Source organism: Stenotrophomonas sp. VV52 (assembly GCF_002893095.1).
Taxonomy (GTDB): domain Bacteria; phylum Pseudomonadota; class Gammaproteobacteria; order Xanthomonadales; family Xanthomonadaceae; genus Stenotrophomonas; species Stenotrophomonas aracearum.
The window spans coordinates 1-114,605 of sequence record NZ_PKQQ01000006.1 but is presented as its reverse complement, the minus strand read 5'-3'; the positions used below and the strand labels follow the sequence as shown (position 1 = coordinate 114,605).

98 protein-coding genes, 1 tRNA gene and 2 pseudogenes (1 of these 101 running past the window's edge) are annotated in these 114,605 nt (G+C 65.9%); 61 read left to right on the top strand and 40 right to left on the bottom strand.

Translation table 11 applies throughout. The features are described from left to right. Positions 1-1,161, top strand: the 3' portion of a protein-coding gene (locus C2U58_RS11605; RefSeq protein WP_102945997.1) for an MATE family efflux transporter. It extends 201 nt beyond the left edge of the window; the window shows 1,161 of its 1,362 coding nt (coding positions 202-1,362); its start codon lies beyond the left edge, outside the window; its stop codon occupies positions 1,159-1,161. An 85-nt stretch (positions 1,162-1,246) separates the two neighbouring features. Further along, the gene (gene sppA / locus C2U58_RS11600) at positions 1,247-3,151 is read left to right on the top strand and encodes a signal peptide peptidase SppA (protein ID WP_102945996.1); all 1,905 of its coding nucleotides are present in this window, start codon (positions 1,247-1,249) and stop codon (positions 3,149-3,151) included. A 39-nt stretch (positions 3,152-3,190) separates the two neighbouring features. Here the strand turns inward: sppA and C2U58_RS11595 are convergent, their stop codons facing one another. Beyond that, positions 3,191-3,406, bottom strand: a complete 216-nt coding sequence (locus C2U58_RS11595) for a hypothetical protein (RefSeq protein ID WP_102945995.1) — start codon at positions 3,404-3,406, stop codon at positions 3,191-3,193. A gap of 140 nt (positions 3,407-3,546) precedes the next feature. On the opposite strand from C2U58_RS11595, the gene C2U58_RS11590 reads away from it, so the two are divergent. Continuing rightward, complete coding sequence (locus C2U58_RS11590; protein ID WP_070207606.1) at positions 3,547-4,323, top strand: SDR family oxidoreductase; 777 nt, start codon at positions 3,547-3,549, stop codon at positions 4,321-4,323. A 2-nt stretch (positions 4,324-4,325) separates the two neighbouring features. Here the strand turns inward: C2U58_RS11590 and C2U58_RS11585 are convergent, their stop codons facing one another. The 9 genes from C2U58_RS11585 to C2U58_RS11545 form a co-directional block, all read right to left on the bottom strand. Next, entirely contained in the window at positions 4,326-5,069 is a 744-nt protein-coding gene (locus tag C2U58_RS11585; protein ID WP_102945994.1) for a DUF4124 domain-containing protein, read from the bottom strand. Positions 5,070-5,102: 33 nt separating this feature from the next. Then, positions 5,103-5,918 carry a hypothetical protein gene (locus C2U58_RS11580; protein WP_102945993.1) on the bottom strand — a complete coding sequence of 272 codons (816 nt, stop codon included), beginning with the start codon at positions 5,916-5,918 and terminating at the stop codon, positions 5,103-5,105. Between the two features lie 48 nt (positions 5,919-5,966). Next, complete coding sequence (locus C2U58_RS11575) at positions 5,967-6,527, bottom strand: Sua5/YciO/YrdC/YwlC family protein (protein ID WP_102945992.1); 561 nt, start codon at positions 6,525-6,527, stop codon at positions 5,967-5,969. A gap of 12 nt (positions 6,528-6,539) precedes the next feature. Next, positions 6,540-9,038, bottom strand: a complete 2,499-nt coding sequence (locus C2U58_RS11570) for a DNA topoisomerase I (RefSeq protein ID WP_102945991.1) — start codon at positions 9,036-9,038, stop codon at positions 6,540-6,542. Between the two features lie 188 nt (positions 9,039-9,226). Next, positions 9,227-10,135, bottom strand: a complete 909-nt coding sequence (locus tag C2U58_RS11565; RefSeq protein WP_102945990.1) for an RDD family protein — start codon at positions 10,133-10,135, stop codon at positions 9,227-9,229. A 46-nt stretch (positions 10,136-10,181) separates the two neighbouring features. Further along, on the bottom strand, positions 10,182-10,964 hold the full coding sequence (locus C2U58_RS11560; RefSeq protein WP_102945989.1) for a pilin: 783 nt from the start codon (positions 10,962-10,964) through the stop codon (positions 10,182-10,184). 39 nt (positions 10,965-11,003) lie between these two features. Next, positions 11,004-11,477: a DUF494 family protein gene (locus tag C2U58_RS11555; protein WP_070207599.1), complete on the bottom strand. Its 474-nt coding sequence runs from the start codon at positions 11,475-11,477 to the stop codon at positions 11,004-11,006. A 42-nt stretch (positions 11,478-11,519) separates the two neighbouring features. Next, positions 11,520-12,659, bottom strand: a complete 1,140-nt coding sequence (gene dprA, locus C2U58_RS11550) for a DNA-processing protein DprA (RefSeq protein ID WP_102945988.1) — start codon at positions 12,657-12,659, stop codon at positions 11,520-11,522. An 88-nt stretch (positions 12,660-12,747) separates the two neighbouring features. Next, a complete protein-coding gene (locus C2U58_RS11545) occupies positions 12,748-13,881 on the bottom strand; it encodes a LysM peptidoglycan-binding domain-containing protein (protein ID WP_102945987.1) in 1,134 nt (377 codons plus the stop codon). Between the two features lie 125 nt (positions 13,882-14,006). Here C2U58_RS11545 and def point away from each other — a divergent pair, with 125 nt between their 5' ends. The 5 genes from def (at position 14,007) to C2U58_RS11520 (ending at position 19,993) form a co-directional block, all read left to right on the top strand. Beyond that, entirely contained in the window at positions 14,007-14,519 is a 513-nt protein-coding gene (gene def / locus C2U58_RS11540) for a peptide deformylase (RefSeq protein ID WP_070207596.1), read from the top strand. A gap of 99 nt (positions 14,520-14,618) precedes the next feature. Next, positions 14,619-15,542 (top strand): methionyl-tRNA formyltransferase, encoded by a 924-nt coding sequence (gene fmt, locus C2U58_RS11535; protein WP_102945986.1) that lies wholly within the window; start codon positions 14,619-14,621, stop codon positions 15,540-15,542. A gap of 1 nt (position 15,543) precedes the next feature. Next, positions 15,544-16,884 carry a 16S rRNA (cytosine(967)-C(5))-methyltransferase RsmB gene (rsmB, locus tag C2U58_RS11530; RefSeq protein WP_102946137.1) on the top strand — a complete coding sequence of 447 codons (1,341 nt, stop codon included), beginning with the start codon at positions 15,544-15,546 and terminating at the stop codon, positions 16,882-16,884. A 24-nt stretch (positions 16,885-16,908) separates the two neighbouring features. Then, complete coding sequence (locus tag C2U58_RS11525; protein WP_102945985.1) at positions 16,909-18,633, top strand: glycosyltransferase family 39 protein; 1,725 nt, start codon at positions 16,909-16,911, stop codon at positions 18,631-18,633. 70 nt (positions 18,634-18,703) lie between these two features. Further along, positions 18,704-19,993, top strand: a complete 1,290-nt coding sequence (locus C2U58_RS11520) for an O-antigen ligase family protein (RefSeq protein WP_253256721.1) — start codon at positions 18,704-18,706, stop codon at positions 19,991-19,993. Here C2U58_RS11520 and C2U58_RS11515 read toward each other — a convergent pair. Both C2U58_RS11515 and C2U58_RS11510 read right to left on the bottom strand, forming a co-directional pair. Beyond that, positions 19,979-21,115, bottom strand: coding sequence for a glycosyltransferase (locus tag C2U58_RS11515; RefSeq protein ID WP_102945983.1), 1,137 nt, complete (start codon positions 21,113-21,115; stop codon positions 19,979-19,981). The genes C2U58_RS11520 and C2U58_RS11515 overlap by 15 nt on opposite strands. A 13-nt stretch (positions 21,116-21,128) precedes the next feature. Beyond that, on the bottom strand, positions 21,129-21,947 hold the full coding sequence (locus C2U58_RS11510; protein WP_102945982.1) for a glycosyltransferase family 2 protein: 819 nt from the start codon (positions 21,945-21,947) through the stop codon (positions 21,129-21,131). On the opposite strand from C2U58_RS11510, the gene C2U58_RS11505 reads away from it, so the two are divergent. Next, on the top strand, positions 21,946-23,004 hold the full coding sequence (locus C2U58_RS11505) for a CDP-glycerol glycerophosphotransferase family protein (RefSeq protein WP_102945981.1): 1,059 nt from the start codon (positions 21,946-21,948) through the stop codon (positions 23,002-23,004). The two genes, C2U58_RS11510 and C2U58_RS11505, sit on opposite strands and share 2 nt — an antisense overlap. Positions 23,005-23,161: 157 nt before the next feature. Here C2U58_RS11505 and C2U58_RS11500 read toward each other — a convergent pair whose 3' ends face one another. From C2U58_RS11500 to C2U58_RS11485, 4 genes are all read right to left on the bottom strand, one after another. Next, positions 23,162-24,685 (bottom strand): PH domain-containing protein, encoded by a 1,524-nt coding sequence (locus C2U58_RS11500; protein ID WP_253256720.1) that lies wholly within the window; start codon positions 24,683-24,685, stop codon positions 23,162-23,164. Then, the gene (locus C2U58_RS11495; RefSeq protein WP_253256719.1) at positions 24,682-25,203 is read right to left on the bottom strand and encodes a PH domain-containing protein; all 522 of its coding nucleotides are present in this window, start codon (positions 25,201-25,203) and stop codon (positions 24,682-24,684) included. The genes C2U58_RS11500 and C2U58_RS11495 overlap by 4 nt, the downstream gene beginning before the upstream one ends. A gap of 87 nt (positions 25,204-25,290) precedes the next feature. After that, the gene (ribA, locus tag C2U58_RS11490) at positions 25,291-26,427 is read right to left on the bottom strand and encodes a GTP cyclohydrolase II RibA (protein ID WP_102945979.1); all 1,137 of its coding nucleotides are present in this window, start codon (positions 26,425-26,427) and stop codon (positions 25,291-25,293) included. Between the two features lie 77 nt (positions 26,428-26,504). Continuing rightward, a complete protein-coding gene (locus C2U58_RS11485) occupies positions 26,505-27,422 on the bottom strand; it encodes a lauroyl acyltransferase (RefSeq protein WP_102945978.1) in 918 nt (305 codons plus the stop codon). Positions 27,423-27,495: 73 nt separating this feature from the next. Between C2U58_RS11485 and dtd the strand changes: the two genes are divergently transcribed. From dtd to C2U58_RS11450, 8 genes are all read left to right on the top strand, one after another. Continuing rightward, the gene (gene dtd / locus C2U58_RS11480) at positions 27,496-27,936 is read left to right on the top strand and encodes a D-aminoacyl-tRNA deacylase (RefSeq protein WP_102945977.1); all 441 of its coding nucleotides are present in this window, start codon (positions 27,496-27,498) and stop codon (positions 27,934-27,936) included. A 90-nt stretch (positions 27,937-28,026) separates the two neighbouring features. After that, positions 28,027-29,877, top strand: coding sequence for an RNA polymerase sigma factor RpoD (rpoD, locus tag C2U58_RS11475; RefSeq protein WP_102945976.1), 1,851 nt, complete (start codon positions 28,027-28,029; stop codon positions 29,875-29,877). Positions 29,878-30,117: 240 nt separating this feature from the next. Beyond that, complete coding sequence (locus C2U58_RS11470) at positions 30,118-31,341, top strand: HipA domain-containing protein (protein ID WP_172448130.1); 1,224 nt, start codon at positions 30,118-30,120, stop codon at positions 31,339-31,341. Positions 31,342-31,411: 70 nt separating this feature from the next. Further along, a tRNA-Ile gene (locus C2U58_RS11465) sits at positions 31,412-31,487 on the top strand. Between the two features lie 177 nt (positions 31,488-31,664). Beyond that, positions 31,665-32,069 (top strand): Arm DNA-binding domain-containing protein, encoded by a 405-nt coding sequence (locus tag C2U58_RS20425; RefSeq protein ID WP_343125474.1) that lies wholly within the window; start codon positions 31,665-31,667, stop codon positions 32,067-32,069. Between the two features lie 37 nt (positions 32,070-32,106). Continuing rightward, complete coding sequence (locus tag C2U58_RS20420) at positions 32,107-32,610, top strand: site-specific integrase (RefSeq protein WP_343125473.1); 504 nt, start codon at positions 32,107-32,109, stop codon at positions 32,608-32,610. Positions 32,611-32,653: 43 nt separating this feature from the next. Continuing rightward, positions 32,654-33,256, top strand: coding sequence for a DUF429 domain-containing protein (locus C2U58_RS11455; RefSeq protein WP_102945974.1), 603 nt, complete (start codon positions 32,654-32,656; stop codon positions 33,254-33,256). Positions 33,257-33,471: 215 nt separating this feature from the next. Beyond that, positions 33,472-34,038: a hypothetical protein gene (locus C2U58_RS11450; RefSeq protein WP_102945973.1), complete on the top strand. Its 567-nt coding sequence runs from the start codon at positions 33,472-33,474 to the stop codon at positions 34,036-34,038. Between the two features lie 203 nt (positions 34,039-34,241). On the opposite strand, the pseudogene C2U58_RS11445 reads toward C2U58_RS11450, so the two are convergent. From C2U58_RS11445 to C2U58_RS11435, 3 genes and pseudogenes are all read right to left on the bottom strand, one after another. Further along, a pseudogene (locus C2U58_RS11445) lies at positions 34,242-35,084 on the bottom strand (IS3 family transposase); the annotation flags it as partial. Between the two features lie 1,053 nt (positions 35,085-36,137). Then, positions 36,138-38,654 (bottom strand): hypothetical protein, encoded by a 2,517-nt coding sequence (locus C2U58_RS11440; RefSeq protein ID WP_102945972.1) that lies wholly within the window; start codon positions 38,652-38,654, stop codon positions 36,138-36,140. Then, entirely contained in the window at positions 38,644-40,299 is a 1,656-nt protein-coding gene (locus C2U58_RS11435; protein ID WP_102945971.1) for a hypothetical protein, read from the bottom strand. The genes C2U58_RS11440 and C2U58_RS11435 overlap by 11 nt, the downstream gene beginning before the upstream one ends. A 97-nt stretch (positions 40,300-40,396) precedes the next feature. Here C2U58_RS11435 and C2U58_RS11430 point away from each other — a divergent pair, with 97 nt between their 5' ends. From C2U58_RS11430 to C2U58_RS11415, 4 genes are all read left to right on the top strand, one after another. Further along, positions 40,397-40,960: a hypothetical protein gene (locus C2U58_RS11430; RefSeq protein WP_146033451.1), complete on the top strand. Its 564-nt coding sequence runs from the start codon at positions 40,397-40,399 to the stop codon at positions 40,958-40,960. Between the two features lie 152 nt (positions 40,961-41,112). Continuing rightward, complete coding sequence (locus C2U58_RS11425) at positions 41,113-46,041, top strand: AAA domain-containing protein (protein ID WP_102945969.1); 4,929 nt, start codon at positions 41,113-41,115, stop codon at positions 46,039-46,041. Further along, positions 46,038-47,561, top strand: a complete 1,524-nt coding sequence (locus C2U58_RS19845; protein ID WP_146033450.1) for a hypothetical protein — start codon at positions 46,038-46,040, stop codon at positions 47,559-47,561. Before C2U58_RS11425 ends, C2U58_RS19845 begins: the two co-directional genes overlap by 4 nt. 517 nt (positions 47,562-48,078) lie before the next feature. After that, positions 48,079-48,678 carry a DUF932 domain-containing protein gene (locus C2U58_RS11415; protein ID WP_253256718.1) on the top strand — a complete coding sequence of 200 codons (600 nt, stop codon included), beginning with the start codon at positions 48,079-48,081 and terminating at the stop codon, positions 48,676-48,678. Positions 48,679-48,726: 48 nt separating this feature from the next. Here C2U58_RS11415 and C2U58_RS11410 read toward each other — a convergent pair whose 3' ends face one another. Continuing rightward, complete coding sequence (locus C2U58_RS11410; RefSeq protein WP_102945967.1) at positions 48,727-50,058, bottom strand: Fic family protein; 1,332 nt, start codon at positions 50,056-50,058, stop codon at positions 48,727-48,729. A gap of 589 nt (positions 50,059-50,647) precedes the next feature. Between C2U58_RS11410 and C2U58_RS11405 the strand changes: the two genes are divergently transcribed. Together C2U58_RS11405 and C2U58_RS11400 are read left to right on the top strand one after the other, a co-directional pair. Then, complete coding sequence (locus C2U58_RS11405) at positions 50,648-51,130, top strand: hypothetical protein (RefSeq protein WP_102945966.1); 483 nt, start codon at positions 50,648-50,650, stop codon at positions 51,128-51,130. Positions 51,131-51,365: 235 nt separating this feature from the next. Beyond that, complete coding sequence (locus C2U58_RS11400; protein WP_216362396.1) at positions 51,366-51,776, top strand: lysozyme inhibitor LprI family protein; 411 nt, start codon at positions 51,366-51,368, stop codon at positions 51,774-51,776. 66 nt (positions 51,777-51,842) lie between these two features. On the opposite strand, the gene C2U58_RS11395 is transcribed toward C2U58_RS11400, so the two are convergent. Both C2U58_RS11395 and C2U58_RS11390 read right to left on the bottom strand, forming a co-directional pair. Continuing rightward, positions 51,843-52,793, bottom strand: coding sequence for an alpha/beta hydrolase (locus C2U58_RS11395; protein ID WP_102945965.1), 951 nt, complete (start codon positions 52,791-52,793; stop codon positions 51,843-51,845). A gap of 45 nt (positions 52,794-52,838) precedes the next feature. After that, positions 52,839-53,759 (bottom strand): MBL fold metallo-hydrolase, encoded by a 921-nt coding sequence (locus tag C2U58_RS11390; RefSeq protein ID WP_102945964.1) that lies wholly within the window; start codon positions 53,757-53,759, stop codon positions 52,839-52,841. 323 nt (positions 53,760-54,082) lie between these two features. Here C2U58_RS11390 and C2U58_RS11385 point away from each other — a divergent pair, with 323 nt between their 5' ends. Further along, complete coding sequence (locus C2U58_RS11385; RefSeq protein ID WP_102945963.1) at positions 54,083-55,210, top strand: FUSC family protein; 1,128 nt, start codon at positions 54,083-54,085, stop codon at positions 55,208-55,210. Positions 55,211-55,600: 390 nt separating this feature from the next. On the opposite strand, the gene C2U58_RS11380 is transcribed toward C2U58_RS11385, so the two are convergent. Further along, the gene (locus C2U58_RS11380) at positions 55,601-58,156 is read right to left on the bottom strand and encodes a TonB-dependent receptor (protein ID WP_253256717.1); all 2,556 of its coding nucleotides are present in this window, start codon (positions 58,154-58,156) and stop codon (positions 55,601-55,603) included. Positions 58,157-58,463: 307 nt separating this feature from the next. On the opposite strand from C2U58_RS11380, the gene C2U58_RS11375 reads away from it, so the two are divergent. Then, positions 58,464-59,612, top strand: coding sequence for a Fic family protein (locus C2U58_RS11375; RefSeq protein WP_102945961.1), 1,149 nt, complete (start codon positions 58,464-58,466; stop codon positions 59,610-59,612). Positions 59,613-59,616: 4 nt separating this feature from the next. Here C2U58_RS11375 and C2U58_RS11370 read toward each other — a convergent pair whose 3' ends face one another. Genes C2U58_RS11370 through C2U58_RS11355 form a run of 4 tightly spaced genes read right to left on the bottom strand, consistent with a single transcriptional unit; the run spans position 59,617 to position 64,635 of the window. Beyond that, positions 59,617-59,811, bottom strand: a complete 195-nt coding sequence (locus C2U58_RS11370; RefSeq protein ID WP_102945960.1) for a hypothetical protein — start codon at positions 59,809-59,811, stop codon at positions 59,617-59,619. Positions 59,812-59,829: 18 nt separating this feature from the next. Beyond that, positions 59,830-61,935, bottom strand: coding sequence for a response regulator (locus tag C2U58_RS11365; RefSeq protein ID WP_102945959.1), 2,106 nt, complete (start codon positions 61,933-61,935; stop codon positions 59,830-59,832). Then, positions 61,928-62,401 carry a response regulator gene (locus tag C2U58_RS11360; protein ID WP_102945958.1) on the bottom strand — a complete coding sequence of 158 codons (474 nt, stop codon included), beginning with the start codon at positions 62,399-62,401 and terminating at the stop codon, positions 61,928-61,930. The genes C2U58_RS11365 and C2U58_RS11360 overlap by 8 nt, the downstream gene beginning before the upstream one ends. Continuing rightward, positions 62,398-64,635 (bottom strand): ATP-binding protein, encoded by a 2,238-nt coding sequence (locus C2U58_RS11355; protein ID WP_102945957.1) that lies wholly within the window; start codon positions 64,633-64,635, stop codon positions 62,398-62,400. Before C2U58_RS11355 ends, C2U58_RS11360 begins: the two co-directional genes overlap by 4 nt. 172 nt (positions 64,636-64,807) lie before the next feature. Between C2U58_RS11355 and C2U58_RS11350 the strand changes: the two genes are divergently transcribed. The 19 genes from C2U58_RS11350 (at position 64,808) to hemC (ending at position 83,766) form a co-directional block, all read left to right on the top strand. Then, on the top strand, positions 64,808-65,770 hold the full coding sequence (locus C2U58_RS11350; RefSeq protein ID WP_102945956.1) for an acyl-CoA dehydrogenase family protein: 963 nt from the start codon (positions 64,808-64,810) through the stop codon (positions 65,768-65,770). Beyond that, positions 65,758-66,516, top strand: coding sequence for a PIG-L family deacetylase (locus C2U58_RS11345; protein ID WP_102945955.1), 759 nt, complete (start codon positions 65,758-65,760; stop codon positions 66,514-66,516). Before C2U58_RS11350 ends, C2U58_RS11345 begins: the two co-directional genes overlap by 13 nt. Beyond that, positions 66,513-67,100, top strand: coding sequence for a class I SAM-dependent methyltransferase (locus C2U58_RS11340; RefSeq protein ID WP_102945954.1), 588 nt, complete (start codon positions 66,513-66,515; stop codon positions 67,098-67,100). Before C2U58_RS11345 ends, C2U58_RS11340 begins: the two co-directional genes overlap by 4 nt. Beyond that, positions 67,097-67,798 (top strand): glycosyltransferase family 2 protein, encoded by a 702-nt coding sequence (locus C2U58_RS11335; protein ID WP_102945953.1) that lies wholly within the window; start codon positions 67,097-67,099, stop codon positions 67,796-67,798. The genes C2U58_RS11340 and C2U58_RS11335 overlap by 4 nt, the downstream gene beginning before the upstream one ends. Then, complete coding sequence (locus tag C2U58_RS11330; RefSeq protein WP_102945952.1) at positions 67,798-68,085, top strand: PQ-loop repeat-containing protein; 288 nt, start codon at positions 67,798-67,800, stop codon at positions 68,083-68,085. The genes C2U58_RS11335 and C2U58_RS11330 overlap by 1 nt, the downstream gene beginning before the upstream one ends. Positions 68,086-68,240: 155 nt before the next feature. Beyond that, positions 68,241-69,095 carry an STAS domain-containing protein gene (locus tag C2U58_RS11325; RefSeq protein WP_102945951.1) on the top strand — a complete coding sequence of 285 codons (855 nt, stop codon included), beginning with the start codon at positions 68,241-68,243 and terminating at the stop codon, positions 69,093-69,095. Position 69,096: 1 nt separating this feature from the next. Beyond that, positions 69,097-69,462 (top strand): STAS domain-containing protein, encoded by a 366-nt coding sequence (locus tag C2U58_RS11320; RefSeq protein ID WP_102945950.1) that lies wholly within the window; start codon positions 69,097-69,099, stop codon positions 69,460-69,462. Further along, complete coding sequence (locus tag C2U58_RS11315; protein ID WP_102945949.1) at positions 69,459-69,860, top strand: anti-sigma regulatory factor; 402 nt, start codon at positions 69,459-69,461, stop codon at positions 69,858-69,860. Before C2U58_RS11320 ends, C2U58_RS11315 begins: the two co-directional genes overlap by 4 nt. Next, positions 69,851-70,867 carry an ATP-binding protein gene (locus C2U58_RS11310; protein WP_102945948.1) on the top strand — a complete coding sequence of 339 codons (1,017 nt, stop codon included), beginning with the start codon at positions 69,851-69,853 and terminating at the stop codon, positions 70,865-70,867. Before C2U58_RS11315 ends, C2U58_RS11310 begins: the two co-directional genes overlap by 10 nt. Further along, positions 70,864-71,727 (top strand): HAMP domain-containing sensor histidine kinase, encoded by an 864-nt coding sequence (locus tag C2U58_RS11305; RefSeq protein ID WP_102945947.1) that lies wholly within the window; start codon positions 70,864-70,866, stop codon positions 71,725-71,727. Before C2U58_RS11310 ends, C2U58_RS11305 begins: the two co-directional genes overlap by 4 nt. Beyond that, positions 71,714-73,645 (top strand): response regulator, encoded by a 1,932-nt coding sequence (locus tag C2U58_RS11300; RefSeq protein ID WP_102945946.1) that lies wholly within the window; start codon positions 71,714-71,716, stop codon positions 73,643-73,645. The genes C2U58_RS11305 and C2U58_RS11300 overlap by 14 nt, the downstream gene beginning before the upstream one ends. A gap of 39 nt (positions 73,646-73,684) precedes the next feature. Beyond that, positions 73,685-75,160: a SulP family inorganic anion transporter gene (locus C2U58_RS11295; RefSeq protein WP_102945945.1), complete on the top strand. Its 1,476-nt coding sequence runs from the start codon at positions 73,685-73,687 to the stop codon at positions 75,158-75,160. 77 nt (positions 75,161-75,237) lie between these two features. Further along, complete coding sequence (locus C2U58_RS20385) at positions 75,238-77,766, top strand: methyl-accepting chemotaxis protein (RefSeq protein WP_102945944.1); 2,529 nt, start codon at positions 75,238-75,240, stop codon at positions 77,764-77,766. A 118-nt stretch (positions 77,767-77,884) separates the two neighbouring features. After that, positions 77,885-78,064 (top strand): hypothetical protein, encoded by a 180-nt coding sequence (locus tag C2U58_RS11285; protein WP_146033449.1) that lies wholly within the window; start codon positions 77,885-77,887, stop codon positions 78,062-78,064. Positions 78,065-78,419: 355 nt separating this feature from the next. After that, positions 78,420-80,324 (top strand): glucans biosynthesis glucosyltransferase MdoH, encoded by a 1,905-nt coding sequence (mdoH, locus tag C2U58_RS11280; protein ID WP_070207473.1) that lies wholly within the window; start codon positions 78,420-78,422, stop codon positions 80,322-80,324. Between the two features lie 52 nt (positions 80,325-80,376). Then, on the top strand, positions 80,377-81,051 hold the full coding sequence (locus C2U58_RS11275) for a carboxylesterase (RefSeq protein ID WP_102945942.1): 675 nt from the start codon (positions 80,377-80,379) through the stop codon (positions 81,049-81,051). Between the two features lie 3 nt (positions 81,052-81,054). Next, on the top strand, positions 81,055-82,101 hold the full coding sequence (locus C2U58_RS11270) for a sensor histidine kinase (protein WP_102945941.1): 1,047 nt from the start codon (positions 81,055-81,057) through the stop codon (positions 82,099-82,101). A 10-nt stretch (positions 82,102-82,111) separates the two neighbouring features. Next, complete coding sequence (locus tag C2U58_RS11265) at positions 82,112-82,840, top strand: LytTR family DNA-binding domain-containing protein (RefSeq protein ID WP_102945940.1); 729 nt, start codon at positions 82,112-82,114, stop codon at positions 82,838-82,840. A 14-nt stretch (positions 82,841-82,854) separates the two neighbouring features. Then, on the top strand, positions 82,855-83,766 hold the full coding sequence (hemC, locus tag C2U58_RS11260) for a hydroxymethylbilane synthase (protein ID WP_102945939.1): 912 nt from the start codon (positions 82,855-82,857) through the stop codon (positions 83,764-83,766). A gap of 4 nt (positions 83,767-83,770) precedes the next feature. On the opposite strand, the gene C2U58_RS11255 is transcribed toward hemC, so the two are convergent. Continuing rightward, positions 83,771-84,550, bottom strand: coding sequence for a DUF481 domain-containing protein (locus C2U58_RS11255; protein WP_102945938.1), 780 nt, complete (start codon positions 84,548-84,550; stop codon positions 83,771-83,773). 115 nt (positions 84,551-84,665) lie between these two features. Beyond that, positions 84,666-85,280: a hypothetical protein gene (locus C2U58_RS11250; RefSeq protein WP_102946134.1), complete on the bottom strand. Its 615-nt coding sequence runs from the start codon at positions 85,278-85,280 to the stop codon at positions 84,666-84,668. Positions 85,281-85,374: 94 nt separating this feature from the next. On the opposite strand from C2U58_RS11250, the gene C2U58_RS11245 reads away from it, so the two are divergent. Continuing rightward, positions 85,375-86,340, top strand: coding sequence for a YafY family protein (locus C2U58_RS11245; RefSeq protein WP_070208709.1), 966 nt, complete (start codon positions 85,375-85,377; stop codon positions 86,338-86,340). An 85-nt stretch (positions 86,341-86,425) separates the two neighbouring features. Next, complete coding sequence (locus C2U58_RS11240; protein ID WP_102945937.1) at positions 86,426-87,220, top strand: MetQ/NlpA family ABC transporter substrate-binding protein; 795 nt, start codon at positions 86,426-86,428, stop codon at positions 87,218-87,220. Position 87,221: 1 nt separating this feature from the next. On the opposite strand, the gene glpK is transcribed toward C2U58_RS11240, so the two are convergent. The 3 genes from glpK to C2U58_RS11225 all read right to left on the bottom strand — a co-directional run bounded on the left by glpK (position 87,222) and on the right by C2U58_RS11225 (position 91,057). Beyond that, on the bottom strand, positions 87,222-88,721 hold the full coding sequence (gene glpK, locus C2U58_RS11235) for a glycerol kinase GlpK (protein ID WP_102945936.1): 1,500 nt from the start codon (positions 88,719-88,721) through the stop codon (positions 87,222-87,224). 50 nt (positions 88,722-88,771) lie between these two features. Next, positions 88,772-90,301, bottom strand: a complete 1,530-nt coding sequence (gene glpD, locus C2U58_RS11230; RefSeq protein WP_102945935.1) for a glycerol-3-phosphate dehydrogenase — start codon at positions 90,299-90,301, stop codon at positions 88,772-88,774. A gap of 123 nt (positions 90,302-90,424) precedes the next feature. After that, positions 90,425-91,057 (bottom strand): OmpW family outer membrane protein, encoded by a 633-nt coding sequence (locus C2U58_RS11225; RefSeq protein ID WP_102945934.1) that lies wholly within the window; start codon positions 91,055-91,057, stop codon positions 90,425-90,427. A gap of 191 nt (positions 91,058-91,248) precedes the next feature. Between C2U58_RS11225 and C2U58_RS11220 the strand changes: the two genes are divergently transcribed. The 4 genes from C2U58_RS11220 to lpdA all read left to right on the top strand — a co-directional run bounded on the left by C2U58_RS11220 (position 91,249) and on the right by lpdA (position 96,136). After that, a complete protein-coding gene (locus tag C2U58_RS11220; protein WP_102946133.1) occupies positions 91,249-91,773 on the top strand; it encodes a DNA-deoxyinosine glycosylase in 525 nt (174 codons plus the stop codon). A gap of 156 nt (positions 91,774-91,929) precedes the next feature. Beyond that, complete coding sequence (gene aceF, locus C2U58_RS11215; RefSeq protein WP_102945933.1) at positions 91,930-93,645, top strand: dihydrolipoyllysine-residue acetyltransferase; 1,716 nt, start codon at positions 91,930-91,932, stop codon at positions 93,643-93,645. A gap of 56 nt (positions 93,646-93,701) precedes the next feature. Next, positions 93,702-94,316: a hypothetical protein gene (locus C2U58_RS11210; protein ID WP_102945932.1), complete on the top strand. Its 615-nt coding sequence runs from the start codon at positions 93,702-93,704 to the stop codon at positions 94,314-94,316. A gap of 17 nt (positions 94,317-94,333) precedes the next feature. Continuing rightward, the gene (gene lpdA, locus C2U58_RS11205; RefSeq protein ID WP_102945931.1) at positions 94,334-96,136 is read left to right on the top strand and encodes a dihydrolipoyl dehydrogenase; all 1,803 of its coding nucleotides are present in this window, start codon (positions 94,334-94,336) and stop codon (positions 96,134-96,136) included. 87 nt (positions 96,137-96,223) lie between these two features. Here lpdA and C2U58_RS11200 read toward each other — a convergent pair whose 3' ends face one another. Further along, complete coding sequence (locus C2U58_RS11200; RefSeq protein WP_102945930.1) at positions 96,224-97,039, bottom strand: hypothetical protein; 816 nt, start codon at positions 97,037-97,039, stop codon at positions 96,224-96,226. 446 nt (positions 97,040-97,485) lie between these two features. Between C2U58_RS11200 and C2U58_RS11195 the strand changes: the two genes are divergently transcribed. The 10 genes from C2U58_RS11195 (at position 97,486) to glmU (ending at position 106,024) form a co-directional block, all read left to right on the top strand. Further along, the gene (locus C2U58_RS11195) at positions 97,486-97,854 is read left to right on the top strand and encodes a hypothetical protein (RefSeq protein ID WP_171966783.1); all 369 of its coding nucleotides are present in this window, start codon (positions 97,486-97,488) and stop codon (positions 97,852-97,854) included. A gap of 31 nt (positions 97,855-97,885) precedes the next feature. After that, on the top strand, positions 97,886-98,680 hold the full coding sequence (gene atpB, locus C2U58_RS11190) for a F0F1 ATP synthase subunit A (protein ID WP_102945928.1): 795 nt from the start codon (positions 97,886-97,888) through the stop codon (positions 98,678-98,680). Between the two features lie 63 nt (positions 98,681-98,743). After that, positions 98,744-99,046, top strand: coding sequence for a F0F1 ATP synthase subunit C (gene atpE / locus C2U58_RS11185; protein ID WP_070208721.1), 303 nt, complete (start codon positions 98,744-98,746; stop codon positions 99,044-99,046). Between the two features lie 108 nt (positions 99,047-99,154). Then, a complete protein-coding gene (locus C2U58_RS11180) occupies positions 99,155-99,625 on the top strand; it encodes a F0F1 ATP synthase subunit B (protein ID WP_070208722.1) in 471 nt (156 codons plus the stop codon). A gap of 3 nt (positions 99,626-99,628) precedes the next feature. Next, a complete protein-coding gene (locus C2U58_RS11175) occupies positions 99,629-100,156 on the top strand; it encodes a F0F1 ATP synthase subunit delta (protein WP_070208723.1) in 528 nt (175 codons plus the stop codon). A 44-nt stretch (positions 100,157-100,200) separates the two neighbouring features. Then, complete coding sequence (atpA, locus tag C2U58_RS11170) at positions 100,201-101,748, top strand: F0F1 ATP synthase subunit alpha (RefSeq protein ID WP_102945927.1); 1,548 nt, start codon at positions 100,201-100,203, stop codon at positions 101,746-101,748. A 79-nt stretch (positions 101,749-101,827) separates the two neighbouring features. Next, the gene (gene atpG / locus C2U58_RS11165; RefSeq protein ID WP_102945926.1) at positions 101,828-102,691 is read left to right on the top strand and encodes a F0F1 ATP synthase subunit gamma; all 864 of its coding nucleotides are present in this window, start codon (positions 101,828-101,830) and stop codon (positions 102,689-102,691) included. A 38-nt stretch (positions 102,692-102,729) separates the two neighbouring features. Continuing rightward, positions 102,730-104,136: a F0F1 ATP synthase subunit beta gene (gene atpD, locus C2U58_RS11160; RefSeq protein ID WP_102945925.1), complete on the top strand. Its 1,407-nt coding sequence runs from the start codon at positions 102,730-102,732 to the stop codon at positions 104,134-104,136. 2 nt (positions 104,137-104,138) lie between these two features. Further along, the gene (locus C2U58_RS11155) at positions 104,139-104,561 is read left to right on the top strand and encodes a F0F1 ATP synthase subunit epsilon (protein ID WP_070208725.1); all 423 of its coding nucleotides are present in this window, start codon (positions 104,139-104,141) and stop codon (positions 104,559-104,561) included. A gap of 98 nt (positions 104,562-104,659) precedes the next feature. Next, positions 104,660-106,024: a bifunctional UDP-N-acetylglucosamine diphosphorylase/glucosamine-1-phosphate N-acetyltransferase GlmU gene (glmU, locus tag C2U58_RS11150; protein WP_102945924.1), complete on the top strand. Its 1,365-nt coding sequence runs from the start codon at positions 104,660-104,662 to the stop codon at positions 106,022-106,024. Between the two features lie 4 nt (positions 106,025-106,028). Here glmU and C2U58_RS11145 read toward each other — a convergent pair whose 3' ends face one another. The 7 genes from C2U58_RS11145 to C2U58_RS11115 all read right to left on the bottom strand — a co-directional run bounded on the left by C2U58_RS11145 (position 106,029) and on the right by C2U58_RS11115 (position 113,781). Then, positions 106,029-107,384 carry an ATP-binding protein gene (locus C2U58_RS11145; RefSeq protein WP_102945923.1) on the bottom strand — a complete coding sequence of 452 codons (1,356 nt, stop codon included), beginning with the start codon at positions 107,382-107,384 and terminating at the stop codon, positions 106,029-106,031. Then, a complete protein-coding gene (locus C2U58_RS11140; RefSeq protein ID WP_102945922.1) occupies positions 107,381-108,724 on the bottom strand; it encodes a sigma-54 dependent transcriptional regulator in 1,344 nt (447 codons plus the stop codon). The genes C2U58_RS11145 and C2U58_RS11140 overlap by 4 nt, the downstream gene beginning before the upstream one ends. Before the next feature lie 78 nt (positions 108,725-108,802). Beyond that, complete coding sequence (locus tag C2U58_RS11135) at positions 108,803-109,213, bottom strand: PDZ domain-containing protein (protein ID WP_102945921.1); 411 nt, start codon at positions 109,211-109,213, stop codon at positions 108,803-108,805. 1 nt (position 109,214) lies between these two features. Next, the gene (locus C2U58_RS11130; RefSeq protein WP_102945920.1) at positions 109,215-110,435 is read right to left on the bottom strand and encodes an FtsX-like permease family protein; all 1,221 of its coding nucleotides are present in this window, start codon (positions 110,433-110,435) and stop codon (positions 109,215-109,217) included. A gap of 16 nt (positions 110,436-110,451) precedes the next feature. Further along, the gene (locus C2U58_RS11125; RefSeq protein ID WP_102945919.1) at positions 110,452-111,753 is read right to left on the bottom strand and encodes an ABC transporter permease; all 1,302 of its coding nucleotides are present in this window, start codon (positions 111,751-111,753) and stop codon (positions 110,452-110,454) included. 10 nt (positions 111,754-111,763) lie between these two features. Continuing rightward, positions 111,764-112,483, bottom strand: a complete 720-nt coding sequence (locus C2U58_RS11120) for an ABC transporter ATP-binding protein (protein ID WP_102945918.1) — start codon at positions 112,481-112,483, stop codon at positions 111,764-111,766. Between the two features lie 29 nt (positions 112,484-112,512). Then, the gene (locus C2U58_RS11115) at positions 112,513-113,781 is read right to left on the bottom strand and encodes an efflux RND transporter periplasmic adaptor subunit (RefSeq protein WP_102946132.1); all 1,269 of its coding nucleotides are present in this window, start codon (positions 113,779-113,781) and stop codon (positions 112,513-112,515) included. A gap of 211 nt (positions 113,782-113,992) precedes the next feature. On the opposite strand from C2U58_RS11115, the pseudogene C2U58_RS11110 reads away from it, so the two are divergent. Beyond that, a pseudogene (locus C2U58_RS11110) lies at positions 113,993-114,605 on the top strand (glutamine--fructose-6-phosphate aminotransferase); the annotation flags it as partial.

Genomic DNA, 114,605 nt, shown 5'->3' with positions numbered 1-114,605 from the left:
ATCGGCACCCTGATCTCGCTGACCGCCTCGGTTTCGCAGCTGCACGGCGCCGGCCGCGAGCGCGAGATCGGCCCGCTGTTCCGCCAGGCGCTATGGCTGGCGCTGGGCCTGGGCCTGATCATGTTCACCTTCCTCACGGTGGTGCCGCCGCTGCTGCCGGCGTTCGGCATCGCGCCGGACATCGTGCCCGGCGCAACCGCCTTCCTGCATGCGGTGCGCTGGGGCGGCCCGGCGCTCACCCTGTACTTCTGCATGCGCTACCTCAGCGAAGGCATGCACTGGACGCTGCCCACCATGCTGCTCGGCTTCGGCGGCCTGCTGGTGCTGGCGCCGCTGGGCTACGTGCTGTGCTACGGCAAGCTGGGCTTCCCGGAAATGGGCGCTGAAGGCCTGGGCATCGCCTCGGCCACCATGATGTGGATCCAGGCGCTGTGCTTTGCCGGTTACCTGTGGAAGACCCGCCGCTTCGCCCACCTGGAATTGTTCTCGCACCTGGAGCTGCCGCGTTGGGCGGCGATCTGGGACCTGCTGAGGACCGGCCTGCCGATCGGCATCACGGTGCTGATGGAAGGCGGGTTGTTCATCGTCACCGCGCTGCTGATCGGCCGCCTGGGCGCAACCGAGGCTGCCTCGCACCAGATCGCGATCAACGTGGCGCAGCTGTGCTTCATGATTCCGATGGGCGTGGCCGAAGCCACCACCGTGCGGGTCGGCCATGCGGTGGGCAGCGGCAACGGGCTGGGCGTGCGTCGGGCCTCGATTGCCGGGCTGCTGATCATCCTGGGAACGCAGACGCTTTCGGCGTTGGTGCTGCTGTTCGGGCACGACGCCATCGTCGGCGTGTACACCGCCGACCTGGGCGTGGCCGCGCTCGCCTCGACCCTGCTGCTGTATGCGGCGGCCTTCCAGTTCCCCGACGGCATCCAGGTACTGTCGGCCGGCGCGCTGCGCGGCCTGAAGGACACCCGCGTGCCGATGTTCATCGCCATGTTCTCGTACTGGGGGCTGGGCATGCCGCTCGGCGCCGGGCTCGGCCTGGGCCTGGGCATGGGACCGCAGGGCATGTGGCTGGGCCTGATCCTGGGCCTTACCGCCGCCGCGATCCTGATGGGCTGGCGCCTGCGGGTCAGCAGCCGTCGCGTCGGGACCACCCTGGCCTGACGGCCCCCTTACTTGTGTCCGATGCCGGCCTGTCCGGCAGCGGCTATGCTGGTACCACGGCAAGAAGCCAACTGGAGTTTCCCCCATGAACCAACCCGTGCGTCGCAATCCTGTCGCCAGCTTCTTCATCGGGCTGTGGGATGTGATGAACTTTACCCGCAGGCTGATCCTCAACCTGCTGTTCTTCGGCCTGCTGCTGCTGATCCTCGTCCTGTTCGTGGTGGCGATGGGCAAGGGCGCCAGCAGCAACCGTGCCCTGCAGGACCGCACCTCGCTGGTGATCGCGCCGGAAGGCCGCCTGGTCGAGCAGTTCAGTGCAGACCCGGTCAGCCGTGCGCTCGCCAAGGCCATTGGCGACAACAGCGCCGAGGAAGTGCAGCTGCGCGACCTGATCCGCGCGCTGGATGCGGCACGGGACGACAAGAAGATCGAGCGGGTGGTGCTGCAGCTGGACAAGCTGCAGCCGAGCGGCTTCGCTTCAATGCGTGAAGTGGCGGCGTCGCTGCAGGCCGTGCGCGCGTCGGGCAAGCAGGTGGTGGCCTATGCCGACAACCTGAGCCAGTGGCAGTACCTGCTGGCCGCGCAGGCCGACGAGATCTACCTCGACCCGATGGGCGGGGTGGTGCTGGAAGGCCTTGGCCGTTACCGCCAGTACTTCCGCACCGGGTTGCAGGACAAGCTGGGCGTGGACGTGCACCTGTTCAAGGTGGGCGAGTACAAGTCCGCGGCCGAACCGTACGTGCTGGACGCCGCCTCGCCGCAGGCCAAGGAAGCCGACCTGTTCTGGATGAACGACGTGTGGCAGCGCTACCTGGCCGACATTGCCAAGGCGCGCAAGCTGGACGCCGCGCAGCTGGCGGCCGGCATCGACACGATGCCTGAGGGCATCGCCGCCGCCGGTGGCGACCTGGCCAAGTTCGCCCTGCAGCAGAAGCTGGTGGACGGTCTGAAGACCCGTGAGGAAGTCGAAGACCTGCTGGCCGACCGTGGCGTCGCCGACGAAGACGCCGACGGCGGCTTCCGCAGCGTCAACCTGGACGGCTACCTGGCCCAGCTCGACATGCGCGGTTCACCGGTGGATTCGCGTCCGCAGGTGGCGGTGGTGGTGGCCTCGGGCGAAATCGCCGGCGGCGACCTGCCGGCCGGCCGCGTGGGTGGTGAGTCGACCTCGGCGCTGCTGCGCGAAGCGCGCGACGACGACAACGTCAAGGCGGTGGTGCTGCGCGTGGATTCGCCGGGTGGCGAAGTGTTCGCCTCCGAGCAGATCCGTCGCGAAGTGGTGGCGCTGAAGGCCGCCGGCAAGCCGGTGGTGGTGTCGATGGGCGACCTGGCTGCTTCGGGCGGTTACTGGATCAGCATGAATGCCGACCGCATCTATGCCGACCCGTCGACCATCACCGGTTCGATCGGCATCTTCGGCATGATCCCGAACCTGTCGCGCTCGCTGGACAAGATCGGCGTGCATACCGACGGCGTGGGCACCACCCGCTTCGCCGGTGCCTTCGACATCACCCGTCCGATGGATCCGGCCGTGGGCCAGGTGATCCAGTCGGTGATCAACAAGGGCTACGCCGACTTCACCGGCAAGGTGGCCGATGCGCGCAACAAGCCGGTGGAAGCGGTGGACGAAGTGGCGCGTGGCCGCGTGTGGAGCGGTGCGCAGGCCAAGGAGCGCGGCCTGGTCGACGCCTTCGGTGGCCTGAAGGACGCCATTGCCGATGCCGCCAATCGCGCCAAGCTGGGCGGTCCCGACAAAGTGCGGGTGCGCTACATCGAAAAGGCGGCCACCCCGTTTGCACAGTTCCTGAGCGGCTTTGCCGGCAGCCACGCCGGTGCCTGGATGCTGGGTGAAACCGGCATGGCGCGGATCATGCTGGCCCGCTCGATGCCGGAAGTGGATACGCAGCTGCGCTTCGTTGAAGATGCCGCCCGCGACCCGCGCGGCAGTGCCCCGGTGAAAGCCCTGGCATACTGTTTCTGCGGCTTCTGATACATCGAAAAAACCCGGCGAAAGCCGGGTTTTTTTTATTTAGGGTTCGATGGCGGAGTCATCCGCGGCGCGTGTATCCGGCGCCTTTTCCAGCGTTTCGCGGGCCGCCTTGGCCTTTTCCAGCGGTGCCTGCACGGCGTCGCGCAGGGCGGTGGCCTGCGGTTCGGGGCGCTTGTCGGGATCCGGCGGCACCGGACGGTTGCAGCCGCTCACTACCAGCAGGCCGAGCAGCGGCAGGGCGATACGGATCAACATGGCAACCTCGCGGGCGAGCCCAGGAAATCGTAGTGTCGCACCGCTTTGCCAGCCCGTGTGTGACGGGATGCGCTGCACCCGCATGCGGGCTATCCTGCCCGCACGACTTACGGGGCAGGCCCCCAACGCAGGAGAAGCAGGTGAGCGCGCATCGTTGGCGACTGGATGGACAGACCGCATTGATCACCGGTGCCAGTGCCGGCATCGGCCTGGCGATCGCACACGAACTGCTGGGATTCGGTGCCGACCTGCTGATCGTCGGGCGCGACGCCGATGCGCTGGAAATGGCCCGCGACGAGCTGGCCGACGCGTACCCGGACCGTGAGATCCACGGGCTTGCCGCCGATGTCTCCGACGACGAGGACCGCCGCGAGATCCTCGACTGGGTGGAAGACCACAGCGACGGCCTGCACCTGCTGATCAACAATGCCGGCGGCAACGTCACCAAGGCGGCCACCGAATACACCGAAGACGAATGGCGCGGCATCTTCGAAACCAACCTGTTCTCGGCCTTCGAGCTGTCGCGCTATGCGCACCCGTTGCTGGCGCGCCATGCCGCCTCGGCGATCGTCAACGTGGGCAGCGTGTCGGGCCTCACCCACGTGCGCAGCGGCGCGGTGTATGGCATGACCAAGGCCGCCATGCACCAGATGACGCGCAACCTGGCGGTGGAGTGGGCTGAAGACGGCATCCGGGTCAATGCGGTGGCGCCCTGGTACATCCGCACCCGCCGCACCTCCGGGCCGCTGTCGGACCCGGACTATTACGAGCAGGTCATCGACCGTACCCCGATGCGCCGCATCGGCGAGCCGGAAGAAGTTGCGGCTGCGGTGGGCTTCCTGTGCCTGCCTGCGGCCAGCTATGTCACCGGCGAATGCATCGCGGTGGACGGTGGGTTCCTGCGCTACGGGTTTTAACGTCAACCGGGGACCGCGCAGCTCGACTCGGCCAGCACTGCCTGGAGGCGGGCGCGCTCTGCCGCAGCGGCGGCCGCATTGTCCGGCGAAGCGAACCGCTCGCGCCCGCGTGCATCGCGGAAGCGCTGCTGCCACGCGTTGCAGCGCTGGTCTTCGGGTATCGGCTCGCACGCGTCGCGGATCACCTCGCAGCTGGCGGCATTGACCGGCGTCGCCCCGCCCAGGGCGGTGACCGACAGCAGCTGGCAGTGGGGCGGCGCGGGCTCGCGCTCATGCAGGTAGCGGCCGCCGTCCTGTGCCTGGCACTGGTAGATCTCCGGCAGCGGCGGCTTGTCGGTGTCCGCTGCGGTTGCATCGTCTCCGGGCTTGGGCAGGTTGGCCGTGTCGAGAATCGCGGTCCCGGTGGGCACTTCGTAGGCCTCTGAAATGATGCGCTCGACCGGCCGGGCCTTGCCGGGCACAAAGGCGGGCACCGCAGCGGGCGCGTCGCCCGCCGCCGCTGGCGCGCTGGCCGCGGGTGCCACCGGTGGTGGCGCCGCTGCGGGCGGCGTAATGCTGCTGGACACCGACACCTCGGCGCGCGACGGCGCCGCGTTCATGCGCTGGATGACCTGGTGGCTGCCGGCCGGGCACGGCGTGCCCTGCACGGTGCTGTTGCCATCGGCGTCGGTACAGCGGAACACGATCGCGTCGTCGGCCATTGCCGACGAGGCCACGCACAGCAACAGGAGCCACCAGGGTTTCATCCGCGCAGGATACAACGCACCTGGCCCGCCGCCCTATCGGCAGTCGCGGTCCAGCCGCGCATCCACGCCGCGCTGTTCACGGCTGATCGCGTCGCGTTCGCCCTGCAGCGCGCTGTTGTAACGGCGCACCAGCTCCCAGCGGCGGTCGCTGAGGATCGAACACACTTCGCTGGCCGGCAGGGGATGGCACTGGTCGCGCACCAGCACATTGCCGGCCGGCACCACCACGTCATGGTAGGTGCCGGGGTAGGCCGAACCTTCGGTGTGCCACTGGGTGCTCCCGCTGCCCACGGTGAAACTGCCCCCGCCGCGCGAGCCACCGCCCTGCACGGTCAGCGAACCACCGCTGGAGGTGATCGAACCGCTGCCCATCGGTGCGATAGGTGGAAGGGGACGGGGATCCGGGCGGGGCCCGGGACCTGGACCCGGACCTGGTCCGGGACGAATGCCGCCTGGACCGCGTCCCGGCAACCAGGCGCTGGTCCACACCGGCACCCAGCGCGGATTCCCCTCGCTGGTCTCGCTGGTGTAACGGCTGCCATCGTCGCGGATGCATTCGTACATCGGCTGCGGCGGCTGTACGTGGACGTAGCGCACTTCGCGTTCGGGCGCGGCAGGCGGTGGCGTGGACGGTGTGCTGTCGCTGCGCACGACCCGGGGGGCCGGGTCGCGCGGGCGCTGCATTTCGCGCACTTCCTGGCGGCCGTCACGGCACGGCGCGTCCTGCAGCGACACCGCGCCCTTGCTGCCCACGCAGCGGTACACCCGCACGCTGCTGTCCTGGGCCGCCAGCGGAGCGGCGACAGCGGGCAGCAGGAGGAACAGCCAGAGGGCAGGGGATGGGCGCATGGCCGCAGTGTGCGGCCTTGCCTGTGCACGCGTAAACAACGCCGCGGCTCAGGTGCGCAGCACCTGCCCGGTGAGGGCGTCGCGGATCGGGGTGGGCTGGGCCAGGCCGCCGGTGGCGCCGTCGACCAGGCCGTCCAGCAGGGCCAGCAGCGCGGGATCCAGCTCGGCGCGGGTGCGTGCCGGCGGGTGGCCGGCCAGGTTGGCGCTGGTCGAGACCAGCGGTCCGCCCCAGGCACGGCACAGCGCGGCCACCAGGGGATGTGCGCTGATCCGCACCGCAATGCCGGTGTGGTGGCCGGTGATCCAGCGCGGCGCACGCGTGCCCGCCGGCAGGATCCAGGTGTGCGCGCCGGGCCAGCTGGCCAGCACTTCTGCGCGGCGGTCGGCGGGCAGTTGATTGACCGAAACCCAGCCGTCCAGCTGGGCCAGGTCGGCGGCGACCAGGATCATGCCCTTCTCGACCGGGCGCTGCTTGAGCCGCAGCAGCTTCAACACCGCAGCTTCATTGGCCGGATCGCAGCCCAACCCCCATACGGCTTCAGTGGGGTAGGCGACCACCCCGCCAGCGTGCAGGGTGGGAACAGCCGAATCGACGGTGAGCTCGTTCATGGGCGCAACCGGTCAGGCCTTCTTGGCGACGGCCTTCTTCGTTGCCGCCTTCTTGGCCGCGGCTTTCTTCGCCGTCGCCTTCTTGGCGGCCTTCTTGGCCGGTGCCTTCTTCGCGGCGGCCTTCTTCACCGTCGCCTTTTTGGCAGCCGGTTCTTTCTTCACCGCAGCCTTCTTGGCCACGACCTTCTTGGCGGCCTTCTTGCCGAAGCCCTTGCGCACCGGCTTGCCGGTTTCTTCCATGAGCTGCTGCACTTCGGCCAGGGTCAGCGACGCCGGTTCGCGATCCTTGGGGATCTTGCCGTTCATCTTGCCGTCGCTCAGGTACGGGCCGAAGCGACCGTTCAGGACCTGGATCTCGCTGCCGTCGAATTCCTTGATGATCCGGTTGCGCGCGATCTCTTCCTTCTCTTCGATCAGGAACACGGCGCGGGCCAGATCGATGGTGTAGGGGTCATCTTCCTTCTTCAGCGAGGCGTAGGTGCTGCCGCGCTTGGCGAACGGACCGAAGCGGCCGATGCCGACACTGACGTCTTCGCCCTTGTCCTCACCCAGGGCGCGCGGCATCAGGAACAGTTCCAGCGCGTCTTCCAGGCTGATGGTGTGCATCGACTGGCCGGGGCGCAGCGAGGCGAACTTCGGCTTCTCCTCGGCATCTTCGGCAGTGCTGCCGATCGCCGCGTACGGCCCGAACCGGCCCAGGCGCACGCTGACCGGCTTGCCGGTCTTGGGGTCGGTGCCGAGCTCGCGCGCGCCACTGGCCTCGGCGCGGTCGACCGATTCCTTCTTCTCTTCCACGAGCTTGTTGAACGGGTCCCAGAAACGGGCCATCAACGGGATCCAGTCTTCTTCGCCACGCGAGACCGCGTCGAGCTCGTCCTCGAGCCTGGCGGTGAAGTCGTAGTCCACGTACTGGGTGAAGTGGCTGGACAGGAACTTGGACACCGCGCGGCCGACGTCGGACGGGCGGAAGCTGCGGCCTTCCATTTCCACGTACTTGCGGAACAGCAGGGTCTGGATGATCGACGAATAGGTCGACGGACGGCCGATGCCATACTCTTCCAGCGCCTTGACCAGCGCCGCTTCGGTGAAGCGCGGCGGCGGCTGGGTGAAGTGCTGTTCGGCGAGGATGCGGTCCAGGGGCACGCGGTCGCCCGGCTGCATCGCCGGCAGCTTGCGGCCTTCGTCGTCGTCCTCGGCGCTCTTGCTGTCCTTGCCTTCCTCATAGACCGCGAGGAAGCCGGGCACCACCACGGTGGTGCCGCTGGCGCGGAACACATGCTCGCTGCCGGCCGAGAGGTCGACGCTGACGGTGTTGAGCGTGGCCGGGATCATCTGGCTGGCCACGGCGCGCTTCCAGATCAGCTCGTACAGCTTGCGCTCGTCGTCGGTCAGGTAGCGCGAGACCTGCGCCGGGGTCCGCAGCGCCGAGGTCGGGCGCACCGCTTCGTGCGCTTCCTGGGCGTTCTTGGACTTGGTCTGGTAGGTGTTGGGCTTGTCCGGCAACGCGGCAATGCCGTAGTCGCGGGCGATCACGTCGCGGATCTCGGCCAGTGCGTCCTGCGACAGGCTGACCGAGTCGGTACGCATGTAGGAGATCAGGCCGACCGTGCCTTCGTCGCCGATGGCCACGCCTTCGTACAGCTTCTGCGCCACCTGCATGGTCTTGCGGGTGGTGAAGCCGAGCTTGCGCGAGGCTTCCTGCTGCAGGGTGGAGGTGGTGAACGGGGCGGCCGGGCGGCGCTTGCGCTCCTTGCTGGCCACGTCGGTGACATGCAGCATGCCCTGCGCGGCCTGCTGGATGCGCAGGCGCGCGGCCTCGGCGGTGTCGCCGTCGGTCACGGTGAACTGTTCGAACTTCTGCCCGTCCAGCTTGATCAGGCGGGCATTGAAGTGCTGCGAGGGATGCGCGCAGGCGGCGTCGATGCTCCAGTATTCGCGGGCGATGAAGGCTTCGATCTCTTCCTCGCGCTCGACGATCATGCGCAGCGCCGGGCTCTGCACGCGGCCGGCGGACAGGCCGCGCTGGACCTTGCGCCACAGCACCGGGGACAGGTTGAAGCCGACCAGGTAGTCCAGCGCGCGGCGCGCCTGCTGGGCGTCGACCAGGTCGCTGGCGATGGCGCGCGGCTGGTTCATGGCCTCCTTGATCGCGCGCGGGGTGATCTCGGTGAAGACCACCCGCTGCATCGGCTTGTCCTTGACCAGGCCGCGTTCCTTCAGGATCTCGGCGATATGCCAGCTGATCGCCTCACCTTCGCGGTCCGGGTCGGTGGCCAGGAAGATGTCGTCGGCCCCCTTGGCGGCCTTGGCGATGGCGTCGACATGCTTCTCGTTCTTGTCGATCAGGTCGTAACGCATCGCGAAGTTGTTGTCGGGGTCGACCGCGCCTTCCTTGGGGACCAGGTCGCGCACATGCCCATACGAGGCCAGGACGGTGAAGTCCTTGCCGAGGTATTTGTTGATCGTCTTGGCCTTGGCGGGCGATTCGACGATGAGCAGGTGCTTGGGCATGTCGTTGATTTCTGTGGGCAGCGGCCCGGGGGAGGGCGCTAGGGTGGAGCAAAAGGCCGCATTAGTGAAGGGCAGCCGTCGAATTCCATACGCTGAACGCCCGGTTGTGCGCCGGGCGTTCAGGTTCTGCGCGTGCTAGAGGAATCACGCCGGGGCCGCCCGTGTCAAGCGGCCCGGTGTGAGGAGGGTCAGGACATGGACGAGGCGATGACCCCGAACATGGCGATCACCAGCCCGATGCTGATCACGGTCAGGATGCCGCTGATGACCAGGATCACGATGGTCACGGTGCCCAGGCCGCGCTCCTGGAACTCGGCGTTTTCGGTGAACGCCCACTTGTCCACCACCAGGGTGTCGCACAGCATGTCGTGCAGGGCCTGCTTGCGCTCGGTGAAGGCGGCCATGATGAAGCCGATGAACAGGGTCAGGCTGCTCAGGATGAAGCCGAAATAGCGCCCCACGCCGCGCATGAACGTGATCCGCTCACCGTCGCTGCGCACCACCTTGATGCCCACGGCCATCTTGCCCAGGGTGGCACCGCCGCGCGAGGCATGGAAGCCGGCGTAGTAGCCGATGCCGATCACGAAGCCGCCCAGCATCGCCACCAGGCTCAGCGCCACGGCCAGGGTTTCGTTGCCGCTGGCCGCGCCGATCAGGTTGAAAATGAGGCTGACCGGAATGTTGATGATGCCGACCACGATCGAGTCCAGGAAGTAGGCGGCATAGCGCTTCCAGAAGCCGGCATAGACCACCTCGCCGCCGCTGACCACGGTGGCGCCGTAGCTGCCGGTGGCGCCGGGCGCGGAGTACGGCGAGTAGGTGCCGCCCCCGGTGCCCGGGAGCGGGGCGGTGCCGTTGTCGATGGCGGTGTAGTCCCCGCGCAGGTCGAAACCGCTGCCCAGGTTCTCGGCCGCGCTGGTCAGGTTCTGCAGCTGCAGTTCCTCCACCGCTTCGGACACCGGCTTCCACGCGCCATAGCCTTCGCGCCAGACCAGCGTGGTGAGGCTGATCTCCCCGCGCTGCAAGCGTTGGCGGAGGTCTTCGGCCATCAACGGACCCTGGCGCTCCTGGCCATCGGCGTAATACCACTCAGTCATTGCGTACTTCCCCTTCTGGATTCATCCGTAATCATGAAGTCGCGGCTCAGCCGCGGCACTGCACCGGCACGTACTTGGCGTCGAGATCGCTGCTGCAGGTCCACTCCTGGCTCTGCATGTCGTACTCGAACCACAGCATCTTGCCATCCAGCGCACGCTTGCCGGGCACCGAGAACTCCATTTCGATGCCGCACTTGCCTTCGCCAAAGCGGCCGATCCGCACCGCGCCGACGTAATCGGCGGCGTAGGAGCTCGGGCTCTTGAAGCCGTCGTCGTCGTTGACCGGGCAGCGCTCGGTGTTCAGGGCGAACTCGTTCACCTGGTACTTCAACTGCGACACGATGCCGACCGCATTGGCCACCCGGGCGCGGTGCAGATAGTCGTTATAGGCGGGAATCGCGATGGCGGCGAGGATGCCCATCACCACCAGGAACCCGACGCCCACCACCAGGCCGATGACCAGGCAGCCGGAGGTCTTCTTCGGCGGCGGTGCGGCACGCACGTAGGACGGCGCCGGGCCCGGCACGGCGGCGTGCGGCGAAGACGAAGGGGGGGGCGAGGGCGAATCGAATCCGGGAATGCGCGGCGGGCTGGGCACGACCGGCTCCAGCGGGGGTCCACCCAGGTCCGGTCCGGCCATGGGCGGCGGTGCGATCACCAGGCCCAGCTCGTCGGCCACGCTGCGCAGGGGCTGCCACTGTGGCAGCCCGTCACGCCAGACGAGGGAGTCCAGCGCGACTTCGCCGGACGTGTACTTCTCAACCAACTCTTCAGATGTCAGCGGACCACGCTGCTGACGATTCCCTTCTGCATAGAACCACTGGCTCACTTTCCATTCCCCTGAATGCGCGAAGCACCCAGTGTACGGTCAGTGAAGGGGTTCCGGCTCGTCCACGAACATCTGGGTTTCCATCCAGGCGTAGGCGGCTTCGGCGCCAGGCTGGTTGAACAGCACCATCAGCACCACCCATTTCAGGTCGTCCAGGTCCAGGTCGTCCTGGTCCAGGGCCATGGCGCGGTCGAGCACCAGCTCGCGCTGGTTGGCGTCCAGGATGCCGTGCTGTTCCAGGAACATCAGGAACCCGCGGCCTTCCACGTCGAGCTTGTCCAGCTCCGGGCCATGGAAAATGCGGACCGGACCGTCGACCCGGGCCACGCTCACGGCGGGGCGCTGCTCGGCGAGGGCGTCGAGCCAGTCGAAGGCCTTGTTGATCTCGGTGGGGCTGAAGCCGGCCTGTATCAGGCTGTTCTGGAGGGTATCGCGGTCGCGGACGATGTCCGCGTCTTCGCTGAAGTAGTGTTCAAACAGGTACAGCAGGACGTCCAGAATGCTCTCTTTCATTGCCCCTCGGCCTGCGTCAACGACGCTGTGGAGGTGAAGAAACTAGGGTTTTCGACAGTAGCGGCCATGGGTGGCAACCACCTTTCCATCCAGTTCCATGATCAGCAGCATGGCCGACAGCTGCGTCGCCGTCAATCCGCTGCGCTCGATCAATGAATCCATACCCGTTGGGTTTTCATCCAGCACTTTCCACAAGCGCTGGTAGTCGGGTGGAAGAGCGGGGGAGGGGGTGGGCACCGTGGGCCGTGCCTGTTCAGTGGGGGCTGCCAGGCGGGAACGCAAGGCCTGGCCCAGTTGCGCCGCCGCCCCGCAGAGGCCGGCCACCACCTCTGCCGGCGTTTCGACCAGCTGGGCGCCATCGCGGATCAGCCGGTGGCAGCCCCGGGCCCGGGGGTTGCGCACCGAACCGGGCAGGGCGAACACCTCGCGCCCGGCCTCGGCGGCCAGGCGTGCGGTGATCAGCGCCCCCGAGCGCAGCGCGGCTTCGATGACCAGCGTGCCCAACGACAGCCCGGCCACGATCCGGTTGCGGGCGGGGAACTGCCCGGGCCGCGCTGCCGTCCCCGGCGGGTACTCGCTGACCACCGCGCCGCGCTCGGCAATGCAGGCCTGCAGGGCGGTGTTGCGCGGCGGGAAGGCCAGGTCCAGGCCGGTGGCCACCACCGCGACGGTGCGCCCGTCGGGGACCTCCAATGCGCCTCGGTGGGCGCGCGCATCGACCCCGGCGGCCAGCCCGCTGACCACCGCCAGGCCGCTGCGGGCCAGGGCGGTGGCAAATTCCGCCGCCAACTCCCCGCCGGTGGGGGATGGGGTACGGCTGCCCACCACGGCCACGCCCGGATGCCACAGCGCCGCCGGGTCGCCGTGGATGAAAAGGGCGAGCGGCGCGGTCTCCAGTTCGCCGAGCAGGGGCGGATAGTCGGGATCGCCGGCCGGCAGCAGGTGCCGGCCGGGCTGTTCCAGCCAGCGCAGCCCACGGGCAAGCGCCTCGCGCTCGGGCAGGGCCAGCCGGGCCCGCTGTTCGGCACTGCATCCGGCGGCGCGCCATGCCGCCGGGCCGCTGCGTAGGGCGTCGGCGGGTGTTTCGAAGCGCGTGAGGAGGGTGCGGCGCGGAGCGATCGCGCCGCCGGCTAGGACCAGGCGCAGCAGCGCCTCGGTGGAACAGGGGGGCGTCTGGGGCATCGGGTCAGGCTAGCCCGCAGACGACGACGGCGCCCTCGGGCGCCGTCGCGTTGGTGCGTCAGAATGTGCCCCGACCAGCGGTCGGTGCCTACTGCGCGTCGGGATGCTTGGCCGAGTAACCGACCAGCACCGGCTTCACGCCCTGCATCACCAGTGCATAGCTGACCTTGTCGAAGGTGCGGAACACCATCGCGTGGGCGGCGTACTCATCCGGCAGCGAAACGCGGCCGGCACCGTCGGTCAGCGAGTCGTCCATCCTCGAGGAGCCCGGGTACTTCATGCGGTGCGCCACATGCCGCCCCTGGCGCCACAGCGAGACCACGGTGCCGTTGTCGATGCCGTTGGCACTGCCGGCCGAGATCGCGATGACATCGCGCGGGCCGCCGGCCAGGTACATGTCCGTCACCGCCAGCACGCGCATGTCCAGGCCTTCGGTCTGGGCAGCCGGGACGTGCGGGACGAACTGCAGGTCGTACGGCGTGGCTTCCACCGGCACCAGGCGGTCGCCAGCGCGGACTTCACGCCCGTCGACCCGGCCCTGCAGCGCCAGCGTGGCCACGTCCGAGCGGCCGTCCGGCAGCTTGGTCACGGTGCCCACGTTCAGCTGGCCCAGCTCGTAGCCCAGCATCTCGTGGCGCTTGCTCGGCGCGGCCACGAAGTTCGCCCACAGGTTGCCGCTGCCGGGGGTGACCTTGCCATTGGCGGTCAGGTCCTCGGTCGGCTTGGGCAGCGAGTAGCGCACGGTCGGGCGGACCACGGCCCAGCGCTGGCCCACCTGGGCGCCCTCCAGGCCATGCACGTAAGCCACCTGGCCGGTCGTGGCGCGCAGGCGGTTGTCTTCCAGGCCGACCACGTACGGCAGCGAGTCGATCTCGTCGACCACGCTGAGCTGCTTCAGGAAGGGCTCGATCTGGCTCAGCGGGATCGCGTCGATCGGCGCTTCCTGGCGCGGGCCCGGCTGGGCCACGACGCGGTCCAGGTAGGCCAAGCTCAGCACGTCGCCCGGGTAGATCAGGTGCGGGTTCTTGACCTGCGGGTTGGCCTGCCAGATTTCCGGCCACAACCACGGCTTTTTAAGGAAGCGCGCGGAAATATCCCACAAGGTATCGCCCTTCTGGACGACATAGGTTTCCGGGTGCCCGCCATTCACTTCAACGGCGGTAGCATAGGTAGCGACGGTCAGCATCGCGACGGCGACGACCGTACGTGTCTTTTCAAACATAGGTGTGGTGCCTGATTCCCCAACAGGTTCGAGCACTATAGTCCAGAAACCGGGGCGCAAGGCAAGCGTTGGCGATAGAATTGCGACGTACGCCGCTTTAAGGGCGCCCCCAAACGGTATTTGCCATGGCTCTCCTGCCCATTCTTGAGTTCCCGGACCCGCGCCTGCGCACCAAGGCCGCGCGGATCGACGCCGCCGAGGTGACCACCCCGGCCTTCCAGGAACTGATCGACAACATGTTCCAGACCATGTACGAGGCCCCGGGCATCGGCCTGGCCGCCTCCCAGGTCGACGTCCACAAGCGCTTCATGGTGATCGACGTCAGCGAGGAGAAGAACACCCCGCTGGTCTTCATCAACCCGGAGATCGCCGCCAGCGAAGGCGGCAAGGTCTACCAGGAAGGCTGCCTGTCAGTCCCCGGGATCTTCGCCGACGTGACCCGCGCCGACAGCATCACCGTGCGCTTCCTGGACCGCCAGGGCGTGGCCCAGGAGCTGACCACCGACGGCCTGCTGGCCGTCTGCGTGCAGCATGAGATGGACCACCTGGACGGCAAGCTGTTCATCGACTACCTCTCGCCGCTCAAGCGCGAGATGGTCCGCAAGAAGCTGGCCAAGCAGCGCAAGCACGTTGCCTGACCTGGCCACGGACGTGGCGGCGCGGCCAGCCCGCGCCCCGCGACCGGTTGTTCGGCGCCGACCTCCGGCGCCGTTTTTCTTTCTGCAAGTGGGAACGCCATGAAGATTGTCTTTGCCGGTACGCCTGAGTTCGCCGTGTCGTCGCTGCGCGCTGCCGCGCGCCACCATGAGGTGGTGGGCGTGTACACCCAGCCCGACCGCCCGGCCGGCCGCGGACGTGGGCTGATGCCCTCGCCGGTGAAGCTGGAGGCAATCGCCCGGGGCATTCCGGTGTTCCAGCCCGAATCGCTGAAGACGCCGGAGGCCCAGCAGCAGCTGCGCGACCTGCAGCCGGACCTGATGGTGGTGGTGGCCTACGGGTTGATCCTGCCCAAGGCCGTGCTGGCCATCCCCACCCATGGCTGCTGGAACGTGCATGCCTCGCTGCTGCCGCGCTGGCGCGGCGCCGCGCCGATCCAGCGTGCGATCCAGGCCGGCGACGCCGAAACCGGCGTGTGCCTGATGCAGATGGAGGCCGGGCTGGACACCGGGCCGGTGCTGCTGCGCCAGCACACCCCGATCCAGGCCGGCGAGCTCGGCGGGTCGCTGCACGACCGCCTCGCCGAACTCGGCGCACAGGTGCTTTCCGACGGCCTGGGCCTGCTGCGTGCCGGCCTCAAGCCGATCGCGCAGCCGCAGCCGGCGCAGGGCGTGACCTACGCGCACAAGCTGGACAAGGCCGAGGCGCGGCTGGACTGGTCCGACGATGCGCAGGTGCTGGAGCGGACCGTGCGCGCGTTCAACCCGTGGCCGATCGCCGAGGCGCAGCTGGCCGGCGAGCGCGTGCGCATCCATGGCGCGCTGGCGCTGGCCGACAACCAGGGCAAGGCGCCGGGCACCCTGCTGGCGGTCGGGCGCGAGGGCATCGACATCGCCTGCGGCCAGGGCGCGCTGCGCCTGCGCGTGCTGCAGCGCGAGGGCGGCAAGGCGATCACCGCCGCCGATTACCTCAATGCGCGTCGCGACCTGGTCGCAGGGGGCTGAGATGGCACATCACCGCCAGGCCAAACCGTCCCCGCAGCTGTCCTCGATGGCCCCGGGCGTTCCGACCCGGGTGCTGGCCGCGCGCGTGCTGGCCCAGGTGATCGGCCGTGGCCGGTCGCTCAAGGCCGAACTCACCACCGCATTGCCCGGCCTGGACGACAGCCGCGACCGCGCCCTGCTTGAAGCGCTGTGCTTTGCCGTGCTGCGCCGGCGTACCGCGTACGACGCCGCACTGGCGAAGTGGATGCAGCGTCCGCTGGGGGCGCGCGACGAAGAACTGCGCGCGCTGCTGCTGGTGGGCTTCGCGCAGCTGGATGCGCTGGACCTTCCGGCGCACGCCGCGCTCTCGGCCACGGTCGAGGCCGCACGCGCGCTGGGCCGCGAGCGCCAGGCCGGCATGGTCAATGCCCTGCTGCGCCGGGCCCAGCGCGATGGCATTCCGGCCGTGCCGGCACGCGACGCCTTCCCCAAGTGGCTGGCCGAGCAGATCGAACAGGACTGGCCGGACCAGGCCGAGGCGATCTTCACCGAAAGCCTCACCCCGGCGCCGCTGTGGTTGCGGGTAAACCGCCAGCAGGGCGACCGCGCGGCGATGCTGCAGCGCCTGGAGGCGGCTGGCATCGCGGCCGAAACCACCGACCTGGCCGCCGACGCGATCCGCCTGCCGGTGCCGGTGGCGGTGACCGCGCTGCCGGGCTTCAGCGACGGCGCGCTGTCGGTGCAGGACCTCTCCGCGCAGCAGGTGGCCGACGCCCTGGCGCCGCGCCCCGGCGCGCGCGTGCTGGATGCCTGCGCCGCACCGGGTGGCAAGTCCGCACACCTGCTCGAGCGCGATCCCAGCCTGCGCCTGCTGGCGCTGGACATCGACCCGCGCCGGCTCAAGCGCATCAGCGAGACCTTCGCCCGCACCGGCGTGGGCGAACACGCCCAGGTCCGGGCGGCCGATGCCACCGACCCGGCCAGCTGGTGGGACGGCGAGCCGTTCGATGTGATCCTGCTCGATGCGCCGTGCTCGGCCACCGGCATCATCCGCCGCCAGCCGGACGTGCTGCTGCACCGCCGCGCCACCGACATTCCGACCCTGGTGGCGCTGCAGGCACGCCTGCTCGACGCCTGCTTCGGCATGCTCGCCCCCGGCGGCACCCTGTTGTACGCGACATGCTCGATCCTGCGCGAAGAAAACCAGTTCCAGGTCGAGGCGTTCCTGCAACGCACCCCGCGCGCGGGGTTCCTGCCACTGGGTGACGCTTACGGCCATGATTCGTGGGCGGGGCGCCAGCGTCTGCCGGGCGAACACGGCGCTGATGGCTTCTTCTATGCGCGCCTGCTGAAGAAGGGGTAACGCGGCACCGGTAGAATCGGCACCATGCTGACGACACGCCAATCAAGGGACTTCTGGTTGCTCGCCATCACCGCGCTGTTGGTGCTGGGCGCCGGGCTGGGCATGCGTGATCCGTGGCCGTCGGACGAGCCGCGCTTCGCATTGGTCGCCAAGCAGATGGTGCTGAGCGGGGACTGGCTGTTCCCGCACCGCGGTACCGAGCTGTACTCCGACAAGCCACCGATGCTGATGTGGCTGCAGGCCACCCTGTACACGCTGCTGCGCGACTGGCGGGTGGCGTTCCTGCTGCCGACCCTGCTTGCGTCGCTGGGAACGCTGGCCTGCGTGTACGACCTCGGCCGCCGCCTGTGGACCCGCAAGGTCGGCCTGTACGCCGCCTGGGCGCTGCTGTTCGCGGTCCACTTCACCTTCCAGGCCAAGAAGGCCCAGATCGACCCGCTGGTGGTGTTCTTCATCACCCTGGCCAATTACGGGCTGCTGCGGCACCTGCTGTGCGGCCCGGCCTGGCGCTGGTGGTGGCTGGGCTGGTTCGCGGCCGGGCTGGGGGTGATCACCAAGGGTGTCGGGGTTCTGGCCCTGTTCATGCTCGTGCCGGCGCTGGTCGCGGTGGCGCTGGGTTGGCCGCGGGTACGGCTGGACCTGCGCAACTGGCGGTTCTGGCTGGGGCCGGTGGCGTTCGCTGCGGCCGTGGCGCTGTGGCTGGTGCCGATGGTGCTGGCCGCTACCTCCAGCGGCCAGGCCGAGTACCGCGCGTACATGAACGACATCCTGTTCCGGCAGACGGCCAAGCGCTACGCCCAGTCCTGGGACCACCATCAGCCGTGGTGGTACTTCCTGGCCACCATGCCGTCGATGTGGATCCCGGCGTTCCTGCTGGTGCCCTGGGCCATTCCGGCCTGGTGGCGGCGACTGCGCCGGCGCGACCCGCGCTACCTGCTGCTGCTGGGCTGGTGGGTGCTCATCGTGCTGTTCTTCTCGATTCCGCACGGCAAGCGCGACGTCTACATCCTGCCGGCGCTGCCGATCTTCTGCCTGGCGCTGGCGCCGCTGCTGCCGGGCCTGCTGCGTCGGCGCGACGTGCAGTGGGTGCTGGGCGGCTTCGCCGCACTGCTGACCGTGGCACTGCTCGGCGTGGGCGTGGCGATGCTGGGTGGCGAGCCCGGTTTCGAGCGGAGGCTGATCCTGGAGCGCGGGATCGACAGCGCGGTGACTGCCGCGCTTGGCTGGGTCGGCATCGCGCTGGGCAGCTGGGGCGTGGTCAGCCTGTTGTTCAGCGGGCCGCGCCGCTTCCACATCGCAGTGATGTCGATCCTGGCCATGGCCTGGGTCACTTACGGCCTGGTGGGCTATCCGTTGTTCAATGATTCCAGTTCCGCACGGGGGCTGATGCGCGATGCAGGCGAGCGGATCGGGCCGGACGCCGAACTGGCGCTGGTCGGCTGGAAGGAGCAGAACCTGCTGATGTCCGACCGCCCGGTGCGCACCTTCGGCTTCAAGCGACGCTGGTACCTGCAGCTGCAGGATGGCGTCGCCTGGCAGGCCGAGGCGCCCGAGCGGCGCTGGCTGCTGGTGCAGCAGGCGGCACTGCTGGACTGCGTGGACCGCGACCAGGCCGAGCGGGTGGGCGTGGCCAACCGGCGCGGCTGGTGGCTGGTGCCGGCCCGGGCCTTCGTCGGGCCTTGCCAGCCCAACGCCGTGGACCTGGCCCGGATCCGGCGCGAGCAGGGCAAGGAAGACGGCGAGGACTAGCCGCCCGCTCATGGATCATTCCCGACCTATCGGCCACAATGCCGACCGCTCCGCCCGAGTAGCCCTGAACGTGAACCACGCGCTTTCCCGTCCCGCCGGCATCCACCCCGCATTGGCCTGGGTGTTCACCGTGGCACTCGGCCTTTCGCCGGTGCTGCTGATGTCGACCATGGACGGCGGCAGCGCGGGGTACTACGGGCTGGTACTGCTCAGCTTCATCGTGCTGGCGTGGGTGCGCCGTCCGGCCCAGGGCACGACCTGGTGCGACAACCGCCGCGAATACCTGTGGATGGTGGCGGGCATGGCGGTGCTGCTGGTGGGGGTGCTCACCAGCCTGGTGGTGCATGGGATATGGAAGGGCTCGGAAGTCGAAAAGGCCGTGCGCTTTCTTACGGTCGGGCTGATCCTGGCCGCCGCGCTGCGGGTGCCGCGCCACATCCTTGCCCACGCCACGCTCGGCCTGCTCGGTGGGATCTGGTATGCGGTCATCAACGTGGCCTGGCTGGTGCTGAGCACGGGTGAACGGCCGGCCACCCAGCAGTTCAATGCGGTGACCTACGGCGACCTGACCCTGCTGTTTTCGATGATCGCGTTCCTGCTGCTGGGCCTGCGCATCACCCGTTTCCGCCGGATCGAGTTCGTGCTCAAGCTGGTCAGCGGCATCGCCGGTGTCGCTGCGTTCCTTGCCACGCAGACCCGGGGTGGGCTGTTGGCGATTCCCTTTTTCCTGTTCATCGCCATGCTGGTGCAGGGCCGACGCATGAACCGCCTGAAGCTGCTGGCAGCGGCGCTGCTGCTGGGCATGGCGGGCCTCATCGTGGCCAGCGATGCCTCGATGCGCCAGCGCATCCACCTCGGCGTGAGCGAATTCGATCAGTGCCAGGTGGCGCACCTGTCCGACACCTCGGTGTGCATCCGCCTGCAGTTGTGGAGCGCGGCCGGTCACATGATCCGCAGCGAGCCGGTGTTCGGCGTGGGCGGCGGCGACCGCTTCCGCGAAGAGCTGGCCAAGCTGGCCGACGCCAAGCAGGTCACGCCGACGGTGGCGCGCGATTTCGGCGAAACCCACAACGACCTGCTGTACTTCCTGGCCACCTACGGCGTGCTGGGCGGGCTGGGGCTGGTGCTGCTGTACATCGCGCCCGGCTGGTTGTTCGCGCGTCGGCTGCGGCTGGACGTGACCGACCGACCCACGCGGCTGTTCGCCGGCGCGGGCCTGATGATCTGCGTGGGCTTCGCCGTGTTCGGCATCACCGAAATGATGTTCCGCGACATGCGCACCGCCTCGTTCTATGCCACCTGGATGGCCTGTTTCCTGGCCCTTTCCGACCCGCTGCGGCTGCGCTCAGGCAACGGCTGACGGGGGTTCGCCCAGCACCGCGGCGTAGCTGGCTTCCGTCAGCCGGCTGAAGGTCTCCAGCCCGAAATCCCGCTCGGCGCGCGCGCGCGCCGCCTGGCCTACCGCCGGCAAGGTGCTGCGCAGGGCGTACAGCGCCTCCACCTGCGCGGCGATCGCCGCCACGTTCCGCACCGGCACGATCCAGCCATCCTGGCCGTGGGTGATGTTCTCGGGCAGGCCCGCGTAGTCGCTGACCATCACCGGTTTGCCCATCGCCATCATCTCGCGGCAGGCGAAGGAGATGGTTTCGATGTCCCAGGACAGCACGAAGCCGGCGTCGCCACTGGCCACGAACGGGCGGATGTCCTCGAGCAGGCCGGCGAAATGCACCTGCGCTGCGACCCCCAGCTGCGCCACTTCCGCGACCAGCTGCGGGTCCGGATCGCGCCCGGCCACGGCCATGTGCACCTTGCTGCGGATCGGTGCGGGCAACGTGGCGATGGCGCGCGCCAGGTCGATCCAGCCCTTGTGGTCGTCGGTGCCGGCGTTGCTGACCAGCACCAGTGCCTCGGGGTCGGTCGTCCAGCGCGCGCGCAGCGCAGCGCCTTCGCCGGGGTCGACCGGCGAGAAGCGCTCCAGGTCCACGCCATTGCGGACCACGTCGATCGGGCAGTGACGGTACGGGCTGTCGAGCAGCATCTGGCGGGTGTGCGCGGACACCGCGATCACCCGATCGGTGCCCCAGCGCGCCCGCACCGCGTTGCCCAGCGTGTTGCTGGGTTTGCTGTTGTGCTTGGTGAACACCAGCTTCGGTCGCCGCGACAGGCCGGCCACCGCTTCCATCGCCACGCGGTGGTCGCGCGCGCCGTTGGCGTGCACGATGTCGATGCCCTGGGCGACGATCAACCGGCGCAGGGTGCGCAGGTCGGACCACTGCCGTCCCAGCGTCGGCAGGCCGCTGCTGAAGGCGATCTGCACCGGCTCGGCAATGCGCTCCTGGCGGACCACGCGCAGCACCCGGCTGTCGGCGGGAGCCGCCATGAACAGCTGGTGGCGGGGCGACAGGGCGCGGGCCAGCGACGCCAGGTAGGTGGTATGGCCGCCGCCGTCGCCAGCGTGGAAGTTGGTGTAGAGGATCTTCATGGGGGCCTTCGGTTCAGGGGGTGTCGCCGCGGCGGGGCGGGTCGGCCACCGGCTGTCCGTGCTGCAGCATCCACAGCATGATGGTCTTCTGGCGCACATAGTTGGCCCGCACGTAGGCGTAGACCAGCCCGTGCCAACCGTCGCGGAAGCCGCCGCGCAGCAGCAGTCCGCGCCAGAACCGCCACGCCGGCGCCAGCACCAGCTTGGCCAGGGTAGCGCGCTTGCCACGGGCGAATTCGTGTTCGGCCATCATCCGGGCGTAGCGCTGGGTCTTGGCCAGCTGCTGTTCCAGCGAACGGTAGGGGTAGTGGATGAGGTCGCCCCGCAACGTGCCGACGCTGCCGTCGACGCTGGCCGCCTCGTGGATCTCGCGCTTGCCGCGCCAGCCGCCATGGCGGCGGTCGAACAGGCGCAGCACCCGGTCCGGATACGCATTGCCGTGGCGCAGGAACTTGCCGAAGTACTCGGACAGGCGTGCGAAACGGTAGCCGTGGTGGCCCGTGAAGCCGCTGGCCTGGGCGGCCTGGATCGCCTCGCGCAGGGTATCGCTGACCCGCTCGTCCGCGTCCAGGCACAGCACCCAGTCGTGCGTGGCCTGTTCGACGCAGAACGCCTTCTGGCTGCGGAAGCCGTCGAACGGACGCTGCAGCACGCGCGCCCCGGCGGCCGTGGCGATGGCCACGGTGGCATCGGTGGAATACGAGTCCACGACGATCACCTCGTCGCAGAAGGCCAGCGAGGCCAGGCAGTCGCCGATGCGGTCTGCTTCATTGAACGCGATAATGCAGGCCGAAATGCGAGGCCGTTCAACGGGAGCGGTCGTGGAGGACATGATGGCCGAGTACCTGCTGTTTGCGACGGAGCGCTATGCGCTGCCTATTCTCGCCCCGTTGGCCCAGGCGTTGCACGCCTCCGGCCAATCGGTGTCGGCATGGTTCACCGACGGCGCGGCCGGGGCCAGCCTGCCGGGCGTACCCGATGTCGGCCTGCAGCAGGCGCTGGCACTGCGCCCACGGGCGGTGTTCAGTGCGGCCAACTGGGTGCCGCCGTTCATCGCCGGGGCCAAGGTGCAGGTCTTCCACGGCTTCAACGTGCAGAAGCGCGACAGTGCGCGCGGCCACTTCCGGGTGCGCGGGTTGTTCGACCTGTACTGCACGCAGGGGCCGGCGACGACCGCGCCGTTCCGGGAGCTGGCCGCGCGCGAAGGCCACTTCGCGGTGGCCGAAACCGGCTGGCCGAAGCTGGACCCGCTGTTCCTCGACGATGCCGGCGCCAGCGCCGCGCTGCGTGCACCGGCGCAGGGTCGGCCGGTGATCCTGTTCGGGTCGACCTTCACCGAGCGCCTCAGCGCCGCCCCGCATCTGTTCGAGCAGATTGCCGCCGACATTGCGGGGGGCGCGCACTACTGGCTGCTCACCCTGCACCCCAAGTGCCCGCCGGAGCTGTTCGCCCGGTATCGCGCGCTGGCCGGTCCGAACGCGGCGTTCATCGAGCCCGAGCAGGTCATGGCCGCGCAGCGTGCCGCCGACGTGCTGGTCTCGGACACCTCGTCGATCGTGTCCGAGTTCGTGGTCCAGCACAAACCGGTGGTGACGTTCCGCAACCGGGTGCCGCAGCCGCACATGATCGATTTCGACGACCCTTCGCAGCTGCCCGCCATGCTGGCGCGCGCGCTGCATCCGGAGCCGGCGTTGATGGCCGAGATCAGGCGCTACGCCGACGACATCCACCCGTGGCGCGATGGGCGTTCCAGCGAGCGCGTCATCGCCGCGACCGAGGATTTCCTCTCCGGCGAAATGGGGGTGCTCAAGCGCAAGCCGTTCGGCGCGTGGACGCGCGGCCTGCAGATCCGAAAGGACCTGGGATATTGGGGGCCGTCGCGGCGCTGAATTACGGGGTTGCCACGCAGGGCGGTGTGCGTGCGCAGGATCATGGCGTTGACACGCATGGCGTGTCACTACGACCCATGGTCGCTTGGGTTGGGGGTCGAACGATGATGTTCAGTCGCACCCGTCACGTAGCGACACGCCATGCGTGTCCTTGGGGTCACCACCGCAGCCGACGCTCCGACAACGCCGCATTCAACCGCTCGAACACCTCCCGCGCTTCATCCTCCGACAGATACCGCAGGCACAAGCCCACGCTGCCATGCGCGCCAGCCGTATCCAGCCACACGCTGCTGGTGCCCAGCCAGCGGTCCAGCGGCGAGCGCTGCAGCCGCAACGCCTGCAGCTTGTCCAGCGCGGCAAAACGCCACCAGCGCTGCCACCAGCCCCCGCGCACTGCCACGTAGCGGGCGTCCAGGTGGTACCCCATGCGCGCCATCGTGCGATACGCACGCAGCGCCGACCACGGGAGCCAGGCCAGTATCAGTGCGCCCCACGGCCCCACTTCCCACACCGCGCCGGACGCCAGCAGCGGCACGATCACAAGGGCCGGCAGGCACAGCCGCCACCAACCCCGCTGCGGCACCGGATTCCACTGTGGCGGCGGCCACTGCAGCTGCGGCAGCAGGTGCTGCACCAGCGCATCGCAGGCCTGCGGCGTGGCCAGCGGCGCCAGTTCGCGCAGGTCGCGGCGTTCGCCGTTGGTCGACACCCCGGCGGCGATATCGATGCGCAGGTGGCGGCGCTTGAACCAGCGCTGCAGCGCGCTTTCGCGCAGTGTCCAGGCCTGGATCCGGCGCCGCGCCACGCTGGTGCGCATCCGGGTGAGCAGGCCGCTGGCCACGGTCAGGCGACGCTCGTGTTCGGTCAGCCGGAAGCCGTGGTAACGCAGCAATGCCATCGCCACCGACAACACCCGCAGCGTCACCCAGAAGCCCACCACCAGCACCAGCGCGGCGACCACCCAGACCCAGGTGGCCGGATGCAGGTGGTTGGCATAGCCGAAGGCCTGGCGGCCGCCGTACTCGATCGCATCGTTGACGGTGTCGCGTGGGAACAGCTGGTAGGACGCACCGAACAGCGCCAGCACCACCACCCAGCCCCGGTCGGACAACAGCCCGATCCGGACCACGTCGGCGATGTCCAGCTGCAGCAGCACGTCATCGGCGGGCAGTGCCGGTGCCGCTTCGTCGCCGGGATCGGCGACTGCCACCGGTTGCTGTCCGCGCTGGCGCACCAGCTGTTCCAGAGCAAGGGCCTGGTCCAATCGCAGCACGCGCATTTCCGCTTCGGGGCGATTGCCGCCGGCCGATTCCAGGCGCAGCTCGGCCACGTTGAACATGCGGTGCAGCGGGTTCTGGTGCACCACCACGTTGTGGATGCGCGCGAATGGAATCTCGCGGCGGTTGCGCGAAACCACCCCGCTGCGCACGCTGATCGCATCGCGCCCGATCCGGTAGTGGTAGGTCAGGTACTGCAGGATCGAGATCGCCACCAGCACCACGATCACCACCAGCGCGGCCAGGTTCGACCACATCTCGTCGCGGTCGCCGCGGTTGCCGAACACCACCAGCGCCACCAGCGGCAGCAGGAACTGGCGCAGCTGCATCAGCAGGACGAACAGCCACGACCACGGGTGCAGGCGCTGGTCGGGCGCGTCGTCGTCAGGCGTCTGCGTACTCACAGGGCGTCGTCATCCTGGTCCAGCTGCCGGCCCAGCGTGTCGCGCAGGCGCTCGGCATCGGCCTGGTCCAGCCCGCCCAGCGACACCGCGCTGAAGCGGCTGCCGGCGGTGTGCACCACCAGCGTGGCCAGCTGCGCGGTGCGCTCGATCGGGCCCCGGCGCAGGTCCAGGTGCTGCACGCGCGACAACGGCACGCGGGTTTCGAGCTGCCACATCAGGTCGCGGCGCACGCCCAGCCCCTGCGCATCGAGCCGCCACCAGGTGCGGCGCTGCCGCCGGTAGCCGAACGCAAAACCGATCAGCGCGCCAGGCAGCAGCATCGCCGCCGCGCCGACCCAGCGCATCGGCATGTCCAGCACCACCCACAGTGTGCCCAGCGCGCCGCCGATGATGATCGCGCCGGTGATGGCGCCGGCAATGCCGGCCAGCGTGGCCGCGCGCTTGGGCAACGGCTGCCAGTGGCCCTGGTCGGGCAGGGGATGGGGCGACGGCAAGGGAGGCGGGGCAAGGTCGGACAAGGCGGGTGCTCGGCAGGAGGAAACATGCCGGGCGTCCGCATCAGGTCGGCTGCGCCCGTCGCGACGACGGTAGCAGGTTGGCGTGCGCTATTGCGCGGCCTGGATCAGCGCGTCCACATCGAGCATATGGCCGGCGCGTTCGGCCTTGGTGCGCAGGTAATGTTCGTTCTCGGCGGTGATGTCGCCGGTTACCGGCACGCAGTCCACCACCTCGATCCCGGCATGGCGCAGGCGCTGGGCCTTGGTCGGATTGTTGCTGAGCAGCTGGATGCGCTGCACGCCCAGGCCCTGCAGCATCGCCACCGCGCTGCCGTAGCGGCGCTCGTCGGCACCGAAGCCCAGCTGCGCGTCGGCGTCGATCGTGTCCAGCCCATCGTGCTGGTAGCCATAGGCGCGCATCTTCGCGGCGATGCCGGTGCCGCGACCTTCCTGGTCCAGGTACAGCAGCACGCCGCCGCCCAGCTCCTTGAGCTTGCGCAGGCCACGCCGCAGCTGGTCGCCGCAGTCGCATTTGAGCGAGCCGAACAGGTCGCCGGTCAGGCAGGAGGAATGCACGCGCACCGGTACCACCCCGGCGAAGTCCGGGTTGCCCACGATGATCGCGACCTGGTCGCGCTGGGCGACCCCGCCGCGGAACACCGCAAATTCGGTCATGCCCACCTCGCGCAGCGGCACCGGCGAGCGCGCCACCAGTTCGTAGGCGTGGGCGGCCTGTTCGGCGCCCTGGGCCAGGTCGCACAGCGACACCTGCGCGCAGCTGTCGAAGCGGTCATCGCCGGGCGCCAGCAGCACCCCGACCATGGCCGGCAGCAGCAGCCCGAGCCGGGCGATCTCCACCGCGCCATCGTCCAGCGCCTGCCCGGCCGTCCACCCGGCCGGCATCGGCTCGGGTTCGCGCAGGTAGCTCAGCGAGGGCAGGGCATCGAAGTCGATCCCAGCCAGCGGCACCCGGGCGCCGTGCTCGGCGGCCACGCCCAGCACCCGCGCACGGGTGGCGGTGAGGAACAGGTAATGCTGGCCGGCGGCGACCTCGGCAAAGGCGGTGTAGCTGCTGCGGGTACTGCTGTCCAGGGCGATGAAGGCCAGGCGCTGGCCCTGGCTGTCGTCGATCACCACCGGGCGACCGGCGCGCAGTTCGGCCACCGCGCGCTCGCAGCGGATCGCGGCCGGATCGCCGAACGGGGAAGAAGCAGCTGGGGACATGGCGGGGGCCGTGGGGGACATCGTGGTTTCACAGTGGGGTCGGAAGGCGCTGATTCAATTGCGCGCCGCGCGACACAGCGTCGCAGTCGGTGGGGCGGCTAGTGCGGGTGCTCCTCGGTGGCATACGGGTCCACCTCGTCGCTGTGCGGCGGGCGCAGCGTATAGCGCTTGTAGGTCCACTGGTACTGGGCGGGGTCGCGGCGGGCGATCGCCTCGATTCCGGCGTTCAGCGCACTGGCCGCGGTACGCGGGTCCGGGTCGGCCACCGCCGGCGCGGCCGGAGTGATGTGCAGTGCGAACTGCATGCCCGGGCCCGTGCGTTCGCACCACCCGTAGAGCACGGTGGCGCCGGTGCGTTCGGCCAGCCTGTTAACCAGGGTCATGGTCAGCGCTTCCACCCCGAAGAACGGCGCGAACACGCCGTCGCCGGCCTTGGGCTGCTGGTCCGGCAGAATTCCGGTGGCGCCGCCGTCCTTGAGTACCTTGAACAGCTGGCGCACGGCCGGGCCTTCGGCGCGCACCTGCTGCACGTTGCTGCCACCGCGCACCAACTGCAGGAATTCGTCGCCCACCGCTTCATCGGGCGCCTTGTAGACGATGGCGATCGGCCCGCGCGAGGCCAACCACTGGTTGAGCAGCTCCCAGTTGCCGTAGTGCGGGGCGGCCACGATCACGCCCTTGCCACTGGCCAGGGCCGCGTCGTACAGGGCTTCGCCGTGCCGCTCGGTGAGCAGGGCCAGGTTCTGATCGCGCGGGCGGGTCCACAGGCGCAGGGTTTCCACCGCCTGCAGGGCGGTCGAGCGCAGCACCGCCTTGTGCAGGGCCGCGCGCTGGTCGGCTGACAGCTCCGGGTAGGCCAGCTCCAGGTTGCGCCGGGTCACCCGGCTCTCGCGGGCGTTCAGGGCGATCCACAGCCCGGCCAGCGCATGCGCGAAACCGCGCAGCCAGGACCAGGGCAGGCGGGTGAACAGGGCAGCGGCGCGGTAGGCCAGGCGGGCGGTGGTTTGCGGTTTCATCGCGTCAAAGTCTAGCCGGTGCGCGCGCCCAACTACTAAGGTAGGCCGCCCCTCCAGCGGAATCGCCCCTGCCATGCTTGTCCTCATCCAGCGCGTTACCCAGGCCAGCGTCAGCGTCGACGGGGCCGTGGTCGGCCAGATCGGCCCCGGCCTGCTGGCCCTGGTCGGCATGGAACCGGGCGACACCGACGCCCAGATCGCCCGGATGGCCGATCGGCTGCTTGGTTACCGTGTGTTTGCAGATGACAGCGGAAAAATGAACCGATCCCTGGGGGAGACAGGGGGCGGCCTGCTGCTGGTCAGCCAGTTCACCCTGGCGGCGGACACCTCCAGCGGGATGCGACCGGGTTTCAGTACCGCCGCGCCCCCCGCCGAGGCTGAACGTGGATTCAACAGATTGGTGGAGATCTGTCGTCAAAAGCATGTTTCGGGGGTGGAAACCGGGCAGTTCGGCGCCCATATGGTTGTCAGCCTGGTCAACGATGGTCCAGTGACTTTCCTGCTCAGACCCTGACCCCGGGACCACCGCCCGGGCCCGAGGGGGCGCTGGGCTGGTATAATGCTAGGTTCTATTCCTCATCCCTGCCGGTGGCGCGAGCACTACATGGCCAACGAACGTCCTGCCCAGCAAAACGACATCAAGCTTCTGATCAGCAAGGGCCTGGAACAGGGCTACCTGACCTACGCCGAAGTCAATGACCACCTGCCCGACGACATTGTCGACCCGGAGCAGATCGAAGACATCATCGGCATGATCAACGGCATGGGCATCGATGTCCATGAAGTGGCGCCCGATGCCGAAACCCTGCTGCTCAACGACGGCAACACCGGTAACCGCGAAGTCGATGACACCGCGGCCGAAGAAGCTGCCGCCGCGCTGAGCGCACTCGACACCGAAGGTGGCCGCACCACCGACCCGGTGCGCATGTACATGCGCGAAATGGGTACCGTCGAGCTGCTGACCCGCGAAGGCGAAATCGCCATCGCCAAGCGTATCGAAGAAGGCCTGGGCCAGGTCCAGGCCGCACTCGGCACCTTCCCGGTGTCGGTCGAATCGCTGCTGTCCGATTACGAAGCCCACAAGGAAGGCAAGAAGCGCCTGGCCGAAGTGATCGTCGGCTTCAACGACCTGGTGGAAGAAGTCCCGGCCCCGGCCGTGGCGGAAGACACCAGCGACGACGCTGACGAAGAAGGCGACGAAGACGAAGACGACGGCGACGACGTCGAAGAAGAAGCCGGCCCGACCGGTCCGGATCCGGAAGAAGTCGCCCGCCGCATGGCCGAGCTGGCTGCTGCCTACGCCGCCTTCAAGAAGGCGGCCGCCAAGGCCGACCGCAAGCCGCTGGCCAAGCTGCGCGACGACATGGCCGCCATCTTCGTCACCCTGAAGCTGCCGCTGCCGCTGACCGACGTGCTGGTCAAGCAGCTGCGCGACGTGATGGCCGACATCAAGGGCCACGAGCGCCGCGTGCTCAACCTGGCCACGGTCACTGCCCGCATGCCGCGCAAGGACTTCATCCGTTCGTGGGAAGGCAACCAGACCAACCTGGAATGGGTGGAAGACGCACTCAAGCGCAAGCAGAAGTGGTCGTCGGCGCTGCGTGACGTCAAGGACCAGATCATTGCCGAACAGCAGTCCACCATCGACATCGAGAAGAGCACCTCGCTGGAGCTGGAAGAGCTGAAGGAAATCAGCCGGGCCATGGCCTACGGCGAAGCCAAGGCGCGCAAGGCCAAGAAGGAAATGGTCGAAGCCAACCTGCGCCTGGTGATCTCCATCGCCAAGAAGTACACCAACCGTGGCCTGCAGTTCCTCGACCTGATCCAGGAAGGCAACATCGGCCTGATGAAGGCCGTGGACAAGTTCGAGTACCGCCGCGGTTACAAGTTCTCCACCTATGCGACCTGGTGGATCCGCCAGGCCATCACCCGTTCGATCGCCGACCAGGCGCGCACCATCCGTATTCCGGTGCACATGATCGAAACGATCAACAAGTTGAACCGCATTTCCCGCCAGATGCTCCAGCAGTACGGCCGCGAGGCCACGCCGGAGGAGCTGGCCAAGGAAATGGATATGCCGGAAGACAAGATCCGCAAGGTGATGAAGATCGCCAAGGAGCCGATCTCGATGGAAACCCCGATCGGCGACGACGAGGATTCCCATCTGGGCGACTTCATCGAGGACACCAACGTGGAGTCCCCGATCGAGAACACCACCAACATCAACCTGTCTGAAACCGTGCGCGACGTGCTGGCCGGCCTCACCCCGAGGGAAGCCAAGGTGCTGCGCATGCGCTTCGGCATCGACATGAACACCGACCACACCCTCGAGGAAGTGGGCAAGCAGTTCGACGTCACCCGCGAGCGCATCCGTCAGATCGAAGCCAAGGCCCTGCGCAAGCTGCGTCACCCGAGTCGTTCGGAACAGCTGCGCAGCTTCCTGGACATCGATTGATTCCAGCGTTGGTGCGTTGAAAGAAAAACCCCGCTTCGGCGGGGTTTTTTGTGGGTGTCCATTGCAGATGAGGGCGCCGTTGCGGGTCGGTGGGCGCTTAGGGCTAACGCGGACGCTCAGCGGTAGGGTCGGTTCCCAAACGACCGCCGACGCTGCCGATCGGCCCGGTAACGAATGACCACCGAACGGAGACGGCCCTTCCCCCGAATGCAACAAATTGCGTTCCCGGGACCGCCGCGCATGCCCCACGCTGCCCACATGGTCGCTATTCCCCCCAACAGACACTTCCCTCTCTTTGGCCTGAAAGAAGACGCCACCGTCGAGCGCCTGGGCCATCTCGAATCCTTGCCAGGCGAAACATTCAGGGCGCATCTCACCTCCACGCGACCCAACCTCACCAGATGCCCGGATGGCGACATCTTCCTGGGCCTGCCCTGGTACCTCGACGACCTCCGGCCCCAAGGGTTCCTGGGCAGGTTGCACGCCCAGCGACGCGCCCACCAGCCGGGCCTTAGCTTGCCAGGCGACCACGCCTCACCGACGAGCCTGCTCAACCACCTCGCGCTAACCGGAGGAACCGGTGTCGGCGACATCCTGCCGGGAGAGCCCGCACTCCACGCCGCGCTGACCGGGCTTGAATGCCCGCCTGACCAAGTGCACGAAGTGGATCGCAACCGTGCCTATCCGGAGCGCGCCCAAGGCCTGGCAATCGGTAAGGGGGTCTCCTCAGGACCAGGCGGCGAGCAACCCAAGTTCACAGCCACCGTCGCAGCAGACGAACAGCGCAGGGCCGTGCTGGTGAAGTTCGCACGAGCAGCTGAAGGCGAGGCGGGCCAACGCTGGGCGGACCTGCTCGTATGCGAGCACATTGCTCTGCAGTGCCTGCGAGACGCGGGCGTGGACGCCGCCACCTCGGAGTTGATCCATGCGCGAGGGTTTACGCTTCTTGAGGTAGAGCGCTTCGACCGAACACCGAACGTCCTGGGCCGCCGCGGACTCGTCTCTCTGCTGTCGCTTTCGTCGGCGTTTGTGGGCGATGTGACTTCGAGCTGGGGCAGCGTGGGCAAGGAGTTGCATGCCCAAGGCTGGCTGACTGCGGAAGCCGTCGATAGCATGGGACTGCTACACGCTTTCGGGCGGCTGATCGGCAACAGCGACATGCACCAAGGAAACCTTGCATTTCACTTGGCCGACCATGGGCCCCTGAAACTGGCCCCCGCGTACGACATGTTGCCCATGTCGCTGGCACCGTCACGTGCAGGAGGACTGCCCGACCTAGCCCCCATCAGGCCGGTTGCGCCACGGTGCCAGGCCGACCAACGCCGCCTGCGTTTGGCCGCGCCGCTGGCGGCTGACTTCTGGCGGCGGGTAGCCGCGTCTCGGCTGCTTCACTCGCGTGCCCTGCGCGCGCTGGCCAAGCGGAACGAATGGCGGGTGACGGCGCTGGCCAATGCACTGGACTAGCCCCGCCCCTGCCCAGCCCGGTACCAGTGGAAAGGCCCCTGTGGCGTCCACTACACTGTGCACCCGCGCAGGGCCTATAGCTCAACGGTTAGAGCAGAGGACTCATAATCCTTTGGTTCCAGGTTCGAATCCTGGTGGGCCCACCACATAAGCGTCCGGCATTGTCCAAGCAAGTCCGCGATTCGACCATAAACCCCGAAAATTGCGGGGTTTGTTGCCCTCTACCGTCTGAGCCTGTCCGATTGAAACCGGAATAAAAGTGAGTCAGGCTGTGAGTCAGAGGGCCAGCCGCGTTTTGGCTGACTCACAAATGGCTGACTCACATGCTCACCGACACCAAGCTGCGCACACTCAAGCCGCGCGAGAGCGCATACCGCATCGCGGATACCAATGGCTTGTGCATCGAAGTCCGTCCCAGCAGTTCGAAGGTCTGGCGATATCGATATCGCTACGCCGGCAAGCCAAGCATCATCACGATGGCGGAATACCCGGCGATGGGACTGGCGGAGGCGCGTACCGAACGTGACCGCCTACGCGCCTTGGTAAAGGGTGGGTGTAATTCATCACTCGTCGCCAAGATCGAGCCAGCTGCGAACGTCGAGCGGGTAGAGACAACGTTCGGCGCGATCGCTGCCGAACTTCTGTCTAAGCGGGCGAAGGAAGGTTTAAGCCCCGGGTCCGTGAAGCGCGAGCGCCGACCTGCTCCGGGCGATGCATTCCTACCGTAGATTTCCCGTGACTTTGGCAGCTTTGAAGTTGGCCCCCATGCTGTTCGTCCGCCCAGGGGAGCTGCTGAAAGGGCGGTGGGTGGATATTGATCTGCGCACAGCGGAGTGGCGTTTTACCGCCAGCAACACCGGGACACCCCACATCGTCCCTCTTTCTTCCCAAGCGAAAGAGATCCTGGCGGATCTTCGCCCTCTCACGATTCGAAGCGAATTCGTCTTCCCCGGAGTCAGGAGCGCAAAACGACCAATGAGCGAGAACACGATCAACGCCGCGCTGCGCTACCTTGGCTTTAACGGCGACATCATCACCGGACACGGGTTCCGGTCCATGGCGCGAGCTGTCTTGGATGAAGTCCTAGGCTTCCGTCCTGACTACCTCGAGCACCAGTTGGCGCACGCTGTCCGTGATCCGCTCGGGCGAGCCTACAACCGAACGGCACACCTCCCAGAGCGCAAGAAGAGGATGCAGGCGTGGGCGGACTACTTGGACGGTTTGAGGCTCAATGCCAACGTTGTGTCGATGGTTCGCGAGGCTATATGACAATTAGCGGGAGCGGCTGCAACCGCAGATCAGAGAGGGCGCCATGATCCAGTTTGTTGGCATCGATCCCGGCGGCGAGTTGGCTATGGGCTGGTGCGTGATGACCGTGCACGACGCCGGCGTCCGGCTCGACTCCGGTATCTGTACCGGGGCCGATACCTGCCTGGGCTCGATTGCGTCACACGTTGAGGGACCACCCGCAGCAGTGGGAATTGATGCGCCCTTGTACTCGACTTACGACGGCGATCGAGTCTCCGATCGTCGAATTCGGGCCGCCGTAGCTTTCGCGGGGGGAAGCGGTGGGACCGTCAACCACGTGAACTCGCTGCGTGGAGCTTGCCTAGTGCAAGGGATATTGGCTGCGGTCGCGATTGCGCAACGGTGGCCCTCGACGCGCGTGACGGATTCCCATCCCAAGGCGCTGCTGCGGGTGTGGCCGGAGGCGGATGCCTTCGTATCGAAATATCCTTTCAGAACCGATCACGAGCGCGACGCTGCACTCGGCGCCTACGCCGCCAAGGCGTACTACGACCAGTCGCCCGGGTGGGTAGACTGGATCACCCGAGAGAACAAGCTGTTCCTGCCTAGCGGTCGGCCGGTCGCATACTGGTTTCCGGAGTGCCCCGATGGCCTTCGCCACCGATAGCGCTATGGCTTCCGCGTTGTCGGCCGAGCCTCCACTTCTGGCCGGCCGCCACCGCGCAGTGGCCACCCGCCACCTGAAGCGGAAGTTTGCAACCATCTGCCGTGCATCTGCGAGGCGGCTACAGCACAGGTCGTTGACGATGCTGGAGCACCTTTGCGTGGGTCCGCCCTTAAAGTTGACAGAATTACCTCGCCCCGAACCGCAAGAGCAATCAAATGCCAAAGTGCGAAGATCAAGACTTTCCTTGTCAAAACGCTGACTACACCGCTTTCGATAGCCTAGCTCGTCTCGAGCTCGCCAAGCCACCCACGGCGGACGAAATAATCAATGCAAGTGCATTCTGCACGGTGATCCCGATAGAAGAGGCGATCCAACAGGGCGATTTTACGTACAAGGACAACTTGAAGGGGCTGCGTAGTAAGGCGGGCCTTTACCATTTGTGGGTCGATTATGACGATTGCGATGATCATGCAACGCGCACAATGCTGTGCGTCTATGTAGGCAAAGGACTAGCAGAGGCGCGAGTGACGAACCATATCAAAGAGAAGTGGCCTAGCAAGCAATTGCTGTACGTCACGTTCTTTGAGTGTGGCAATAGAACGGCCAAGTACCTGGAACAGTTGTTCTTGGATTGCTACGGGTTTTACCTCAACAGCAATGAGAACAACGGTAGCGAACACTTGTTTGCCGTTTGGGATTATGAGCGCCACTTTTTGGGAACTGAATTGCACGCGGTTTCTAATCTGACGCCGCGTAAGCGCGCAATCCAGAAGCTCGGCTAACGTGCTCGGGCTTGCAGTGGTCGCGGGCAATTCCTAAGAAACAATTGCACGACGAATGGCCTGCCGCATGCCTGTTCCAAAGAATGGGCTGGCGATACAGGAGCCCGTGGAAAGCGTCGAGTACTGAGCAGGCTCATGATCGAAATACTTGGCTCACCCGAAACCGCTGCATACTGGATCGCCCAGGGTTTTGTCGACAGTCGTCAGCTGTTTAGTTCGTGCTCCATCTCGAACTCTACCGGGGACAGCCAGTCGTTGGAACTGTGTCGCCGTTTTGGGTTGTAAAACATCTCGATGTACTGGAAGACGTCGGCCCGCGCCTCGTCGTGATTGCTGTAGATCCTCCGCTTAATGCGCTCCCGCCTCAGTAGCTGGAAGAAGCTCTCCATCGCTGCGGTGTCATGGCAGTTTCCTCGTCGACTCATACTGCACACGATGTCGTGCTCGCGCAGGAAGCTCTGCCAGTCTTCGCTGGTGAACTGGGTTCCCTGGTCGGAGTGAAGCAGAAGCCCGGGGCTTGGCTTGCGCCGCCACACTGCAGCCAATAGCGCCTGCAAAACGAGGTCCGTACGTTTAATTGGCCGGGTTACCCATCCAACGACCTGACGCGAAAACAGATCAAGCACTACCGCCAAGTACAGGTAGCCGTCGTACGTGCGGATGTAGGTGATGTCCGTGACCCAAGCGCGATTGGGTTCACTGACCTTGAAGCCGCGAGCCAGAACGTTCTTGGCGACTGATCCAGCAGGGCCGCTCAACGGGCGTGGTCGCCGACCATAGCCGACCACAGCTCGCAGCCCCTCGTTCTTCATCAAGCGTGCCACGTGATGACGACTACACGTCTCGCCACGCTCGAGCAGATCTGTGGCCACTTTGCGGTGACCATGCACGGAGCCACTCTCCAGCCAGCTATGCTTGATCAGGTCGGCCGTACTCAACGATCTGCCGGACCGCCTCGATCTTGAACTCATCGGTGTACCGCTTCGTGCTCATAACCACCTCCGTCTAAGCCATAGTTTATGGCTGCGAGGTGTCTGCGGAACCCTGGGAGATTCAGTTGGGCGAGAAAGAGGTCCCACACTACGACTACGTCCTTATCGATGAGGCACAAGACTGGCCGGAGCTAGAACGGGACACAGTCTGTAAGCTGTTTGGTCCGCAACGATGCATTGTTGCGGACGGGGTTGATCAGCTCGTCAGGTCGAATCGACAAACGGAGTGGACAGCGAGACTTAAGGGTGTTCCTCATCAAGTGGTTCCGCTTCGTCAGAGTCTGCGGCTTAAGGCTTCGCTGGCAACGTTTGCAGCGATGCTTGACCAAAAAATCGGAATTGACGACTGGAACCTGCGAGCTACCGGCGAAACACACGGAGGTCGTGTTACGGCTCTTATCGGAAGCTTCTACGCGGTCCGCGAAGCGCTGGTGGATCTCGTCACAAGGTTCAGTGACGGAGTCAATCTGTCAATAGATTCGCTGATATGTGCGCCCTATACGTCGGACACGGCAGGCACGACGCGTACGGTCTTAGAGGTAATCGCTGGAAGTGGTCACGAATACTGGGACGGCACTGATCGTGAGAATCGATCTACGTTTTCAAGTGATGTGAGTCAGGTAAGGGTCGTGACCTATGATTCTTGTCGCGGGCTTGAGGGGTGGAACGTGATTTGTACTTCGTTTGATCGTCTGCTCGATCAGAAGGAGAAGAGATTCGATCCGGGGGGAGGAGCGAAGGACCTGTACGTGTCAGACGAACAAGCTGCCAGGCGTCATGCTGCGTCTTGGGCGATGATTCCTGTAAGTAGGGCAATAGATCACCTTGTCCTCTACATTGAAGACGATGGACACTGGATTACGAATGCGATACGCGATGTAACGCGAGACGTTGGTCCGGATTGCGATTGGTTGGAAATTATTGCTCGAAGCAATAATTAGTTCGGTTCGGCGGATTTCCGTTGACCCTGTCTGGGTCAGGAGGGAGACTCCCTTGTGGCCGGTTGCAGTCACGGGCATCTCGCGATCTGTTGCTGTTGTCTAATCGGGATTAATTTACCGCTAATCCGCTCACATGCCTGTTCCCCAATAGCGCCACATCCCTGCGTCACACACGTGCCCGCAACCGCACGCGGTTAGCAGTAAAACTGCGACCCTGGCCACCGGATCCGACGTGCACGTAGTTGCCATCAGTGCTGATCGCTACGAGCAATCGATCGATGACGTCGGGCACGTCAACTACGTCGCCCGCGGCTATCTGCTCGCGGATTCTGTCGACTTCCGGAAGCGACGGGCCCAACGCAACGAGCGCTTTCGAAATGCCGAGATGTCGCTCGAACCACTGCACGGCGTTGCTCAGCGTTAGCAGATCGCGCGCCATGCCGCGCTCGATGTGCAATCGCACCTCGCCCCAGATGTCGTGCTCGCCGGCCATGGTCAACAGGCCGACCAGCCGCGCGTTGAGCGACGCTCGTTCTTCTTGCTCGCTGGTGTCTAGCCTGCGTCGCTGCGGTGACCACCACTCGTAGTCGAGTAACCACGCGGCCCAGAGCATCAAGCCAACGAGGTGGATGACCTCTTCCGGCGCTTCTTCGTCGCAGAGCAGCTCGACGCCTTCCTCGGATACGAAGAGGCGATCCAGGGCCGTATCGACCAACCCCTCGAGATCCTCGACCCAAAACAGATCGATGTGGGGAACGCGCCAGCGATCTGTTAGCTCCAGCTTCGACAACTCCTGCAGCAGGGCGAGGACCGCGACTAGTTGTACGACCAGGCCTGCCGCGGCCTGCTGCGTATGCGGTGCCGCCTTCAGGGCTCGTGACATGCGCCGGCACAGTTTTCCGACACGACGACACACAGCATCACCGATGTCGGCATCGACAGGCTGGCGTACATCCGGGGTAGGCAGGAGGTCTTCTTCATCGTCCTGACCAATCTGCTCTTCCTCCGAGCGGCCGGAGCGATTCAGGCCAGGCGCGGCGGGGGCTGCTCCAACATCGATGTTCCTGGTCAGAATCTCGATGAGGTAGGCTAGGTCATGCGATGCCGCAAACAGAGAAGGCGCGGGCTTCCTACCAACGGCCGCGAGCGGAACGCGCAACGTCTCCGGTCCGGCGATTGCTTCCTCATGCGTTTGCCCGTCATTTCGGCGCGCAGGAACGCGTAGCACATTGGCCACGCCGTCGGCGAAGATGACACGCTCCAGCGCCGGGAGGACGCGGGAGATATCTTCGATGTCCGAGCCGAGAGCACGTAGAAGTTCAATCGTGGGGTCTTGGCCCGCCCGCTTGATCTGACGATCGATCACCTGGGGGTGGTGCACGAGAACGCGTGCAATCGGCGAATCGCCCTGATGTAGGACCAATGAGCGAATTTGCAGAAAATCCCGTTCTACGCGCAGTGTGCCCGGCACCGTCCAGCCTAGCCCGGCGATCAGGGGCCGGTCCGCGTCGTCACAAGCGTCGACCCGGTCGAAGGCGGGAAGGCGCGATGCGTCAACCGAGATCGTCTGGTTCGCGTGGTCCGCGATTGCAATGAACACCGGTGTGGCTTGGCTCCGAGGCTCGTCGAATTCCGCGCGCGAGCGCGTCATGATGTCGAACAGCACCTTCTTCGGCAGCGGACGAATGGACGGAAGTCGATCCATGCCTATCTCGGATGCGCACTTCCTTGCGTCGTCGTCGGTGCGTACGACCATGGCTTCGGTGTTTACGATCACACCGCTACTCATCCACGCAGGTGCGCTCGGGTTGGCGCTGCCGCAAGCGAACAAGGCGTCCCCTCCGATACCCTCGAAGTACACGGCCTTGGCATGCAGATATCCGTCATGGCCGGCTCGGCCGAGATCCCCAGCGTCGACTACCTTGAGACGCTCGTCCTCCGGAAGCCGCGACAAGCACACGGTGCCAGGCTCGACGCCGATCACGATGCGAGCCGACGGCCAGCGACGCAGTAACTCGGAAATGAATCGGCCTTCTGTGTCGAAGAACGCCCCGATGAGGGCGATGTCTTTGACTTGCGCGGGTGCCATAGCAGCTAGTTGGTCCAACAATCCCGCCGAGCCTGCATCCTGCGCTAGCAGGGTGGCGTCTCCCTCCGGCGCATCGGAAAGATGCACGCCGAATGCCTGGTCGAGCTTGTAAGCCGATTCGAGCAAGGCGGACGGGAGATCGGTCCTACCGAGCCACTGGCGCACCGTCCCCCAAGCTTGCGTAAGCGCACGGCGCGCAGGAGAACCCGGAAGTCCCGAGATGCGATGGAACGACGAAACTTCGCGGTTGTAACCGAAACCCGAGATTGTCAGGTTTTGGCTGCCGATGAAGAGGCTGGCGCGTTGCTTGCCGGCGAGCATGCAGATTTTTGGATGAAATGCACCGCTCACGGACACCGGCACCAAGGTGTATCCGACACCCGCGAGGCTAGGCCGGGTCGCCGCGCTGGCGCACGCGAGCGCGCACTGCTTTTGGTCCATGACCACCACGTTGTTGCGAGATCCCGCCGCGGTCAGCCGACGGAGAATTAAATCCTCATAGAACTTGAGATTCGCGTTGAACGTGGTGAACAAGGAGGCGTTGACATCGCCGGCCTTGATTGCGTCGAGAATCGATATGCGCTCAGTCGCCATGGCGCGCCATCCAGGCTTGGCCAATTTCAGTCACGACGACTGCCTCGTGGCGACCTTCTCCTTTCGGACGCAACGCCCCCAAGTCGATCAGCACTTGCATTGACTGGTTGAAGCGGGGCGTAGTGCGCGTGGGGAGCGGTGTTGCATCGACGATCTCGACGCCGAGCTCGCCCGGGCGAAATCGGAACGTGGACCGACCTGTTTCGTGCAGCTTGCGGAGCGCGACGGAGAGATGTGTCGTTAGACACCATTGCGTGATGTCCCGCAGCACGTCTCGGACGCTGGACCCGCGCCACTTGGCCAAGCGCAAGCGGAAGCTTTCGAGATTAATGGGATAGCGCTGGAGCTCCTCGTGCATCAGCGCAATGCCTTCGTAGGCCGGTCGATGTTCGTCCGTGCGGGTAGCGAGGAGGCCGATTACGTGGAACGCGTGAACCACGAGCGCCGCGTTGCTGTGCCCTTGGCGCGACGTTCCAAGAAGGTGTTCGCAGAGCTGATGCTCGTGATCGGTGTGCATCCAGTCGCCAAGCGATGGTGCAGAGCTCGACAGTTGCGCGAGGAAGTCACTGAAGAGGGGCGTCCTGCAAAACTTCTCCACGGCGTCGCCGAGTGCGCCGTCAGCCAAATGCGCGGCGAGCGTTTCGATGGTTGGAAACGTCGTCTCGCCGCTCACTTGATGCTCCGCGAGCAAGTCCAGAGTCGAAGCGAACAAACTGAGGAACGCCACCGACAGGAGTTCGTTCGATTGGTAAATGCCCCAGCGCGCCCGGGTTGCCTGCAGCGACACCGGAAGGTGCCAATCCTGGCCGTCAGGTAAGTGGCCCGAATACATGACGCCTCGGAACATAGTGACGTCGAACGGCGCCTCCGATCCCGACAGCGCTTCGGCGAGGTGCAGCAGCAGCGCCAATGACAGACGCCGCTGCTGGCCGGTTGCCTCGTAGTGTTCGCCTTCGGCGAGGAAAAGGGTTTCCAGCAATGCGTACTCTTGCGTTCCTGCATGGAGGCCGCAGGGACAAAACGCCGCGAGGGCATCGAGGTCCTTGGCGACGACCCGGCCGGCGGCCACTACCTTCCAGAAACGATCGGAGGGCACAACGCCATCGACCGCGCGCGCGAGCGGTTCGCCGAGCTCGTCCGAGTAACGGACCCAATCATGGAGCCTGGTATCCAGCAGGCGCAGCTCGGCGAGGGTGCCGACATAATACTGGCCAAGGCCGCCGAGGGTCTGCTTGAAGTAACGAGTGGGGACCTCCGCACGAGTGGCAAACTTGTCGAGGTCGATGGCGCCGTCCGCAGCGAGACTTGCCATGGCGGCCGTCAATTGCGTTCGGCCCGCCATACCGGCGCCGTGCAGGAAATCCGGTTCTTCCAACTCGCGCGCATGCCGCTCGGCGATAAGCGTCAGGAGAAAATCGGCGCGCCGGAAAGCGTTCACGAATTGCTCCCGGTCCACCTTGGGGTGACGCTGGTCGAACGACCAGATCACCCACGGATACAGCGAGTAATACCTTGCGCGGTCGGTGACGTTGGTAATTCCCGGAACCAGCTGTGCGTACACGAGCTGGCACGGCGACTGCGTGCCGAGGTGATCGACGCCGCCGATGGCGACGGGTGGCGCAAGCCAGCCAATGTGGATACCCATTTGCCCCCTTTCCGGCGTGTTCAGGCGTTTGTTGGCCGCCGTGCCGGCCCCTGTTTGCCTTATGGTATCTTAGGAGCGGCAACCTTTGGGGAAGGATATGGCGACCAGTAACTTCGTGTGCAGCAAGCCCAACAAGCTGCTGCGGTTAGGCCTCGACGAGTTGTCGAAAGAAGACAACTTCGGCTTCGTGCGCAGCCGGATCGGCGTGGTAAGGCTGCTCAGGCACCTCCTCAAGGAACGCCACGATCAATTCCAAGGGTTGCCGACTTTCGCGTCGCTGGTTGATTCGATCGAAGGGCTTGATGGAATCTTGGATGAATGCGAACTAGTGCTTCGCCGATATGTCGTAGGCGAACTCTCGGCGGACGAACTGGACGCCCTCATACACGACGACATCGTCAGTGCGTTGAATGACGATGTCTCTGACCTTCGACCAATGGACTGTGCGGACGACCAAGGGTCGGAGGACGCACAGGTGCTGATGGAACGCACGTGGGCCGACTTGATGCCGCATACCCGGGCGCTGCAGGACCTGCTGCAGTCCGTTTCGGATGACGACATGTTTGCGATGCCTAGCTGGCGACTGAAATTCGAGCGTGAGGAGGCGGAGCATTTGTCTCGAAATCCTAGCGGTCGCGTCGTGGTTTTCGAGTCGAAATAGACGCCGCGCTGTCGATCGCGCGGCACGACTTCAGCCAGGTGTTACTTGGCTCGGCGATGTCTGCTATCGGCGGGAAGCAATTAGCGGACAACGGGTTTTCATGAAGCTCTGCTAGTCCATGCGAATCTTATTGAGGGTGAAGGGAAGGCTGAATGAAGATTTCCAACAACGGCCGCGGTATCCACGTTCGCGAAATTCCAGGCATGGAAAAGCTGAGGGCGTTGCCGGACAACTGGCAGGCGTTCACAAATCTCGATCTGTCCCTGCCAGGCAAAGGCATGCGCGAGATCGACGTGATCCTCGTCCTCGAGGACCGTCTTCTCCTGGTGGACTTGAAGGACTGGAAGGGGCCGATCAGCAGTCAGGATGGAAACTGGTTCAACGGCGACCGAGATAACGGCAGGTCTCCGGTGGCAAAGATTGCTGAAATCACGCGCGAGCTGTTCCCGCTACTGAAGAAGTTTCTAGCGGATCAGTCGAAGAGGGAGGGACTGGCAAGTTCCTTGGGTTCTCCGCTGATCCAGTCTGCGGTGGTGTTGACCAACACTAAGGACCGCTCGCGTATTGCTGACAGCGAGGCTTCCTTTGTTTTTCACGTCGATGATTTCATACGCATCGTGAGGAACACGCAGGAACGCGTGAAGATCTTTGGGGGGGTATGGCACGAGGACTTTACCAGCGACAAATGGATGCAACGCTTCAAGCGATTCTTCAACGTTAGTGGCGGTATTTTTCAGCCCGGCACGCGTCGCTATGGTGGCTACGTCGCACGCAATGAAAGTCCCACCTTCCAGCACGGTACCGAAGTTTATGCCGAGTTCGAAGTGGAGGAGGCGGGGATCAACAATTCATTCGGCCTGTTGCGGCGCTGGAATTTTGCCAAGGCCGACACTCGCTTCCAGACAGAAGGAGGGCGGGCCGAAATCGCTGGGCGCGAACGGAAAGTGATCGCCTGGCTGGATGATCGCAACCCAAAATGCGGGGAAACCATATTCAAACCCAGGGCGGAAGATCCCGAGCGGGGCGTCGCCTATTGGGAAGTGTTCGAGCGTCGCCGCAGGATGAAGCGGCTGAGCGACTTCGCCAAAACAGAACTGGCCGATCTGACGGCTGGAGAGAGAATCGAGCTGGCGCGGCAGGTGCTGTCGTCGCTCACGCCGATTCACGGCTTGAATGCAGCACATCTGGACGTGGGAACCCACAGCATCTGGGTAGAGTTACCTACCACGGTGAGGCTATCGCATTTGATGGCCGCTTCGCTGCCCGATGTGCAAACGCTGGGCGAATCACGCTTCCAGTTCCTTTCGACTTCGTGCGTTCCAGAGGACATCCTCGGTGGTCCGGTGGACGTGCTGCGCAAAGACGTATTCCTTCTGGGCTGCGTGATCCATGTTCTCCTGTTCGGGACATTTCCGGAAGGCGAGCCGCCGGAATGGAAGCCAGGCATCCACCCTCACGGTGAATTCGCCAACCTGCATCCGTGGTTTGAGAAGTGCCTGGACATGGAGCAGGGCAGTCGATTCGGCAATGCCGGGGAGATGCTATCGGCCTTCAATGCGGCTTTGGCCTCCGTGGTCGATGAAAGGTCCACGATCGAGGGTCTGGAGCGTTACCGGACGCTCAAGACTCAACGAGACATATTCAAGGCTTATCCCGAAACAGAACTGCTGAAGGAAGATGAGCGGACGATCATCTGGAGATCTGATGCGGTCGGACAACACCGACTAGTCAAACTTTGGCAGGCGGCTGCACTGGGAAATGTCGTCAAGGAACGCAGCCGGATCCTGGCATTTCTCGATCATGCGCAGCAGTTGGTGGAGGCCCCGCCGCAAGGTGCGGCCAAGTTGCTCCATGCCCATTGGACCGGCGATGCAATCGTCATCGTCCAAGAGTACATCGCCGGTAAAACCCTCGCAGAGCACACGGAAGGGAATGCATTCAATGATTCGTCCACAACGCTCGATTTTATCGTTGCGCTGATTGATGTGTTGGACAACCTGCATGGGCGGTACGTGGCCCATGGCGATATTAAGCCGGACAACATCGTTGTCGATTGGAGCAATGCGGGCACGCCCCTTCCGGTTCTCATTGACCTGGTGGATTTCTCATGCGGGCAAGACGGATCGAGGAAGTCGCGTGCGTATTCCCCCGCTTCAGGCGGACGCTTCGAACGCGATCGCTTCGCGGTGACGAAGATCGCTGAAGAACTTCTCGCAAGAGTTGATATTTCGGATGACGCCGCTAGGCGCATTGCGCGCTCCATCGAAGAATGCCGTATGGGACCGCCATCCAACGGGACTTTGTTGCCGCTGCGTGAGGCAATAGAACGGGCCAAGAACTCTCAGAGCGATGAGGCGCTGGCAACGTACATCGTTTCTATCATCCGTGCGGAAACGGGTCCGATGCTTTCTGACGAAGGCCAGTACTGGATCGCCAAGTCCGACAAGAGAATCAGGATCTTGGGTGCGGTGGAAGAACTGTCCATTGAGCTGAGCAATGATGGGGTTCCAACAAGGGCCTGGCGTAATTCGCTGGATCAAGCACAGTCTCAACGTCTGAGCCGACAGAAAAAATGTTCTTTCCGAGGAAGTATCGTAATTGAGAGCGGTTTCAGTCGACTGGATTCCATTTCAACGATCCTCCAATTGCCAGAAGTTGCCACTGCCCTTGCTGCACCTTCTTCTTCGCAGGAAAGTGAAGAAGAACTAGAGATGTCTCAAGTCGCCAGCATCGAGGCTAAGGAAGATGAGCTGGTTGAAAGGGAGCAAGCAGAGCAGGCCACTACCCCCCGCTTGGTGGATGTCCCGCTGCTGTGGGAACGCTCCATCAAGATAGAAGGCGAGCTCAAGACCGAGGTGCTCGCCTTGGGTGACAGCACCTATCGTGCCCAAGCGCGCCTGCATGTTGTGCCGATCCAGTTGGCGATGGGCGATATGGATTTCGACCGAAAGGATGTGGTCGCAGTCGAGAAGTTGGATAGCAAGGGTGGCTGGAGAAAAATAGGCACCCTCGATGTGCAGAAATCATCGGCAGATGCGCTTGGAATTCACGGTTATACAGATGGATCGCGCGGCTCGATTGTTCGCGATGGCGATCGCTTGCGTTTCCAGAGTAGGCTCGAAAACAGCAGTTGGCAGCGGCGCGAGGAAGCAACCGCACGAATCTTAAAGGGTCATGCGGTAGCTCAGGGCCTGCTCGATGCATTTAATCCCGTTTCTGGAAAGTCTCCTGGCAAGGTGGATGCGGAGGTCGACAAGACCTTTGTCGTGGAGAACTACAATCTAAACTCCACCCAGGTCGATGCATTCCAGGGAATTCTTGAGCATCGCCCACTAGGACTGTTGCAGGGTCCGCCCGGGACCGGGAAGACGCATTTCATTGGCGCGTTGGTTCACTACGCCCTGACACATGGGCTTGCACGGAACGTCTTGGTCGCCAGCCAGTCGCACGAAGCAGTTAACAATGCCGCCGAAGCGGTCTTGAACCTGTTCGGAAAGGACCGGGATACGCTGAGCATGATCCGCGTGGGCGCCGAAGGCCAAGTGTCCGAGTCGTTGCGGCCTTATCACGTGGCAACCGTGGAGAAAGCGTACAAGGACAGTTTTGTCGCCACGCGCGACATGCGCATGGAAGCAGTGGCAAATTACTTGGGGCTGGGCAGGTGCGAGTGCGACGTTGTCCTCTACTACGAGGAGACGATCCGACCGATATTGGCTCGCATATCGGAGCTGGCGGAGGCGGAAAATGAGAGTTCAAGGATCAATTCGCTGAAAGGAACATTGGAACAATGCTTGCTGGACAGGGGCATTGATTGCGATTTGATGGATGTTGAAGCGTCTGAAGTCGAGCAGATGGTTTCTCCGTTGTATTTCTCGAAACTGCCCAGCGATCAGGCACACCGTATTGAACGCCTGCGCCATGTCGTGGAACTAGGACGCGATATCGTTGGTACTGTTTCCACATGGCAGAGAAGCTATGAGACGTTTCTAGCCGGAACCCGTCAAGTTGTCACCGGTACCTGCGTCGGCCTAGGTCGTTCTTCGCTGGGGTTAACCAAGACCGCCTTTGACTTGGTAATCGTCGATGAGGCGGCACGCTGCACACCGAGCGAGCTGGCGGTTCCAATCCAGGCGGGAAAGTGGATAGTGCTGGTCGGCGACCATGCACAGCTTGAACCATTGCATTCCTCCGATGTTGTGGATGCACTCACCGAAGAATTGAAGCTCTCGGTCAGTGAGGTTGTCAGAAGCGATTTCGAACGCGTATTCGAATCCGCATACGGCAAGCAGGCCGGCTACACACTAAAAAAGCAGTACCGAATGCTGCCGCCAATTGGCCGATTGGTGTCCAACGCGTTCTATGATCGCGCGCTTCAGCATGGACGAACGTCTTCGAGAATTCCTGTTAATGTGTTGCCGCCCGAACTCAGCATGCCATTGGCATGGGCGTGTACGGATTCCATGGGGGTCGCGGCCTACCAGAAGAGGGGCGAAGTCCGGCCTGGTAGCTTGCAAAATGCGGCAGAGGCCGACGTGATTGTCTCGCTGCTCAAGCGATGGTCGGAACACGAGCCTTTCCTGAGCTGGCTCAGAAGCCTTCCAGATGGCTCGCAGGCCATTGGCGTGATTTGTGCCTATGCCGCCCAGCTGGACCTAGTTAGACGGAAACTTCAGTCGGAGAGCTTGCCGGAGGCATTTCGACGCACGATCAAGGTCGATACCATCGACAGCTACCAAGGCAAGGAAAATTTGGTCGTGATGCTGTCCTTGGTTAGGAACAATGCGGATGGAGCGAAGGATCACGGCACCGCAACCATTAACCCCGGTTTTATGGCTAAAAAGAATCGAGTCAATGTCGCCTTGAGTCGAGCGATGGATCGTTTGCTTATCGTTGGTGCAAAGGCAGGCTGGCGAGACGGGTCCCCCCTTGGCAGGATCTCGACAGGGTTCGACGAAGAGATTAAGGCCGGTGAAGCCGTGCTGCTGGATGCCGCCGAGCTCGTGTCTTCCCCTAAGGCGGGACAAAAAAAGGGAAAGAACACGCCTGATAGTTTCAAGGCGCAAAACGGTCGTGTCGCATGACTACTTCACGGCGAGTTCTGTCACTGACCAAGAATACAGATAGTAATGACGCCGACGCCGTTGAAGTCCGCGTTCCTGTTGGAATTTTCGATGTGCAGCTTCCAGCCCGACAGTTTCTTGTTCATCACAAAGTGGCGGAAGTGGGTGACGTCTCCCTCACGACCGAATTCCTCTTGCGCCTTCTGTATTCCGCGGATGGGATACAAGAGGATGCAGCTGCACATTTCTTCGGCTTCAACGCTAACGAGATGGCGTATGTCATCAGGGACGCGGAGACAAGGGCTTACATATCCCGTTCCGAAGGTCGCATTTGGCTGACGGATGCAGGTCAAGCGTTGTTCAAGGAGGGTGATAAGCCGCAAATTTACGACGTTGTTAAGAAAATGGACAAGATCGGTTTCGATCTGCTCTCACTGGCGCCCTGCGATCGCGAGTACCAATCCGATTTCGAGAGGGCGCTTCCCGAGCTAAGAATTCGCAACCCGGAGTTGGCCGCAACTGCGTCGAAGCATGTGCCGGAGTCGTTTCGAAGATTCTACGTAGAGATAGCCAGCCGAAAAGAAAGAGATGCGGCGGATATTCTGAAGCGGTCTCTTTACTCTGTGGATGAGGTGGTGGCTGGCGACCGGTTTTCCACAATCGTCCCTTTTGTGGCAATCGCAAATGTCCGGCGGCCTGGCGAGCCGGAGCCGTTCTTGGACGCATGGAAGGTGGGACATGAACTCAGTGATCGCGATCAGGTGGTGCATGGCATCGCTGAATACTTGGAAAATTTACGGACATCACAAACCGCCGAAGACGCAAATGCTTTCGATACGCTTGTGGAATTCGCACCATCCTACTTGAAGGAATACAGCAATAAGTCCGGGTTTGCAGCGCTTCGATACTTCAAAGAGACGGCTGGGCGTGCGGGTGAGCTTCGAAGCCACAGACCTACGGTTGGTATCGTGGGGGCGTTGTACCAACCGGAAAATATTGAGCGAGTCGCGACTGCAATCGGCTACACCAAGGATCGAATGGTCGGCAAGGATGATGCGTTTGTTTGGGTGATGCCGAATCAGGCAGCTTGGGGGGCATCTCGCTCCTTCCGGATGTTGCTTGAAAGACTCGCAAAAGAAGGTGCTTCTTCCGACAGTAGTGGAAAGTTGATGGAGCGTACTCCAGTTGTAGTTGGCCATGAAAAGCCAGCATGGCACCTGGTTAAGGCCTTGCCGGCCACATACATCAGGCCGAAGAACGGAGCGATTCCGAGTTCGCTCGAGATTCTTTTAGTTCCAGGACGAATGGCGGCAATCACCGTTCATGCTCCAGTTACCGAGAGTCGTGGTTTTCCTGTGCCGTTGGGTATCCTCAGCTTTGATGAGGCCACTGTTCGTCGTGTGCACCAGTATCTAGCGGCTCAACTACCGCCGAAAGTGACAAGATACGGGGCTGCGGATGGCTTTGCATTGCGTGACAGTCTGGATTGGCCTGTTGATGCGGGTTCCCAGGAAGGTTCAAACTCGCTTGACTCAGCGTGAGCTTGTGCAGGACCGCGTCCTCAGATCAATGCTATGTATCTGCTATAGCTTAACGCTTTCATCAACTAATTCATAAAACGGCTAGCCGAATCGCATTTTATCTCGGCAACGCCTGTCCCGCGTCGGAGTCGAGGTGCTTTCGCCACTCATGTTTGGCGTCGGACCGACAGCGCCCATCAGTGCGGGGCGTGATTCGGATGAGCGGACGCATCGCTACCGCTGATCTGTCAACGAAAAATGTTTCAGACGCAGATCACCTGCGTGAGACCAAAGTCGGATGGTCTCGCGTAAGAGCCTCCGCACTGCAGAGCTCAATGGGAGATGGAAGGTGATCCCGCCAAGGACTGATGTTCTGACCTGCATGCTGGTGGTGGCCGCGACTCTGCTTTTAGGTTTCGCCCAATGCACGGGGTGCACTTCCAGGTTTCCATAAACAACTGTGCGCAGCGGAAATATGCACAAGTCCCGGATTTCCGGGCCTTGCGCGTTTATGCCATCAAGTTACGAGGAAACGACAATGCACTTGGTTGAAACGATGGCCTATGCCGGCGAGAAGCCGTGGCACGGGCTAGGCAACAACCTGGCCCCTCAGCAGCCGATTGAGGTCTGGAGGCAGGAAGCGGGGATGGATTGGAAGATTGAGCGGTCCGAAGTCCGCTACATCACCGGCAGCAACAGCGTGGGGGTTATCAATGCCTTCCCGGAACAGAAGGTGCTGTACCGCTCCGACAGCAAATGCCCGCTGGCTGTGGTCAGCAAACGGTTCCAAGTCGTCCAACCGGGCGAGATACTTGAGTTCTACCGCGACCTGACCGCCTGCAGCGGATTCGAGCTGGAAACGGCTGGCGTGCTGCGGGGAGGCCGCAAGTTCTGGGCGCTGGCTCGTACCGGCCAGAGCACCACGCTGAAGCCGTGGGCGAGGACGCATCGCAGGAGTCATGTGTACTGGCGCGCAGTGGTCGATAAGGCGCTGATACGTGAGTACTTCACGGGTCTATCGAGCAGGGCGGAGACAGCGTGTCTCAAGGCAGCAACGCAGCAGTTCTACGAGTGTTGTATGAAGTCGTCGGCAGACAGTTCGGCGCCCCTGCCTCATGACTCTCAACCCGCAGGTTAAGTGTCTTCGGTAGGTTGGGACTGGGCTTGCCCGCTGTTCTCGGGTTGCCTACTGCCGAAGACGGTCTGCGAAGCCTACAACCGGCAGATACTCGTACGCCCTTCCTGCCATTTGCGTCTCGAGCAGACCTGCATTCACTAGCGCCGTCAGGTCACCGAGAGCCGTCGGGTAAGAAATCTGATGGGCAGCACGGTGCGTTGCCACGGTATAGGCGCGATCTGGATCGTTCAGGGCGTTCGCGAGAAGCGCACGCTGCCGGTGGTTAAGCTCGATCCCGGCAACCCGTGAGGTACCCAGTGTGCGGTGCACCTGGCGCTTCTGGTCGCTCTTGCTCTTGATATAGGCATGCAATCCCGCAATCGATTGCTCAATCGCATCGAGCTGCTGCGAGATGAAGTAAGTCATGTCCGAATCGTCATGCTCGGTGTAGAGGTAGGCGCGCATGTAGTTGCCTTGCGACTTCCTCAGAACACTTGAGATGGACAGATACTCGGTAAGCCAGTAGCCGGAATTCATCATCGACCAGTAGAACAGCACTCGGGCAGTGCGCCCGTTACCGTCGCAGAACGGGTGGTCGTAGCCGATCTGGAAGTGGATGGCGATTGCTCGAACCACTGGATGAATGAACGGGTCTTCGTTCTGGCCGTTGGCAAACTCGCACAGCCTTTCCAGCCGCTCCCTGACCTCCTTGGCGGGTGGGGGTGTATGCAGTACGGTGTCCGAGCCACGGTCGAAGATGAGGACGTTGTCGTCGGCGTCGCGCAACCGTCCGCAGTCGCTGTCTGACTCCATGGTTCCGGCAGTGAGCAACGCGTGCAGCTCCAGGATTTCATCAACGGTGAAGCGCCGCTTCCCCCTCTCCCTCACCAGCTTCATCGCCAGGTAGTTGTTGTAGATCATCCGTTCGCTCTGATCGCGCGGGAACCGGCCGGTGCTCAGCATCTCCTTGGCGACAACGCGACTTGTCGCTGCGCCCTCGAGCTGGGACGAGGTCATGGACTCTTCGATCAGCGAGCGGATGAGAAACCGCCCCGGGCCTCCCGAGCTTTCCATCTTCCGAATCGCATCTGCGGCTTCGCGGTCAACGTAGTGAAGACTCTTCAGCAGCCTGAAACCAATGGACACCGAGAAGGGCTCTCCATCCTTGTCCTGCAGTGCAAGCTCCTGCTTGAGTGCAAGACGAGCAAACTTGATCGTTGCCCACCAGGTGCGGGAGGTCAGCCCGTCCGGCGGCGTTTTATGCCGGAGCCGGTCCCAATGGATGTAGTCACCCTGTACCTCGGGAGAGAACTTGCCCGAATAGAGGTCCATGAGAATGCCGGCCTTTACGGCCTCCTCGAACACCTCGTTCAGCTTCGGTGGGTCGACGGGGATCTTCATGCCCTCGAACTATAAAGTTTGCATAAGCTTTATAGCAAGCTATAGATGGCGGCCTGGTCGCACATCGGATTGAGATTGCTTCCTTCCAAGCAGAGGAGGCGAAGAGGCCGGTAGATGGGCACAGTCGTAGAGCAGCTCGGGAGCGGCTAACCTGGCTGTTTGCGACTTCGGAGTAGGGTTCGCGGTTTCTCTTGAACGCTGGGCCAGCAGACGTTTTTAGCCTCAGCTATCGCGTCGCAGCTCACAGTTCGAACCTCTTTTCGGTACCGATTCCGCAGAACGAGTGCTGCTTCTTTGACTGCGACGCGTGCGCGGCAGACGATCCCGTTGTCGCCGCACAATCGGCGACCGGGATTTGCAGCCCGTTCTGTTTTGAGGTGCACCAGCGCCCATCGTTCGATGCATGGCCCTTTCCTTTTCGGCCCGCTGCATCGACGATGGGCGGTCGCTTGCCAGTTAAATGGCGGGCGGTGTGCGGAGGCTGAAAGGCCTGCCGGTGGCCTCAATCCGGTCTGCAAACCGTGCACCGTCCGCCACCTCGTTTTGCAGCGGGGCGGCGGACCTTGATGATCAATTGAGGAGTTCCGCCATGTCATCTGAATCCCTGGGCGCGCCCGAGCGCACCACCGTCAACTTCGTCTCCTACTTCAGCTACATCGCCGGTACGCTGGACTGGGGAAGCCCTCAGTGGTGCACGCTTGAGAAGCACCTCAACGCCATCCAGGAGCCCTTCGAGTCACTCACGATGGGGGCGGTGCTGCGCGCCATTTCCGCCACTCGCGATGTTCACCCCGAGTTGCCCGGCACCTTCGTGAACCGCCTGCTGGGGCCCGACGACGTCTCAAGGAAAGAGCTGTTCAGCGTCATCCGGCGACTGCTGCGAGTCTTCGACCTGAGCGTGGTTGAGCTGCTGGCGCTTGTCGACATCCTGGACCGCTGCCCGGGCTCGGTGGAGGATCTGAGCGTGCGAAATCTGCTCGGGCTGATTTCCATCGTCGATACGGCAGCCGTTCCGCTGACACCGGATCCGGTGGCAGAGGCGATCAAGCGTGCATTGGACTGCGTGCATTAGCTTGCGCCAGACCGCCGAAGTTCGCGCAGCGTTCACTAGGCTGGAGAGACATTCCGCCTCAGGAGCGTGGGAAGCACCCATCACCATTGCAGGACGGTGGCTACAGCTTGACGCAGTAGGAGATGGATCAGCTTTACGCTCACGTGTCCCTTCTGGAGTTGAACCGATGAGAGGATGTTGCTCAGTTCTCGTTCTCACATTCTGCCTTGTGCCAACACTGACAGCACATGCACAGATGCCCGCGGAGAACGCCAAGACGAAGGTGTCGGCGCAGACGTCTGATGGGATGGCGTGCGATAGCCCCGACCAGTCCCAGGCAGGACTCAACCAGTGCGCAAGCGACAGCGCCCAGGGCGCCGATGCCGAGCTCAACCGGGTCTATGCGAAGGTGCTGGCAGCCAATGCAGGCGACAAGGTGTTCGTGGAGAAGTTTCGGGCAGCGCAACGTGCGTGGGTGGCGTTCCGCGATGCACAGATCGCGGCGCGGTACCCAGACCCTGCGGACTCCGGCAGCGTGTTGCCGATGTGCCAGAGCGGCGAGTACGAGCAGCTGACACGCGACCGCATCAAACAGCTTGAGCAATGGGTATCTGGCACTGAGGAGGGCGACGTGTGCGCAGGCTCCTATCCCACTGCGGGGGAGTAGGTGCAGCAAGGCGCCGGATCGGCGATCCGGCGCCTCGAAGAGCTCGGCCATGTCGTGTGGCCCAGGTCACTTCTCCTGCAGGAACGCCAGCAGATCCTGGTTGACCTTGTCCTTGTGCGTTTCGGTAAGCCCGTGCGGCGCGCCGGGATACTCGATCAGCCTCGCACCCTTGATCAGCTTGGCCGACTGCCGGCCACCCACGTCGATCGGCACCACCTGGTCGTCGTCGCCATGGATGATCAGGGTGGGCACGTTGAAGCGCTTCAGGTCACCGCGGAAGTCGGTGGCGGAGAACGCGGCAACCGAGTCGTAAGTGTTCTTCAAACCGCCGGCCATGCCCTGCGCCCACCAGGCATCAATCAACGCCTGGTTCGGTTTCGCGCCCGGACGGTTGTAGCCGTAGAACGGGCCGCTGGGAACGTCCTTGAACAACTGCGAGCGGTTCTCCAGCTGGCCCTTGCGCATGCCGTCGAAGACCTCGATCGGTACGCCGCCCGGATTGTCTGCGGTCTTGAGCATGAAGGGCGGCACGGCGCTGATCAGCACGGCCTTCTTTACACGGTCGGTGCCGTAGCGGCCGATGTAGCGGGCCACTTCACCGCCGCCCGTGGAGAAGCCCACCAGGGTGACGTCCTTCAGGCCCAAGGTGTTGATCACCGTGGCCAGGTCGTCGGCGTAGTGGTCCATGTCGTTGCCGTCCCACGGCTGGCTGGAGCGGCCGTGGCCGCGGCGGTCGTGGGCGACCACGCGGTAGCCCTTGCTGGCTAGGAACATCATCTGCGGGTCCCAGCTGTCCGAGTCCAGCGGCCAGCCGTGGCTGAAGGTCACCACCGGACCGTCTTTCGGGCCCCAGTCCTTGTAGTACAGCTGCACGCCATCGGCGGTGGTGATCGTGCTGGGGGTGTGCGCGGTGGCAACCGGCGCCGGGCGCGACGGGTTGACCGCATCTGCAGAGCTGCCAGCCTGGACAGCCACGGCAAGGGCGGTGGCGGCGAGGGTGCGGGTGATCGTGTTCATTGTTCTATCTCCTGCGAGGGAAAGGGGAACGACGTGGGGGAGGGCTCAGAAGTCCCAGAACACCGGCACCCAGCGGAACGCGTCGCCGTCGGCGGAGACGCGGCCCACCGAGGGGAACGGCAGATGGGTGGCGACCAGCATTTCGCCGGTGCCGGCCAGTTCGTTGAGCAGGGCGATGCGCACCTGGGCGGCGCCTTCGGGGTCATGTTCGAAGCCGTTGTGCCAGTTGGGCTGTTCGAAGCCGACCGCGAAGATGGCATCGCCGGCAAAGGTGAGCGCTTCGCCCCTCGAGCTCAGCCGCACCACGCTGTGGCCGGGAGTGTGGCCGCCGGTGCGACGCGCGGTGACGCCCGGTGCAATCTCCTGCGCATCTTCGAATGTGTGCACCTGGCTGCCGTACTCGGCCAGGAACTGGGTGGCGGTGGCGCGCAGCGCATCCGGGAAGCCCGGGGGCATGTTGGTGCGGGTGAAGTCCGGCGACTTCCAGAACTCAACTTCGGAAGCAGCGACGTGGATGCGCAGGTCGGGGCGCAGCTGCTCCCTTACGCCGTCCACCAGCAGGCCACCGATGTGGTCCATGTGCAGGTGGGTGATCACCACGTCGGTGATCTCGCGCAGGTCGATGCCGGATGCGCCCAGGCGGCGGATCAGCTGGCCGGCACGTGGCAGGTTCAGATCGGGGTCCATGCCGAGACCGGCGTCGATCAGGATGTTGCGGTCGCCACTGCGCACCACCATCACGTTCAGGGCCCAGTCCAGCGCGTCCGGCGGCAGGTACATGTCCTTGAACCACGGCGCGCGCTCGGCGGCCGAAACGTTGTGGCCCAGCATCTGGGTGGGCAGCGGCAGCACGCCGTCGCTGACCACCAGTACGTCGATATCGCCGACCTTGAGTGCGTAACGCGAGGGAACCAGTTCGTCGAGCGCGGGGGCCGGTGGAGCTACGGTTTCATCAAGACTGAACATGAGGGAATCTCCTGGGAAAGGGGCGGGCTGGCAGGAATGCGTGGCTGGCGCTGCGCGGGGCGGAACTGGAGAGGCGTTGCCGGGCAGGGGGGAGTCGCCGTGCAGGCGCGGTGGAATGGCCGTGCAGGATCAGCGTAGGAAAGCCGGGCAGCGGGCAGTAGATCCGCGAGGGGGCACACGGTGTTGCCGATCAGGCAGCAATGGCGCCGGGCCACCGGGGCGGGGTGCGTTGCGCGATACTGGGAGCACGGCACACGACCCTTCAGGCAGGCTGATCGGTATGCACTGGTTCCGCGTCCACCTTGTTGTGATCGCCCACTGCCATGCGCACCGCCAGGGTCGCGCATAGCGCCGCGTCATTGCTGGGTGCCATGGCGCGCGAGCTGGGCTCGCGCGTGCGCTGGCGCCAGCGCGGACTGGACGAGCTGGAAGCACTGCTTTCGGTGTTGCTCGCCATCGTGATTGCACATGCCATCGGTGCGACCAACATCGGCTGGGCCGCGTTCACCGGCTTCATGGTGATGCGCACGCAGCTGGCCGAGACCCTGTCACGCGGCGTGCTTCGGATGTTGGGTACGGCGGTGGGCGCTGCGATGGGCTGGGCCCTGATAACGCGCGAGGCAGACACGCCGGTGGTGGTGGCGCTGGCGCTACTGTTCGTGGGCACGGTTACGCTGTACGCGGCGATCACCCGCCGGCACAGCCATGCGTGGCTGTTTACCGGCCTCACCTTCGCAATGGTCGCGCTGGACAGCCTCAAGCAGCCGCAGATGGCGGTGCATGCGTTTGCGTTGACCCGGGTGCTGGAGGTGGCTGCAGGAACCTCAGCAGGCATCCTGGTCAACTTGGCCTCAGCGTGGACGGTGCGGCCGCGCATCCAGGGCGCCCAGCACCTGTTCGCGGACACCGTGGAGAACGCGCCGCCGGGATGGCAGAAGGCGGCGGCAGCGCATGCGCTATTGGCTGGTGTCGTGCTGGGCGTGCTGCCGTTGTTGTCGCCGCTGCTGGGCGCAAGCACGCTGGTGCAGGCTGCGATCACGATCATGGCGGTCATGACGGTGCCGTTGTTATCGCTCGACGGGGAGGGCAATGCGGTGGGCACCCGCATTGCGCACCGGTTTGCCGGTTGTGCTCTGGGAGCGCTGGCCGCCGCAGGCGCACTTGTGGTCTCGCACCACCACCTGCCGTTGGCGGTGGCACTGCTGTGCCTGGGGGTCTGGGCGGGCCGCCATATCGAAAACAGCGGAAAGTCCTTCGCGTACATCGGCACCCAGTTCGCGGTCGTCCTGCTGGTGGTGGTCGTCCCCGATGACATCCATCAGCTCGCCAGCGCCCCGGGCTGGGCGCGACTGAGCGGCATCGTGCTGGGCATCGCGCTGCTGGTGCCGGCACGCGAGGCGGCGAAAAGGCTCGGGCGTCGACGCAGTCGGCGGGCGGTGAGCGATTCCTGAAAGCGGGTGGCACCGCCCCGCGCTTCAATACGCCATCGCCGTGTGTGGCGAGAACCCCCGAATGCAGTCGTTGGCAACGGGTTATGGCTGTATGAAGCAGAGAGGATGCGTTACGGACGCGGGTTCGATTCCCGCCAGCTCCACCACATGTGCACCCGCGCGGTGCCCAGCTGAAGGGGCTGCACTGGTTTCGACGTGGCGAGCAGTCAATGTGGACAGCCCGAGAGGCGACCGACGTAATCGGCGCAAAAACTGTAATCGCCAATGCTGATTACTACGATCAGAACGAGCAGAAAGAACTGCTCGCCGCCTGATTTCACGCAAGCGCACGTGATCACCAAACGCGCAACCACCCCGCCCACAACGGCGGGGTGGTCTTTTTGCCCAGACTCAGAACTTCCAACCCACCCGCGCGTAATAGAACCCGCCGTTGAAGCCGTATGGGGTGTGCACCGGGTACTCCGCGCCGGCTACGCCGGACCAGGGGTTTTTGCCCGGTACGCGGTCGAACAGGTTCTGCGCGCCGAGGCTGAAGTACAGGCCGGAGTCGAACTTCCAGCCTACTTCGGCATCCACGATCAACGCGCTGCCGCCGTAGATCGGCAGGCCGCCGTCGGCCGCTGAAATCACGCCGCTGTCCAGGTGGTCTTCGTAGAAGGAGCCGTAATAGTTGAAGCGCAGGTTGGCGTTGAAGATCTGCCGTTGGTGATGGATGCTGAAGTAGCCCTTGGTCTTGGGTAGCGATTTCTCCAGCTTGTAAACGCGGGCTTCGTCGATGAAATCGGTGTCGAAGCGATCGACCTCGGTCTTGTTCCAGTTCGCCGCCAGCGAATAGGTGGTGGTGCCACCGAAGTGATCGCTGCGATAGCTGGTGACCAGGTCCACGCCGGTGGTGGTGGTGTCGAAGGCATTGCCGAAGTAGGTCACCTGCGAGATCGAAGCAGCTTCGGGATTGCCGCCCGCCACCAGCGCCGCACGCTCCTCCGGCGTCACCGCGAAGCTGGTACTCAGTGCGATGCGGTCCTCGACCTTGATCTGGTAGCCGTCCAGGGTGAACAGCCAGTCGCCCTCGGTCCAGACCGCACCCAGCGACACGTTCTTCGACTCCTCCGGGGTCAGCGGCCGCGCGCCCTTGAGCTGCGCGATGGGGTTGGTCGGGGGCAGGGTGGCGATGTCTTCCAGCGCGGTGCCACCGAACACGGTGCTGATCTGGCTGATGTTGGCCTGGCCGGGCGTAGGTGCACGGAAGCCGGTGTTGTACGCACCGCGCAGGGCGAAGTGTTCGTTGAAGTCGAATCGCCCGGTGACCTTGCCGGTGGTGGTGCTGCCGAACGAGTCGTAGTCTTCAAAGCGCAGTGCACCGGCCAGCAGGAAGCGTTCGGTGACCTGCGCTTCCAGGTCCGCATAGGCCGCCCAGTTGCGGCGGTCGAAGGTGCCGGCGGTTCGGGTACTGAAGCCGTTGAAACCGTTCGAGCCCAGCGCGAAGCCCTGTTCGGTCAGTGGACCAATGGCGGTGGAGGGGCCATCGCCGGGGCTGATCTTGAAGCTCTCTTCGCGCCATTCCGCGCCGGCGGCCAGGCGCAGCGGCTGGAAGGTGAAGCGGGTTTCAAAGTCGCGGGTCACGTCCACGTTGACGCTTTTTTCGGTCTGGGTGTTGCCGCCGGGCCGGAAGTACAGGCCTTCGGGCTGGTCCGGGCCCGGTGACGCGTTGACGGTGTTGTAGATGATGAACTCGATATCGTTGCGACCCCAGGAACCGCTCACGTCCCAGTACCAGTCGCCCCAGTTGCCCTTGGCGCCGGCGAAGATCGAGCTGTCTTCCAGCTTGCCGCCAAAGCGCGGGGTGAAGCCGCCCGGCAGGCTGGACAGGAAGGTGTAGCAGTTGGCCGGCAGCGCGGCGACGGCTCCGCTGACGGTGCTGTACGGCAGCAGGTTGCCGCCGCCATCGCGCAGCGCGATGGTGGGGCAGGCGTCGGCGCCGGTGAGGTTGCCGATCAGCAGGGTCTCGCCGCCGTCGTTGGAGTACACGCCCGAACGCGCGGTGGGGTCGCGGAAGTAGAAGCCGCCGTCCACGTCGCGCTTGGCGTAGTTGCCGAACAGGTAGAAATCCACCGCGTCGGTGCTGAGGCCCAGGTTGGCGACCAGCTTCAGGTCGTCGTCGATCTTCGGGGAGCCCCATACCTGGGCCGGATCGCCTACGCCCGGGTAGCCGGCGGCGATGGCGGCGGCGGCGTCGTCGCGCTGCACGCTGCGCGAGGTGTCGTCGGCCTTGCGCCACTCGGCGGTGAGGGTGGCAAAGCCGCGTTCGGTAAGGGGCAGGCCGATCTGCGCCGAGTACTGGGTGGTGAGCCCGTCGCCCTTGTAGAACTGACCGGCGAATACTTCGGCAGTGCCGCCTTCGCGGATCTTCTTCAGGCCGAAGTTGATCACCCCTGCAATCGCATCCGAGCCGTACTGCGCGGCAGCGCCGTCGCGCAGGACGTCTACCTGCTCCAGCGCGAGGGAGGGGAACACCGAGAGGTCCGGGCCCTGCGCACCGTCGGAAAGCCCATGGCCCAGGAAGGTGATGACCGCAGCGCGATGGAAGCGCTTGCCGTTGACCAGCAGCAGGGTGTTGTCCGGCGGCAGGCCGCGCAGGTTGGCCGGGCGGATCAGGCTGGCGGCGTCGTCGATGGGGATGGTGCTGACGTTGAACGAGGGAACCAGCACGCGGAGCTGGTCGAGCGCGTCGGTGGCACCCTGGTTGCGGAATTCTTCGCCGCTGATGATGTCGATCGGGACTGCCGAGGATGAAACGGTACGGGGTTTGGTACGACTGCCCAGGACCGAGACGGTGTCCAGGGTGGATGTTTCAGGAGTGCCCGGAGGGCTGCTGTCCTGTGCCACCGCGATGGAGCTGGTGACCAGCAGCGCGGCGGCCAGTGCCGCCTTTACTGCAGATGCCAATGGCGAAATTGCTTTCGGAGCGTGAACACACTTGCCAATGCGGTAGTCCATGCATGCACCTTGCAGTCAGATTGTGGGTTTAGTCGTTCGCGTAGGTACTCATCCGGTTGGTTCTCCTTGCGTGCCAGAGGGGCTGGTGCGCTGCACAAAGAATTAACAGAGCGTAAACAGTACTGCAACGTATCTTTCGTTTTTGTCTCACTTACGGGACGCAGAGCACATCGTGAGGCGAATAACGGTAGTATTCGCCTCATCTGGTGAGGCGAATGGGGGTGTTATTCGGCTCACGGTCCTCAGAGGAGACGTCATGGCTTCCCACTGGATATGGCAGAACACCGACTGGCCTTCGTTCCAGTGGCAGCAGGCTGAGCTGGCGCCTCTGCTGCGGGCGTGTGCCCAGGCCCAAGGACAATTGACCGGAATGGTGGGCGCCGAGAACGACGCCGAGCGCGCCGAAGACGCGCTGGATGCCCTGCTGGCCAACGTGATCACCTCGTCAGCGATCGAAGGCGAGCGCTTGAACGTGGCATCGGTGCGCTCCTCCCTTGCACGGCGGCTGGGCATGGACGCGCAGGTCGCCATCAGCGCCCGCAGCGAGGGGCTGGCCGACCTGACCTTGGACGCCGTCACGCAGATTGAGCGCCCGCTGGACCTGCAGCGCATGCTCCAGTGGCACAGGTGGCTGTGCCCCGCCGATGACAGCTTTCTTCCCTCCCGGATCCGGGTGGGTGCCCTGCGCGGCGACGAACCGATGCAGGTGGTCTCCGGGCGTGTCGACCGGCCCACGGTGCATTTCGAGGCGCCACCCCGTAATGGGCTTGAAGCTCAGCTGGACGCGTTCTTCGACTGGTTTTCCGCCACCCGCCATGACCCGCAACTGGACCCCTTACTGCGAGCCGGTGTCGCACACTTCTGGTTGATCACCCTGCATCCGTTCGATGACGGCAACGGGCGATTGACGCGCGCGGTCACCGACCTGGCGTTGGCGCAGGCGGAGCCGCAGGTGATCCGTTTCCATGCGGTGTCGGCCAGCATCCTGGATGACCGCGCGGGCTACTACCGCGTGCTGGAAGCCAGCCAGAAGGGCGAAATGGACATCACCGAATGGCTGCAGTGGTTCCTGGAAACCCTGCTGCACAGCCTGCTCCAGGCCACCACGCGCATCGATGCGGTGCTGGCCAAGGCACGCTTCTGGCGCCAGCACCCGCAGTTCTCGCTCGCCGCCGAGCAGGTAAAAGTGCTGAATTGGCTGCTGGATGGGGGCGAGCGCGGGTTCGAATCGGGCATCAGTGCCAGTCAGTACCGCGCAGTGGCAGGGGTCTCGCGTGCCACCGCGTCGCGCCATCTGGCAGATCTGGTGGTGAAGGGCTGTCTGCGCCGACTTCCCGGAGGCGGACGCAGCACGCGTTACGAGATCAACGCGGTGCAGTCAAGGACAGCACTTCACGAGATATGAACTGCTAGGGCGCGGCAAGCGACGCCTGCAACGCCTTTGCGAGCGCGGCATCGCCGTTGACCAGGTCCGCCCAGCGCAGGTCCACGCCCTTGCGATGTCCCTTCAGCACCAGCTTCAGTCCTTCCGGATCCAGCGTCAGGGTGTAGGTCTCATCGCCGATCTGCACTTCGCGGCGCAGGGGTTTGTCGAGCGGCGTCATCGTACTCTCCTCGGCGCGCTAAGCGGCGGCTTCGTCCTTCAGCGAGCCCCTGATCGCGCCGGCCAGGTCGGTGCGGGTGAACGGTTTGGCCAGGATCGGAATGCTGCGCCCCACCGTGCCACTGGCGTCGATGTCGCGCGGATAGCCGGAGGTGAACAGCACGCGCAGTGCCGGCTTGTGCGACAACGCGCGCTTGGCCAGTTCCCAGCCGGACATGCCCGGCATCACGATGTCCGAGAACAGCAGGTCCACGCTGACGTCGGTACGTTCCAGCAGTCGCATCGCCGAAGGGCCGTCGTGCGCTTCGAGCACGCGGTAGCCGAGCTGGCGCAGGGTGTCCACGGTATAGGCGCGTACGTCGTCGTTGTCTTCGGCGACCAGTACGGTGGCTTCGTCCTGCATCTCATAGCCGCCCAGCCCGCGTTGCTCGGTCTGTCCAGTCTGTGGCAGCTCGGCGTCGGAGCGTGGGAACAGCAGCGTGATCGCGGTGCCGCTGCCCGGCGCAGAGTCGACCAGCACGTGGCCGCCGGATTGCTTGACGAAACCGTACACCATCGACAAGCCAAGACCGGTTCCACGCCCGACCTCCTTGGTGGTGAAGAACGGCTCGAACACCCGTGTGAGGGTTTCGGCGGACATGCCGTGGCCGGTGTCGCGGACCCGCAGCATGGCGTAACGGCCGGGCGGTACGTCGGGATTCTGTGCGGTGAAGTCGTCATCCAGGTGGGCGTTGTCCACCTCGATGACCAGGCGGCCGCCGTCGGGCATCGCGTCGCGTGCGTTGACCGCCAGGTTGAGCACCGAGGCTTCAAGCTGGCTGGGGTCGACCTCCACGCACCAGATGTCCGGGTGGTGCACCATTTCCAGCTGCACCAGCTCGCCCAGCGAGCGGTGCAGCATGTCTTCCATGTCGCGCACCTGCGCGTTGAGGTCCACCGGCATGTTGCGCAGCGGCTGCCGGCGCGAGAACGCAAGCAGGCGCTGGGTCACGTTGGCCGCGCGCATCACGCCCTTGAGCGCGTTGTCCAGGGCGCGTGCCGAGCCACCGGCGGCATCGCCCAGGCGGTCGGTGAGCAGCTTGGCGTACTCCACGTTGCCGGCGATGACGGTCAGGATGTTGTTGAAGTCGTGCGCGATGCCGCCGGTAAGCTGGCCGACCGCTTCGATCTTCTGGCTCTGGCGCAGCGCCTCTTCGGCCTGCCGGCGGGCGGTGGTTTCGACCGCTTCGGCGACCACGGCGGTCACGCTGCCCTGATGGTCGTACAGCGGCCGGAACGAGAATTCGAAACTGCGCTTGCCGGTGGGCAGGCGCAGGTCCAGCTCGTGCCGCGAGGCGGTGCCGGCGGCGGCGTCGTGCACCGCACCCGACACGATCACCGGCACGCCGTCGGTATCGGCGAACCAGGCCGACTCGCAGTAGACCGCGTCGCGCACGTCTTCCTTGCCCGCCAGGATCGCGTCCAGCGCGGCGGAATTGGTGTCGATGATGCGGCCGTCCAGGGTCAACAGGATCTGGTGCTGGAAGCTGGACTCGAACAGCGCCTGCAGCCGGCTTTCGCTGCGGTGCAGGGCGGAGGTGCGTTCGCTGACCTGGCGCTCCAGCGACTCGTTGCTGGCGGTCAACTGGGCCTGGGCCTGCTTGAGTTCGCCGATGTCGCGGGCCATGGCGTACATGTGCAGTCGCTGCTGGCTGTCGCGCAGGTCGCTTTCCACCCGCTGCAGATGGCGTCGCTCCTGCGCTTCCTTGATCGCGCGCAACACCGCGTCCGGCAGCCGCTGCAGGCGCGCCTTGACCACGTAGTCGCGCGCACCACGCTTCAATGCCTCGACGGCCAGTTCTTCGGTCAGGGTGCCGGAAACGAAGATGAAGGGAACGTCGGGTGCCAGCTCGCAGGCCAGCACCAGGGCGGCATCGCCACTGAACCCGGGCAGCACGTGGTCGGCCAGGATCACGTCGAAGGCATCGGTGGCCAACGCATCGCGCATGCCCGCTTCCGACCAGGTGCGTTCAGCGGTGAACGCGATACCGGCGCGCCGCAGCTGCAGCGTTATCAATTCTGCATCGAGCGCGCTGTCCTCGACCATGAGGATGCGGATCGAAGCGCCGTTCAACCTTTCAGACATCGGTGCGGCTCTTGGCGCCGAACAACGTGCCGTGCGGCGGGGGCTGGTTGGTGATGCCCCAGAACATGCCCAGGCCCTGGATGGCTTCCAGGAATTCCTTGAAGTCCACCGGCTTGACCACGAAGGCGTTCACGCCCAGCTCGTAGCTGCTGACCAGGTCCGATTCCTCGCGCGAGGAGGTGAGCATCACCACCGGGGTGCTGCTGATCGAGGCATCCATGCGGATCTCTTTCAACACTTCCAATCCGTTGAGCTTGGGAAGCTTCAGGTCCAGCAGCACCACCACCGGACCGCCGTGCTGCGCATCCGCGTAGCGTCCCTCGGCGCGCAGGTATTCCAGCGCCTCGACACCGTCCCGCACGTGGGTGACATCGTTCAGGAGCTGGCAACGGGCCAAGGCGGCCATCGTCAGCTCAGCGTCCTTCGGATTGTCTTCCACGAGCAGAATCGGCCGCAGATCTCTCATAGGTTGTCTCCAGTAACAAAGGGAATGGTGAAGAAGAAGGTGGCACCTTCGCCGACCCGGCCTTCGGCCCAGGTGCGCCCGCCGTGGCGGGTGATGATGCGGTGTACGTTGGCCAGGCCAATGCCGGTGCCTTCGTACTCGTCCGCATGGTGCAGGCGCTGGAACACCCCGAACAGCTTGTCGACATAGCGCATGTCGAAACCGCAGCCGTTGTCTTTCACGTAGAAGACGTCTTCGGTGTCGCTGCGCTGGTGCCCCACTTCAATGGTGGGTGAGGCACTGTCGCGCGTGAACTTGATCGCATTGGACAGCAGGTTCTGCCAGACCAGGCGGAGCATGCCCGGGTCTGCCTGAACACGGGGCAGATGCGGTATCTGCCAGCGGATCGAGCGCCCGGCGTACTCCATGTCCAGCTTGTGCCGCACATCTTCGACCAGGGCGGTCATGTCCATCGAGATCTGACCCATCGTGGACCTGCCCATCTGCGAGAAGCTGAGCAGGTCGTCCACCAGCGTTCCGGCCGATTGTGCGGACTCGACGATGGTATCCAGAAATCTCTTCTCTGAATCATTCAGCCTCTCCGCCGCCGAGGCCCAGAGCAGTTCCGAGTAGCCGACGATGTGGCGGAAGGGTGCGCGCAGGTCGTGGCTGACCGAATACGAGAACGCTTCCAGCTCCTTGTTGCTGCGCAGGAGCTGTTCGTTCAGCGCGGCCATTTCCTCGGCCTTGCGCAGCACGATGTCGACGATGGCGGTGCGCAGTTCCAGCGCGGCATCGCGGTCGACGTCGTCCCACGGCAGCGACTGCCGCTGCACGGTTTCCTTCCAGCCTTCGAACGAAGTGCGTGGCGACAATGGCAGGCCGGTCTCTTCCTTGCGCGGGTCACCGCCCCAGCGCACCGTGCGGACCACTTCCGGGCGGAACCACAGCACGAAGCTGTCGTGGATCTGCGATATTGAAATGGCCAGCACGCCGCTGGCGACGTCGGCGAAGGCTTCGGCGGGTTTCCAGAGCAGCGGCAGCCGGTCGGTGCAGTAGAGGTCGCCTTCGTGCTGCTGCACGCTCAGCCACTGCACCAGCTCCATCACCTGCGCGCGGCTGGGGCATTCCCCGTGCAACAGGCATTCGCCCCGGTGCACGATGGCGGCGCCGCTGGAGTGGGTCAGCGCCAGCAGGTTGTGCTGGTCGCGGCCGAGCGCGGCCATGAAGTCGGTGTCGCCCGCCATGCGCCCCAGCAGCCGGACCTGGATGGCGCGGCGCGCGATCCGCGCTTCCACCCCCGCGGCGCGTTCCTTCAGGGATATCTGCAGCGACAGGATCTGCCCGATGAACTCGCAGGCCGTGCGCACGTGGTAGGGCACGCGCTTGGGCTGCGCGTTGTGGCAGGAGATCAACCCCCACAACTCGCCTTCGCGCAGCAGCGACACCGACATCGAGGCGCCGGTGGCCATATTGCGCATGTACTGCAGGTGCACCGGCGACACACTGCGCAGCATCGCCGGGCTCAGGTCGGTCGGCCCCGGACCGGCGTGGCCGGCGCTGCGGACCAGCGGCACCGGTTGGTAGTTGCTGTCGGCAATAAGGCGCACGCGGTTCTGCCGGTACAGTGCACGCGCCTGGGCGGGAATGTCGGATTCGGGGAAGCGCAGGTCCAGGTAGCTCGGCAGCACGCCGTTGCCGTCCTCGGCCACCACTGCGCCGTTCCAGTCCTTGTCGAACTGGTAGACCAGGGTGCGGTCGAAACCGGTCAGCTCGCGGATCTGCACCGACGCCAGCTCGCACAGTTCGCGCGTGGTCTCGACCCGCTCGATCGCTTCCATGAAGCGGCGGATCGCCGGGTACAGGTCCTCCAGCGAACCGGGCTCGCCGGGCACCGGTGCTTCCAGTTCGACGATGAGGTCATCACCGAGCCGGTGGGCCAGCGTGTGGTGGCCGCCATGGGGACCGATGGCATGCGCGCCAAGGAACTGCGTGGTACCCGGCTTGATGGTTTCCAGCGCTGGTCTGCACCTGGCAAGGGCGCCTCCGAGTACGTCGTCGATGGGGTGGCCCAGCGGATCGCCCAACGTGCCGAGCAGGTCAGCGTGCGCGATGGCACGTTCCTTGACGATCAGGGTCTGCGGATCGAGGACAAGGATCAGGCCGTAGGGTTGTATGGCACCTGGCGTGCGGATCGGTTCTTGGGCGCAGCTGGACACATCCAGCGCGCGGTCACTCACATTCCAGGACGACATTCGTTCAACCCCCACCGGGTACCGTGATCAGGAAGCCACCCCATAGCTTCGCATATCGGCGCCGTCAGCCCCGTGAGGAGCCGGGTGTTTCAACGCAGCTTCCGCGTGCACTGCACGGTATCCACACACACCGGTCACTCATCCGAGACGGGAGGCAGGGTATCCCTTTCCCATGGACAGGCTCTCCGACCACGCTGCCCCCGCACTTGAAGCCGCCGCGCGGGAGGTACTGACCCGGCAGCCCGCGCTGCCACTGCCCGGCCGGGGCCACACACTGGAGCGCTGGCGGCTGCTGGCCGCATTGGCCGCGCGCGACCTGTGCATCGCCAAAGTGCTGGAAGCGCACTACGACGCGCAGGCGATCCTGGCGGACCTGCATGCCACCTTGCTGGGTGAGGGCACCCTGGCGGCGGTGTGGGCTGCCGAGGGGCCGCAGGCCACGCTTCGTTTCGACGATGAAACCGGGACGGTCAGCGGCAGCAAGCCCTGGTGTTCGGGGGCGGGGCTGGTGGACGTGGCACTGGTGACGGCGCGCCATGGCGAGGGCTCGCGGCTGGTGTGCATCCGTACCGATGCGCCGGGTGTGCTGCTGCAGCCGCAGACCTGGCATGCCACTGGCATGGGCGGGATTCCCAGCGGCACCGTGCAGTTCGACCAGGTGCATGCCGAACCGGTCGGTGCGCCGGGCGCGTACCTGGCGCGGCCGGGCTTCTGGCACGGCGGCGCCGGGATTGCCGCGTGCTGGTACGGGGCTGCAGTAGCACTGGCGTCGCCACTCCAGCGCTCGCCGCGGGTGGACGGCGACGCCCAGGCGGCCGCGCTGCTCGGCGAGGTCGACATGGCCCTGCAGTCCTCCGCCGCGTTGCTGCGTGAGCTTGCCGCGTGGATCGATGCGATGCCTGCGCGGTCCCACCAGACCGACGTGATCCGCGTGCGCAGCGTGGTCGAGCGCACCTGCACGCGGGTGCTGGACGCGGTGGGTCGCGCGCTGGGCCCGGCGCCGATGTGCCTGGATCCGGAGCATGCCCAGCGCTGGTCCGACCTCACGGTGTTCATCCGACAGAGCCATGCGGATCGGGACTGGGCGGAACTGGGGAGGGCGGTCCAGCGCCAGGAGGATCCGTGGACGCTGTAACGGTGCGTATCGAGGGCCGGGGTACGCCCGAGTCCGCGTGGCAGACCTGCGCGTGGCTGGAGGCACTGCCATCGGTGCGGGCCGACACCGTACTGCTCGGCGCGCGTCGCCTGATCGTGGTCTCCCCGCATCCGGATGACGAAGTGCTCGCCTGCGGTGGCCTGATGCAGGCGGCGCTGGCCGAAGGCTGCAACGTGCAGGTGGTGTCGGTTACCGACGGCGAAGCCTGCTATCCCGATCACCCGCGCTGGTCGCACTCCCGGCTTCGCGATGCCCGCAGGCGCGAGCTGGCCAGCGCGATGCAGGCACTGGGCATGGACGCGACGCATGTCAGCGCGCTCAGCATTCCCGATGGCGCGGTTGCACGGCATGAACCCGACCTCGCCGCGCACCTGGCCGGACGCCTGCTGCCGGGCGACGTGGTGGTCGCGCCATGGGTCCAGGACGCGCACCCGGATCACGAGGCGGTGGGGCGGGCGGCGGCGGCAGCGGCGCTCAGCTGCGGCGCGCGCGCGCTGCAGTACCCGGTCTGGGCCTGGCATTGGCTGGACCCGTCGGCGGCATCAGGGCCGTGGCCGAGCGCGCAGCGCATTGCCCTGTGCGCCGACGCGCAGGCGCGCAAGCAGCGGGCGATATCGGCCTTTGCCACGCAGACCGGCGCCGTGGGCGACCTGGAGTGCGAGCCGATCCTGCCCGAATACGTCCTGGCGCGGTTCCACCGCCCTTATGAGGTACTGATCGGATGAGCGTCGCCGAATACTTCGAGCAGATCTACCGGGAGCCGGACCCGTTCCAGTACCGCAACAGGTGGTACGAGGCGCGCAAGCGGGCGTTGACCCTGGCCTGCCTGACCCGGCAGCGCTACCGCAGCGGCTGGGAAGTCGGGTGCTCCAATGGCGTGCTCACGGCGGAGCTGGCAGGGCGCTGCGACGCGCTGCTTGCCACCGACCTCAATGCGGCTGCCTTGGCGGACGCCGCAGCGACCACGCATGACCGCCCCAATGTGCGCCTGGCGCAGGCCCGTCATCCTGATCAATGGCCGGACGGCCGCTTCGACCTGATCGTGGTGAGCGAGGTCGGTTATTACCTGCCGCCGCAGGAAGTAGTGGAAATGGCGGCGAAGCTGCGGGCCAGCCTGACCGATGACGGACTGCTGCTCGCCTGCCACTGGCTGCATCCCTTCGACGCGGCGTTGAGTTCGGCACTGCAGGTACACCGCGCCTTTGCGCGGGGGCTGGAAGAGGCGTTCTGTTACCAGGATGCCGACATGGTGCTGCAGGGCTGGGGCACCGGGCTCGCCAGCGTGGCGCAGCAGGAAGGCCTGCGATGATCGGCGTGATCGTACCGGCACACGATGAAGCGCAGTCCATCGGCCGCTGCCTTGCAGCCATTGCCACTGCGGCTGCCGACCCCCAGCTGCAGGGCGAGGAGGTGCTGGTCGTGGTGGCACTGGATGCCTGCAGCGACGGGACGGGGGCGATCTGCGCGGCACACGGCGTAGCCACCGTGGCGGTCGATGCACGCTGCGTGGGCAGCGCGCGTGCGGCCGCGGCCACGTTCGCGCTGGCCCTCGGTGCGCGCTGGATCGCCAGCACCGACGCCGATACCGTGGTGCCACCGGACTGGCTGTCGCGTCAGGTCAGCTGCGGTGCGGACGCGTTCTGCGGCGTGGTGGGGGTCGGGGACTGGCTGGACTATCCGGACCGGGTGCGCCGCGCATTCGCCGAACGGGAAGTGGCGCGGGACGGGCACCGGCATATCCACGGTGCCAACCTCGGCGTGAGTGCGCCGGCCTATGTGGCGGCGGGTGGTTTCGCGCAGCTGCATACCGGCGAGGACGTGGCCCTGGTGGATGCCATCGCCCGCAGCGGCGCCCGCATCGCCTGGCTCGCCCGGCCGGCGGTGGCCACCAGTGCGCGGCGGACCGCCCGTGCCGAGCACGGTTTCAGCAGTTTCCTGCGCGCGCTGGAACGTGAGGTGGTCGGCACGGGTGCGGGCCTGCTGCCTTCGCGCATGGTGCCCGAGTGATGGAGCAGCCCGCCGACCTGCTGGGCTGGGCCGCGACCGGGGTGCTGATCGCCACCCTGGCACGGCAGATCTACAAGCAGCACCGTGAGGCGTCGGCAGAAGGTGTGTCGACCTGGCTGTTTGTCGGGCAGATGACGGCCTCCATCCTCTTCATCATCTACAGCGCCTTGCTGGGCTCGACCGTATTCGTAGTGACCAACAGCCTGATCCTGCTCACTGCCATCGTCGGCCAGATACTTGCGATACGTCGCCGTCGCGAACAGTCAAACAGCTCCGGCCCAGCCTGATCATCTGAACCAGTCAGTCTTGTGCACACGCCCTTCACACGGCATCGGGTGTCGTGATGGTGCCTCTACCTGAATTCATTTAAGCTCGGGGCCACTCGAGCCCTGACGCGTCTTCGCGTTGGGGCTCTCTCACTTTCCCTGCAGGAACTACCCCCATGGCGGCATTGCAGCAGCGCACCATCGACCTTCTTCGCGTGCACCAGGACGCGGTCCTGGCACAGTGGACCGGGCAGCTGGCCGCCCAGGGCCAGGATGGCCGGCTCGGCGCCCGCGAGCTGGAGAACCAGACCCGCGAATTCTGGCGCCTGTTCCAGGCCGCGTTGTCCACCGCCAGTGCCGGCGGCGTGGGCGGAAACGAATGGCAGGAGCTCCGCCAGTTCCTCGATCAGCTCTCGCGCGATCGCGTCCTGAAGGGGTTCAGTTCCTCGGAAACGGCCAGCTTCCTGTTCTCGCTCAAGCGCCCGCTGTTCGAGTTGATCCAGAACACCTTCGCCGACGACGCAAAGACGCTCGGCGAGCAGCTGTGGGTGATCTCGGAGCTGGTCGACGACCTGGGCCTGCACAGCGTCAAGGCATTCCAGAAGACCCGTGAGGAAGTGATCCAGCGGCAGCAGGAAGAAATGCTGGAACTGTCGACCCCGGTGGTCAAGCTGTGGGAAGGTGTCCTCGCGCTGCCGATGATCGGCACGCTCGATTCCCAGCGCACCCAGGTAGTGATGGAGTCGCTGCTGCAGCGGATCGTCGAGACCGGCTCGGAGATCGCCATCATCGACATCACCGGCGTGCCCACCGTGGACACCTTGGTCGCCCAGCATCTGCTCAAGACGGTTACCGCCATCCGCCTGATGGGCGCCGACGCGATCATCAGCGGCGTGCGTCCGCAGATCGCACAGACCATCGTGCACCTGGGCCTGGACCTGCAGGGCATCGTGACCAAGGCCAACCTGGCCGACGCGCTGGCGCTGGCGCTCAAGCGCACCGGCCAGGTGGTGACCAAGGCTGCCAACTGAAATGGACCGCATTCCTATCCTGCAGATGGGCGACCTGTTGCTGGTCACCATCCAGGTCGACATGCATGACCAGCTGGCGCTGACCCTGCAGGACGATCTCAGCGATCGCATCCAGCGAACCTCCGCGCGTGGCGTTCTGATTGATATATCCGCGCTGGATATCGTCGACTCCTTCATCGGTCGCATGATTTCAACCATCTCCTCGCTGGCCCGGATCATGGATGCCACCACCGTGGTGGTAGGCATGCAGCCGGCGGTGGCGATCACCCTGGTGGAGCTCGGCCTGACACTTGCCGGCGTGCGCACCGCACTCAATGTCGAGCGTGGCATGGCGCTGTTGCAGCGCACCGACGAAGACGCCCCATGAGCGCGCCCAGTGGATCGTTGCCGATCTGCGTCGAACAGGACGTGGTACTGGCCCGCCAGGCCGTTCGCCAATTGGCCGTGGCCAACAGGATGAGCCTGATCAACCAGACCAAGCTGGTCACCGCCGCAAGCGAGCTGGCACGCAATGCGGTCATCTACGGTGGTGGCGGCAGCATGGAATGGTTCGTGGTGGAGAGCGGCGTTCGTCGCGGGCTGAAGCTCGTGTTCTCCGACAACGGTCCCGGCATCCCCGATGTCGCCCAGGCGCTCACCGACGGCTGGTCCTCCGGCAGCGGCATGGGTCTGGGCCTGTCCGGCTCGCGCAGGCTGGTGGACGAGTTCGACCTGGACAGCGCTCCGGGGAAGGGCACCCGCATTACCATCATCAAATGGATCTGAACTTCTCCGGTCGGGTCACCGAGGTCGTGGTGGTGGAAGAAGTCTCGCAGGTGGGCCAGGCACGCCGCGCGGCACAGGCGCTGGCCGATGCGATCGGCTTTGACGAGGTCGATGCCGGGCGCGTCGCGCTGGCCGCCACCGAGCTGGCCACCAACCTGATCAAGCACGCACGCGGCGGGCGGATGTACCTGTCCGTCGTGTGCGGTCGCGGCGGTGACGGTGTGGAGCTGCATACGCTCGATGCCGGCCCCGGCTTTTCCCTCGCCCAGTCGTTGCCGGATGGCTATTCCACCGGCGGTACCCAAGGCCAGGGACTGGGCGCGATCCAGCGCCAGGCCACGGTGCTGGATGCCTGGTCGGACGACAAGGGCAGCGTGGTCCTGGCCCGCATCTATGCCAGCCGCGCCGCGCGTGACGTGGACGTGCCGTATGGCGCGCTGCGACTGGCGATGCGGCACGAACTGGCCTGCGGCGACGCCTGGCACCTGCGCGCGGATGTACAGTCGGTCGCGTTGACCCTGATCGACGGACTGGGCCATGGCCTGTCCGCCTCCGATGCGGCCCAGGCCGGTGTTGCTGCCGTAGCCAGGCGCGGTGACGCCTCGCCCCCCGATGTGATCGCGGCCATGCACGCCGGCATGTCCGGCACCCGCGGGGGTGCTGCGGCGGTGGCCCGCGTGGACGTGGCCAACGGCGCCGTCCAGTTTGCCGGTATCGGCAACATTGCCGCCGCCCTGCATGAGCCCACCAGCACCCGGGGCATGGCCTCCCACCCCGGGATCGTGGGAGTCCAGTTCCGCAAGGCGCAACCATTCCATTTTCACGCGACCGCAGGCACGCTGCTGCTCATGCACAGTGACGGACTGCAGGCCCGCTGGAACCTGCGCGACTACCCTGGATTGCTGCACCGCCACCCGGCCCTGATCGTGGCGGTCCTGCAGCGCGACTTTGATCGTGGTCGGGACGACACCGGCATCGTTGCCCTGCGGCTTGGAGACCTGCATTGAACGCCCCCACGACCGAACAGGAAGTCCAGCAGCTGCGCGAACAGGCCGATGCCCTGCGCGCGGAGCTGGAGGAGACCAACCAGGGCGTGCTGGCCCTGTACGCCGAGCTGGACCAGCAGGCCGAGCAGCTGCGCGAGGTGTCCGAGCTGAAGAGCCGCTTCCTCTCGTACATGAGCCACGAGTTCCGCACCCCGCTGGGCTCGATCCTGAGCATGACGCGCCTGCTGGAAGACGGCATGGACGGTCCGCTGACCGACGAGCAGCGCCGCCAGGTGCGCTTCATCAGCGGTTCGGCCGGCGAGCTGCGCGAGATGGTCGACGACCTGCTGGACCTGGCCAAGATCGAGGCCGGGCGCATCACCATTTCGCCGGCCTGGTTCGAACTGATGGACCTGTTCTCTGCGCTGCGCGGCATGTTCCGTCCGCTGATCGAGGGCAACCAGGTCGATCTGGTGTTCGAAGATCCGCCTGCATTGCCGATGCTCTACACCGACGACAAGAAGCTGGCGCAGATCCTGCGCAACTTCATTTCCAATGCGCTCAAGTTCACGCCGAACGGGCAGGTGATCGTCTCGGCGCAGCGGGTGGACGCGCAATCGGTGTGTTTCAGCGTGCGCGATACCGGCATCGGCATCCCGCAGGACCTGCTGCCGACGCTGTTCGAAGATTTCGTCCAGGTGGATACACCGCTGCAGAAGCGCCTGCGCGGCACCGGCCTGGGCCTGTCGCTGTGCAAGCGCTTCGCCGAACTGCTGGGCGGCACGGTGGGCGTGAGCAGCGAAGTGGGCGTGGGATCGAACTTCCATGTGACCCTGCCGATCAAGCTTGCCGCGGTGGAGGACGCCGATGCCGACGCGTGATCGCATCCTGATCGTCGACGACAACGTGGCGACCCGCTATGCGGTGCGCCGCGTACTGGAGCACCACGGGTTCCGCGTGGATGAAGCCGGTACCGGTGGCGAGGGCCTGGCGCAGCTGAAGGCGCAGGAATTCGGCGCGCTGGTGCTGGACGTGAACCTGCCGGACATGAGCGGTTTCGACGTGGTGCGTGAGCTGCGCGCGGACCCGCGCCTGCAGCTGCTGCCCGTGGTCCACGTGTCGGCAGCGTCCATCGCCACCGGCGACCTGATCACCGGCCTCAATGCCGGCGCCGACGCCTACCTGATCCATCCGGTGGACCCGGACATCCTGCTCGCCACCCTGCGCAGCCTGCTTCGCGCGCGTCGCGCCGAGGACGCGCTGCGCGAGGCCGAAGCACGTTTCGCCGAGATTTTCCGCCAGGTCAGCACGCCGATCGGCGTGCTCGATGCCCGGCTCCACGTGCACGAATCCAACGATGCGTTCAAACGGCTGCTGGGAGACCACTTTGGCGCCGGCGACATCGAGTCGCTGCTCGATCACCAGGTAGGCCCGATGAGTGCGTTGAAGGTCGCCCTCGCGGAAGGCGAACGCTGGCAGGGCACGTTTGCCCTGCCGTTGCTGGGCAGCCGGCGCATGACCGAGTGGCGGGTCACGCCCTACAGCACGCCCGGCCTGGGCCTGGTGCTGGTCGAAGACATCACCGAGCGGCATGTGCGCGAGCTGGAGCAGCGCCAGGAACTGGAAAGCGCCAACAGCGAACTAGCCTTCCAGATCGCCGAGCGCGAGCGCACCGAAATGGAGCTGATGCAGGCGCAGAAGATGGATTCGCTGGGCCAGCTCACCGGCGGCATCGCGCACGACTTCAACAACCTGCTCACCACGATCATCTCCGGCCTGGACATGATCGAGATCGCCGCCAGCAGTGGCAAATGGGACAAGGCCAGCCGTTACGTCGACATAGCCACTGCCTCGGCCCACCGCGCCGCAGGGCTGACCCAGCGCATGCTGGCGTTCGCGCGCAAGCAGCCGCTGGACCCGCAGCCCTTCGACGTGATCGCCCGGATCCGGTCGCTGGAAGACATGCTGCGTCGTTCGATCGGCGAGAACATCGAACTGGAACTGGAGCTCGGAGGCGAACCGCTGGTGGCGGTGGCCGACGCCAACCAGTTCGAGAATGTCATGCTCAACCTGGTCATCAATGCGCGCGACGCATTGGCCGGGCAGGGGCTGATCCGGCTGCGCGCCGGTCGCGTGCACATCGAACGCGACCACGAGCTATCCGCGGGCGATTACATCAGCGTCAAGGTGATCGACAACGGCAGTGGCATTCCGCTGGAGCTGCGGGGCAAGGTATTCGAGCCCTTCTTCACCACCAAGCCGCAGGGCGAAGGTACCGGCCTGGGCCTGTCGATGACCTACGGTTTTGCCCGCCAGTCCGGGGGCAGTGCCCGGATCGCCAGCGAGCTGGGCGAAGGTACCGAGATCGAACTGCTGCTGCCTGAAGGTCGGGAGGCGGCCGCCGAAGCGGCGGCAACGCCGGCCCAGGTCCAACGTGGCCACGCCGAACGCATCCTGCTGGTGGACGACACCGATTCGGTGCGGATGATGGTGCGCGAGATGCTGGTGGAGTCCGGTTACCAGGTGGTCGAGGCCACCAACGCCCAGCAGGCGCTGCTGGAACTGCATTCCGACCGCGAGGTGCAGCTGCTGCTGTCCGATGTCGGGTTGCCCGGCATGAACGGCCGCGAGCTGGCCGACGCCGCACGCGCGCTGCGCCCGGCGCTGCCGGTGCTGTTCATCACCGGCTATACGGAGCGCGCGGCGGTGCGCGACGAGTTCCTGGGCGAGCGCATGTCACTGCTGCCCAAGCCGTTCAGCGTGCACGACCTGCTGCGCACGGTACGGGCCATGCTCTGACCGGTATGATGGCGCCCTTCTGGAATCGCCCTGACCCCCATGTCCGTTTCATACCCGCTGCGCCAGCAATGGCTCGGCAACATCCGCGGTGACCTGCTGTCCGGCACCGTGGTCGCGCTTGCGCTGATCCCCGAGGCGATTGCCTTTTCCATCATCGCCGGGGTCGACCCCAAGGTCGGCCTCTACGCCTCGTTCTGCATCGCGGTGGTCACCGCCATCGCCGGTGGCCGACCCGGCATGATCTCGGCCGCCACCGGCGCAATGGCACTGGTGATGGTCGATCTGGTCAAGGACCATGGCCTGCAGTACCTGCTGGCGGCGACGATCCTGGCAGGTCTTCTGCAGGTGGTGGCCGGCGCCTTGAAGCTCGGTGCGCTGATGCGGTTCGTGTCGCGCTCGGTCATCACCGGCTTCGTCAACGCCCTGGCCATCCTGATCTTCCTGGCGCAGATGCCGGAGCTGATCGGTCGCTCCTGGCAGGTCTGGGCGGTGTGCGCCGCCGGCCTGGCCATCATCTACCTGCTTCCCCGCATCACCCGGGCGGTGCCCTCGGCGCTGGTGGCCATCGTGGTGCTGACTGCATTGTCGATCGGGCTGCACTGGGAGGTGCGCACCGTGGGCGACATGGGCGCGCTGCCCGACAGCCTGCCGGTGTTCCTGTTCCCGGACGTGCCGCTCACCTGGGACACCCTCAAACTGCTGCTGCCGGTGTCGGCCACGCTGGCGGTGGTGGGCCTGCTCGAATCGATGATGACCGCGCAGATCGTCGAAGACATGACCGACACTCCGAGCCAGCGCAACCGCGAGTGCGCGGGGCAGGGCCTGGCCAACATCACCGCCGGATTGTTTGGCGGCATGGGCGGCTGCGCGATGATCGGCCAGTCGGTGATCAACGTGTCCTCCGGCGGGCGTGGCCGGCTGTCGTGCCTGTGGGCCGGGGTGCTGTTGCTGCTGCTGGTGGTGTACGGCGCGGAGTGGGTGCGGCAGATTCCAATGGCGGCGCTGGTCGCGGTGATGATCATGGTCAGCATCGGCACCTTCCACTGGCGCTCGTTCGCCGAATTCCGCCTGCACCCGAAGAGCTCCTCGGTGGTGATGGTGGCCACGGTGGTGGTCACGGTGGCCACCCATGACCTGGCCAAGGGCGTGCTGACCGGCGTGCTGCTCTCGGCGCTGTTCTTCGCACGCAAGGTGGGCCGCCTGCTGGTGGTGGCCGATGAGGTGGACGCCGACGGCGTGCGCACCTACCGGGTCAGCGGCCAGGTGTTCTTCGCCTCGGCCGGCCAGTTCGCCGAAAGCATCGATTACCAGCACGTCCCGGCGCGGGTGGTGATCGACCTGACCCACGCCCACTTCTGGGACCTGAGCGCGGTCGGGGCGCTGGACCGGGTCACGGCCAAGCTGCGTGCGCACGGCGCGCAGGTGGACGTGGTCGGGCTCAACGCGGCCAGCCAGACCCTGGTGGAGCGCCTGGGCCGGCCGCACTCAGAGGGTGCTGCCCCCGGCGGTCACTGAACCGGGTCAGGATTCGGCCCTCAACATCGGTAGCACAGCGCCGTTACCGGGGGATGACTCCCCTGGATTCCCCCCGCATGTCCGCGTCTCCTTCCGTTGCCTCCAAGCGCCCCGGCAGCATCGCCAATCGTCTGATGCTCGGTACCGCCCTGATCGCCATGCTCTGCTTCGGCGTCACGGCGGCGCTGAGCTACCGCGAGGCCAGCCAGGCACTGCTGGCCTCATCGCAACGGACCATGGAAAGCGAGGCTGAAGCCGAGTCGCGCCGGGTTGGCGCCGATCTGGCGGCCGCGTTTGCGACCAGCCAGGCACTGGCCGACAGTCTGGTGGTGCAGCACCAGGCCGGCGGCCTGACCCGCATCACCGCCGCACAGGTACTGCGGCAGCAGGTCCAGTCGCACCCGGAATGGGCCGGCATGGGCATGCTGTGGGAGCCGCAGGCATTCGACGGCAAGGATGCCGACTTCGTCGATGCCGAAGCGCACGACGCCACCGGCCGTTTCATGAGCTACTGGGCCTGGCAGGACGGCACGCCGGTGCAGGACGTGCTGAAGGGCTACGACGTTCCGGGCGACGGCGACTGGTACCTGCGCCCGCGCGAACTGAAGCGGCAGACCGTGAGCGAGCCCTATCAGTATGAGATTGGCGGGAAGCAGGTGCTGATGAGCACCCTGTCGACCCCGGTACTGGATCAGGGCGGATTCCTCGGCGTGGTGACCGTGGACGTGGGGCTTGCCGCGCTCCAGGAGCGGCTGGCCGCGCTGCGTCCCATGGGGCAGGGCCACGTGGAGCTGATTTCCCCGGGCGGCATCGTGCTGGCGGCACGGGACGCCAAGCAGATCGGGCAGCGTCGCGACGACGCGCTGACGGCCCGGATCCTGTCGGCAGTCGCCAGCGACCAGCGCTTCGAAGCCTTCGAGCCGGATGCGGCAGGTAACGTGAAGGCCTATGTGCCGCTGCGCGTGGGCGGCAGCCAGGAGCGCTTCGCGCTGGGCGTGATCGTTCCGTATGCCCTGATCACCGAACAGGCGCGTGCGCTGCTGTGGATCATCCTGGCTGTCGGCCTGGGTGCGGCGCTGGTGCTCAGTGCGAGCGTGTACGTACTGTTGCGCCGCCAGGCGATCCGGCCGTTGGCGGATGCGGTGCGGTTGTCTGCCGACATTGCCGACGGCAGGCTGGATAGTGCGCTGCCGGCTGCGCGCGACGACGAAGTGGGGCGCCTGCTCGAATCGATGCAGCGCATGCGCGGGCAACTCCGTGCAGTGATGGCCGCACAGGGTGAGATGGCTCGCCGCCATGAAAGCGGCGAACTCGGTTTCCGCATGGACGCAGATGCGTTCCCGGGTGAGTACGGGCGCATGGTCGCCGACACCAACCAGCTGGTGGGGGCGAACATCGCAGTTACCCGCCGCCTGGTTGACGTGATGCAGCGTTACGCAGTGGGCGACCTGTCGCAGGACATGGACCGTCTGCCTGGCGAGCAGGCCGCCTTCACCGAGGCGATGGACACCACCAAGGCCAACCTGCGCGCGATCAATTCCCAGATCGGCGACCTGGCCGGTGCCGCTGCGCGCGGCGATTTCAGCCAGCGTGGCGATGCGGTGCGCTTCAAGCACGACTTCCGCGCCATGGTCGAGAACCTCAACACCATGATGCAGGTCAGCGACGACAACCTGCAGCAGATCTCCACCCTGCTGCGCGCGATCGCGGTCGGCGACCTGACCGCGCGCATGCACGGCGAGTTCCATGGCGTGTTCGCGCAGATGCGCGATGACGCCGATACCACGGTCACCCAGTTGACCGACATCGTGGGCCGTATCCAGCAGGCGACCGGCAGCATCAACCTCGCCGCTGGTGAGATCGCGTCGGGCAACAGCGACCTGTCGCGACGCACCGAACAGCAGGCGGCGAGCCTGGAAGAAACCGCCGCGTCCATGGAGGAACTCACCTCGACCGTGCGCCAGAACGCGGACCATGCGGTGCAGGCCAACCGGCTGGCAGCCGGCGCTGCCGAGGTAGCCGCGCAGGGTGGGCAGGTGGTCGGCCAGGTGGTGACGACGATGGCGGGCATCGAAGCGGCCTCGAAGCGCATCGCCGAGATCATCTCGGTCATCGACGGTATCGCGTTCCAGACCAACATCCTGGCGCTCAATGCGGCCGTCGAGGCCGCCCGCGCCGGTGAGCAGGGCCGCGGCTTCGCGGTGGTCGCTTCGGAAGTGCGTGCGCTGGCGCAGCGCTCTGCCGGTGCCGCAAAGGAAATCAAGCAGCTGATCGACGACTCGGTGGAACAGGTGACCGAAGGCTCGGCGCTGGTGCAGGCCGCGGGCCGCACCATGGAAGAAATCGTCAGCGGCGTGAGCCGGGTCAACGACATCATGGCCGAGATCTCCGCCGCGTCGAAGGAACAGTCGGCCGGTATCGAGCAGGTCAACCAGACCATCACCCAGATGGACGAAACCACCCAGCAGAACGCGGCGCTGGTGGAAGAAGCCACCGCCGCCGCGCGCGCGATGGAAGAGCAGGCGCAGCACCTGGGCACCGCCGTGGCGATCTTCCGCACCGACGGTGGCGCTTCGGTCCCGGCGCGGGTCGCCCATGCCGCGTAGGGCGGCCGGGCCGGGCGGATGTGCCGTCACACATTCGTCCATGAATTGATATAGGGTGCGCATTCCGCGCGGCACGGAGCCCTGCGGCGAACTGGAATGCACCGAGAAGAATCAGACCATGTCGAGCGTAGTGATGTCCCCTGAGCGCCCCGAGGCCGGCCCGCGCATCCTGCCGTGCCCGGTTGCCACCCAGGCGCAGCACCTGTTGGCCCACCTGCAGTTTTCCCATGTCGGCCTGCGCGCACTGGCGCAGCCGCAGCTGGCGCCCGACGTCGCCGTCGACGCTGCCACGGCCTGACCAGGCCCTTTGGGGGCTGATCTGCGCAATCGGGGGTCGGGGACGACCGGGTCCCGCCGCCACCGCCAAGGCTGCCTGAGCCGGCTGGCGTCGCGCCCCCGATCTGCCTGAATAGGCAAAGCCTTGTGCCGCAAGGGCTGCAGCGCGTCGCCGCGATCTACCCGGTTTGCTCCCCCTCCACTTTGCTGAATGGGGGGAATCAACGGAAAGGCCCTTCGCGCGCGGCTTACATTTGCCCCCCTATGCTGGGCCGCATTTTTCGCCTCAGCGCCGTTGGAGAGTTCGTGGTTTCCGCCAGTCACAGACATCAGCCCGCCGCCGCCCACGGCCGCGCGGGCGCGCAGGATAGCCACGCATGAGTGTGCAGGACGTCAATACCGCCCTTGATGCGGGGCGGTCCGTGCTGCCTGCCGAAACCCCGCTGGGCATGCCCGAACAGAGCTTCGTCGACGGACGCCTGCAGGTAGCGCGCCAGCGCACCGCGCCGCGCATGATCGCCCTGCGTCGCTTCTACATCTTCGGCGGCACCGCCGCGATGACCGTCGCGGCCACCGCGATGATGTGGAAGGTGCTGGCGGTCAATGGCATCACCGTGCTGGAAGGCTGCCTGCTGGTGCTGTTCGTGGCGCTGTTCGCCTGGATCGCGCTGTCGTTCGCCGGTGCGTTGGCCGGCTTCCTCACCGCCGTGTTCGACCGCGGCTACAAGCTGGGCATCGACCCGGACGAGCCCCTGCCGCAGGTGCATACCCGCACCGCGCTGCTGATGCCGACCTACAACGAAGACCCGCGCCGCCTGCTGGCCGGGCTGCAGGCCATCTACGAGTCGGTGGCCAGCACCGGTCAGCTGGAGCAGTTCGACTTCTACGTGCTCAGCGACACCCGTCGCGAGGACATCGGTGCGGCCGAAGAAGAGGCCTTCGCCGAACTGTGCGCGGCCGTGGGCGGGCACGAACGCCTGTTCTATCGCCGTCGCGGCAGCAACAGCGGGCGCAAGGCCGGCAACATCGCCGACTGGGTGCGCCGCTTCGGCGCCGGCTATCCGCAGATGCTGATCCTGGACGCGGACAGCCTGATGACCGGCGACACCATCGTGCGCCTGGTCGCGGGCATGGAGCACAACCCCGACGTGGGCCTGATCCAGACCCTGCCGGCGGTGATCGGCGGGCGCACCCTGTTCGCACGCATGCAGCAGTTCGGCGGGCGCGTGTACGGCCCGGTGATCGGCCGCGGCGTGGCGTGGTGGCACGGCGCGGAGAGCAACTACTGGGGCCACAACGCGGTGATCCGCACCGAGGCCTTCGCCGAAAACGCGGGCCTGCCGCCGCTGCCGGGCCGGCAGCCATTCGGTGGGCACGTGCTCAGCCATGATTTCGTCGAGGCGGCGCTGATGCGTCGCGGCGGCTGGGCCACCCACATGGTGCCCTACCTCAAGGGCAGCTATGAAGAAGGTCCGCCGACCCTGACCGACATGCTGGTGCGCGACCGCCGCTGGTGCCAGGGCAACCTGCAGCACGCCAAGGTGGTGGGTTCGCGCGGCCTGCACTGGGTCAGCCGGATGCACATGATGATCGGCATCGGGCATTACTTCACCGCGCCGATGTGGGCGATGCTGATGCTGATCGGCATTGCCATTCCGCTGTTCCAGGGCGGCATCGACTTCAGCGAAGTGCTGCATCTCTCCCCCGGCGTCTACTGGCGCCAGCAGGACGAAACCCAGGTGATCCGCATGTTCGCGATCACCATGGCGGTGCTGCTGCTGCCCAAGGTGCTGGGCTACTTCGCCATGCTGCTGGACCCGGCCGAACGCCGGGGCTGCGGCGGCGGTATCCGCGCGTTCGTGTCGATGCTGCTGGAAACCGTGCTGGCCGCGCTGATGGCGCCGGTGGTGATGTACGTGCAGTCGCGTGGCGTGGCCGAAGTGCTGGCCGGCAAGGATTCGGGCTGGGACGCGCAGCAGCGCGACGATGGCGGCATTTCCTGGCCAGCGCTGATCAAGGGCTACGGCGGCTTGAGCGTGTTCGGTCTGTTCATGGGCGTACTGGCCTATGCGGTGTCGCCGTCGCTGGCCGCCTGGATGGCGCCGGTGGTGGTGGGCATGGTGCTGGCGATCCCGGTGGTTGCGCTGACCTCCGACCGTCGTGCCGGCCAGCTGCTGCACCGCCTGCGGCTGATGGAGATCCCCGAAGAGACCAGCCCGCCGACCATCCTGGTACGCGCTGCGGAACTGCGCCGCGCGGCGGCCGAACGCGCCGGACACTGATCCGGCGCTCCGCGTGCCCCATAATGCGGCCAGAACGTTCTGGAGCCGCTTGATGTCGCACACGCTGGAAACCGTAGTCAACGAAACCGCCGCCAACCCGCAATGGGCCGTGATCTGGCTGCACGGCCTGGGCGCCGATGGCCACGACTTCGCGCCGATCGTGCCCGAGCTGCTGCGCCCGGACTGGCCGGCGATCCGCTTCGTGTTTCCGCATGCGCCGGTGCAGCCGATCACCATCAACAACGGCGTGCCGATGCGCGCGTGGTACGACATCGTCAGCATGGACTTCGCTTCGCGCGCCGATGCGGCCGGGGTGACCGCGTCGGTGCAGGCGCTGGATGCGTTGGTGGAAGCTGAAATCGCGCGCGGCATCCCGGCCGAGCGCATCCTGCTGGCCGGTTTCTCGCAGGGCGGGGCGGTGATCCTGAGCGCGGCACTGCGCTGGACACGGCCCATCGCCGGGCTGATCGCGCTGTCCACCTATCTGCCGGATCCGAAGGCCGCCGCCGATGCACGCGTGGCGGACGGCATCCGTCCGCCGGTGTTCATGGCGCACGGCGCGCATGACCCGGTCATCCCGCAGGGCATCGCGGTGGAGAGCGCCGGCATGTTGAAGAGCCTGGGCTTCCCGATGGAATGGCATTCCTACCCGATGGCCCACCAGGTCTGCGCCGAGGAAATCCACGCGCTGGGCGACTGGCTGGACGCACGCTTCCGCGCGGCCTGAGCCATGAACGACCCGCGCCAGCAGCCGTGGTTGCCGGAGCTGTGCCGCCTGCCGCGGCTGGGCGCGATGCTCGGCCTGGCCGAGCTGGTCGTGGTGGTGGTGGCGCTGGCGCCGGACGGCACCCGGCAGTGGAGCGTGCCTGACTTCCTGTCGGCCAGTGCGCTGTCGCTGTGGCTGGCGCTGGCGGTCACGGTCAGCCTGTGCGCCGCGCGCACGCTGTTGTCGCGATTGCCGGAAGCACTGGGTGCGGTAGTGGCCGTGGCGATGACGGCGCTGATCGCAGCGGTGTGCACCGGCATCGTGCACGCCCTCTTTGCGGCGCTCGGCGCGACCGGCTTCGCCGGCGACGTGGGCTTCTGGCGGTTCACCCTGGGCTGCGCGACGGTCACCGCGTTGATCGTGGCGCTGGCACTGCGCTACTTCTACGTCAGCGACCGCTGGAGCGCGCAGACCGTCGCCAATGCGCGCGCGCAGGCCGACGCACTGCAGGCGCGGATCCGCCCGCACTTCCTGTTCAACAGCATGAACCTCATCGCCAGCCTGGTCCGGCGCGACCCGGAAGTGGCCGAGCGCGCGGTGCTCGATCTCTCCGACCTGTTCCGTGCCGCGCTGGGTGCGGGCGAGGGCGATTCCACGCTGCAGGCCGAGTGCGAGCTGGCCGAGGCCTACCTGTCGATCGAATCGCTGCGCCTGGGTGATCGGCTGCAGGTGGAATGGCAGCGTGGAGACGCGTTGCCGCTGACCCTGCCGATGCCACGCCTGGTCCTGCAGCCGTTGGTGGAGAACGCGGTGCTGCATGGCATTTCGCGCCTGCCGGACGGCGGCAGGATCGTCATTTCATTGGCCTGCGAAGGCAACCTGCTGCATCTCCAGGTGCGCAATCCGGCGCCCGATCCCGAAGCGCGCGCGCTGCCGCTGATGCAGGGCGCCGGCCATGCACAGCGCAACATCGCGCACCGCCTGGCCTGGCGCTTCGGCCCGGCCGCGCGGATGACGGGGGCATGGGCCGACGGCTACTATGCCTGCGACATCTTCGTGCCCGTCCAGTGAGGAAGCCTGCGTGAGAGTGGTCATCGCCGACGACGAACCGCTTGCGCGCGAGCGCCTGCGCAGCCTGCTGGCGGAGCAGCCCGGCGTCGAGGTCGTGGCCGAAGCCGAGAACGGCGAGCAGGCCCTGCATGCGTGCGCCGAGCTGCAGCCGGACCTGGTGCTGCTGGACATCGCCATGCCCGGTTTGGACGGGCTGGAGGCGGCGCGCCACCTGGCCACGTTCGAGCCGCGCCCGGCGGTGGTGTTCTGCACCGCCTACGACGCGCATGCGCTGTCGGCGTTCGAGGCGGCGGCGATCGACTACCTGATGAAACCGGTGCGCAGCGAGCGCCTGGCGGCTGCACTCGAGCGCGCCCGCATGTTCCTGGCCGGCCGCAACGGCCAGCCCGCCGCAGCCAGCCAGCAGGCGCGCACCCTGTTGTGCGCCCGCCTGCGAGGCAGCCTGCGCCTGATCCCGGTCGAGGACATCCATTACCTGCAGGCCGAGGAAAAGTACGTGGTGGTCCACCACGCACGTGGCGAGGACCTGATCGAAGAATCGCTGAAGTCGCTGGAAGAGGAATTCGCCAGCCGCTTCGTGCGCATCCACCGCAACTGCCTGGTGGCCCGCCACGAGCTGGTGGAGCTGCGACGCAATGGCGCAGGCCAGGTCCAGGCGGTGCTGCGCCATGGCAAGGCACCGCTGGAAGTCAGCCGCCGCTGCGTGGCCAGCCTGAAGCAGGATCTGAAGCATCTGTAGGCGATAATGCCCGCATGGATACCCTGCGCATCGCCACCCGAAAGAGCCCGCTTGCCCTCTGGCAGAGCGAACACGTTGCCGACCGCCTGCGCCAGGTGCATCCCGGGCTGGAGGTGGTGCTGGTACCGATGAGCACGCGCGGGGATGAAGTGCTGGACCGCTCGCTGGCGGCCATTGGCGGCAAGGGCCTGTTCCTCAAGGAGCTGGAGCTGGCCATGCTGCGCGGTGAAGCGGACTGCGCGGTGCATTCGCTCAAGGACGTGCCGATGGAGCTGGATGCGCCGTTCGCCTTGCCGGCGATGCTGGCCCGGCACGATCCTGCCGACGGTTTCATTTCCAATCTTTACGCGTCGCTGGATGCGCTGCCGATCGGCGCGCGGGTGGGCACCTCCTCGTTGCGCCGCCAGGCCCAGCTGCGCGCGCTGCGCCCGGACCTGGACCTGCAGGACCTGCGCGGCAACGTCAACACGCGCCTGGCCAAGCTGGACAACGGTGGCTACGACGCCATCGTACTGGCCGTGGCCGGACTGGAGCGATTGGGCCTGGGCCATCGGATCGTGGCGCGACTCAACGCACCCGAATGGCTGCCGGCACCGGCGCAGGGCGCGGTCACCGTGGAATGCAACGGCGACGATGCCAGGGTCATGGCCCTGTTCGCGGCGCTGGACGATGCACGCACGCGCGCCTGCGTGGAAGCCGAGCGCGCGATGAACCGCGCACTGCATGGCAGCTGCCATGTACCGGTCGCCGGTTACGCGCAGTGGGAAGGGGAGAACCTGTTCCTGCAGGGCCTGGTCGGCGGGGTGGCCGATGGCCGCCTGGTCCGCGCGGAAGCGCGCGGACCGGCTGCCAACCCGGATGCGCTCGGAAAGGCCGTGGCGCAGGGGTTGCTGGAGGGGGGCGCCGGCGAGCTGCTCGCCGGCTGAGAGCTTACTTGAACTTGTAGACCACGTTCATCGTGGTCAGCGTGTCGGTCTTGCGCTTGTCTTCAGCGACGTCGCTGTTGTAACGGGCCTGCCAGGCGGCCTTGAGCGCCAGGTGCTCGTTCATGCTCACCGAGACGCCGAAGTCGTTCTGGCCGAAGGTGTTGTACGAGCCCGATTCGACCAGCAGGGTGTTGATCAGGTCGGTGTTGGGGGTCAGCGAGTACTTCACGTCGAACAGGCCGCGGCCGATCAGGCCGGTGCGGGTCTCATCGTCTTCGGTGTTGTGGGTGCGGCGTACACCGGGGCCGATCTGCGCGTCCATGTAGAAGCGGTCGCGGTCCATCAGCCGGGTGCCGTAACCCAGACCGAACGAGCTCTGGCGGTCGTAGGTGGCGAAATCATCGCGCTCGTAACGCACCGTGGCGGTGATCTGGCGGTGTTCGCCCAGCTGCAGCGCGCTGCCGGCGCTGCCGGTGTAACGGTTGGCGGTGGTGTTGCTGCGCTTGGTGACCGTGCCGTCCACATCGTTCGTTTCGGTGTATTCCGAACGCGAACGCAGGCCGAACAGGTCCATGCTGTGCACCCAGTCGTCATCGGTGTAACGCAGGCGCAGGCGGCCGTTGGCGCTTTCGGTGTTGCTGTTGCCGCGTGCCGAGGCGAAGCCGAGTTCGCCGCCGCTTCCGCTCCAGGGCGAGGTCATCGCGGCCAGGTCGGTGGTGTCCTGCGCAAAGGCCGCGGGGGCACTGAGCAGCAGGGAAGCAAACAACGTCACGCGCAAAGACATCAACGGTTCTCCGGATCAGGCGGGGAAGGAGCAACGCGTGATGATACTTGATGCCTTCACGCGGTTTTTCCTTTCCGCGCCCGTGCTTTAGGCGACGTTCGGACTTTTCGCCTGTTCAGGGGAGGTCGATGCGCAGCGTGTCGTCATTGAAGCGGCTGTAATCCACCGTGGCCTTGAACGCCTGGCCCTGGGTCTCGCCTTGCCGTTCGATCCGCAGCGGCAGGCCCTGCGCGCCGATCCAGTACAGCAGGCCATCGGGCGCGGCACGGGCGTGGCGCACGCGGTAGCGGCGTGCGGTCTCGCCGCCGACGCGGTCATCGCCCAGGTCCTCAACCGCCAGGTCGGCAGCCACCGCATCGGCCGGCAGCGGGCTGCGCCATTGCGCCAGCAGGCCCGGCGGCACCGGCACCTGGCGGACTTCGCCGGCGCGCTGCAGGAAGAAGGTGTCGCCGATGATGGTCTGCACGCCCTCGTCGGTCTGCAGCCGGTAACGGTCCGGGGCCACGAAGTCCATCGTCGCTTCCAGCGTGCGCGGTCCCTGCATGTGCAGGGTGGCGTGGAAGCTGCGCAGCTGGCCGAACCGCTGGCTCGCGGCCAGCACCGCCTGGGCCGGGTCGGTGGCCGCGGGCACCGACGGCGCATTGACGGGGGCCGGAGCGGTAGGCGTGGGCGACTGTCCGCAGGCAGAGAGCAGCAAGGACAGCACGGCAACAGCGGGCAGCAGGCGCAGGGTCATGGGCGCGGACGGTGGGCGAGGGGGTTCACGATAGCGGAAGTTCGGGCCGGGGCCGCCACAACGGCGGCGACTCGGACATAATCGGGTCATGGACCGATATGAACGCATCAACGCCCTGCATCGTCTGCTGAAGTCCGCCCGCTATCCGGTCACGGTGGCGACCCTGCAGGAAAAGCTGGCGTGTTCACGCGCCACCGTCTACCGCGACCTGGCCTTCCTGCGCGACGCGCTGATGGCCCCGGTCGAGGGCGATGGCGAAGCCGGTTTCCGCTACCAGGACGACGAGAGCGCCCGCTTCGAGCTGCCCGGATTGTGGCTCAGCTCCGAAGAGCTGCACGCGCTGCTGGCCTCCCAGCACCTGCTGGCGCGCACCGGCGGCGGCGTGCTGTCGTCGGTGCTGGCCCCGCTGCAGCAACGCATCGAGGGCCTGCTGGCCGCGCAGGCCGGCGTGTCCAGCTGGCCGGTGGACCGGGTCCGGGTGATTCCGCACCGGGGCCGCAAGTTCGACGAGGCCAGCTTCCGTGCGGTGGCCTCGGCGGTGCTGGAGCGCAAGCAGCTGGCGTTCGAGTACCGGGCGCGTTCCACCGACGAGGCGACCAAGCGCACGGTCTCGCCGCAGCGCATGACCCACTACCGCGACAACTGGTACCTGGACGCCTGGGACCACGGCCGCGAAGGCCTGCGCAGCTTTGCGGTGGACCGCATCTACAAGGCCCGCGTGGTCGACACCAGCGCCCGCGACGTCGACGACAGCGAGTTGGACGAGCAGCTTGGCGCCAGTTACGGGATCTTCTCGGGCCCGCCCAAGGGCTGGGCGACCATCGTGTTCAGCGCCAAGGCCGCGCGCTGGGTGGCCGACGAGCATTGGCATTCGAAGCAGCAGGGGCGCTTCCTGGCCGATGGCCGCTACGAGCTCAAGGTGCCCTACAGCGTCTCGCGCGAGCTGCTGATGGACGTGCTGCACTATGGGTCGGACGCGGAAATCATCGAGCCGGCCATGCTGCGCGAGCAGGCCAAGGCGCTGTTGGAGCTGGCGCTTACGAATTATCGGTGAGGGGGCAGCCACGCAGGGCGTGGCTCTACCCAGTGTGGCTGCGGTATGGTTGGGGGCTATTGGACCCCCCCGGATTGCGCCTCCCATGAAGAATTATCTGTTGCTTCCGCTGCTGGCTGCTTCGCTGGCCCTGGCTGCCTGCGGCAAGCCCGCTGCCGACTCCAGCAAGCTGGTGGTCGCCGCCACGGCGGTGCCGCATGCCGAGATCCTGGCGGTGGTCAAGCCGATCCTGCAGAAGGAAGGCCTGGAGCTGGACGTGAAGGTCTTCAACGACTACGTACAGCCCAATGACCAGCTGGTGCAGAAGCAGGTCGACGTGAACTACTTCCAGACCGAACCCTACCTGGATGCCTACAACCGCGACCGCAAGACCGACCTGACCAAGGTCATCGGCGTGCATATCGAACCGTTCGGCGCCTATTCGCGCCGGTTCAAGTCGCTGGCCGACCTGCCGGTCGGGGCCGACGTGGTGATTCCCAACGACCCGAGCAACAACAGCCGCGCGCTGATCCTGCTGCACAAGGCCGGCGTGATCACGCTGAAGGACCCCAGCAACGCGCTGGCGACCCAGCGCGACATCATCGCCAATCCGAAGCAGCTCAAGTTCCGTGAGCTGGATTCGGCCATGCTGCCGCGCGTGCTCGACCAGGTCGACCTGGCCCTGATCAACACCAACTACGCGCTCGACGCCGGGCTCAACCCGACCCAGGACGCGCTGGCGATCGAAAGCAAGGACTCGCCGTACGTGAACTTCCTGGTCGCGCGTCCGGACAACAAGGACGACCCGCGCGTCCAGCAGCTCGCCAAGGCCCTGACCAGCCCGGAAGTCAAGGCGTTCATCGCCGAGAAATACAAGGGCGCGGTGCTGCCGGCGTTCTGATTCATCCCACCCGGAACCCCATCGTCGCTTCCACCGCCTGCTGCCAGCCGGCATACAGCGCCTCGCGCTGGTCGGCCGGCATATGCGGGGTGAAGCGGCGGTCCACCGCCCACTGCTCGGCGATCTCCGCGCGACTGCGCCAGAACCCGGTGGCCAACCCGGCCAGGTACGCGGCGCCCAGCGCGGTGGTTTCGGCCACCTGCGGGCGCAGCACCGGCACGCCGAGCAGGTCGCTCTGGAACTGGGCCATGAAGTCGTTGGTGATCGCGCCGCCGTCGGCACGCAGTTCGCTCAGGTCGATCCCGGCGTCGGCCTGCATTGCGGCCAGCACGTCGCGGGTCTGGTAGGCCATTGATTCCACCGCCGCGCGGATGAAGTGCTCCTTCGTGGTGCCGCGGCTCAGGCCGAACACCGCGCCGCGCACGTCGCTGCGCCAATAGGGTGCACCCAGACCGACGAAGGCCGGCACCATGTACACGCCGCCATTGTCCGGCGCCCGTTCGGCATAGGCCTGGCAGTCGCTCGACTTGCCGAACATGCGCAGCCCGTCGCGCAGCCACTGCACCACCGAGCCGGCCACGAAGATCGAGCCTTCCAGCGCGTACTCCACGCGGCCGTCGATGCCCCAGGCAATCGTGGTGAGCAGGCCGTTGCGCGAATCCACCGGGCGCGTGCCGGTGTGCATCAGCATGAAGCAGCCGGTGCCATAGGTGTTCTTGACCATGCCCGGTTCGAAGCAGGCCTGGCCGAACAGCGCGGCCTGCTGGTCGCCGGCGATCCCGGCAATGGGAATGTGCTGGTCGAAGAAGAACTGCGCCTGGGTGGTGCCGTAGACCTCGCTGGAGCTGCGCACCTCGGGCAGCATCGCGCGCGGGATGTCCAGCAGCGCCAGCAACTGGTCGTCCCACGCCAGGGTGTGGATGTTGAACAGCAGCGTGCGGGCCGCATTGCTGTAGTCGGTGACGTGTGCGGCGCCGCCGGTGAGGTTCCAGACCAGCCAGCTGTCGATCGTGCCGAACAGCAGTTCGCCGCGCTCGGCGCGCGCCTGCGCACCGTCGACATGGTCCAGGATCCAGCGGATCTTGGTCGCGGAAAAATAGGCGTCCACCAGCAGCCCGGTGCGCGCGTGGACCAGCGGTTCGTGGCCTTCCTCTTTCAGCCGCTCGCAGATGGCCTGGCTCTGCCGCGACTGCCAGACCACCGCGTTGTGGATCGGCTGGCCGGTGGCCTTGTCCCAGACCACGGTGGTTTCGCGCTGGTTGGTGATGCCGATCGCCGCGATCTGGCGCGGGTCGACCTGTTCGCGGTTGAGCAGTTCGGTGAGCGTGGTGTAGACGCTGGTGAGGATCTCGCGCGGATCGTGTTCGACCCAGCCCGGTTGCGGGAAATGCTGGGCGAACTCGCGCTGGGCCACCCCGACCATGCGTCCGGCGCGGTCGAACAGCATCGCGCGTGAGCTGGTGGTGCCCTGGTCGATGGCGAGTACGTAGTGCTTGTCCATGGGGTGGCCTTGGTGAACCTTCGGCAGGATAACCGCGGAGCCGGGTGGGGTCAGGCGGGTGTGGCGGGCATTCCGGGGAGCCGGCCGGCGGCCGGCACTATGCGGCTGGCAAGGTACGTGGCCACTGACTGCTGCTGCCCTGGGTCGAGGCGCAGGCCGAAATGCGTGCGTCGCCACAACAGGTCCTCGGGTTCGCGGACCCACTCGTGCTCCACCAGGTAATCCACTTCGCGTGCATACAGTCCGGCGCCGAAATGCGGGCCCAGCTGCGAAACGGTCTGCGCGTCGCCCAGCACTGCGCGCACGCGCGTGCCGTGGCGGCGAGCCATGTCGTGCAGCAGCGGCTCCGGCAAGTGCGGGTAGGCCGCCAGCAGCGCCGGCAGCAGCGTGTCCAGCGTGCCGCCGTCGCCGCCGGGCAAGGGCGGTCCGCCCGCAGTCCACGCCGCTTCGCTGCGGCCGAGTGCGGTTGCCAGCTGGTCGACGGCCTCTTCGGCCAGGGTCCGGCAGGTGGTGAGCTTGCCGCCGAGCACGCTCAGCATCAGCGCCTGCTGGTGGTCCAGGTGCAGGCGATAGTCGCGGGTGACCCGGGCGGCATCATGGTGGTGGTCGGCCAGCAGCGGACGCACCCCGCTGAACTGCCACACCACGTGTTCGGGGTGGACGGGTGTGCGCAACCACTGGTTCACCGACGCGCACAGGTAGAGCACTTCGGCCGGCGAGATGCGGACCCGGGCCGGGTCGCCTTCATGGTCCACATCGGTGGTCCCGATCAGGCTGTAGTCCTGGTCGAAGGGAATCACGAACACCACGCGATGGTCCGGTTGCTGCAGCAGGTAGGCGCTGTCGTGCGGATACAGGCGCGGCACGACGATATGGCTGCCCTGCACCAGGCGCAGGCCGATCGGTGCGTCCATGCCGGCCCGCTCCAGCAGGTTGCCGGCCCAGGGGCCGGTGGCATTGACCACCGCGCGCACACGCATGCGCTGCACCGTGCCGTCGGCCTGGCGCAGCACCGCCAGCCAGTGGTCGCGGTGGCGGATCAGCTGTTCGCAGCGGGTGCGCACCTGGATCTCCGCACCGCGCTCGCGCGCGTCCATGGCCGTGGCGATGACCAGCCGCGCGTCGTCCACGCGCGCGTCGGCATAGCTGAAGGCCGTGCGCCAGCGCGGTTGCAGCACCGCGCCGCGCGGGTCACGGCGCAGGTCCACCCGCTGCGAGCGTGGAAATGCCGGGCCGGTGTCGGCCAGGTGGTCGTACAGCCAGAGCCCGGCGCGCAGCATCCACGCCGGCCGCAGGTGGCGTGCATGGGGCAGCACGAAGGCGGTAGGCGTGACCAGGTGCGGCGCCAGCCGCTGCAGCACGCTGCGTTCGCGCAGTGCCTTGCGTACGAGCGCGAACTGGCCGAACTGGAGGTAGCGCAGTCCGCCATGGATCAGCTTGGTGCTCGCGCTGGAGGTGTGCGCGGCCAGGTCATCCTGTTCGCACAGGGTGACCGACCAGCCGCGACCGGCGGCGTCGCGGGCAATGGAGACCCCATTGATGCCGCCGCCTACGACCAGGACATCCCGGATATCGTCCATTGACCCCCCTCTGTGCGTCTGCCGAGTATCGAGACGCAGGCGACAAGGTCGGATGAAACGGCACGGGCCAGAAACGACAACGGGCCCCGGAAGGGGCCCGTTGCAGGGGCGTTGCGGTGTCGCTTAGAAGCGCGCGCCGATACCAAAGCCCACGGTCCACGGGTCCAGCTTGGCCTCGTCGCCGGTGCCGTTGCCGTTCACGGTCAGCTCCGGGCGCGAGTGCATGTAGCGGGCATCGGCACGGGCGAACCAGGTGCTGTTGATGTTCATGTCCACGCCGACGGTGCCGATGGCGCCCTTGGCGGTTTCCAGGCCGATGTGGCCGACGTCGCTGGCCAGCTTCTCGTTGCTGAAGTTCGACTCGTAGTAACCCACGCCCACGAACGGGCGGAACACGTTGTCGGCCTGGCCGAAGTGGTACTGGCCGCTCAGTGCGATCGGCTGCTGTTCGACGGTGCCCAGCTTGGCATTGTTGGCGCCACGCACGCGGTGGTCGAACTTGTCGGCCGCGCCCCACAGCTCCACGGCCCAGTTGTCGTTGATGTAGTAGCTGAAGCTCAGCGTCGGTGCCGGGCCGCCGTCGACCTTGTCGATGCCTTCCAGCGGATCGTTCTTCGGCTGCAGCAGCGCGACGCCGCCAACAACGGCGAAATGCTTGCCCGACGCGGTGTCGGTGGCGGTGTCCTGCGCGAACGCGGCAGGTGCGAAGGCAAGGGCAGTCAGGGTAGCCAGGGTCAGGGTGCGGATGGAGCGCATGGGGGAATCTCCTCAGGGTATTTTTTTGTTCTGGGCCCCGATGCGTTGGGGCGAGGCAAACGTAGTCCCCGCAACATGAATCGAATCCGACGCACGTTAAATTTTGGTTTGTTCCGTTCAGGCGGCAGCGCAGAAACACAGTGCTGCCGCGCGATGATGCGGTGCAGGACATTCATCGATCTGGAGACACCGTGACGAAACCACTGCACTGCATCGGTCTGTCTGCGCAGGCCGCGACCGATTGTCGCGTGCTGGTACTGGGGTCGATGCCGGGTGTTGCGTCGCTGCAGGCGGCGCAGTACTACGCGCACCCGCGCAATCGGTTCTGGCCGTTGATGGCGGCACTCACCGGCATCGATGCCACCACGCCGTACCTCGAGCGCCTGCGCGCGTTGCAGCTGGCAGGCGTCGGTCTGTGGGATGTGATCGGGCAGTGCCAGCGCACCGGCAGCCTGGATACGGCGATCGTGCGCGGCAGCGAGGTCCCCAATGCGCTGTCCGCGCTGATCGCCGGCCTGCCACGGCTTGCGGCGATTGCCTGCAACGGGGCCACTGCACACCGTGCCTTCGTGCGCTGGGTGCAACCGCAGCTGGACCTGCGTGCGGCGGCGCTGCCGGTGTGGTCCTTGCCCTCGACCAGCCCGGCCAATGCCGGTTGGCCGCTGGGCAGGCTGCGGGCGGCGTGGCAACCGCTGGCCGATGTCCTGGCGCACTGAGCGGAACAGCAGCGGGACAATACGGTACCGACTGGAAGCGGCTGCAACAGGCTGTCCCGGAGCGGGGGTGGTGAAAGTTGCCCAAGCCGGTTGGCGCTGGCGCCTCCTGCCCTCACAATAGGCGATTCCCTACACCAGATTGCCGGAGTTATCCCCATGGCCGAAATCAAGGAAGCACTTGTCCCCGATATCGGTGACTACAGCGATATCCCGGTAATCGAGGTGCTGGTCGCCGTTGGTGACACCGTCAAGAAGGACCAGGGCCTGGTCACGCTGGAGTCGGACAAGGCCACGATGGAAGTGCCGTCCTCGGTCGCTGGCGTGGTCAAGGAAATCAAGGTCAAGGTCGGCGACAACCTGTCCGAGGGCAAGGTCGTGGCGCTGATCGAAGTGGCCGACGCCGCTGCAGCACCGGCCCCGGCCGCTGCTCCGGCTCCGGCTCCGGCCAAGGCCGCTGCGGCCGCCGCGCCGGCCCCGGCTACCCAGAGCGCACCGGCCGCCGCGCCGGCTGCCGCCGGTGGCACGGTCGAAGCAACCGTCCCCGACATCGGCGATTACACCGACATTCCGGTGATCGAAGTGCTGGTCGCCGTGGGCGACACGGTCAAGAAGGACCAGGGCCTGGTCACGCTGGAATCGGACAAGGCCACCATGGAAGTGCCCTCGTCGGTTGCCGGCGTGGTCAAGGAAATCAAGGTCAAGGTCGGCGACACCCTTTCGCAGGGCAAGGTCGTGGCGATCATCGAAGCCGACGGCGCTGCCGCACCGGCTCCGACCAAGGCGGCTGCTGCCGCGGCCCCGGCCGCTGCCGAAACCGGCACCAAGGTGGAGCCGGTCGCCGTGCCGGCCCAGCCGGACAAGCTGGCTGCCCGCGAGATCGCCAGCGCCCCGTCGGCCGGCAACCCGAGCAGCCCGCCGGTGCAGTTCAACGCCGACAGCGTGCTGCCGGCCAAGGTGCCGTATGCCTCCCCGGCGGTGCGCGTGTTCGCCCGCGAGCTGGGCGTGGACCTCAACCAGCTCACCGGTACCGAGAAGGGCGGCCGCATCACCAAGGGCGACGTGCAGAAGTTCGTCAAGTCGGCCCTGACCGGTGGCGCTGCCGTGGGCGGTGGCACCGTCGCTGCGGGCGGCGGGCTCAACCTGCTGCCGTGGCCGAAGGTCGACTTCAGCAAGTTCGGCGAGGTTGAAACCCAGCCGCTGTCGCGCATCAAGAAGATCTCCGGGGCCAACCTGGCGCGCAACTGGGCGATGATTCCGCACGTCACCCAGTTCGAACAGGCCGACATCACCGACCTGGAAGGCCTGCGCGTGGCGCTGAACAAGGAGAACGAAAAGGCCGGCATCAAGCTGACCATGCTCGCCTTCCTGATCAAGGCCAGCGCCGCGGCGCTCAAGCAGTTCCCGGAATTCAACGCATCGCTGGATGCGGCCGGTGAGAACCTGACTCTGAAGAAGTACTTCAACATCGGCTTTGCCGCCGACACCCCGAACGGCCTGGTCGTTCCGGTGATCCGCGACGTCGACAAGAAGGGCGTGGTGCAGATCGCGCAGGAAACCGGCGAGCTGGCCAGGAAGGCGCGCGACGGCAAGCTGGGCCCGGCCGACATGAGCGGTGGCTGCTTCTCGATCAGCTCGCTGGGCGGCATCGGCGGCACCGCGTTCACCCCGATCGTCAATGCGCCGGAAGTGGCCATCCTGGGTGTGTCCAAGTCGTCGATCCAGCCGGTCTGGAACGGCAAGGAATTCGCCCCGAAGCTGATGCTGCCGCTGTCGCTGAGCTACGACCACCGCGTCATCGACGGTGCGCTGGCCGCACGCTTCACCGCTTACCTGTCGCAGGTGCTGGCCGACATGCGGCGCGTGCTGCTGTGATCGAGCGGGCTGCGGTTTCCCGGCAGCGGGGCAGGGCCCCGCTCTACGGCCTGGCGATGGCGTTGGCCTTCGTGCCGGCCGCCCATGCGGCCTGCACCACTGAGCTGGGGCATGGATGGCCGCCGGCGGTGGGCAACTACGGCCAGGCGGTGGAAACGCTGTTCGTGGGCAAGGCGCAGCCGATGCTGTCGTTGGTCACCCTGCCCAAGGGCGGGGTGGAAACCGGCGTGGCGCTGCTGCCCGGCACCCAGGACCAGGCGTGGACGCTGCGCTTCAGCAAGGCCGACAAGCGCGTGTACACCTGGAACAACAGTGCACGCGGTGGTGGCGTTGAGCTGCGCGTGGACCAGGAGCCGGACCAGTACCAGGTCGCCATTCCCGCTGCCCTGGCCCAGCGCCTGGTGCGCAGCTGGCGCAGTGCGCTCGACGCAGGCGTTCCGGCCGACCGCAAGGCGCCGATCACCGACGGCGAAGTGCTGTCGTTCCAGGTCGATGGCGAACGCTACAGCGGTCCGCGCTGGGAGTGCGGTGCCGGCAAGCTGATGATGAAACAGGTGGCGCTGCTGATCGAAGCCAGCGACACCAAGGAAAAGAAGCTCGACCGTCGCTGGCAGGATCTGGACGAGTCGCTCGACGAACTGCAGCAACTGCTCGCCGGCACGGCCGGCTGAGACCCAGGAGAACACGCATGGCCGCTATTGAAATCAAGGTTCCCGACATTGGCGATTACAGCGCCGTCCCGGTGATCGAACTGCTGGTCGCGGTGGGCGACACGGTGAAGAAGGACCAGGGCCTGGTCACGCTGGAGTCGGACAAGGCCACGCTGGAAGTGCCGTCTTCGGCCGCCGGGGTGGTCAAGGAAATCAAGGTCAAGCTCGGCGACACGCTGTCCGAAGGCGACGTGGTGGTGGTGCTGGACGCCGAAGGCGCCGCTGCCGCTGCGCCTGCCGCCGAGGCGCCGAAGGCCGCCGCACCGGCCAGCAAGCCGCCGGTGACCCCGTCGCACCGCGCCCCGGCCGAACCCGCCGCGCCGCAGCCGGCACTGTCCTCGGGCAAGCCGGCCGACATCGAGTGCCAGATGGTGGTGCTGGGCGCCGGCCCGGGCGGTTACACCGCTGCATTCCGCTCGGCCGACCTGGGCGTGGACACCGTGCTGATCGAGCGTTACGCCAGCCTGGGCGGGGTCTGCCTCAACGTGGGCTGCATTCCCTCCAAGGCGCTGCTGCACGCTGCGGCGGTGATCGACGAAGTGGCCCACGCCGGCGACTTCGGGGTGGAGTTCGGCGCGCCGACCATCACCCTGGACAAGCTGCGCGGCTACAAGGAAAAGGTGGTCACCCAGCTGACCAAGGGCCTGGCCGGCATGGCCAAGCAGCGCAAGGTGCGCACCGTGCAGGGCGTGGCGACCTTCGTCTCGGCCAACGAGCTGGAGATCGTCGGCGACGACGGCAAGACCCAGCTGCTGCGGTTCCAGCAGTGCATCATCGCCGCCGGTTCGCAGGCGGTGAAGCTGCCGAATTTCCCGTGGGACGACCCGCGCGTGATGGACTCCACCGACGCGCTGGAGCTGGCCGACGTGCCGGGTTCGCTGCTGGTCGTGGGTGGCGGCATCATCGGGCTGGAAATGGCGACCGTGTATGCCGCGCTCGGCAGCAAGGTCACCGTGGTCGAGTTCATGGACCAGCTGATGCCGGGCGCCGACAAGGACCTGGTCAAGCCGCTGGCCGATCGCCTGAAGAAGCAGGGCGTCGAGGTTCATCTCAAGACCAAGGCGTCGGGCGTCAGCGCCGATGCGAAGGGCATCACGGTGACCTTCGAAGCCGCATCCGAAGGCGAGAAGCCGGGTCTGGAGCAGGGCACCTTCGATCGCGTGCTGGTCGCGGTGGGCCGCTCGCCCAACGGTAAGAAGATCGGCGCGGAAAAGGCCGGCGTGGGCGTGACCGAGCGCGGTTTCATTCCGGTCGACCGCCAGATGCGTACCAACGTGCCGCACATCTTTGCCATCGGCGATATCGTCGGCAACCCGATGCTGGCCCACAAGGCCACGCACGAAGGCAAGCTGGCCGCCGAAGTGGCCTCGGGCGAGAAGAAGGAGTGGGTGGCGCGGGTGATTCCGTCGGTGGCCTACACCAACCCGGAAATCGCCTGGGTCGGCGTGACCGAGACCGAAGCCAAGGCGCAGGGCCTGAAGGTCGGCGTGGCCAAGTTCCCGTGGGCCGCCAGCGGCCGCGCGATCGGCATCGGCCGCACCGAAGGCTTCACCAAGCTGATCTTCGACGAGGACACCCACCGCATCATCGGCGGTGCGATCGTTGGCGTGCATGCTGGCGACCTGCTGGCTGAGATCGGCCTGGCCATCGAGATGGGTGCCGAAGCCGAAGACATCGGCCACACCATCCACGCCCACCCGACGCTCAGCGAGTCGGTGGCGATGGCTGCGGAGATCTACGACGGCACCATCACCGATCTGTACATCCCCAAGAAAAAATAACGCGGTAGACCCAACAAAAAACCCGGCGAAAGCCGGGTTTTTTTTAACCTGGACGTAGAGCCGGGCTCTGCCCGGCTCCAACACGCCTCAGAACGAAACGCTGATACCCGCCACCGGACCCTTGAACTCCTGCTTCAGGCCGATCGTGCCGTCGCGGCCACTCTGGTCAACGTCAAGGCGGAACCAGTCGTAGCCGGCGAAGAGGCCGAAGTTGTCGGTGAACTTGTAGTCCACGATCACATTGGCGCGGGTCAGGTCGCCGTCGTAGTCGTCGAAGTTGCCCCAGTCGGTGTTGAGGTACTGGCCCTGCGCGGTGATCATCCACTTTTCCGAGGGGGTGATGGTGAAGCGTGCACCCACCACCGGCGCGATGCCGTCGGCCTTCTCGTCCAGGAACGTGCCGTTGTACACGGTGCCCAGGTCGGCGTACGCCTTGGTGCTCACCTTGGCGTATTCCGCACCCAGCTGCAGGCCCAGATCAAAGGTCTCGGTGTCCACCACCGAGTAGTCGTACACCAGGCTGGCCACCTGGTACTTCAGTTCGCCCTTGACGAAGCTGCCGGCCGGGACGGTTTCACCGCCGAAGCTGATGCCGTCGTCCAGCGTTTCGCGGCGGTCCTTGTCGTACTTGAAGTAGTTGAAGATCAGGCGCTGGCGGTTGCTGATGCGGAACAGGCCGTCGACGCGCGGCTCCCATTCCTTGCCGCCCAGGCCGAAGTCCTCATCGAAGCCCACGTCCTGGCCCAGCACCGTGGTGTTGCCGCGGATGGTGTTGTCCGAGTCGATGTTCATGGCGCCCAGGCGCAGGGCGAAGCGGTCGTCGCCCTCGGCTGCACTGGCCGAGGTGGCGTGGGTGAGTGCGGCCATGGCCAGCGGCAGGGCGAGCAGCGGAAGCAGACGCATCGGGGTGTCCTTGCAGTGATTCGGGGGAATTGGAATCACTCTGCCTTAGCGGCGCGTCCACCATTCGTGAACGTATGGTGGAGGGGGCGTGTACCGTTCATCGGGCGGGCGCCCGGAAAAGAGCGGCCCCGGAGAGAGCTCGGGGCCGCTCGGTACCGGCCTGCACAGGGGCGTCGACGAGGATCGAATGGACAGGCCGAACAGTCAGACTGCCGTCCGCGACGAAAGTTCAATATGCTGCGCCGCAAAAATGAATTGGGACCCCGGATGGCGGGTTCGACCCGCCGACGCCCGCAAAATCTGTGGCGATGCAGCAACTTGCGGCGTCCGGGATGAACGGGGGGCGGTTGTCTCGCAAATTGTCCCGTTGCTATAATTTGGCGGCTCGACGAGGCAAAGCACTTGCTGCCTCGGCCACTCTTCCCACAACCATGCAGGACATACGTGTGCTGAACTCCGTTGACGCGGGTCGGCGACTGATGCTGCGCGCAGCGGTCTACCCGCTGGCCGCAGTGGCTGTCCTGGCCCTGGCCTTCCTGCTGCTGGCAGGTCCGAAGTACGCCCTTGGGGCGCTTGCGTCGGGTGTCGCGGTATCGGCAGGCGGCTGGGTCGCGGCACGGATGGCGCTGGGGGGCGGGGTGCAGGCGGCGGGTTCGGCCATGTCGCGGCTGATCCTGGCGGTGGTGGCGAAGTGGGCGCTCGTATTCGGTGTCCTGGCGGTGGGTTTCGTGGTCTTCAAGCTGCCTGCACTGGCGCTGCTGGCCGGAATCGCCGTCGGACTGATGTTCCAGGTCCTGGCTCTGGCCAGGCGCTGATCCAATTTATTTAACTCAAGGTTCCGGACACATGGCAGGCGAGGCGCTTACACCCACCTCCTACATCCAACATCACCTGCACAACCTGACGTTCCATATGCAGGAAGGTGGTTTCTGGGCTATTCACGTCGACACCATTGTGACTTCGGTCGCGCTGGGTTTGTTGATGGTGTTTGGCTTCTGGCTGGCCACCCGCAAGGCGACCGCCGGCGTCCCGGGCAAGTGGCAGGCGTTCGTGGAGATCTGCCTCGAGTTCGTCGACCGCCAGGCCAAGGACACCTACCACGGCACCAGCAAGCTGGTGACCCCGATCGCGATCACGATCTTCTTCTGGATCCTCCTGATGAACCTCATCAAGATGATCCCGGCCGACTTCATCGCCCTTCCGCTGGAAGCGCTGGGCGTGCCGTACTGGAAGCCGGTCCCCACCGCCGACGTCAATGCCACCCTGGGCATGTCGATCAGCGTGTTCTTCCTGATGCTGTTCTTCGCGCTGCGTTCCAAGGGCCTGGGTGGCTTCACCAAGGAATTCCTGACCGCGCCGTTCGGCAAGTGGATGATGCCGTTCAACCTGATCCTCAACATCGTCGAGTGGCTGAGCAAGCCGATTTCGCTGGCGATGCGACTGTTCGGCAACATGTTCGGCGGCGAAATCGTGTTCCTGCTGATCTGGGTGCTGGGCAGTGCCGGCATCATGGGCGCCCTCGCGGGCGGTGCCTTCGGCCTCGGCTGGATGCTGTTCCACCTGCTGGTGATTCCGCTGCAGGCATTCATCTTCATGATGCTGTCGATCGTGTACCTGAGCCTGTCGGAAGACGCTCACTGAGTTTTCGCTTCACCCTTCATCCGTTTCATTACCCTTAGCAACTTAAGTTTCCGGAGATAACCCATGTACTTTGCCGTCCTGACCAACCTCGCCCAAGTCCAGAGCTCCACCGTCCTCGCCGTCGGCATCATGATCGGCCTGGCCGCGCTGGGTGCCGGTCTCGGTCTGGCCATCATGGCCGGTAAGTTCCTGGAATCGGCTGCCCGCCAGCCGGAACTGATCCCGGTACTGCAGGTCCGCATGTTCATCACCGCCGGCCTGATCGACGCCGCGTTCATCATCTCGGTCGCCGTCGGCCTGCTGCTGGCCTTCGCCAACCCGACCATCGCTGAATTCGTTGCGCGTCTGCCGGCTGTCGCGGGCTGATCCAGCGAAGACACGATCAGGCGCCTTGTGCGCCTGATCGCGGATGAAGGAACGGACGCGCCGCTCCTGCGGCGCTTCCACCCCGTCACCCCAGATTGAGCGAACCCCATGGAAATCGGTTTTACCCTCGTTGCCCAGGCACTGGCGTTCGCCGGTCTGATCTGGATCATCGCGACCAAGATCTGGCCGCCGCTGATGAACGCCATCGAAGAGCGCCAGCAGAAGATCGCTGAAGGCCTCGCCGCTGCCGACCGCAGCCAGAAGGATCTGGCCCAGGCGCAGGAAAAGGTCAACGAAGCACTGAAGGACGCGCGCACCAAGGCCAACGAGATCATCGACCAGGCCCATGCCCGCGCCAACCAGATCGTTGACGCCGCCAAGAATGAAGCCATCGTCGAAGCGAACCGCCAGAAAGAACTGGCCCACGCCGAGATCGAGGCTGCCGCAAACCGTGCCCGCGAAGATCTGCGCAAGCAGGTGTCCGTGCTGGCCGTGACCGGTGCCGAAAAGCTGCTCAAGCGCGAAATCGACGCCAACGCCCACAAGGCGCTGCTCGACGAGCTGGCCTCGGAGATCTGATCGATGAGCCAGGCCCTCACGCTTGCACGCCCGTATGCCCGCGCCGCGTTCGCGACCGCGCGCGACGAAGGCACGTTCGCGCCGTGGTCGGACGCGCTTGCGTTCTCCGCCCACGTAGCCGCAGATCCGCGCGTGTCGGCCCTGCTGTCGAACCCGGAACTGGACCGCGGCGATGCCGTCGCGTTGCTGGCGCCGGAATCGGCGGGCGAGTCGTTCGGTCGCTTCCTGGCCATCCTGGCCGAAGCGCACCGGCTGCCGCTGCTGCCGGAAATCGCAGGCATGTACGACCAGCTCCGCGCTGAAGCCGAACACGTGGTCAAGGCCACGGTGACCTCGGCCGCCGAGCTGTCCTCCACTGAGCTGGACGCCATCAAGGCCGCGCTGCGCAAGCGCTTCGGCCAAGACGTGGAGATCACCACCGCGATCGATGCTTCGCTGATCGGCGGTGCGGTGATCGACGCAGGCGACGTGGTGATCGATGGCTCGCTCAAGGGCAAGCTGTCGCGCCTGCAGACCGCGCTCGCTAACTGAATTCATTTAACGTCCGGCCTGACCGCCGGCACTAGGACTTGACGATGGCAACCACGCTCAACCCCTCCGAAATCAGCGAACTGATCAAGAACCGCATCGAGAAGGTCAAGCTGGCCGCGGAATCGCGCAACGAAGGCACCGTGACCAGCGTGTCCGACGGCATCGTGCGCATCTTCGGCCTGGCCGACGTGATGCAGGGCGAAATGATCGAACTGCCGAACAACACCTTCGCCCTGGCCCTGAACCTGGAGCGCGACTCGGTCGGCGCCGTGGTCCTGGGTGGCTATGAGCACCTGCGCGAAGGCGACGTGGCCAAGACCACCGGTCGCATCCTGGAAGTGCCGGTCGGTCCGGAAATGCTGGGTCGCGTGGTCAACGCGCTCGGCGAGCCGATCGACGGCAAGGGCCCGATCGCAGCCCAGCTTACGGCTCCGGTGGAGCGCGTTGCCCCGGGCGTGATCTGGCGCAAGTCGGTCGACCAGCCGGTGCAGACCGGTTACAAGTCGGTCGACTCGATGATCCCGATCGGCCGTGGCCAGCGCGAGCTGGTCATCGGTGACCGCCAGACCGGCAAGACCGCCCTGGCCATCGATGCGGTGATCAACCAGAAGGACACCGGCATCAAGTGCGTGTACGTCGCGATCGGCCAGAAGGCCTCGACCGTGGCCAACATCGTGCGCAAGCTGGAAGAAAACGGCGCGCTGGCCCACACCGTGGTCGTGGCCGCCACCGCTTCCGAATCGGCTGCCATGCAGTACATCAGCGCCTACTCGGGCTGCACCATGGGTGAGTACTTCATGGACCGCGGCCAGGACGCCCTGATCGTGTACGACGACCTGTCCAAGCAGGCCGTGGCCTACCGCCAGATCTCGCTGCTGCTGAAGCGTCCGCCGGGCCGTGAAGCCTACCCGGGTGACGTGTTCTACCTGCACTCGCGCCTGCTGGAACGTGCGGCCCGCGTCTCGGAAGAGTACGTGGAGCAGTTCACCAAGGGTGAAGTGAAGGGCAAGACCGGTTCGCTGACCGCGCTGCCGATCATCGAAACCCAGGCCGGCGACGTTTCGGCGTTCGTGCCGACCAACGTGATCTCGATCACCGACGGCCAGATCTTCCTGGAAACCGACCTGTTCAACTCGGGCATCCGCCCGGCCGTGAACGCCGGTATCTCGGTGTCGCGCGTCGGTGGTGCGGCCCAGACCAAGATCATCAAGAAGCTGTCGGGCGGCATCCGCATCTCGCTGGCCCAGTACCGTGAGCTGGCTGCGTTCGCGCAGTTCGCCTCGGACCTGGACGAAGCCACCCGCAAGCAGCTCGAGCGCGGTCAGCGCGTCACCGAGCTGATGAAGCAGAAGCAGTACGCTCCGATGTCGATCGCCAACCAGGCGCTGTCGATCTACGCCGTCAACGAGGGCTACCTCGACGACGTGCCGGTCGCCAAGCTGCTCGGGTTCGAAGAAGGCCTGCACGCCCACTTCGCCAACACCCAGGGCGAGCTGATCGGCAAGGTCAACGCCACCGGCGGTTGGGACAACGACATCGAAGCGGCCTTCAAGAAGGGCATCGCCGAGTTCAAGACCACCGGCAGCTGGTAAGACGCACGTGCGGCGGGCCATCCGGCCTCGCCGCACCGTTGAAGCAGCGGGGCATGGCCCCGCTCTACGGGAATAAGAGATGGCAAGCGGTCGCGAAATCAAAACCAAGATCAAGAGCGTGCAGAACACCCGCAAGGTGACCCGCGCGCTGGAGATGGTGTCGGCCTCCAAGATCCGCAAGGCGCAGGATCGCATGAAGACCTCGCGTCCGTATGCGCAGGCGATGAAGCAGGTGATCGGCCACCTGGCCCAGGCCAGCACCGACTACCAGCATCCGTTCCTGGTCCAGCGCGATGAGGTCAAGCGGGTCGGCTACATCGTGATCTCGTCCGACCGCGGCCTGGCCGGCGGCCTGAACAACAACCTGTTCCGCAAGATGCTGGGCGAAGTCCGCCAGTACCAGGAAAAGGGCGCCGAGATCGACGTGGTGACCATCGGCCAGAAGGCATCGACCTTCTTCCGCCGGGTCAAGGTCAACATGGTCGGCAGCGTCACCCACATGGGCGACGTGCCGCACCTGGAACAGCTGATCGGCGTCATCAAGGTCATGCTCGACGCCTTCACCGAAGGCAAGGTCGACCGCGTGTACCTGGTCTACAACCGCTTCATCAACACGATGGTGCAGAAGGCCAGCTTCGACCAGCTGCTGCCGTTGCCGGCTGCCGAAAAGCAGGTCGCGCACCATGACTGGGACTACCTGTACGAGCCCGACGCCGCCACCGTGCTCGAGCACGTGATGACGCGCTACGTGGAGTCGCTGGTGTACCAGGCCGTGCTGGAAAACGTGGCCTCCGAGCATGCAGCGCGCATGGTGGCGATGAAGTCGGCCAGCGACAACGCGAACAAGCTGATCGGAACCCTGCAGCTGGTCTACAACAAGGCCCGCCAGGCAGCGATCACCCAGGAAATCTCCGAAATCGTCGGCGGCGCGGCAGCAGTCTGACGCGCACAGTCAAAGCATTTAAATTAGAGGATGCAGCAATGAGTCAGGGCAAGATCGTTCAGATCATCGGCGCCGTCGTCGACGTGGAATTCCCCCGCGAGTCGGTGCCGAAGGTGTATGACGCACTGAAGGTGGACAACACCGAAATCACGCTGGAAGTGCAGCAGCAGCTCGGCGACGGCGTGGTCCGTTGCATCGCGCTGGGCTCCACCGACGGCCTGAAGCGCAACCTGGTTGCCACCAACACCAACCGCGCCATCTCGGTGCCGGTCGGTGCAGGCACCCTGGGCCGCATCATGGACGTGCTCGGCCGTCCGATCGACGAAGCCGGCCCGGTGGTCGCCAGCGACAGCTGGGAAATCCACCGTGAAGCCCCGTCGTACGAAGACCAGTCCCCGGCCACCGAGCTGCTGGAAACCGGCATCAAGGTCATCGACCTGATGTGCCCGTTCGCCAAGGGCGGCAAGGTCGGCCTGTTCGGCGGCGCCGGCGTCGGCAAGACCGTCAACATGATGGAGCTGATCAACAACATCGCCAAGGCGCACAGCGGCCTGTCCGTGTTCGCCGGCGTGGGTGAGCGTACCCGTGAGGGCAACGACTTCTACCACGAGATGAAGGACTCCAACGTCCTGGACAAGGTCGCGATGGTGTACGGCCAGATGAACGAGCCGCCGGGCAACCGTCTGCGCGTTGCACTGACCGGCCTGACCATGGCCGAGTACTTCCGCGACGAGAAGGACGAGAACGGCAAGGGCAAGGACGTGCTGCTGTTCGTCGACAACATCTACCGCTACACCCTGGCCGGTACCGAAGTGTCGGCACTGCTGGGCCGCATGCCGTCGGCCGTGGGTTACCAGCCGACCCTGGCCGAGGAAATGGGCGTCCTGCAGGAGCGCATCACCTCGACCAAGAACGGCTCGATCACCTCGATCCAGGCCGTGTACGTGCCCGCCGATGACTTGACCGACCCGTCGCCGGCGACCACCTTCGCCCACCTTGACTCGACCGTCACCCTGTCGCGTTCGATCGCCTCGCTGGGTATCTACCCGGCGGTCGATCCGCTGGATTCCACCAGCCGCCAGATGGACCCGCTGGTCATCGGCCACGAGCATTACGACACCGCCCAGCGCGTCCAGCAGACCCTGCAGAAGTACAAGGAACTGAAGGACATCATCGCCATCCTGGGCATGGACGAACTGTCCGAAGAAGACAAGCAGGCCGTGTCGCGCGCGCGCAAGATCGAGCGCTTCTTCAGCCAGCCGTTCCACGTGGCCGAAGTGTTCACCGGCTCGCCGGGTAAGTACGTGTCGCTGAAGGACACCATCCGCGGCTTCAAGGCCATCGTCGACGGCGAATACGACCACCTGCCGGAGCAGGCGTTCTACATGGTCGGCAGCATCGAAGAAGCGGTCGAGAAGGCCAAGAAGATGGCTGAGAAGGCCTGATCATGAGCACCATCCGTTGCGACATCGTCAGCGCCGAGCAGGAAATCTTCCGTGGTGAAGCGACTCTGGTCGTGGCTACGGGTGAGCTCGGCGAACTGGGCATCGCGCCCAAGCACGCCCCGCTGATCACCCGGCTGAAGCCGGGCAAGGTGGTGGTCACCACCCCGAATGGCGAACAACTGGACTTCGCCATCTCCGGCGGCATCCTCGAGGTGCAGCCGCAGGTCGTGACCGTGCTGGCCGACACCGCGATCCGCGCGCAGGACATCGACGAAACCGCGGTCCGCAAGGCCAAGGAAGAAGCCGAGCGCATCCTGGCCAATCGTGGCGAGGCGATGGAAGTGGCCGAAGCCCAGCAGAAGCTGGCCGAAGCCGTGGTCCAGCTGCAGGCGCTGGAGCGCCTGCGCAAGACCCTCAAGCACTGAGTTCCTGCTTACGCTGCACACCTCAACGCCGGCTTCCGCCGGCGTTGTTGTTTCCGGCATAGAATCGTTCCCATACCACCACGTACACGCCTGCCCCCATGACCCAAGCCCTGCACGTCATCATCCTTGCCGCCGGCGCTGGAAAGCGCATGAAGTCCGACCTGCCCAAGGTGCTGCAGCCGATCGCCGGCCGCCCGATGCTGGCGCATGTAATCGACACCGCGCGGCAGTTGCAGCCCCAGGCGATCCACGTGGTGTACGGCCATGGCGGTGAAGCGGTACGCGCCGCCTTCGCCGACCAGCCGGACCTGCAGTGGGCCGAGCAGCGCGAGCAGCTGGGCACCGGCCATGCCGTGCAGCAGGCCATGCCGCAGGTGCCCGACGAAGCCAAGGTGCTGGTGCTGTACGGCGACGTGCCGCTGATCCGGCTCGACACCCTGCAGCACCTGCTTTCGCAGCCGGGCCGGCTGGCGGTGCTGGTGGCGGACATGGCCAACCCCACGGGCTATGGCCGCATCGTGCGCAATGCCGAGGGCAAGGTCGGCGCGATCGTGGAGCAGAAGGACGCCAGCGAAGAGCAGCTGGCGATCCGCACCATCAATACCGGCATCATCACCGCCGACGCGACCGCGCTGCGCACCTGGCTGTCGCAGCTGTCCAACAGCAATGCGCAGGGCGAGTACTACCTCACCGACGTGTTTGCCTCGGCCGCGGCCGATTACACCCCGGCGGACATGGCCTTCGTGGCCGACGCGCAGGAAGCCGAAGGCGCCAACGATCCGTGGCAGCTGTCCCAGCTGGAGCGGGCCTGGCAGCTGCGCGAGGTTCGTGCGCTGTGCGCGCAGGGCGCGCGCGTGATCGACCCGGCGCGGCTGGACATCCGTGGCTCGGTGACGGTCGGTCGCGACGTGCAGATCGACGTCAACGTGATCCTGGAAGGCACCGTGGAACTTGGCGACGGCGTCAGCATCGGGCCGTTCACCCGCCTGAAGGACGTGAAGCTGGCCGCCGGCACGGTGGTCAAGCCGCACTGCGACCTGGAAGGTGTGGTCAGCGAAGGCGCGGCCGACATCGGCCCGTTCTCGCGGCTGCGCCCCGGTACGGTGCTGGCCGAAGGTTCGCACGTGGGCAACTTCGTGGAGACCAAGAAGGTCCACCTGGGGGTGGGCAGCAAGGCCAACCACCTCACCTACCTGGGCGATGCGGTGATCGGCAGCAAGGTCAACATTGGCGCGGGCACCATCACCTGCAACTACGATGGCGTGAACAAGTCGCAGACCACCATCGGCGACAACGCCTTCATCGGGTCGAACAGCTCGCTGGTAGCGCCGGTGACGATTGGCGAGCGGGCGACCATTGCGGCCGGTTCGGTCATCACGCGAAACGCGCCGGATGGCGAATTGACCGTTGCGCGGGCGCGCCAGCAGACCATCGAAGGCTGGCATCGCCCGGTGAAAAAATAAGCGATCAGGCCGGCAGGAAAATCGCCACGCACAGGCCGCCTTCGCGGCGGTTCTGCAGCGACACCCGGCCGCCGTGCGCTTCCACGATTTCGCGGGTGAGCGCCAGGCCCAGGCCGGTGCCGTTGCGCTTGGTTGAGTAGAACGGCATCAGGGCATTCTGCAGCACTGCTTCGTTCATGCCCTTGCCACGGTCGAGCACTTCGATGCGCAACCACTGCGGCAGCCGGGTCAGGCGCAATTCCACATCATCATTGGGCGGCTCGGCTTCCGAGCACGCCTCGTGCGCGTTCTTCAGCAGGTTCAACAGCGCCTGGCCCAGCTGGGCGATATCCACCCGGCCCTGCAGGTCGTCGGGAATCTCGGCCATGCGGAACGGGATCTGCAGCTGCAGCCCGCCCAGGAACTGCTTCCACTGCACGTTCTGCAGCTGCGGCTGCGGCAGCTTGGCAAAGCGCGCATAGCCGCGGATGAAGCCTTCCAGGTGCCGTGAGCGCTCTTCGATGGTGGTGAACACCTCTTCCAGGCGTTCGGTCTTGCCACGCCGCACCAGCTCGCCACCGGAGTGCGCCAGCGAGGCGATCGGCGCCAGCGAGTTGTTGAGCTCATGGCTGATCACCCGGATCACCTTCTTCCAGGTCTGCACTTCCTGACGGCGCAGCTCGGCGGTGAGCAGGCGGATCAGCAGCAGGTCGTGCGGGCGACCGTTGAGATGGAAGTTGCGCCGCGACAGGTGGTAGACCTGTTCGTCGTCTTCATCGCCGTCTTCGGCTTCGTCGCCCGGCCCACGTACCGCGAACAGGCTGTCGCCACCGCGCTCGATCGCATCGCGCAGTTCCACCGGCATGGTCTCCAGCACGTGCTGCATCGCCTGGCCTTCCAGCTTCCAGCCATTGTGCAGCAGCTTGCGGGCGGCCAGGTTGGAGAACACCACGCGCTGCACGCCGTCGCCGCCATTGGTCAGCAGCAGCATCGACACCGGCGTGTTCTGCACCATGGTGTCCAGCAGCAGTTCGCGCTGGACCAGGCCCTGGCGCTGTTCGCGCAGCACATCGCCCAGCTCGCGGTGCGCCTGCACCAGGTCGCCCAGTTCGTCGTTGCCCGGCCAGTACACGCTGAAGTTGTACTCGCCGTCGCGGTAGGTGCTGGTGGTGCCGGACAGCGCACGCAGCAGAGAACGGACCGGCGCGGTGGCGCGGCGCAGCGTCCACCACATCAGGGCGAGCAGTACGAGGGTGGACACCAGCGCCACCGCCCAGCCGCGGTCCATCCAGTAGGCCAGCAGCCACGGACCGGCTGCAGCCAGCGCCAGCACCGGCAGCAGGCGCAGGAACAGGCGGAAGGTAAACGAGGTGCGCTTCATTCGCGGGGGATGCCGTAGCGGTCCATGCGCCGGTACAGCGCCTGCCGGCTGAGCCCGAGTTCGGCGGCGGCCTGCGCGATGATGCCGTGGCTGTGCGACAGCGCCGATTCGATGCGGCTGCGGTCGGGGTCGGCGCCCGGTGTCGTCGCGCGCGGCGCAGGGGCCGCACGCGGCAGGTTGAGGTCGGCCACCTCGATGCGCGCACCCTGGGCGAGCAGCCCGGCGCGCTGGATCACGTTGCGCAGCTCGCGCACGTTGCCCGGCCAGGCGTGGCGCTGCAGCGCGCTGGCCGCAGCGCTGGACAGCGGCTTGCCATCGCCGAGGAAACGTTCGGCCAGTGGCAGGATGTCGCCGGGCCGCTCGGCCAGCGGCGGCAGCGCCAGCTCGACGGTGTTGAGACGGTAGTAGAGGTCTTCGCGGAACTGGCCATCGCGGATCATCGCCGGCAGGTCGGCGTTGGTGGCGCTGATCACGCGCACCTTCACCTGTCGCTCGCGGTTGGAGCCCAGCCGCTCGAAGCGGCCGGTTTCCAGCACGCGCAGCAGTTTCATCTGGCCGCCGAGCGAGAGGTTGCCGATCTCGTCCAGGAACAGGGTGCCGCCGTCAGCGGCTTCGAACTTGCCTTCGCGCGCCTTGTTGGCGCCGGTGTAGGCGCCGGCTTCGCTGCCGAACAGCTCCGCTTCGATCAATTCAGCAGGAATGGCCCCACAGTTCAGTGCCACGAACGGGCCCTTGGCCACCAGTGAATTGGCCTGGATGATCTCGGCGATCTTCTCCTTGCCGGCACCGTTCGGGCCGGTGATCAGCACCGGCAGTTCCGAGCGTGCGACCTGGCAGGCCAGGTTGACCACGCGTTCGCTGGCCGGGTCGGCCACCACCGCACCCCGCAGGTCGTAACGGGTTTCCAGCGCGGTCCGGTCGCGTTGTTCGCGCGCGCGGCGGCGATCCAGTTCGCGGCGGGTTTCCGAGAGCTCCAGCAGGTTGTTGACCGTGGTCAGCAGCTTGCGGTCGTCCCAGGGCTTGGCCAGGTAGTCGGCGGCACCGGCCTTGACCAGGTCCACCGCGCTGCTCAGGTGGGTCCATGCGGTCAGCAGGATCACCGGCAGGTCGGGGTGGCGCGCGCGGATCTGCTGGAACAGCGCTTCGCCCTCTTCGCCGGAGGTGGTGTCCTCGGTGAAGTTCATGTCCTGGATCACCAGGTCGATCGGCTGTTGTTCCAGCACCGCCAGCCCGGCCTCGGGCGACAGCGCGTGCAGCGCCTCGATGTCGTGCAGCGAGAACAGCACGTCCAGTGCCGTGGCCACGCTGGCGTTGTCGTCAATGATCAGGATCGAAGGCATGCGGCAGCAGGAGACCGGAAAGTAGGCAGAGAGTACCCGAGCGCCGGCCCCACCGGCAGGGTGGGGCCGGATCCGGGCTTACGGCCGTGACGGGGGCGCCGGAGGCGCAGGGGGCGCCGGCGGCGGTGGCGGCTGCACGGCCCGCCACGCGGCGGTCGGCACGCTGACCACCTCGACCCGTCCGGACCGGCGCACGGTGACGGGCACCGTGACCTTGTCGCTGCTGCTGAGCGCGGCGGTCAGATCGTCCACGCGCTGCACCGGCACGCCGTCCACGCGCAGGACCTGGTCGCCCGCCTGCACGCCGAAGCGCGCCGTGGGCGACGCTGCGACGATGGTGACTACGCCCTGTGCGGATTCCACGGTCAGCCGTGCGCCGTCCTGGCGCCAGTCCATGCGCGAGGATTCGCTGCGGCTGCTTTCCGCGCAGGCGGTGGTGGAGAGCAGTGCCAGCCCGAGCAAGGCGGCGCGGAGGAGGGGAGCGCCCATGTCAGGCGCTCCGGGTGGCGACGGCAGGCGGCACCGCCGCTGCGCGGTGGGCGGGCCCGAACACCGCGACCTGGCCCAGCAGCCACAGCAGGACCGCACCGATGGGCAGGTAGGCGATCGGCATGCGCGGCAGTTCGTAGGCGCTCATCAGCCAGAGGTTGATCGAGTACGCCAGCAGCATGCCGAGCACGATGCCGACCGTGGCCAGCAGGAAGTTCTCGGTCTGGAAGTAGCGCAGGATCTGGCCGCGGGTGGCACCCAGCGCACGGCGGATGCCGATCTGCTTGGTACGCTGCTGCACCCAGAAGCTGGCCAGGCCGACGATGCCCAGCGCGGTGACCACCAGCAGCGCCACGCACACCGTGATCAGCAGGCCGACCATCGCGCGGTCGTTCTGGAAGTACTTGGTGCGCTGCTCTTCATAGGTGAGCTTGGCGCGCACCATGCGGTTGGTGTCGACCTTTTCCAGCGCGGACACTGCAGCAGCCAGCACTTCCTGGCGGCGCGCGGCGTCGGTGACCCGGATCAGGTACAGGCCCATATCGTAGTTGACCCGCACCGGCAGGATCATCGAGTAGCCGGTGTCGGACTCCACCGTGACCGGGCGCGCCAGTTCCTTCACCACGCCGACGATGCGCAGCGGCATGCGGCCGCTGTAGATGGTCTTGCCCACCGCCTGGCCGTCCGGGAACAGCTTGTTTGCAGCTTTGCTGCTCAGGATCACCGCAGAACCGCGCTGTTCGATGGTGGCGTCCTTCTCCACGTCTTCCAGGTTGGCGAACTCATCGCCTTCGAAGTCGCGGCCGGCGACCAGCTGCAGGCCCATCGTATCCAGCGTGCCTTCGCTGGCGAAGAACTGCGCGGCGTTGAAGTTCGGCCGCTCCTGGTCGGGGATCAGCGACAGGCTGGTGTTCCAGGAGTTGCGGCGGAACGGCAGCTGGTTGATCGGCACCGCGTTCTTCACCCCGGGAATGGCCCGCAGCGCGGCCAGGTCTTCGCGGGTACGGGCGGTGGCGTTGACCTGGGTGCCGATGCCGCCCAGGCGCACTTCCAGCAGCTCCTGTTCGGCGATGCCGCTGGGCTGGTTGATTTTCTCCAGGCGCTGGCCGATCAGGAACAGCGCGTTGCAGACGATCGCGCAGGTCAGCGCGATCTCCAGCACGATGAGGGCGGCGGCAGTCTTGTGCCGGCGCAGCGTGGTCAGGATGGGTCGGATATCCATGATGTGCTCCGGATCCTTACTGCGATTTGAGTTGGATGGCGGGGGTGACCTGCATGGCGCGCAGCGCCGGCAGGAAACCGGCCAGCAGGCTGGCGGCCAGGGTCAGGCCGAAGGTGAGCAGCAGCATCTTGCCGTCCAGGGTGGCGAGCTTGGCGTAGTCCACCGGCTGCTGGCGTACCGCGTACAGGCCGAGCATCGCCAGCCCCAGGCCCATTACACCGCCGGCCAGACCGACCGTGCCCGCTTCCACCAGCGACTGCAGGAAGATCTGCCCACGGCTGGCGCCGAGTGCGCGACGTACGCCGATCTCGCCGCTGCGGCGCAGGAATTTCGCGAGCAGCAGGCCTACCGTGTTGATCAGGCAGACCGCCAGGAAGCCCAGGGCCAGCCACAGCTGCAGGCGCACGTCGCTGGGAACCACCTGCTGGAAGTCCAGCCACTCCATCACGTTGCGCAGGCGCACGTTCGACGGACGCTGGAAGCGGCCGGCTGCCTTCTGCTGCGCCGAGTAGTTTTCCAGGTACGCGCGGTAGTCGGCGGCGTCGGACGGCGAGGCCAGCTCCACCCAGTACTGCATCCAGGTGCACGGCGCGTTGAGCGCGGTTTCCTCGCCGTTGGCGTTGTCCCAGCAGTTCATGTTGCCGTTGCGGCCGAACTTGAGGTCCAGCGCGGTGGAGACCGGAACGAAGATGTCTTCGCTGTCGCCGTAGCGGCCGGTTTCCAGGTCGTAGAAGTGCGGGTTCGGGTTCCACTCCTTGAGCACGCCGACGATGTTGAAGGTGTGTCCGTCCATGCGCAGCGGGCGGCCCACGCTGTTCTGGCCGTTGAACAGCTTGTCGTTCAGCGCCTTGGAGATCACCGCGACCCGACCACGGCCTTCATCCTGGTCGGCCTTCCAGCCCTGGCCGAACTGGAACGGCGTGTCGAACATGGCGAAGAAATCGGTGGAGGTATAACGCGCGTCGGTGTCGAACGGGCGCAGCGTGCTGGTGTCCGGCTCCACGGTGACGCCACCGCCGGTCATCAGCACCTGGTGCTTGGCCTTCTTTTCGCGCAGCAGGGTTTCGCCGTCGTAGCGGGTCACCTGTTCTTCGGGCTCCTCGCTGGGCTGGTAGCCGATCATCGGGCGCGGGTCGACCTGCACGTTGAACAGGCGGTCGCTCTTCTGCGGGATGGGATCGCCGGAGAGCACATGGAACACGGTGAGGGTGGTCATCGAGGCGCCGATGCCGAGCGCGATCGCGGTCACCATCAGCGCGGTGAGCACCTTGTTGCGCCGGAAGCTGCGCAGGGCCAGTCGGAAGTAGTAGGCGAGCATGGTGGCGGCCTCAGTCGTTGACGGTGGCAACGGCAACGCGCGGGGTGGCCAGCACCGGTTCGCGCACCAGGTCGGTGGCCTGGCCGTCGACGATGTGCACGTTGCGCTGGGCACGCGCGGCCAGTTCCGGATCATGGGTGACCATGACGATGGTGGTGCCGGCGGCGTTGATCTCTTCAAGCAGTTCCATCACCCCGCGTGCCATCTGGGTGTCCAGGTTGCCGGTCGGTTCGTCGGCCAGCAGCAGGCGCGGGCTGCCGGCCAGCGCACGCGCGATCGCCGCGCGCTGCTGCTGGCCGCCGGAGAGCTCGGACGGGTAATGCTTCATGCGCGAGCCCAGGCCGACCTGCTGCAGTGCGTGTTCGATGCGCTGTTTGCGCTCGCTGGCGGACATGCCGCGGTAGCGCAGCGGTACGTCCACGTTGTCGAACAGGTTGAGGTCGGAAATCAGGTTGAAGCCCTGGAAGATGAAGCCGATCTTCTGGTTGCGCAGCCGGCTGCGGGCGTCGTCGCCGAGCTTGCTCACGTCCTGCCCGTCGAGCAGGTAGGTGCCGCTGGTGAAGGTCTCCAGCAGGCCGGCAATGTTCAGGAAGGTGGTCTTGCCGGAACCGGACGGACCGGTGACGGCAACGAACTCGCCTTCGCGAACGTGCAGGTCCAGCGACCGCAGGGCATGGGTTTCCACCTGTTCGGTGCGGAACACCTTGGCGACCGAGCGCATCTCAAGCATGGCTGTATTCCTTGTATGGGTAGGGTGGATCAGTTGATGGACACGCGTTCGGCGTCGCCGAACAGATCGCTGCCGGAGACCACGACCCGATCGCCGGGTTGCAGGCCAGAGAGGATTTCCACTTCGCCCAGGCTGCTGACACCCAGCTGGACCGGACGGCGCACCGCGGTGCTGCCATCCATGACATAGGCCTGGCCGTTGCCCTGCTCCACGAACGGGCCACGTTCGACCTTGATCACGTTGCGACGGGTATCGAGCACCACCCGGGCCTGCATGCGCTGGCTCTGGCGCAGGCCCTGCGGCGGCTTGTCGGTAAAGCGGATGCGGGCATTGACCTCGCCGGCCACCACTTCGGGCGACACCGCGCTGATCTCGCCGGCGAACGGCTGGCCGCTGCCGCTGGTGAGCTGCGCCGGGATGCCCAGCGACAGGTCGCGGGCGAAGCTTTCCGGCACCTTGATCTCGATCTCGAAGCGCGACAGGTCGACCACGCCCAGGATCGGGGCGTTGGCGGCCACCTGGGTGTGCTGGGTGGCCTGGACCTGGCCGACCTGGCCGTCGAACGGCGCGCGCAGGGTCAGCGCGTCCACCTGGCGCTGCACTTCGTCCACCACCGCGCGCTGGCGGTCGGCCAGCAGGCGCTTGTTGCGCGCGTCCAGGTCGGCGCCCTGGCCCTGCAGGCGGGCGTCGGTCTGGGCGTTGGCCAGGGAGATGTCGGCCTTCTTCAGGGTGTCGTTGGCCTTGGCCAGGTCTATCTGCGGCACCGCGCCGCCGTCGTAGCCGCGCTGGTAGCGCTGCAGGTCGCGCTCGGCGGCCTGGCGCTCGATGTTGGCCTGGTCGGTTTCCTTGCTGGCCTTGGCGCGGGCCAGGGTGGCGTCGAGCAGCGACCGGCTGGCTTCGGCTTCCAGGCCGGCCAGGGTGGCCTGTTCCTGGGCCAGCTTGCTGCGCAGTTCGGGGCTGTCGATCACCGCCAGCTCCTGGTCCTTCTTCACCACGTCACCGGCGACCACCTTCAGGTCCACGGTACCGGCGGAGATGGCGTACAGCACCGGGCTGTTGGCGGCGATCACCTTGCCGTCGGCGGCGAGGTCGCGGACCAGGTCGCCCTTCTTGACCTCGGCGATGCGGACGCGGGTGCTGTCGAATGAACGGCTGGCCCCCAGCCAGGCGCGGGCGGCGAAACCGATCGCCAGCACTACCACCAGGGCGGCGATGCCCGGCCACAGCCAGCGCTTCCACGGTGCCGCCGTGGCCGGGGTGGAAAAGGTCTGGTCCTGGGCAGAAGTGTCGCGGATCATCGGCTCGGTCGCGGTTGGGTTGCGGTAGTTGCGGTATACCAAGCACACCGCGTGCCAACTTCTGCGCCTTGTTAAACAGCCACTTACGAGCGGTACGGACGCGTCCGGGTGTCCGCGGACACTGTGCCGGACACTTTTGTTAAGCGGACAGCGGCGGGGTGCCGGCAGTGCCCACGCTAGAATGGGGCATCGACAGCAGGGATCTGAATCTATGTGCGGGATTGTGGGAGCGATCGCAGATCGCGATGTGGTGCCGGTACTGATCGAGGGTCTCAAGCGCCTGGAATACCGCGGTTACGATTCGTCCGGCATCGCCGTGCTGGACCGGACCCAGGCCCAGCCGGACGTGCGCCGGGTGCGCCGCACCGGCCGCGTGGCCGAGATGGAGAAGGCCGCGGCCGCCGAAGGCTTCGACGCCACCCTGGGCATCGGCCACACCCGCTGGGCCACCCATGGCGGGGTCACCGAAGCCAATGCCCACCCGCACACCAGCCACGGCGTGGCGCTGGTGCACAACGGCATCATCGAAAACCACGAAGCGCAGCGTGAGCGCCTGCGCGGCCTGGGCTACGTGTTCGAGTCGCAGACCGACACCGAAGTCATCGCCCACCTGATGCATTACAACCTGAAGAACGGCGACAGCCTGCTCTCGGCACTGCAGCGTACGGTGAAGGAACTGACCGGTGCCTACGCGCTGGCGGTGATGAGCCGCGCCGAACCGGACCACTTCGTCTGCGCGCGCATGGGCTGCCCGTTGCTGGTCGGCCTGGGCGAGGGCGAGAACTTCGTGGCGTCCGACGTGTCGGCGGTGATCTCGGCCACCC

What these genes read in the sequence shown, in the direction of transcription:
- C2U58_RS11255 (WP_102945938.1), bottom strand. Translation starts at nt 84,550, where the DNA reads ATGTCTTTGCGCGTGACGTTGTTTGCTTCCCTGCTGCTCAGTGCCCCC.
- C2U58_RS11330 (WP_102945952.1), top strand. Translation starts at nt 67,798, where the DNA reads ATGGAGCAGCCCGCCGACCTGCTGGGCTGGGCCGCGACCGGGGTGCTG.
- C2U58_RS11335 (WP_102945953.1), top strand. Translation starts at nt 67,097, where the DNA reads ATGATCGGCGTGATCGTACCGGCACACGATGAAGCGCAGTCCATCGGC.
- glpD (WP_102945935.1), bottom strand. Translation starts at nt 90,301, where the DNA reads ATGGACGATATCCGGGATGTCCTGGTCGTAGGCGGCGGCATCAATGGG.
- C2U58_RS11415 (WP_253256718.1), top strand. Translation starts at nt 48,079, where the DNA reads ATGCACTTGGTTGAAACGATGGCCTATGCCGGCGAGAAGCCGTGGCAC.
- C2U58_RS11390 (WP_102945964.1), bottom strand. Translation starts at nt 53,759, where the DNA reads ATGTTCAGTCTTGATGAAACCGTAGCTCCACCGGCCCCCGCGCTCGAC.
- C2U58_RS11310 (WP_102945948.1), top strand. Translation starts at nt 69,851, where the DNA reads ATGGATCTGAACTTCTCCGGTCGGGTCACCGAGGTCGTGGTGGTGGAA.
- C2U58_RS11565 (WP_102945990.1), bottom strand. Translation starts at nt 10,135, where the DNA reads ATGACTGAGTGGTATTACGCCGATGGCCAGGAGCGCCAGGGTCCGTTG.
- C2U58_RS11375 (WP_102945961.1), top strand. Translation starts at nt 58,464, where the DNA reads ATGGCTTCCCACTGGATATGGCAGAACACCGACTGGCCTTCGTTCCAG.
- C2U58_RS11275 (WP_102945942.1), top strand. Translation starts at nt 80,377, where the DNA reads ATGTCGCACACGCTGGAAACCGTAGTCAACGAAACCGCCGCCAACCCG.
- atpA (WP_102945927.1), top strand. Translation starts at nt 100,201, where the DNA reads ATGGCAACCACGCTCAACCCCTCCGAAATCAGCGAACTGATCAAGAAC.
- C2U58_RS11555 (WP_070207599.1), bottom strand. Translation starts at nt 11,477, where the DNA reads ATGAAAGAGAGCATTCTGGACGTCCTGCTGTACCTGTTTGAACACTAC.
- C2U58_RS11270 (WP_102945941.1), top strand. Translation starts at nt 81,055, where the DNA reads ATGAACGACCCGCGCCAGCAGCCGTGGTTGCCGGAGCTGTGCCGCCTG.
- C2U58_RS11365 (WP_102945959.1), bottom strand. Translation starts at nt 61,935, where the DNA reads ATGTCTGAAAGGTTGAACGGCGCTTCGATCCGCATCCTCATGGTCGAG.
- C2U58_RS11430 (WP_146033451.1), top strand. Translation starts at nt 40,397, where the DNA reads ATGGCGACCAGTAACTTCGTGTGCAGCAAGCCCAACAAGCTGCTGCGG.
- C2U58_RS11355 (WP_102945957.1), bottom strand. Translation starts at nt 64,635, where the DNA reads ATGTCGTCCTGGAATGTGAGTGACCGCGCGCTGGATGTGTCCAGCTGC.
- sppA (WP_102945996.1), top strand. Translation starts at nt 1,247, where the DNA reads ATGAACCAACCCGTGCGTCGCAATCCTGTCGCCAGCTTCTTCATCGGG.
- lpdA (WP_102945931.1), top strand. Translation starts at nt 94,334, where the DNA reads ATGGCCGCTATTGAAATCAAGGTTCCCGACATTGGCGATTACAGCGCC.
- C2U58_RS11325 (WP_102945951.1), top strand. Translation starts at nt 68,241, where the DNA reads ATGGCGGCATTGCAGCAGCGCACCATCGACCTTCTTCGCGTGCACCAG.
- atpB (WP_102945928.1), top strand. Translation starts at nt 97,886, where the DNA reads ATGGCAGGCGAGGCGCTTACACCCACCTCCTACATCCAACATCACCTG.
- C2U58_RS11200 (WP_102945930.1), bottom strand. Translation starts at nt 97,039, where the DNA reads ATGCGTCTGCTTCCGCTGCTCGCCCTGCCGCTGGCCATGGCCGCACTC.
- C2U58_RS11405 (WP_102945966.1), top strand. Translation starts at nt 50,648, where the DNA reads ATGTCATCTGAATCCCTGGGCGCGCCCGAGCGCACCACCGTCAACTTC.
- C2U58_RS11285 (WP_146033449.1), top strand. Translation starts at nt 77,885, where the DNA reads ATGTCGAGCGTAGTGATGTCCCCTGAGCGCCCCGAGGCCGGCCCGCGC.
- C2U58_RS11320 (WP_102945950.1), top strand. Translation starts at nt 69,097, where the DNA reads ATGGACCGCATTCCTATCCTGCAGATGGGCGACCTGTTGCTGGTCACC.
- C2U58_RS11385 (WP_102945963.1), top strand. Translation starts at nt 54,083, where the DNA reads ATGCGCACCGCCAGGGTCGCGCATAGCGCCGCGTCATTGCTGGGTGCC.
- rpoD (WP_102945976.1), top strand. Translation starts at nt 28,027, where the DNA reads ATGGCCAACGAACGTCCTGCCCAGCAAAACGACATCAAGCTTCTGATC.
- C2U58_RS11440 (WP_102945972.1), bottom strand. Translation starts at nt 38,654, where the DNA reads ATGGCGACTGAGCGCATATCGATTCTCGACGCAATCAAGGCCGGCGAT.
- C2U58_RS20385 (WP_102945944.1), top strand. Translation starts at nt 75,238, where the DNA reads ATGTCCGCGTCTCCTTCCGTTGCCTCCAAGCGCCCCGGCAGCATCGCC.
- dprA (WP_102945988.1), bottom strand. Translation starts at nt 12,659, where the DNA reads ATGCCCCAGACGCCCCCCTGTTCCACCGAGGCGCTGCTGCGCCTGGTC.
- atpG (WP_102945926.1), top strand. Translation starts at nt 101,828, where the DNA reads ATGGCAAGCGGTCGCGAAATCAAAACCAAGATCAAGAGCGTGCAGAAC.
- C2U58_RS11115 (WP_102946132.1), bottom strand. Translation starts at nt 113,781, where the DNA reads ATGATCCGCGACACTTCTGCCCAGGACCAGACCTTTTCCACCCCGGCC.
- C2U58_RS11315 (WP_102945949.1), top strand. Translation starts at nt 69,459, where the DNA reads ATGAGCGCGCCCAGTGGATCGTTGCCGATCTGCGTCGAACAGGACGTG.
- C2U58_RS11295 (WP_102945945.1), top strand. Translation starts at nt 73,685, where the DNA reads ATGTCCGTTTCATACCCGCTGCGCCAGCAATGGCTCGGCAACATCCGC.
- C2U58_RS11575 (WP_102945992.1), bottom strand. Translation starts at nt 6,527, where the DNA reads ATGAACGAGCTCACCGTCGATTCGGCTGTTCCCACCCTGCACGCTGGC.
- dtd (WP_102945977.1), top strand. Translation starts at nt 27,496, where the DNA reads ATGCTTGTCCTCATCCAGCGCGTTACCCAGGCCAGCGTCAGCGTCGAC.
- C2U58_RS11175 (WP_070208723.1), top strand. Translation starts at nt 99,629, where the DNA reads ATGAGCCAGGCCCTCACGCTTGCACGCCCGTATGCCCGCGCCGCGTTC.
- C2U58_RS11135 (WP_102945921.1), bottom strand. Translation starts at nt 109,213, where the DNA reads ATGGGCGCTCCCCTCCTCCGCGCCGCCTTGCTCGGGCTGGCACTGCTC.
- mdoH (WP_070207473.1), top strand. Translation starts at nt 78,420, where the DNA reads ATGAGTGTGCAGGACGTCAATACCGCCCTTGATGCGGGGCGGTCCGTG.
- C2U58_RS20425 (WP_343125474.1), top strand. Translation starts at nt 31,665, where the DNA reads ATGCTCACCGACACCAAGCTGCGCACACTCAAGCCGCGCGAGAGCGCA.
- C2U58_RS11240 (WP_102945937.1), top strand. Translation starts at nt 86,426, where the DNA reads ATGAAGAATTATCTGTTGCTTCCGCTGCTGGCTGCTTCGCTGGCCCTG.
- atpE (WP_070208721.1), top strand. Translation starts at nt 98,744, where the DNA reads ATGTACTTTGCCGTCCTGACCAACCTCGCCCAAGTCCAGAGCTCCACC.
- C2U58_RS11585 (WP_102945994.1), bottom strand. Translation starts at nt 5,069, where the DNA reads ATGAAACCCTGGTGGCTCCTGTTGCTGTGCGTGGCCTCGTCGGCAATG.
- C2U58_RS19845 (WP_146033450.1), top strand. Translation starts at nt 46,038, where the DNA reads ATGACTACTTCACGGCGAGTTCTGTCACTGACCAAGAATACAGATAGT.
- C2U58_RS11145 (WP_102945923.1), bottom strand. Translation starts at nt 107,384, where the DNA reads ATGAAGCGCACCTCGTTTACCTTCCGCCTGTTCCTGCGCCTGCTGCCG.
- hemC (WP_102945939.1), top strand. Translation starts at nt 82,855, where the DNA reads ATGGATACCCTGCGCATCGCCACCCGAAAGAGCCCGCTTGCCCTCTGG.
- C2U58_RS11180 (WP_070208722.1), top strand. Translation starts at nt 99,155, where the DNA reads ATGGAAATCGGTTTTACCCTCGTTGCCCAGGCACTGGCGTTCGCCGGT.
- aceF (WP_102945933.1), top strand. Translation starts at nt 91,930, where the DNA reads ATGGCCGAAATCAAGGAAGCACTTGTCCCCGATATCGGTGACTACAGC.
- C2U58_RS11515 (WP_102945983.1), bottom strand. Translation starts at nt 21,115, where the DNA reads ATGAAGATCCTCTACACCAACTTCCACGCTGGCGACGGCGGCGGCCAT.
- C2U58_RS20420 (WP_343125473.1), top strand. Translation starts at nt 32,107, where the DNA reads ATGCTGTTCGTCCGCCCAGGGGAGCTGCTGAAAGGGCGGTGGGTGGAT.
- C2U58_RS11580 (WP_102945993.1), bottom strand. Translation starts at nt 5,918, where the DNA reads ATGCGCCCATCCCCTGCCCTCTGGCTGTTCCTCCTGCTGCCCGCTGTC.
- C2U58_RS11225 (WP_102945934.1), bottom strand. Translation starts at nt 91,057, where the DNA reads ATGCGCTCCATCCGCACCCTGACCCTGGCTACCCTGACTGCCCTTGCC.
- fmt (WP_102945986.1), top strand. Translation starts at nt 14,619, where the DNA reads ATGAAGATTGTCTTTGCCGGTACGCCTGAGTTCGCCGTGTCGTCGCTG.
- C2U58_RS11570 (WP_102945991.1), bottom strand. Translation starts at nt 9,038, where the DNA reads ATGCCCAAGCACCTGCTCATCGTCGAATCGCCCGCCAAGGCCAAGACG.
- C2U58_RS11210 (WP_102945932.1), top strand. Translation starts at nt 93,702, where the DNA reads ATGGCGTTGGCCTTCGTGCCGGCCGCCCATGCGGCCTGCACCACTGAG.
- C2U58_RS11455 (WP_102945974.1), top strand. Translation starts at nt 32,654, where the DNA reads ATGATCCAGTTTGTTGGCATCGATCCCGGCGGCGAGTTGGCTATGGGC.
- C2U58_RS11485 (WP_102945978.1), bottom strand. Translation starts at nt 27,422, where the DNA reads ATGAAACCGCAAACCACCGCCCGCCTGGCCTACCGCGCCGCTGCCCTG.
- glpK (WP_102945936.1), bottom strand. Translation starts at nt 88,721, where the DNA reads ATGGACAAGCACTACGTACTCGCCATCGACCAGGGCACCACCAGCTCA.
- C2U58_RS11245 (WP_070208709.1), top strand. Translation starts at nt 85,375, where the DNA reads ATGGACCGATATGAACGCATCAACGCCCTGCATCGTCTGCTGAAGTCC.
- C2U58_RS11510 (WP_102945982.1), bottom strand. Translation starts at nt 21,947, where the DNA reads ATGTCCTCCACGACCGCTCCCGTTGAACGGCCTCGCATTTCGGCCTGC.
- glmU (WP_102945924.1), top strand. Translation starts at nt 104,660, where the DNA reads ATGACCCAAGCCCTGCACGTCATCATCCTTGCCGCCGGCGCTGGAAAG.
- C2U58_RS11410 (WP_102945967.1), bottom strand. Translation starts at nt 50,058, where the DNA reads ATGAAGATCCCCGTCGACCCACCGAAGCTGAACGAGGTGTTCGAGGAG.
- C2U58_RS11525 (WP_102945985.1), top strand. Translation starts at nt 16,909, where the DNA reads ATGCTGACGACACGCCAATCAAGGGACTTCTGGTTGCTCGCCATCACC.
- atpD (WP_102945925.1), top strand. Translation starts at nt 102,730, where the DNA reads ATGAGTCAGGGCAAGATCGTTCAGATCATCGGCGCCGTCGTCGACGTG.
- C2U58_RS11350 (WP_102945956.1), top strand. Translation starts at nt 64,808, where the DNA reads ATGGACAGGCTCTCCGACCACGCTGCCCCCGCACTTGAAGCCGCCGCG.
- C2U58_RS11505 (WP_102945981.1), top strand. Translation starts at nt 21,946, where the DNA reads ATGATGGCCGAGTACCTGCTGTTTGCGACGGAGCGCTATGCGCTGCCT.
- C2U58_RS11545 (WP_102945987.1), bottom strand. Translation starts at nt 13,881, where the DNA reads ATGTTTGAAAAGACACGTACGGTCGTCGCCGTCGCGATGCTGACCGTC.
- C2U58_RS11595 (WP_102945995.1), bottom strand. Translation starts at nt 3,406, where the DNA reads ATGTTGATCCGTATCGCCCTGCCGCTGCTCGGCCTGCTGGTAGTGAGC.
- C2U58_RS11400 (WP_216362396.1), top strand. Translation starts at nt 51,366, where the DNA reads ATGCCCGCGGAGAACGCCAAGACGAAGGTGTCGGCGCAGACGTCTGAT.
- def (WP_070207596.1), top strand. Translation starts at nt 14,007, where the DNA reads ATGGCTCTCCTGCCCATTCTTGAGTTCCCGGACCCGCGCCTGCGCACC.
- C2U58_RS11125 (WP_102945919.1), bottom strand. Translation starts at nt 111,753, where the DNA reads ATGCTCGCCTACTACTTCCGACTGGCCCTGCGCAGCTTCCGGCGCAAC.
- C2U58_RS11435 (WP_102945971.1), bottom strand. Translation starts at nt 40,299, where the DNA reads ATGGGTATCCACATTGGCTGGCTTGCGCCACCCGTCGCCATCGGCGGC.
- C2U58_RS11370 (WP_102945960.1), bottom strand. Translation starts at nt 59,811, where the DNA reads ATGACGCCGCTCGACAAACCCCTGCGCCGCGAAGTGCAGATCGGCGAT.
- C2U58_RS11395 (WP_102945965.1), bottom strand. Translation starts at nt 52,793, where the DNA reads ATGAACACGATCACCCGCACCCTCGCCGCCACCGCCCTTGCCGTGGCT.
- C2U58_RS11470 (WP_172448130.1), top strand. Translation starts at nt 30,118, where the DNA reads ATGCCCCACGCTGCCCACATGGTCGCTATTCCCCCCAACAGACACTTC.
- C2U58_RS11140 (WP_102945922.1), bottom strand. Translation starts at nt 108,724, where the DNA reads ATGCCTTCGATCCTGATCATTGACGACAACGCCAGCGTGGCCACGGCA.
- C2U58_RS11425 (WP_102945969.1), top strand. Translation starts at nt 41,113, where the DNA reads ATGAAGATTTCCAACAACGGCCGCGGTATCCACGTTCGCGAAATTCCA.
- C2U58_RS11450 (WP_102945973.1), top strand. Translation starts at nt 33,472, where the DNA reads ATGCCAAAGTGCGAAGATCAAGACTTTCCTTGTCAAAACGCTGACTAC.
- C2U58_RS11360 (WP_102945958.1), bottom strand. Translation starts at nt 62,401, where the DNA reads ATGAGAGATCTGCGGCCGATTCTGCTCGTGGAAGACAATCCGAAGGAC.
- C2U58_RS11155 (WP_070208725.1), top strand. Translation starts at nt 104,139, where the DNA reads ATGAGCACCATCCGTTGCGACATCGTCAGCGCCGAGCAGGAAATCTTC.
- C2U58_RS11300 (WP_102945946.1), top strand. Translation starts at nt 71,714, where the DNA reads ATGCCGACGCGTGATCGCATCCTGATCGTCGACGACAACGTGGCGACC.
- C2U58_RS11120 (WP_102945918.1), bottom strand. Translation starts at nt 112,483, where the DNA reads ATGCTTGAGATGCGCTCGGTCGCCAAGGTGTTCCGCACCGAACAGGTG.
- rsmB (WP_102946137.1), top strand. Translation starts at nt 15,544, where the DNA reads ATGGCACATCACCGCCAGGCCAAACCGTCCCCGCAGCTGTCCTCGATG.
- ribA (WP_102945979.1), bottom strand. Translation starts at nt 26,427, where the DNA reads ATGTCCCCCACGGCCCCCGCCATGTCCCCAGCTGCTTCTTCCCCGTTC.
- C2U58_RS11130 (WP_102945920.1), bottom strand. Translation starts at nt 110,435, where the DNA reads ATGGATATCCGACCCATCCTGACCACGCTGCGCCGGCACAAGACTGCC.
- C2U58_RS11340 (WP_102945954.1), top strand. Translation starts at nt 66,513, where the DNA reads ATGAGCGTCGCCGAATACTTCGAGCAGATCTACCGGGAGCCGGACCCG.